General features: G+C 25.1%; 80 protein-coding genes, 4 tRNA genes and 2 pseudogenes (1 of these 86 cut by a window edge). 44 read left to right on the forward strand and 42 right to left on the reverse strand.

All coding sequences use genetic code 11. The annotated features are described in order from the left end of the window. The 3 genes in view from H0H49_RS01085 to H0H49_RS01095 are tightly spaced (at most 41 nt apart) and all read left to right on the forward strand, a layout consistent with a single transcriptional unit that may run on beyond the window. Nucleotides 1-606: the 3' portion of a cbb3-type cytochrome c oxidase N-terminal domain-containing protein gene (locus H0H49_RS01085; protein ID WP_185864651.1), read on the forward strand. Its footprint begins 267 nt before the window's first position; only the last 606 of its 873 coding nucleotides appear in the window; the start codon falls outside the window, past its left edge; it ends in the stop codon at nt 604-606. 25 nt (nt 607-631) lie between these two features. After that, nucleotides 632-1,093, forward strand: coding sequence for a FixH family protein (locus tag H0H49_RS01090; protein ID WP_185864652.1), 462 nt, complete (start codon nt 632-634; stop codon nt 1,091-1,093). Nucleotides 1,094-1,134: 41 nt separating this feature from the next. Continuing rightward, entirely contained in the window at nt 1,135-3,399 is a 2,265-nt protein-coding gene (locus H0H49_RS01095) for an NADP-dependent malic enzyme (protein ID WP_185864653.1), read from the forward strand. An 8-nt stretch (nt 3,400-3,407) separates the two neighbouring features. Here the strand turns inward: H0H49_RS01095 and murI are convergent, their stop codons facing one another. The 7 genes from murI to H0H49_RS01130 form a co-directional block, all read right to left on the reverse strand. After that, entirely contained in the window at nt 3,408-4,226 is an 819-nt protein-coding gene (gene murI / locus H0H49_RS01100; RefSeq protein WP_185864654.1) for a glutamate racemase, read from the reverse strand. 23 nt (nt 4,227-4,249) lie between these two features. Then, nucleotides 4,250-4,483 (reverse strand): 30S ribosomal protein S20, encoded by a 234-nt coding sequence (gene rpsT, locus H0H49_RS01105; RefSeq protein WP_185864655.1) that lies wholly within the window; start codon nt 4,481-4,483, stop codon nt 4,250-4,252. Between the two features lie 17 nt (nt 4,484-4,500). Beyond that, nucleotides 4,501-4,572: transfer RNA gene (locus H0H49_RS01110), tRNA-Glu, on the reverse strand. Between the two features lie 453 nt (nt 4,573-5,025). Beyond that, entirely contained in the window at nt 5,026-6,279 is a 1,254-nt protein-coding gene (locus H0H49_RS01115) for a carboxyvinyltransferase (RefSeq protein WP_185864656.1), read from the reverse strand. A gap of 5 nt (nt 6,280-6,284) precedes the next feature. Then, nucleotides 6,285-6,614 carry a nucleotide pyrophosphohydrolase gene (locus H0H49_RS01120; protein WP_185864657.1) on the reverse strand — a complete coding sequence of 110 codons (330 nt, stop codon included), beginning with the start codon at nt 6,612-6,614 and terminating at the stop codon, nt 6,285-6,287. Nucleotides 6,615-6,618: 4 nt separating this feature from the next. Continuing rightward, nucleotides 6,619-7,596, reverse strand: a complete 978-nt coding sequence (locus H0H49_RS01125) for a transketolase family protein (RefSeq protein WP_185864658.1) — start codon at nt 7,594-7,596, stop codon at nt 6,619-6,621. Between the two features lie 6 nt (nt 7,597-7,602). Next, nucleotides 7,603-8,460: a transketolase gene (locus H0H49_RS01130; protein ID WP_185864659.1), complete on the reverse strand. Its 858-nt coding sequence runs from the start codon at nt 8,458-8,460 to the stop codon at nt 7,603-7,605. A 79-nt stretch (nt 8,461-8,539) separates the two neighbouring features. Between H0H49_RS01130 and smpB the strand changes: the two genes are divergently transcribed. Together smpB and H0H49_RS01140 are read left to right on the forward strand one after the other, a co-directional pair. Next, nucleotides 8,540-8,974 (forward strand): SsrA-binding protein SmpB, encoded by a 435-nt coding sequence (smpB, locus tag H0H49_RS01135; RefSeq protein WP_185864660.1) that lies wholly within the window; start codon nt 8,540-8,542, stop codon nt 8,972-8,974. An 85-nt stretch (nt 8,975-9,059) separates the two neighbouring features. Continuing rightward, nucleotides 9,060-9,782: a hypothetical protein gene (locus H0H49_RS01140; RefSeq protein ID WP_185864661.1), complete on the forward strand. Its 723-nt coding sequence runs from the start codon at nt 9,060-9,062 to the stop codon at nt 9,780-9,782. Nucleotides 9,783-9,840: 58 nt separating this feature from the next. On the opposite strand, the gene tatC is transcribed toward H0H49_RS01140, so the two are convergent. After that, nucleotides 9,841-10,647, reverse strand: coding sequence for a twin-arginine translocase subunit TatC (gene tatC, locus H0H49_RS01145; protein ID WP_394798473.1), 807 nt, complete (start codon nt 10,645-10,647; stop codon nt 9,841-9,843). 82 nt (nt 10,648-10,729) lie between these two features. Between tatC and ychF the strand changes: the two genes are divergently transcribed. Continuing rightward, the gene (gene ychF / locus H0H49_RS01150; RefSeq protein WP_185864662.1) at nt 10,730-11,782 is read left to right on the forward strand and encodes a redox-regulated ATPase YchF; all 1,053 of its coding nucleotides are present in this window, start codon (nt 10,730-10,732) and stop codon (nt 11,780-11,782) included. Here the strand turns inward: ychF and H0H49_RS01155 are convergent. Both H0H49_RS01155 and dapF read right to left on the reverse strand, forming a co-directional pair. Then, on the reverse strand, nt 11,772-12,866 hold the full coding sequence (locus tag H0H49_RS01155; protein ID WP_185864663.1) for a zinc-binding metallopeptidase family protein: 1,095 nt from the start codon (nt 12,864-12,866) through the stop codon (nt 11,772-11,774). The two genes, ychF and H0H49_RS01155, sit on opposite strands and share 11 nt — an antisense overlap. Nucleotides 12,867-12,876: 10 nt before the next feature. Further along, nucleotides 12,877-13,674, reverse strand: coding sequence for a diaminopimelate epimerase (gene dapF, locus H0H49_RS01160; RefSeq protein ID WP_185864664.1), 798 nt, complete (start codon nt 13,672-13,674; stop codon nt 12,877-12,879). Nucleotides 13,675-13,795: 121 nt separating this feature from the next. Here dapF and H0H49_RS01165 point away from each other — a divergent pair, with 121 nt between their 5' ends. Further along, a complete protein-coding gene (locus H0H49_RS01165; RefSeq protein ID WP_185864665.1) occupies nt 13,796-15,307 on the forward strand; it encodes a Do family serine endopeptidase in 1,512 nt (503 codons plus the stop codon). A 12-nt stretch (nt 15,308-15,319) separates the two neighbouring features. On the opposite strand, the gene H0H49_RS01170 is transcribed toward H0H49_RS01165, so the two are convergent. Further along, entirely contained in the window at nt 15,320-16,402 is a 1,083-nt protein-coding gene (locus H0H49_RS01170) for an LptF/LptG family permease (protein WP_185864666.1), read from the reverse strand. 24 nt (nt 16,403-16,426) lie between these two features. Continuing rightward, nucleotides 16,427-17,560 (reverse strand): tRNA guanosine(34) transglycosylase Tgt, encoded by a 1,134-nt coding sequence (gene tgt / locus H0H49_RS01175; RefSeq protein ID WP_185864667.1) that lies wholly within the window; start codon nt 17,558-17,560, stop codon nt 16,427-16,429. Nucleotides 17,561-17,640: 80 nt separating this feature from the next. Here tgt and rsmH point away from each other — a divergent pair, with 80 nt between their 5' ends. The 13 genes from rsmH to hisS are packed head-to-tail and all read left to right on the forward strand — an operon-like array spanning nt 17,641 to nt 33,580. Further along, nucleotides 17,641-18,534 (forward strand): 16S rRNA (cytosine(1402)-N(4))-methyltransferase RsmH, encoded by an 894-nt coding sequence (rsmH, locus tag H0H49_RS01180; RefSeq protein ID WP_185864668.1) that lies wholly within the window; start codon nt 17,641-17,643, stop codon nt 18,532-18,534. A 31-nt stretch (nt 18,535-18,565) separates the two neighbouring features. Continuing rightward, the gene (locus H0H49_RS01185; protein ID WP_185864669.1) at nt 18,566-18,889 is read left to right on the forward strand and encodes an FtsL-like putative cell division protein; all 324 of its coding nucleotides are present in this window, start codon (nt 18,566-18,568) and stop codon (nt 18,887-18,889) included. 59 nt (nt 18,890-18,948) lie between these two features. Beyond that, entirely contained in the window at nt 18,949-20,943 is a 1,995-nt protein-coding gene (locus H0H49_RS01190) for a penicillin-binding transpeptidase domain-containing protein (protein ID WP_185864670.1), read from the forward strand. Next, a complete protein-coding gene (locus H0H49_RS01195) occupies nt 20,940-22,415 on the forward strand; it encodes a UDP-N-acetylmuramoyl-L-alanyl-D-glutamate--2,6-diaminopimelate ligase (protein ID WP_185864671.1) in 1,476 nt (491 codons plus the stop codon). The genes H0H49_RS01190 and H0H49_RS01195 overlap by 4 nt, the downstream gene beginning before the upstream one ends. A gap of 8 nt (nt 22,416-22,423) precedes the next feature. After that, nucleotides 22,424-23,581: a phospho-N-acetylmuramoyl-pentapeptide-transferase gene (locus tag H0H49_RS01200; RefSeq protein ID WP_185864672.1), complete on the forward strand. Its 1,158-nt coding sequence runs from the start codon at nt 22,424-22,426 to the stop codon at nt 23,579-23,581. 11 nt (nt 23,582-23,592) lie between these two features. Next, complete coding sequence (murD, locus tag H0H49_RS01205; protein WP_185864673.1) at nt 23,593-24,978, forward strand: UDP-N-acetylmuramoyl-L-alanine--D-glutamate ligase; 1,386 nt, start codon at nt 23,593-23,595, stop codon at nt 24,976-24,978. Beyond that, the gene (locus tag H0H49_RS01210) at nt 24,953-26,131 is read left to right on the forward strand and encodes an FtsW/RodA/SpoVE family cell cycle protein (RefSeq protein ID WP_185864674.1); all 1,179 of its coding nucleotides are present in this window, start codon (nt 24,953-24,955) and stop codon (nt 26,129-26,131) included. The genes murD and H0H49_RS01210 overlap by 26 nt, the downstream gene beginning before the upstream one ends. A gap of 5 nt (nt 26,132-26,136) precedes the next feature. Beyond that, nucleotides 26,137-27,243, forward strand: coding sequence for an undecaprenyldiphospho-muramoylpentapeptide beta-N-acetylglucosaminyltransferase (gene murG / locus H0H49_RS01215; protein ID WP_185864675.1), 1,107 nt, complete (start codon nt 26,137-26,139; stop codon nt 27,241-27,243). Between the two features lie 3 nt (nt 27,244-27,246). Then, entirely contained in the window at nt 27,247-28,626 is a 1,380-nt protein-coding gene (gene murC, locus H0H49_RS01220) for a UDP-N-acetylmuramate--L-alanine ligase (protein ID WP_185864676.1), read from the forward strand. Then, a complete protein-coding gene (locus H0H49_RS01225; protein WP_185864677.1) occupies nt 28,627-29,355 on the forward strand; it encodes a cell division protein FtsQ/DivIB in 729 nt (242 codons plus the stop codon). A 4-nt stretch (nt 29,356-29,359) separates the two neighbouring features. Then, complete coding sequence (gene ftsA / locus H0H49_RS01230; RefSeq protein WP_185864678.1) at nt 29,360-30,760, forward strand: cell division protein FtsA; 1,401 nt, start codon at nt 29,360-29,362, stop codon at nt 30,758-30,760. A gap of 1 nt (nt 30,761) precedes the next feature. Beyond that, a complete protein-coding gene (ftsZ, locus tag H0H49_RS01235) occupies nt 30,762-32,114 on the forward strand; it encodes a cell division protein FtsZ (RefSeq protein WP_185864740.1) in 1,353 nt (450 codons plus the stop codon). Nucleotides 32,115-32,158: 44 nt separating this feature from the next. Further along, a complete protein-coding gene (gene hisS / locus H0H49_RS01240; protein WP_185864679.1) occupies nt 32,159-33,580 on the forward strand; it encodes a histidine--tRNA ligase in 1,422 nt (473 codons plus the stop codon). On the opposite strand, the gene pnuC is transcribed toward hisS, so the two are convergent. Further along, the gene (pnuC, locus tag H0H49_RS01245) at nt 33,577-34,203 is read right to left on the reverse strand and encodes a nicotinamide riboside transporter PnuC (protein WP_185864680.1); all 627 of its coding nucleotides are present in this window, start codon (nt 34,201-34,203) and stop codon (nt 33,577-33,579) included. The genes hisS and pnuC overlap by 4 nt on opposite strands. A gap of 22 nt (nt 34,204-34,225) precedes the next feature. Beyond that, nucleotides 34,226-34,789, reverse strand: a complete 564-nt coding sequence (locus H0H49_RS01250) for a 4'-phosphopantetheinyl transferase family protein (protein ID WP_317168707.1) — start codon at nt 34,787-34,789, stop codon at nt 34,226-34,228. A 156-nt stretch (nt 34,790-34,945) separates the two neighbouring features. Between H0H49_RS01250 and H0H49_RS01255 the strand changes: the two genes are divergently transcribed. Beyond that, a complete protein-coding gene (locus tag H0H49_RS01255; protein WP_185864682.1) occupies nt 34,946-35,971 on the forward strand; it encodes an Mrp/NBP35 family ATP-binding protein in 1,026 nt (341 codons plus the stop codon). Here H0H49_RS01255 and H0H49_RS01260 read toward each other — a convergent pair. Next, the gene (locus H0H49_RS01260; protein WP_185864683.1) at nt 35,966-36,715 is read right to left on the reverse strand and encodes a phosphorylase family protein; all 750 of its coding nucleotides are present in this window, start codon (nt 36,713-36,715) and stop codon (nt 35,966-35,968) included. The genes H0H49_RS01255 and H0H49_RS01260 overlap by 6 nt on opposite strands. Before the next feature lie 59 nt (nt 36,716-36,774). Next, complete coding sequence (murB, locus tag H0H49_RS01265; RefSeq protein ID WP_185864684.1) at nt 36,775-37,794, reverse strand: UDP-N-acetylmuramate dehydrogenase; 1,020 nt, start codon at nt 37,792-37,794, stop codon at nt 36,775-36,777. 99 nt (nt 37,795-37,893) lie between these two features. On the opposite strand from murB, the gene H0H49_RS01270 reads away from it, so the two are divergent. From H0H49_RS01270 to rlmB, 3 genes are read left to right on the forward strand one after another with little or no spacing between them, the layout of a single operon-like run. After that, a complete protein-coding gene (locus H0H49_RS01270) occupies nt 37,894-38,160 on the forward strand; it encodes a YtxH domain-containing protein (protein ID WP_185864685.1) in 267 nt (88 codons plus the stop codon). After that, nucleotides 38,144-38,515 (forward strand): hypothetical protein, encoded by a 372-nt coding sequence (locus H0H49_RS01275; RefSeq protein WP_238784958.1) that lies wholly within the window; start codon nt 38,144-38,146, stop codon nt 38,513-38,515. The genes H0H49_RS01270 and H0H49_RS01275 overlap by 17 nt, the downstream gene beginning before the upstream one ends. 7 nt (nt 38,516-38,522) lie before the next feature. Further along, the gene (gene rlmB, locus H0H49_RS01280; RefSeq protein ID WP_185864686.1) at nt 38,523-39,302 is read left to right on the forward strand and encodes a 23S rRNA (guanosine(2251)-2'-O)-methyltransferase RlmB; all 780 of its coding nucleotides are present in this window, start codon (nt 38,523-38,525) and stop codon (nt 39,300-39,302) included. Here the strand turns inward: rlmB and pheS are convergent. Beyond that, entirely contained in the window at nt 39,286-40,287 is a 1,002-nt protein-coding gene (pheS, locus tag H0H49_RS01285) for a phenylalanine--tRNA ligase subunit alpha (protein WP_185864687.1), read from the reverse strand. The genes rlmB and pheS overlap by 17 nt on opposite strands. Before the next feature lie 357 nt (nt 40,288-40,644). Here pheS and H0H49_RS01290 point away from each other — a divergent pair, with 357 nt between their 5' ends. After that, nucleotides 40,645-41,271: a CvpA family protein gene (locus H0H49_RS01290; protein ID WP_238784959.1), complete on the forward strand. Its 627-nt coding sequence runs from the start codon at nt 40,645-40,647 to the stop codon at nt 41,269-41,271. Continuing rightward, the gene (locus H0H49_RS01295) at nt 41,268-42,266 is read left to right on the forward strand and encodes a LuxE/PaaK family acyltransferase (RefSeq protein WP_185864688.1); all 999 of its coding nucleotides are present in this window, start codon (nt 41,268-41,270) and stop codon (nt 42,264-42,266) included. Before H0H49_RS01290 ends, H0H49_RS01295 begins: the two co-directional genes overlap by 4 nt. Nucleotides 42,267-42,274: 8 nt before the next feature. Here H0H49_RS01295 and H0H49_RS01300 read toward each other — a convergent pair whose 3' ends face one another. The 3 genes from H0H49_RS01300 to der are packed head-to-tail and all read right to left on the reverse strand — an operon-like array spanning nt 42,275 to nt 46,584. Further along, the gene (locus tag H0H49_RS01300) at nt 42,275-44,575 is read right to left on the reverse strand and encodes an inorganic phosphate transporter (RefSeq protein WP_185864689.1); all 2,301 of its coding nucleotides are present in this window, start codon (nt 44,573-44,575) and stop codon (nt 42,275-42,277) included. A 34-nt stretch (nt 44,576-44,609) separates the two neighbouring features. After that, the gene (ruvA, locus tag H0H49_RS01305; protein ID WP_185864690.1) at nt 44,610-45,206 is read right to left on the reverse strand and encodes a Holliday junction branch migration protein RuvA; all 597 of its coding nucleotides are present in this window, start codon (nt 45,204-45,206) and stop codon (nt 44,610-44,612) included. A 31-nt stretch (nt 45,207-45,237) separates the two neighbouring features. Then, nucleotides 45,238-46,584, reverse strand: coding sequence for a ribosome biogenesis GTPase Der (gene der / locus H0H49_RS01310; protein ID WP_185864691.1), 1,347 nt, complete (start codon nt 46,582-46,584; stop codon nt 45,238-45,240). A 96-nt stretch (nt 46,585-46,680) separates the two neighbouring features. Between der and trmD the strand changes: the two genes are divergently transcribed. After that, nucleotides 46,681-47,337, forward strand: coding sequence for a tRNA (guanosine(37)-N1)-methyltransferase TrmD (trmD, locus tag H0H49_RS01315; protein WP_185864692.1), 657 nt, complete (start codon nt 46,681-46,683; stop codon nt 47,335-47,337). Here trmD and argH read toward each other — a convergent pair. Continuing rightward, nucleotides 47,294-48,706 (reverse strand): argininosuccinate lyase, encoded by a 1,413-nt coding sequence (gene argH, locus H0H49_RS01320; protein ID WP_185864693.1) that lies wholly within the window; start codon nt 48,704-48,706, stop codon nt 47,294-47,296. The genes trmD and argH overlap by 44 nt on opposite strands. Nucleotides 48,707-48,797: 91 nt before the next feature. On the opposite strand from argH, the gene gyrB reads away from it, so the two are divergent. Genes gyrB through truB form a run of 3 tightly spaced genes read left to right on the forward strand, consistent with a single transcriptional unit; the run spans nt 48,798 to nt 52,327 of the window. After that, nucleotides 48,798-50,729 carry a DNA topoisomerase (ATP-hydrolyzing) subunit B gene (gene gyrB / locus H0H49_RS01325; protein WP_185864694.1) on the forward strand — a complete coding sequence of 644 codons (1,932 nt, stop codon included), beginning with the start codon at nt 48,798-48,800 and terminating at the stop codon, nt 50,727-50,729. A gap of 12 nt (nt 50,730-50,741) precedes the next feature. After that, a complete protein-coding gene (locus H0H49_RS01330; RefSeq protein ID WP_185864695.1) occupies nt 50,742-51,548 on the forward strand; it encodes an undecaprenyl-diphosphate phosphatase in 807 nt (268 codons plus the stop codon). Then, nucleotides 51,545-52,327, forward strand: a complete 783-nt coding sequence (truB, locus tag H0H49_RS01335; protein ID WP_185864696.1) for a tRNA pseudouridine(55) synthase TruB — start codon at nt 51,545-51,547, stop codon at nt 52,325-52,327. The genes H0H49_RS01330 and truB overlap by 4 nt, the downstream gene beginning before the upstream one ends. Here the strand turns inward: truB and rpsP are convergent. Beyond that, nucleotides 52,265-52,606 carry a 30S ribosomal protein S16 gene (gene rpsP / locus H0H49_RS01340; protein WP_185864697.1) on the reverse strand — a complete coding sequence of 114 codons (342 nt, stop codon included), beginning with the start codon at nt 52,604-52,606 and terminating at the stop codon, nt 52,265-52,267. The genes truB and rpsP overlap by 63 nt on opposite strands. A 118-nt stretch (nt 52,607-52,724) precedes the next feature. Between rpsP and H0H49_RS01345 the strand changes: the two genes are divergently transcribed. The 4 genes and pseudogenes from H0H49_RS01345 to H0H49_RS01360 all read left to right on the forward strand — a co-directional run bounded on the left by H0H49_RS01345 (nt 52,725) and on the right by H0H49_RS01360 (nt 55,453). Then, nucleotides 52,725-52,795 (forward strand) — tRNA-Gln (locus H0H49_RS01345). 74 nt (nt 52,796-52,869) lie between these two features. Beyond that, on the forward strand, nt 52,870-54,261 hold the full coding sequence (locus H0H49_RS01350; protein ID WP_185864698.1) for a dicarboxylate/amino acid:cation symporter: 1,392 nt from the start codon (nt 52,870-52,872) through the stop codon (nt 54,259-54,261). Next, a pseudogene (locus H0H49_RS01355) lies at nt 54,258-55,312 on the forward strand (diphosphomevalonate decarboxylase). Before H0H49_RS01350 ends, H0H49_RS01355 begins: the two are co-directional and overlap by 4 nt. Nucleotides 55,313-55,378: 66 nt before the next feature. Further along, a tRNA-His gene (locus H0H49_RS01360) sits at nt 55,379-55,453 on the forward strand. 32 nt (nt 55,454-55,485) lie between these two features. Here the strand turns inward: H0H49_RS01360 and H0H49_RS01365 are convergent. Next, nucleotides 55,486-56,679, reverse strand: a complete 1,194-nt coding sequence (locus H0H49_RS01365; protein ID WP_185864699.1) for a pyridoxal phosphate-dependent aminotransferase — start codon at nt 56,677-56,679, stop codon at nt 55,486-55,488. Nucleotides 56,680-56,754: 75 nt separating this feature from the next. Between H0H49_RS01365 and rsmG the strand changes: the two genes are divergently transcribed. Both rsmG and H0H49_RS01375 read left to right on the forward strand, forming a co-directional pair. Beyond that, a complete protein-coding gene (rsmG, locus tag H0H49_RS01370; protein ID WP_185864700.1) occupies nt 56,755-57,375 on the forward strand; it encodes a 16S rRNA (guanine(527)-N(7))-methyltransferase RsmG in 621 nt (206 codons plus the stop codon). Between the two features lie 18 nt (nt 57,376-57,393). Next, nucleotides 57,394-58,365, forward strand: coding sequence for an amidohydrolase family protein (locus H0H49_RS01375; protein ID WP_185864701.1), 972 nt, complete (start codon nt 57,394-57,396; stop codon nt 58,363-58,365). Between the two features lie 6 nt (nt 58,366-58,371). Here H0H49_RS01375 and lysS read toward each other — a convergent pair whose 3' ends face one another. Beyond that, nucleotides 58,372-59,871: a lysine--tRNA ligase gene (gene lysS, locus H0H49_RS01380; protein WP_185864702.1), complete on the reverse strand. Its 1,500-nt coding sequence runs from the start codon at nt 59,869-59,871 to the stop codon at nt 58,372-58,374. Nucleotides 59,872-59,958: 87 nt separating this feature from the next. On the opposite strand from lysS, the gene lipB reads away from it, so the two are divergent. Then, on the forward strand, nt 59,959-60,666 hold the full coding sequence (gene lipB / locus H0H49_RS01385; RefSeq protein ID WP_185864703.1) for a lipoyl(octanoyl) transferase LipB: 708 nt from the start codon (nt 59,959-59,961) through the stop codon (nt 60,664-60,666). On the opposite strand, the gene mtaB is transcribed toward lipB, so the two are convergent. The 10 genes from mtaB to H0H49_RS01435 are packed head-to-tail and all read right to left on the reverse strand — an operon-like array spanning nt 60,653 to nt 71,284. Further along, nucleotides 60,653-62,032, reverse strand: coding sequence for a tRNA (N(6)-L-threonylcarbamoyladenosine(37)-C(2))-methylthiotransferase MtaB (mtaB, locus tag H0H49_RS01390; protein ID WP_185864704.1), 1,380 nt, complete (start codon nt 62,030-62,032; stop codon nt 60,653-60,655). The genes lipB and mtaB overlap by 14 nt on opposite strands. Then, nucleotides 62,029-62,667 carry a peroxiredoxin gene (locus H0H49_RS01395; RefSeq protein ID WP_185864705.1) on the reverse strand — a complete coding sequence of 213 codons (639 nt, stop codon included), beginning with the start codon at nt 62,665-62,667 and terminating at the stop codon, nt 62,029-62,031. The genes mtaB and H0H49_RS01395 overlap by 4 nt, the downstream gene beginning before the upstream one ends. 41 nt (nt 62,668-62,708) lie before the next feature. Further along, a complete protein-coding gene (gene dnaG, locus H0H49_RS01400) occupies nt 62,709-64,586 on the reverse strand; it encodes a DNA primase (protein ID WP_238784962.1) in 1,878 nt (625 codons plus the stop codon). A 14-nt stretch (nt 64,587-64,600) separates the two neighbouring features. Further along, a complete protein-coding gene (gene rpe / locus H0H49_RS01405) occupies nt 64,601-65,254 on the reverse strand; it encodes a ribulose-phosphate 3-epimerase (RefSeq protein ID WP_185864706.1) in 654 nt (217 codons plus the stop codon). A 10-nt stretch (nt 65,255-65,264) separates the two neighbouring features. Next, on the reverse strand, nt 65,265-66,065 hold the full coding sequence (locus H0H49_RS01410) for an enoyl-ACP reductase FabI (RefSeq protein WP_185864707.1): 801 nt from the start codon (nt 66,063-66,065) through the stop codon (nt 65,265-65,267). A gap of 16 nt (nt 66,066-66,081) precedes the next feature. Then, the gene (gene metK, locus H0H49_RS01415; protein WP_185864708.1) at nt 66,082-67,332 is read right to left on the reverse strand and encodes a methionine adenosyltransferase; all 1,251 of its coding nucleotides are present in this window, start codon (nt 67,330-67,332) and stop codon (nt 66,082-66,084) included. A gap of 14 nt (nt 67,333-67,346) precedes the next feature. Then, nucleotides 67,347-68,423: a bifunctional 3-deoxy-7-phosphoheptulonate synthase/chorismate mutase type II gene (locus tag H0H49_RS01420; protein ID WP_185864709.1), complete on the reverse strand. Its 1,077-nt coding sequence runs from the start codon at nt 68,421-68,423 to the stop codon at nt 67,347-67,349. Between the two features lie 14 nt (nt 68,424-68,437). Further along, entirely contained in the window at nt 68,438-69,286 is an 849-nt protein-coding gene (locus H0H49_RS01425) for a prephenate dehydrogenase (protein ID WP_185864710.1), read from the reverse strand. Next, nucleotides 69,283-70,440 (reverse strand): pyridoxal phosphate-dependent aminotransferase, encoded by a 1,158-nt coding sequence (locus tag H0H49_RS01430; RefSeq protein WP_185864744.1) that lies wholly within the window; start codon nt 70,438-70,440, stop codon nt 69,283-69,285. Before H0H49_RS01430 ends, H0H49_RS01425 begins: the two co-directional genes overlap by 4 nt. A gap of 4 nt (nt 70,441-70,444) precedes the next feature. Next, on the reverse strand, nt 70,445-71,284 hold the full coding sequence (locus H0H49_RS01435; protein ID WP_185864711.1) for a prephenate dehydratase: 840 nt from the start codon (nt 71,282-71,284) through the stop codon (nt 70,445-70,447). 332 nt (nt 71,285-71,616) lie between these two features. Between H0H49_RS01435 and H0H49_RS01440 the strand changes: the two genes are divergently transcribed. Further along, nucleotides 71,617-72,960: an Nramp family divalent metal transporter gene (locus H0H49_RS01440; protein ID WP_185864745.1), complete on the forward strand. Its 1,344-nt coding sequence runs from the start codon at nt 71,617-71,619 to the stop codon at nt 72,958-72,960. Nucleotides 72,961-72,965: 5 nt separating this feature from the next. Here the strand turns inward: H0H49_RS01440 and rplI are convergent, their stop codons facing one another. The 5 genes from rplI to mnmE form a co-directional block, all read right to left on the reverse strand. Beyond that, a complete protein-coding gene (gene rplI / locus H0H49_RS01445) occupies nt 72,966-73,427 on the reverse strand; it encodes a 50S ribosomal protein L9 (protein ID WP_185864712.1) in 462 nt (153 codons plus the stop codon). 10 nt (nt 73,428-73,437) lie between these two features. Next, nucleotides 73,438-73,755 (reverse strand): 30S ribosomal protein S18, encoded by a 318-nt coding sequence (rpsR, locus tag H0H49_RS01450; protein ID WP_185864713.1) that lies wholly within the window; start codon nt 73,753-73,755, stop codon nt 73,438-73,440. 5 nt (nt 73,756-73,760) lie between these two features. Further along, complete coding sequence (gene rpsF / locus H0H49_RS01455; RefSeq protein ID WP_185864714.1) at nt 73,761-74,105, reverse strand: 30S ribosomal protein S6; 345 nt, start codon at nt 74,103-74,105, stop codon at nt 73,761-73,763. 78 nt (nt 74,106-74,183) lie between these two features. Further along, nucleotides 74,184-75,686 (reverse strand): glutamate--tRNA ligase, encoded by a 1,503-nt coding sequence (gene gltX, locus H0H49_RS01460; protein WP_185864715.1) that lies wholly within the window; start codon nt 75,684-75,686, stop codon nt 74,184-74,186. A 19-nt stretch (nt 75,687-75,705) separates the two neighbouring features. Next, on the reverse strand, nt 75,706-77,124 hold the full coding sequence (gene mnmE / locus H0H49_RS01465) for a tRNA uridine-5-carboxymethylaminomethyl(34) synthesis GTPase MnmE (protein WP_185864746.1): 1,419 nt from the start codon (nt 77,122-77,124) through the stop codon (nt 75,706-75,708). 61 nt (nt 77,125-77,185) lie between these two features. Between mnmE and H0H49_RS01470 the strand changes: the two genes are divergently transcribed. From H0H49_RS01470 to H0H49_RS01490, 5 genes are all read left to right on the forward strand, one after another. Beyond that, nucleotides 77,186-78,094, forward strand: coding sequence for a peptide chain release factor N(5)-glutamine methyltransferase (locus H0H49_RS01470; protein ID WP_185864716.1), 909 nt, complete (start codon nt 77,186-77,188; stop codon nt 78,092-78,094). Nucleotides 78,095-78,098: 4 nt separating this feature from the next. Next, nucleotides 78,099-80,111, forward strand: a complete 2,013-nt coding sequence (ligA, locus tag H0H49_RS01475; protein WP_185864717.1) for an NAD-dependent DNA ligase LigA — start codon at nt 78,099-78,101, stop codon at nt 80,109-80,111. Nucleotides 80,112-80,247: 136 nt separating this feature from the next. Next, the gene (lon, locus tag H0H49_RS01480) at nt 80,248-82,650 is read left to right on the forward strand and encodes an endopeptidase La (RefSeq protein WP_185864221.1); all 2,403 of its coding nucleotides are present in this window, start codon (nt 80,248-80,250) and stop codon (nt 82,648-82,650) included. A gap of 71 nt (nt 82,651-82,721) precedes the next feature. Further along, the gene (gene lysA / locus H0H49_RS01485; RefSeq protein ID WP_185864222.1) at nt 82,722-83,954 is read left to right on the forward strand and encodes a diaminopimelate decarboxylase; all 1,233 of its coding nucleotides are present in this window, start codon (nt 82,722-82,724) and stop codon (nt 83,952-83,954) included. An 11-nt stretch (nt 83,955-83,965) separates the two neighbouring features. Then, a tRNA-Ser gene (locus tag H0H49_RS01490) sits at nt 83,966-84,051 on the forward strand. Nucleotides 84,052-84,062: 11 nt separating this feature from the next. On the opposite strand, the gene metG is transcribed toward H0H49_RS01490, so the two are convergent. Continuing rightward, nucleotides 84,063-85,757 (reverse strand): methionine--tRNA ligase, encoded by a 1,695-nt coding sequence (gene metG, locus H0H49_RS01495; protein ID WP_185864223.1) that lies wholly within the window; start codon nt 85,755-85,757, stop codon nt 84,063-84,065. 55 nt (nt 85,758-85,812) lie between these two features. Here metG and H0H49_RS01500 point away from each other — a divergent pair, with 55 nt between their 5' ends. After that, nucleotides 85,813-86,715 (forward strand): 5'-3' exonuclease, encoded by a 903-nt coding sequence (locus H0H49_RS01500; RefSeq protein WP_185864224.1) that lies wholly within the window; start codon nt 85,813-85,815, stop codon nt 86,713-86,715. A gap of 8 nt (nt 86,716-86,723) precedes the next feature. On the opposite strand, the pseudogene nadD reads toward H0H49_RS01500, so the two are convergent. Together nadD and H0H49_RS01510 are read right to left on the reverse strand one after the other, a co-directional pair. Further along, nucleotides 86,724-87,316: pseudogene (gene nadD, locus H0H49_RS01505) on the reverse strand (nicotinate (nicotinamide) nucleotide adenylyltransferase). A 65-nt stretch (nt 87,317-87,381) separates the two neighbouring features. After that, nucleotides 87,382-88,557: porin (locus tag H0H49_RS01510; protein ID WP_238784927.1), on the reverse strand; the 1,176-nt coding region annotated here is incomplete at its 5' end.

Here is an 88,557-nt window from a genome sequence, read left to right on the forward strand (position 1 = left end):
TATAAATTCATATTTTTTGATCAAAAAAATGATAAAGTTAAAAAAATTGATCACGGATTTGACGGAATTATAGAATTAGATAATAAACTACCAATTTGGTGGGTTCATTTATTTTTAATTACAATTATATTTTCAGCAGTTTATTTTTTCTCTTATTTATTGATAGATTATTCTAATCCTTATAAAGAATATGACATATCTTATAAAGATCAACTGAAAAAAATTGAAATTTTTGAAAAAAATACTCCTCAAATTACCATAGAAAATGCTTCATTTAAAGAAGAACTCATAGATAGTGGAAAAACTCTTTTTGAAGAAAATTGTGCTACATGTCATCAATCAGACGGTAGTGGAAATATCGGTCCTAATTTAACAGATAATTATTGGATAAATATAAAAGAAAAAGATTTATTTAAAAACATATATTTTATAATATGGAATGGAAGTGATAATAATCCAACTATGCGAGCTTTTGGGAAATCAGGAGAAATAAAAGGAAATGATATTGAAAAAATATCTAGTTATGTTTATTACATTAATAGAAACCCTAAAAAACCAAAAGGAAAATTACCACAAGGAAAAAAAAACTTGAATTGGAGTATATAAAATAAAATTCATCTATTTTTTTATTATGAAAATAAAATTCAGTTGGGATGTTGGAATAGTGTTATCTTTGATTACTTTTATGATTTTTATCATTTACATAGCTTTTTTTTTCCCAAATGTAGAAAGTCAACTTGTATCAGATAGGTATTATGAAGAAGAAATAAAATATCAAGATACTATAAATGAGAAAAAAAATGTATTAAATCTCGATAAAAAAGTAGAAATTATTGTCAATAATAATGGTATTAAAATAATAATACCATATGATAATAAAATAAGTAATGATAATATTATACATGGTTATTTTACTTTATTCAGATCTTCCTCTAAGGATTTAGATGTTACAAGACATTTCAAAATATCAAAATATTCTAACGTATTATTTATTCCAAAAAAAATGATGAAAAAAGGATGTTACAAAATTATAATTAAATGGAAATATCACACAAAAAAATATCTTTTTGAGAAAAATATATTCTGGAAATAATAAAAATTTCATTTATTTCGGAATTATTAATATTTAGCATAATGAGAAAAAAAACAAATAATTTTCGTGAAGAATCTTTAAATTACCATAGCCAGTTTCCTTCTGGAAAAATACAAATAACTCCTACAAAAAAATATAGTAGTCAAAGAGATCTTTCTCTTGCTTACTCACCTGGAGTAGCAGAACCTTGTAAAGAAATAGCTTCTTCTTCCAAAAAAGCGTATAAATATACTTCTAAAGGGAATCTTGTTGCAGTAATAACTAATGGATCTGCAGTATTAGGGTTGGGAAATATTGGGGCATTAGCCTCTAAACCAGTTATGGAGGGAAAAGCCCTTTTATTTAAAATTTTTTCTGGAATCGATGTTTTCGATATAGAAATTAATGAATCAAATCCTGAAAAATTTGTAAATATTGTAAAATCAATTTCTCCTACTTTTGGAGGAATTAATTTAGAAGATATTAAAGCTCCAGAAGCTTTTGAAATAGAAAGAAAACTTAAAATGGAATTAGACATTCCCGTGATGCATGATGATCAACATGGTACAGCTATTATTTCAGGAGCAGCATTACTAAATGCTATTGACTTTGTTAAAAAAGATATTCATAAAATAAAAATGGTAGTTAATGGAGCTGGAGCCGCTGCTATTTCTTGCACAAAAACTTACAAACAACTTGGAATAAAATCAGAAAATATACTTATGTTTGATAGTAAAGGTTTATTACATTCTTCAAGAACTGATTTGAACAAAGAAAAAAAAGAGTTTTCTGTAAATAATTACCCAATTCTTACTCTAGAACAAGCTATAAAAAATTCCGATGTTTTTATTGGACTATCAATAGGAGGAATTTTAAAACCTCATATGTTGAAAAGTATGTCTATAAATCCTATTGTATTTGCTATGGCAAATCCTGATCCAGAAATAGACTATAATTTAGCAATTAAAATTCGTCCAGATGTTGTTATGGCTACTGGTAGAAGCGACTACCCAAACCAAGTAAATAATGTTTTAGGTTTTCCTTATATCTTTAGAGGAGCTCTTGATGTTCATGCTAGAGTGATCAATGATGAAATGAAATTAGCGGCTGTATATGCAATTGCCTCTCTAGCAAAAGAACCTGTTCCAGAACAAGTAAATATTGTATATAATAAGAAAAACCTTTCCTTTGGAAAGGAATATATTATTCCAAAACCTTTTGATAATCGTTTAATTACACGTGTTGCTCCTGCAGTTGCTAAAGCTGCTATAGATTCTGGAGTAGCAAAAAATCCTATTTTAAACTGGAAAGAATATAAAGAAAAATTATTAGATAGGATGGGTTATGAAAGTAAAATACTTAGAATGATTCAAAATAGAGCAAAAACAAATCCAAAAAAAATTGTTTTTTGTGATGGAGAAGAATATAATATACTTAAATCAATTCAAATTCTTAATGAAGAGGGAATTATATCTACTCCTATAGTACTAGGAAATGAAAAATGTATAAAACGCTTAATGGCTGAAAATCATCTTGATTTTAAATTAAAAATAATAGATCCAATTAAAGAAGAAAATAAAATTGAATATTTTTCTAAAATTCTTTGGAAAAGGAGAAATAGGAAGGGTTTAACTCTATATGAATCCAAAATTCGTATGCGGACCAATAATCACTTTGGAGCTATGATGGTTGATCAAGGAGAAAGTGATGCAGTTATTACAGGTTATTCTAGAAGTTTTTCTTTAAGTTTACGTCCAATGTTAGAAGTGATAGGAAAAGCTCCATCAGTGCAAAAAATAGCAGGAATGATGATTTTATTAACAAAAAAAGGTCCTTTATTTTTGGCAGATACAGCAGTAATACCAGACCCAACCAGTGAAGAATTAGCCAAAATTGCAATTATGGTATCTAACGTAGTTAAAGAATTTGATATTGAACCACATGTAGCTATGCTTTCTTTTCAAAATTTTTCTTCTGAAATTTCTTCTAAAGTTTCTAAAACAGTTTCTTTTTTACATGAAAAATATCCGGATCTAATAGTAGATGGGGAATTACAACCAGACTTTGCATTAAATGAATTTCTGTTAGCTAGTAAATTTCCTTTTTCTAAACTAGTTAAAAAAAAAGCAAATATATTTATATTTCCAAATATGGAATCAGGAAATCTAACTTATAAATTTATTAGAGGGTTAGGTAATATTCAAACTATTGGACCTATAATGTTAGGAATGCGAAAGCCGGCACATGTTATGCAAATGCAATCTAATATAGAAGAAATAGTAAATTTAGCGACTATATCTGTTATAGATGCACAAATTAGAAATTAGAAAATCTATTAATTAAAAACATATCTTTTAAATAAAATATCTTTTCCAAATAGAGTATAAATTTTTTTTTTGAAAAAACATGGTATAAAAGTAGATGTATAAAAAATTTCCAATTTTTTATGATGATATGATGATGAAGTTGTTGTACTATATAATTTTTTTTCTTTTAATATTTTTTTTATCTCTTGTACTACTATTTTTTGTATATCAATTATATGTATATGAACTCTTCCATAATATAAATTTTCTATTTCTTTTTTAAAAAATAGATAATGAGTACAGGCTAATAATAATGTATCTATTGATTTTAAATTATTCAAATAATTTTTTATTATATTTTTTATTTTTATAATTTCTATTCCTTTCTCTATCATGGGTGCAAGTAAAGGAGCAGATACTTGAATTATATCTAGATGATGATAGTATTTATTTATTTCTTTTACATAAAAATTTGAACGTATAGTAGCAGGTGTTGCAATGATTCCTATTCTATTAGAAGTAAGTAATATTTTATTTTTTACTATGGGTTCTATTACATTAAATATTATGAACTTTCTATTAAATTTTTTTTTAATCTCTTCTAAAGCATTAGATGTAACAGAATTACATGCAATAACTATAGCTTTACATTTTTTTTTCAAAAAAAAAGAAACTATTTTTATGGAGTTTTTTATAATAAAATCTTTCGATTTTTCTCCATATGGCATATTCATAGTATCTCCAAAATAAATAATATTTTCATTCGGCATTTGCATTGTAATTTCTTTAGCTATAATTACTCCTCCAATACCAGAATCAAATATTCCTATAGGAGCATCTATTTTCATTAGTTAATAAATAATAATATTTCTTATTTATTAGATATATTTTTTCTTAAACTATTTTTTAGTCTAGATGACTTATTCTTATGAATGATATTTCTTTTAACTAATTTATCAATCATAGATATTACTTTAGAATAACCTTCTTTATTAATTAAAAATTTTTTTATAGCTGTTTTTGTGCTTTTATACGCATATTTATTACGTATACGTCTAATTTGATTTTGTCTAATTCTTTTAAAAGAGGATAAATGATTTGCCATAAATAATTAAAAATACATAGCCCATAGGGGAATCGAACCCCTCTTTCCAGGATGAAAACCTGACGTCCTAACCAATAGACGAATGGGCCTACTAGTAATGTAATGAATACAAATTATATTTTTTTTATATTTAATACAAGTTTAAATTTAATTGTAAACTACAATGTTTTTCAATATGTAGGGAAAAAAAAGTGATATCACTATATATATATTTATTATCCATAAATCCACAAAAACATAAAAACTAAAACTATAAATATATATTATTAAGTTCCCTACCTAATTATATATAATAAATTAAGTAATAATAACAACAAAAAAATGTATTTTTCCTTATTATTATGACGAAAAAATAAAAAACATAGAAGAAAATTCATTATTTCAGTAGTACCGTACCATAACCTACAGTATATATAGTAGATAAGATAGTGAAAGTAATTAATTTACAGAATAAAAATAGTTATATCAAAATTATTATTCATAGAATATATGAAAAAAAATATCAATGAATATAATAAATACATTACGGAAATAATAATACTTTATTCAAAATAATTTTCGATAGAAAATCCTATAGATTTTAAGTCTTTCCAAAAATTAGGATATGATTTATTAACAACGTATGGATCTTCTATACAAATAGTATTTAGTAATCCTAATGGAGCAAAAGACATCGCCATTCTATGATCTTGATAAGTATTTAAAAAAATATTATCATTTTTTTTTTGTTGATAAAAATCATCTATTCTTATAGATGAATTTGTTATACTTGTTATAATTCCTATTTTATATAATTCTTCTTTTAATGCTATTAATCTATCAGTTTCTTTTATTTTTAATGTTTCTAATCCTTTCAAATAACACTTTATTCCAATAATGGCGCAAGTTACAACGATAGTCTGTGCAAGATCCGGAGTATTATTCAAATCTAATTCAAAAAACTTTGGTAAAGAAAAATTAAATTTTTTATAAATGGTTATTTTACTTTCTTTAAAAGAAGTGTATACGCCAAAATATTTTTCGTATATAGATGAAACATTTTTATCTCCTTGTAAACTATCAATATTATACGAAGATAAAGTAATCTTACTTTCTTTTGCAATAGCCGACATAGAATAATAATAAGAAGCAGAACTCCAATCTGATTCTATATAAAAACATTTTTTTTGTTGTTTTTTACCTGGAAAAATATGAATAACTTTATTTTCCCATAATACTTTTATACCTGCCAAAGTAAGTAGATTAAAAGTCATTTTTATATATGGAAAAGATGTTATGTTATCTTTCATATAAATTTTGAGACCATTTTTAAATTTACTAGCTACTAACATTAAAGAAGTAATATACTGACTACTAATTTTTGCATTTATATCTATTTCTCCTCCCGTAATTTCTTTACCTAAAATTTTTATTGGAGGATAACCTTCTTTTTCTAAATAAAATATTTTAGCACCTAATTTTTTTAAAGCATTCACTAATACCAAAATTGGTCTTTCTTTCATTCTTTTTGATCCTGTTAATATCGTTTCTCTTTCTTTTTGTATAGATAAATAAGAGGTTAAAAAACGCATTGCAGTTCCAGCATGATGAATATTTAATACATTAGAATTACTGATTAAACTCGTCTTTAATAACTCTGTATCTTCACAATTAGAAAGATTAACAATATCAATTTCATCTTTATAAATAGCCTTTAAAATTAAAAGACGATTAGATATACTTTTAGATCCATTGATTGATACAGATCCAAATAAAGAAGACTTATCTTTTTTTACTTTAATATAATCTATATTCATTATTTCTATTTTAATTTTTCATTTTCATAATGTCGATCATGGTCTCTGATTTTTTTATCTTTTAATTTTTTACAAAAAGATTTTTCCAAATCAATTCCTGTTTGATTAGCTAAACATATCAAAACAAATAAAACATCTGATAATTCGCTTCCAAGATCATCATTTTTTTTACAATTTTTTCTTTTAGATTGTTCGCCATAATTTCTAGCAACAATTCTAGAAACTTCTCCTACTTCTTCAGATAAAAGAATTGTATTAGTTAATATATCAAAATATCGTACACCATGATTCATAATCCAATTATGAACTAATTTTTGTATTTTTTTTATTTCCAAAATTTTATTCGAATTTTTTTTTCATTATATATTGAGCATGATTTATAATAGAATTACGATCAATATTATATTTTTTCATAAGTTCCATAGGTTTTCCACTTTCACCAAAAGTATCATTTACAGCTACAAAAGCTTGAGGAATAGATCCTATTTTCATAGCAATAACTCTAGAAATACTTTCACCTAAACCACCCCAATAATTATGCTCTTCTGCCGTTATGATACATTTTGTTTTTTCAACAGATTTTAAAATAATATTATGATCCAATGGTTTAATTGTATGAATATTTATTACTTCACATTCAATTCCATATTTTTCATATAATTCTTTAGAAGCTTCTAAAGATTCCCACACTAAATGACCTGTACTAACAATGGTAATATCCTTTCCTTTTATTAAACGAATACCTTTTCCTATTTCAAATTTTTTGTTTTTATCTGTAAAATTAGCTACAGAAGGACGTCCAAAACGAAGATATACTGGTCCTAAATGCTCACATATACTTAAAGTTGCCGCATAAGTTTGATTGTAATCACAAGTATTAATAACAGTCATCCCTGGTAACATTTTCATCATTCCAATATCTTCTAAACATTGATGTGTAGCACCATCTTCTCCAAGAGTTAAACCGGAATGAGACGCACATATTTTGACGTTTTTATAAGAGTAACAAATTGATTGACGTATTTGATCATACACACGAGATGTTGCAAAATTAGCAAATGTTCCTGTAAATGGAATATATTTTCCAATACTTATACCAGCAGCTATACCAATCATATTTGCCTCTGCTATTCCTATTTGAAAAAATCTTTCCGGAAATTTTTTCGAAAAATCTTTCATACATAAAGAACCAGTAAGGTCAGCACATAAAGCTATCACTTTATTATTATTACTTCCAAGAAATGTTAATGCGTCACCAAATCCAGCTCTGGTTTCTTTTAAACCTTGATTTTCATATTTTTTTTTATATTCTTTCATATATTTTTATGATAAAGGATAATCTCCTAAACTTTCAGGTAGTTGAGACAAAGCTATATTTAATTCCTCTTTATTAGGAGATTTTCCATGCCAAATATGTTTCCCCAACATAAAATCTACACCATATCCCATTATAGTATGTAAAAGAATTAAAATCGGCCTACCTTTTCCTGTTTCATTTTTTGCTTTTTTTAGAATTCTAATAACTTTTTCAACATCATTTCCATTGAATTCTTCTAATACGTTCCAATCAAAAGATTGGAATTTTCTTTTTAAATCTCCAAGAGGTAACACATCATCGGTAGTTCCATCTATTTGCTGTCCATTATAATCTATAGTTGCTATATAATTATCTATTTTTCTAGATCCAGCATATAAAGCTGCTTCCCAAATTTGTCCTTCATTTAATTCTCCATCTCCATGTAAACTATATATAATAGAATTATACTCTTTACTTAATTTTTTTGATAAAGCCGCTCCTATTGATACGGACATTCCTTGTCCTAAGGATCCAGAAGAAATTCTAATTCCAGGTAATTTTCCATGAACAGAAGGATGTCCTTGTAAACGTGAATTTAACTTTCTGAAAGTTGATAATTCTTTTATAGGAAAAAATCCAGAACGAGATAATACGCTATAGTAAACAGGAGATATATGACCATTAGATAAAAAAAATAGATCTTCTCCTTTTCCTTCCATAGTAAATCTTTTTGGGTCGTAACGCATTATCTTATGATATAAAGCAACAAAATATTCCGTGCATCCTAAAGAACCACCCGGATGTCCCGATTCTGCATGATGAATCATACGTAATATATCCCTTCTTACTTGAAAACATAAACTATTTAAATAATGTACATTCATTTTACTTATTTTTTTTATTCTATATTTTTGTTTCAGTCAATCCGGTAACATGACAACAACACAAAAATAACAATTAATTATGAGTATTATAAATAGAAAAGCGAAGTTTCAATACTATTTATTAGAAAAATATATTGCTGGAATTCAGCTTCTTGGAACAGAAGTAAAATCTATAAAGGAAAATAAAGCTAGTATAAACGAAAGTTTTTGCCATATAAAAAACGGAGAGTTATATTCAATTAATATGTATATATCTGAATATAAATTTGGAACAGATCGTAATCATTATAACCGAAGAGAAAGAAAATTATTATTAAATAAAAAAGAATTGATAAAAATAGAAAAAAAATTAAAGGATCCAGGTATAACAATAATTCCTATAGAATTATTTATTAACAAAAAAGGGTATATAAAAATGAAAATAGCACTAGCAAAAGGTAAAAAAATATATGATAAACGTGAATCTATACGAAAAAAAGATATAGATAGAGACAATAAAAAAATATTTTTTTAAAAAAATTAATGATTTTCAAAGATTGCATTATTGATTTTTAAAATCAAATATTATATTTGTTTTAGTAAATAGAAATTATAGTTTTATGAAAATCGTAAATTTTTTTATTATTTTATCTTTATTTATGTTTTCTTCATTTATTTTTTCACATAATCATAATACAGATAAAAAATGTTTTGTGAAAATAGGTACTCATGATATAAATTATTTTCCTATCAATTATCCTTTTAAAAATTTTTTTGATAAAAAACAAAATAGTTTTGATCCTGTTATTTCTAATATCGAAATTGGACATAATTTAAATAAATATATAGTGTTATATACCAATGCTTCATCTGGTATGATAAAAAATAATAAATGGGAACTAGAAGATGTATTTTTCTTTAAATCCGTAAGTGGAATTAATTTACATGTTATTCCGAATCATAAAATTGATCCTTATTTAAAATTCGGAGCAGGTATACACAATTTTAATAATTATAAAGAAACAAAATTAAAAATATCAGATACAAAATATTTTCAAACTAATAAAAAAAACTTTTTTGTTATAGATGGAGGAATAGGTTTAAACTTATGGTTAGTACCTAATTTTGGGGTTAGTATAGAAAGTACTTATAATCATGTTTTTGCTAGACAATCTAAAGATTATTTAAACTTCTGGAAACATAATATAGGTTTTATATTCAGTTTTGGATCAAATAATAAATATATCAGTAAAAAAAATACAAAAACAAAAAAAAGTGGCAATAATATTTTATCTATCATCCATAGAAAAATGAAAAATATTCATCATCATAATTATTCATAATAAAAAAAAAAGTGATACAACTAACTTCATTATCATTTCATTTTTGAACGATGTTGTATCATTTTTTCATATCATTTGAAGGTGTTTTTGCTGCATAAAATGATATGTATACACCACATTGATAAAGAAATAAAAAAGGAATAAAAACTACTATTGTACTTAATATATCTCCAGGTGTAATAGCAGATGCTATAATTAACATAATTAAAAATGCATGCTTTCTATATTTTTTCAAAAAAGAATAAGTAATTAATTCCATTTTTGTTAAAAAAAATATAAAAAACGGAAATAAGAAAATAATACCCATCGATAATGCAGAATGTGTAATTAAAGATATGTAATCTGATAAGTCAAATATATTTTCCGGAAAATGACTTATTCTAAAAGAATATCCGAAATGAATTAAAAATGGAAATAATAAAAAATATCCAAAAAGAACTCCAGATGTAAATAAAAATGTTGCTATTATGAAAATAAATATAGAATATTTTTTTTCTTCATGATAAAGAGCAGGTTTTATGAATTTCCACAATTCATATATTATATATGGAAACGATAATATAATTCCTCCTATAAAACAAGTCCATACATATACATTAAATTGACCAAATATTTTTCTATTTTGTATTTTTAAATTATCGAAATACACAAAATCTATTCCAAAAAAATAATGTGTTAAACTTTGAAATATACGGTAAGTAATAAAATTCTTTTTTGCTGGTCCAAAAATAATATGATCAAATATAATTTCTTTATTTTTCATTAAAAAAATCATTGTAATAACAATTGCAAATAAACAATGAATTATATGTTTTCTTAATTCTTCAATATGTTTCCAGAATGGAATTTTTTTCTGTTGATTCATAATTAAAAAGACGAACCTTTTTTTATATAAAATGTTTTTTATATTTTATCGGAACTAACTAAGTAAAATAAAATATTTAATCATGAAATGTGGAATTATTGGATTACCAAATTCAGGTAAATCAACATTTTTTAATATAATTTCTAATTCTCAAGTTTTATCAGAAAACTTTCCTTTTTGTACTATAGAACCTAATCACGGAATTACAAAAGTACCAGATCATAGATTATATCAACTAAAAAAAATAATTGATACAAAAAAAATCATACCGGCTGAATTGAAAATAGTTGATATAGCAGGATTAATTAGAGGATCTCATAAGGGAGAAGGTTTAGGTAATCAATTTTTATCACATATACGAGAGACAAATGTTCTACTTCATATGATTCGTTGTTTTCAAGATATTAGCATTCTTCATGTAGAAGGATCGGTGAATCCTATTAGAGATAAAGAGATTATTGATATAGAATTACAACTGAAAGATTTAGAATCTATAGAAAAAAAAATAGAAATAATTAAAAAGAAAAGAGATAAAAAAGAAGAATATCTTCTAAATGTATTAAAAAATATTCTTCTTTTTTTAAAAAAAGGAAAAAATATCAGAATGTTTCCTTTCAAAGAAGAAAAAGAAATAAATTGTATAAAGAATTTACAATTACTTACTGTTAAACCTGTGATATATATATGTAATGTAAATGATAATGAAAATAATAATAAAACAATTAATGATCATATAGATCATTTGAAAAATATCATAAAAAAAGAGAATTCTATTTTAGTCACTTTATCTTTAACAAAAAAGATAATAGAAAAAGAAAATAATTGGACAAATTTAGGAATAGAAAAAGTACTTAAAGAAACATTTAAATTATTAAATTTACATACTTTTTTCACAGTAGGTAAAAAAGAAATACGTGCTTGGTCTATTCCTATGACATATACAGCCTATGAAGCTTCATCAGTCATTCACACAGATTTAAAAAAAGGATTTATTCGAGCGGAAGTGATTCATTATAATGATTTTATTAAATATCGTTCAGAAGAAAATGCAAAAAAAGCAGGTAAAATGTTGATAACAGGAAAAAATTATTTGATCCAAGATGGGGACATTATTCATTTTCGTTTTAATCGTTAAAAAATATATTATATCTATTATTATTAATTTCTTGTAAAGTTTCAAATATTAATGATACTGTTTTTTCTACATCACTTTTATGTACCATTTCTACTGTAGTATGCATATACCGTAGAGGTATAGAAATTAATGCAGAATATACTCCTTTATTAGAGTAAGCAAAAGCATCAGTATCTGTTCCTGTATATCTAGATGATACTAATCTTTGGAAAGGTATTTCATTATTTTTAGCAGAATCTATGATAGTTTCTCTAAGATTCTTATGAATAGAAGTAGCATATCCAATAACAGGTCCCAATCCGCATTTTATATCTCCTTGTGTTTTTTTATCTACCATAGGTATTGATGTGTCATGTGTTACGTCTGTAACAATAGCAATTTTAGGTTTTAGAAATTGAGAAATCACTTTTGCCCCTTTTAATCCTACTTCTTCTTGAACAGAATTTACAATATATAATCCATATTGTAAATCGATACTATTTTCTACTAACATTTTTGTTACTTCTGCTATAATAAATCCACCTATTTTGTTGTCTAAAGCTCTAGATACAAAATAATTATCATTCATAATAAAGAATTTATCAGGATATGTTACAATACATCCCACATGAACTCCTAAATTTATCACTTCATTTTTATTAGAAGCTCCGATATCGATAAATATATTATCTACATTAGGATGTTTTTCATCTGTAGATTTTCTTATATGAATAGCAGGCCATCCAAATATTCCATATACTGGACCTTTTTTTGTGTGAATGACAACTTTTTTGGATATTGCAATCTGGTGATCAGTCCCTCCATTACGAGAAACGTAAATAATTCCATCTTCTGCAATGTAATTGACATACCAAGATATTTCATCAGCATGAGCTTCTATAACTAACTTATGTTTAGATTTTTTAGGATTTATGATACCTACTGCTGTACCATATAAATCTACATGTATTTTATCAACAAAAGTCTTCATATGGTTGATCCATATTTTTTGTCCCTCGGTTTCTTCTCCACTTGGAGAAACTCCATCAAGATATTTTTCTAAAAATTTCATTGAATCGTTATCAATATAATAATTTTTTTCCATATATTTAATTTTAAATCAAAATACTTCCTTTAAACACAAATTCAGCAGGTCCCGTTAAATAAATATCCCTATATTCTTCTTCTGTTTTTTTTAACGAAAGTAATAAACTACCTCCTGTAGTTTTAATGGGAATTTTTGTTTTATCTTTGTAAGATATTTTATTTGTTTCGTATGCTGCAATAACAGCTGCTGCTACACCTGTACCACAGGATAAAGTTTCTTTTTCAACTCCTCTTTCATAAGTTCTAACATGTAAAATATTTTTTTCTAATATTTTCACAAAATTTACATTTACTCCTTTTTTCAGGTAAGGATTGTTAAATCTAATTTTTCTTCCTTCCTTATAAACATCTATTTTATGTAAATTTTCTACAAATAAAACACAATGTGGAGACCCGGTATTAAGAAAAATATGTTCTAGATGAATTACTATATCAGTTTTTTTTAAATTTTTAAGTTTTATCGAAACTAAATTATTTTCTTTAATAAAACCATAATGTGGACCATCCTCTGCTCTAAAATAAGTTTTATTATCTTTTATAATTCCTAATTGTTTGGAAAAAAAAATGACACATCTTCCTCCGTTTCCACACATAGTGCTTTCTTTTCCATCTGAATTATAATATTTCATATAAAAGTCAAAATTTTCATCATTTTGAATTGAAATAACTCCATCCGCTCCAATACCAAAATTTCTATCACATAATGTTTTGAACAATAAAGTGCTTTCTGTAATATTTTTTTCTCTGAAATCTAGCATAATAAAATCATTTCCTGTTCCTTGATATTTAAAAAAGTTTAATTTCATAAATAACGAATTTAATATTATTTTTTTGAATTTTTCCTTATATTATTGTACAGTTTTTGATATCATATATCAACATACTATCAATATAAATACATAAATAGATAAAATATAAAATAAATATATGAAGAGAATCGTTTTTTATATTGTACTTAGTAGCATGATGAGTTCAATAATTTCCATAGCTGCATATAAACAATATTATAAAGAAACATCTACATCTTTTCCCACATATAATAATTATAAATCAAAAACAGAATCTTCAGAAAATTCATCATTAGTTAGTTCTGCAGGACTTCCTGATTTTACTAGAGTTGTAGATAAAACAATATATGCAGTAGTTAATGTAAGAAATTATTCTAGCAATAATAGCCAGTTTGATCCATTTGATTTCTTTTTTGGATTTCCTGATGATTTTGGAGGAGGAGGTAGAGAAAAAAAACACCAAAAAAATAATAATGATATGCCTGGACTTCATGGGTCCGGTGTGATTATATCTCCGGATGGATATATTGTAACTAATAATCATGTAGTAAAATATGCAGAAAGAATTGAGGTTACTCTTAGTGATCAAAAAACTTATAGAGCCAAATTGATAGGAAAAGATCCAAGTACAGATATAGCATTATTGAAAATAAATGATAAAAATTTACCTTTTATATATTTTTCTGATTCTAATAAAGTCCAAGTTGGAGAATGGGTTTTAGCTATAGGGAACCCCTTTGATTTAAATTCAACGGTTACGGCAGGTATAATAAGTGCTAAAAATAGAAATTTGGGAATATTAAGAGGAGAAACTCCATCAGCTATAGAATCTTTTTTTCAAACAGATGCAGCTGTAAATCCGGGAAATAGTGGTGGGGCGTTGGTAAATACTAATGGAGAATTAATTGGTATAAACACAGCTATTTCTTCTTCTTCAGGAAACTTTATAGGGTATAGTTTTGCGGCTCCTTCTAATTTAGTGGCAAAAGTAGTAAAAGATATAAAAAAATATGGATCTGTACAACGTGCTTATTTGGGAATAAAAGGAATAGATTTATCGAAAATAGAATATATAAAATATTATAATAAAGAAACAAATCAAAATATAAAACCACAGAAAGGCTTTTTAATAGCAGAAGTTTTTGAGAAAAGTGGAGCATATGATGCTGGACTTAGAAAAGGAGATATAATAAAAAACATAGATGGAAAGCCAATACAAAATATTGCTGATCTTTCTTTTATTATTGGAACAAAATATCCAGGTAATAAAATAAAAGTAAATGTTATTAGAAATGGTGAAAATAAAACTTTTAACGTTATTTTAAAAGATATACAAGGAAGAATAAAAATAAGAACTAAAGAAGAAATTAGTCCATCGGAATTATTAGGAGCGACTTTTGAATATATGACCCAAGATTACAAAAAGGATTTTGGTATTGATTATGGTATTATAATAAAAGAAATTAAAGAAGGTGGTCGTCTCAGTTCTATAGGAATGGAAGAAGGAGATATTATTTTATCCATTAATGGAGAAAAAATGAAAAAACCTAGTGATGTTGATAGAATTTTAAAACGATATTCAGGAGATGTTACTATAAAATCTCTTAAGCAAGATGGACAAGTATATATAGCTGGATTTGAAATGGATTAATTAACTGAGTAGTTATTTATTATTAATTACTTTGTAATAATAAAATAATGTTATTATTCCGAAAGAAATATTAGGTAGTAAAACAGAGAAATAGGATGGAATATAATTTTTTGTAGAATATATTTTTGTAATTTTTATGAGAAAAATGTAAATGAAAGATAATATTATTCCAATAATGATATTTAATCCTATATCTCTTTTTTTTAAAGAAATAGATAATCCCAATATAGTAAATATAAAAGTTGAAAAAGGAAGATTTATTCTTTGATAAAATTCATTTAAATAAATATTGACATCGTTATTCCCTCTTTTTTTTTCTATTTCGATAAATTTTTTTAACTCATGAATGTTCATATTCTCTGCTATATATTCTTCTGGTAAAAACTCTTCCGGTGTTAAAGATAATTTTTTGATTTTATAAAATCCCTTAACAAAAAAAGTATCATGATTTTTTTTTATTATAGTTTCTATATAATCATGTAAAATATATATTTTACTTTTTTTACTACATAAAATATTTTTGGCTTTTATAATGCATATTAATTTATTTCCAATAAATTTTTGATATACAAAATTTTTTCCTGTATTTTTTTTTTTTGAAAAATTTCTGATGAATATATATTCGTTATCTGAAATTTTAGCACTAACGTTATGATATTCATACTTATATTTTGGACTCAATAAATATTGATAGAAAAATTTATTTTTATTTTTATTTGCTATTGGAAGAATATAATAATTTATAACAATGGAAATTAATACGATGAAAATAGCCGATAGTAAATATGTAAAAGTAATTCTTTTTAAACTAATCCCACTTGCTAAAAGAGCAGTTATTTCTGAGTTTTTTGTTAATTGATATGTGAAAAATATGACAGATAAAAGAACAGATATAGGACTAAAAATATTAGCTAACCATATGGACCAAAATGGATAATAAAAAATCAAAGCTTCTTTTATTGATACATGGTTATTTTCTAAACGATGCATCCGTTGAGAAATATCTATCACTACTGATAATAACTGAAGAAAAATAGTTATGACTATGAAGCTTATCATAAAATTACGAAAAATATAACGGTCAATAATTTTCATATTTATTATGTTGTTAAATAAAAATTACAAACGTTGTTTTAATAATGGTATTACAGATTTTTTCCAAGATGAAAAGTTATTGTTTATAATATGAATTCTTGCTTTTTGAAGTAAATTAGAATAGAAAGATATATTATGAATAGATGCAATTTCTTTAGCTAAATTTTCCTTAGAAATAAAAAGATGTCTAACATAAGATTTACTGTATAAACGATCTATATAAGAATTTCCAAATTCGTCTAAATATGAAAAATCTTTTTTCCATTTACTATTCTTTATATTCATTATACCGTTCCATGTGAATAACATTCCATGACGTCCATTTCTTGTTGGTATAACGCAATCAAACATATCTATTCCTAAAGATATTCCTTCAAGGATATCAACAGGAGTTCCCACTCCCATCAAATATTTTGGTTTATCTTTAGGTAATAAATCTGTTAATAAATTAATAATATTATAAGTTTCTTCTTTTGTTTCTCCTAAACTTAGCCCTCCTATAGCATATCCATCTACTTGAAATGAAGATATTTTGTCTGCAGAATATTTTCTCAAATCCTTATAAATACTTCCCTGTATAATAGGGAAAAAACTTTGTTTGTAATTATATTTTTCTGGATTTTTTTGTATATATGAATAACATCTATCTAACCAATAATGTGTTTTTTTTAAGGATAATTTTGCATAACTATAACTACAAGGAAAAGCTGGGCAATCATCAAAAGCCATTATGATATCTCCTCCTATAAAACGTTGAATTTCCATAGATTTTTCTGGAGAAAATAAATGAGAAGATCCATTTATAATGGATTTAAAAATTACACCTTCTTCAGTTATTTTATTTAATTTTCTCATAGAAAAAATTTGAAAACCTCCACTATCTGTTAAAATAGGATGATTCCAATTCATAAAAGAATGAATACCACCTGCTTGATATAATACATCAATTCCCGGTTGAATATATAAATGATAGGTATTACCAAGTATTATATTTGGCATATTTTTATTATACAATAATTCCGATGTAGGTACGGATTTAATATATCCTTTTGAAGCTACTGGCATAAATATTGGAGTTTCTATTTTTCCGTGATCTGTTTCAATAATACCTGCTCTTGCCTTAGAAGAGTTATCTGTTTTTATTAAATGAAATTTCATTTTAAAAATTTACAATATTTAAATAATGTATATAACATATGATGATTATAAAGTATAATTTCGCATTATCATAGTTTAAAATGAAGAAAAATTACCATCATCAATCGGTTCTTATAAAAGAAAGTATAGAAAATTTAATTACAGATAAAAATGGAATTTATGTAGACGCCACGTTTGGAGGAGGAGGACATTCTTATGCTATTTTGAATAAATTAAGTAAAAATGGTATTCTAATAGCATTAGATCAAGATAAAGATTCAATAAAAATGAATTGCATTCAGGATAAAAGATTACACTTATTTCACAGTAACTTTATTCAAATAAAAAATATACTAAAAAAGAAAAATATTCCAAAAGTATCTGGAATATTAGTTGATTTAGGGATGTCTTCTTATCAATTAGACAATGTTGAAAGAGGTTTCTCTAATCAACATAATTGTATTATGGATATGAGAATGAATAAGGAATCTTCTTATTCAGCTATAAATGTTCTCAATGAATCTTCTAGAGAAAAACTATTATACATATTTAGAAAATATGGAGAGTTTAAAAATGCGAATATAATTTCGAAAAAAATAATAAAAGAACGTTCAAAAAAAAATATGATATTTTCTTCGGATCTAGTTAATATTTTCTTTATAAAAGGAAATTTTTACAAACGGAAAAGATTCTTATCTAGAATTTTTCAGTCTATACGAATAGAAGTGAATAATGAAATTCATGCTTTAGAAAATCTTTTGTTAGAATCTTCTAAAATTATTTTTCCAAAAGGAAGAATAGCAGTTATTTCATACCATTCTATAGAAGATAGAATTACTAAATATTTTTTTAAAAAAGGATTTTTAATGGAAAAAATATTTCAACCTATTCCATTTAGAATGATACATAAAAAAGTTATTAAACCTAGTTATAAAGAAATCATAAATAATACAAGATCAAGAAGTGCTAGACTAAGAATTGCAGAAAAAATTTAAATAATAAGAGTAAAAGGAAATGAAAAATAATATGAAGGTATTTATAAGAGTTGTTAAAGATATTTTAAAGGGTAATTTTCTAGTAAAAGAAGATGCTTATCGCAATTGGAATTTTATTGTTTTTCTTACTATACTATCTTTAATTAGTATCACTAGTTCTCATATGATGGATAGAAAAATTAAGAAAATCAATAAAATTAATGAAGAAATAAAGGAGTTAAAATCTGAATATGCAGACATACATAGTAAATGTATGCAAATGCAATTATCTTCATTTATAAGAAAAAAATTGGTAAATGGATTGAAACATTTAGAATCACCTCCATATGAATTATTTTTAAATGAAAATAAATAATGTAATCATATAACAATAGAAAATAAAATATAGAATAAAGAATATTCAAGGAAATAAAAATGAAACAAGAAAAAAAGGATAGAAAATATACTTTATTATACAAATCTTACTTAATTAGTTTTATTTTCATATGTATTGCAGTATTAATTATTTTTAATTTATTATATATTCAAAATTATTCCGAAGAATATTATAAAAAATATGTTATAGAAAGAGCAATAAGAACAAATATTATTAAGGCTAAACGTGGGAATATTTATGCATCAGATAATAGTGTATTAGCTACATCTGTTATAAGATATGATATTCATATTGATTTTAAATCAATATCTGATAAACTGTTTCAAGAAAATATTACTTATTTATGTCGATCATTAGAATTTTTATTTAAAAAACCAAAAATTTTTTTTTATAATAAGTTTCAGGAAGAGAAAAAAAGGGGAAATAGATATTTTTTATTAGCTAAAAATTTAGATTCCCCTCATTATAAAATTTTACGAAATTTACCAATTTTTAATAAAGGACAAATACGGGGAGGTTTCATAGTAGAAAAAAAATCGTGTAGAGTTCATACATTAGAAAATATTGGAAAAAGGACATTAGGATATGATGATCATAGAGGAAAAGCTGGGTTAGAAGGAGCTTTTAGCAAATATCTCAAAGGAATAGATGGAAGAAGGTTAGAACAGAGAATTAGTTCTAAAGTATGGAAACCACTAAAATCAGAAAATGAAATAAATCCAGAAGATGGAAAAGACGTTTATTCTACTATAGATATTTACCTACAAGACATTGCTTACCATACATTACTACAAGAATTAATTATTTCTCAAGCAGATCATGGATGCGTAATTATTATGGATGTAAATAGTGGAGAAATACCTGCAATGATTAATCTTGAAAAAACTAAAAAAAATACTTATGAAGATTTAAGAAATTTTGCTGTATGGGAAGGTAATGAACCTGGATCTACTTTCAAAACTATGGCAATTTTAGCAGCAATTGAAGATAAAAAAATAGATATGGATATGATTATAAATACTATGGGTGGAGTGATGAAATTAAATGGAAGTAAAATAAAAGATAGTCATCATGGATATATGAAAATGAATCCAAAACAAATTTTAGAACACTCTTCTAATGTTGGTATAGCAAAAATTATTTATAATAATTATAAAGAAAATCCAGAAAAATTTATAAAACATCTATACAATTGGAAACTAGATAAAAAAATAGGAATAGATATACCAGGCGAAGGAGATCCCTTTATACCAAAACCTGGAGAAAAAAATTGGAACAGCATTACATTGCCGTGGATGACTTTTGGATATAATATTAAATTAACTCCTCTACAAATTTTAACGTTTTATAATGCAATAGCAAATAACGGAAAAATGATTAAACCTGTATTTATTAAAGAAATAAAATATAAAGATAAATGTATTCATAAAAATACAAAACCTATTGTCATAATTCCCTCTATAGCTAAAAAATCTTCTTTAAAAAAAATTAAAAATATGTTAAAAGGAGTAGTAAAAAATGGAACTGCTAAAAAATATTATAATCCAGATTATCCATATGCAGGAAAAACAGGTACAACCCAATTAAACTATTGGTTAAAAGAGAAACATTCATCTTATAACAGTTCTTTTGTTGGATATTTTCCTGCAGATAATCCCAAGTATTCTTGTATTGTAGTCATTTCAAAACCAGAAATAGGATATTATGGAGTTGAAATAGCAATGCCCGTTTTTGATAAAATAGCTAGATATATTTATCCAATAATAACTAAGAAAAAACTATCATCTATAACAAGTAATAATAAAGAAAACTTATTAAAAAAAATAATAGAAAAAAAATATAAAAATATCTTTACTAAAAAATTTGTTATGCCTAACATAATTTCTATTCCTGGTAAAGAAATCATACCTATATTAGAAAATATGGGGTTCAATATCATGTATCATGGAATCGGAAAAGTCATACAACAATCTGTCCAACCCGGTAGAAAATTGAAAAATCATCAAATGATCTATTTAAAATTGGAAGAATGAAAAAAGTATTAAAAAATATTTTAAAAAAAGTTTCTATCCTAAAAATGATAGGTTCGGACACTATTTTAATTGAAGGAATTTCTCAATTTTCTCAAGAAGTGAAAGAAAATATGATTTTTGTTGCAAAAAAGGGAAAAAACGTTGATGGTCACAAATTTATTATTGATGCAATAAAAAAAGGAGCCAATACTATAATATGTGAAATTATGCCTGTAAACATATATAATAATATTACTTATATATCTGTTCCAAATTCTATGGTTGCTTTAGGGATAATATCTTCTAATTTTTATGGAAATCCTACGGAAAAAATAAAATTAGTAGGAATTACTGGTACAAATGGTAAAACTTCTGTAGCAAACATATTGCATCAATTATTTGATAAAATGGGAATAAAAAATGTATTAATTTCCACTATTGGCATAATCATAATATCTAAAAAATATACTACAACACATACAACTCCAGATATTATTGAAATTAATAAATATTTGAATTTATCAATTCAAAAAGGATGTAAATATGCTTTTATGGAAGTTAGTTCACATGGAATTTGTCAAAAAAGAATTTTTGGATTATTATTTGTTGGTGGTATTTTTACTAATATAACACATGATCATTTAGATTTTCATAAGAATTTCAATCATTATTTATCCACTAAAAAGTTATTTTTAGAAAATTTATCGAAAAAATCATTTGCACTAATTAATTCTGATGATAAAAATTCAAAAAAAATAATAAAGAATATTTCAGCAAAAATATTTTTTTATGGATTCAAAAAAAAAAATATAGATTTCAAAATTAAAATATTGAAAAATAATATTGATGGAATTAAATTTTCAATTAATGGAAATGTTACATATACAAAATTAATAGGAATATTTAATGTCTATAATATATTAGCAAGTTATGCTACATCGATATTATTATTAGGTGTAAAACAAACAAATAAAGTTGTTGAAACAATCAAAAATATCAAGCCAATTAAAGGACGTTTTGAACAATTTTTGTCAAAATCTGGAATTAGAATAATCGTAGATTATGCTCATAATCCAGATGCGTTAAATATTATTTTTAATACTATTAAAGAAATAAAAAGAGATAAAAGTAGTAGGTTAATTTGTGTAATAGGTTGTGGAGGTAATAGGGACACAAAAAAACGTCCTTTAATGGGAAAATTAGTTTATGAAAAATGTGATATTTCCATTTTTACATCTGACAATCCTAGAAATGAAGATCCAGAAAAAATATTAATTGATATGAAAAATTTTAAATCATATCTAAAAAAAACTATTTTTACTTTTATTAACAGAAAAAAAGCTATTGAAACAGCAATAAGAATTGCGAAAAAAAAAGATATTATTCTAATAGCGGGAAAAGGACATGAAGAATATCAAGAAATAAAAGGAAAATATCATCCTTTTGATGATATGAAAATAGCTAAAAATTTATTACAAAATTACCATTTGTAAATAAAAAAATGAATTTTTTATTACTTTTTAGTGAAATTAGTGAAAATTCTGTATTTTACAGATCTATAGTTGCTTTTATTTTATCATTTGGTATAGCTTTTATTCTTTATAAAAAGATAATATATTGGAATCATATAAAAAAAAATATTATAGGAGAAAATATACGTAATCTAAATATTTTTGGAGAAAAAAAAAAAAAAGGAACCCCAACAATGGGTGGTATTGTAATGATATTTTCTACAATAATTTCTACAATACTATTTTCTTCTCTGAAGAATAGATATGTTCTTATATTGATATTTACTACCATTTATATGGGATGTATTGGTTTTATAGATGATTATCTTAAAATAAGATATAATAATAAAGAAGGAATTAGTGTAATTAGTAAATTATTAGGACAAATTATATTAGGAATATTTGTTGGAATTACAATGTATTTTAATGAAGATGTTCAATACATTAATATAAAAAAAAATAATAAAGAATATTATATTACTACTTTTCCATTTATATCCACCAAAAAGAATCCAAATCAATTTGGTTATTATTCATCTATTTTTGAAGAGTATAAAAAAAATAATATTATTGTTTTTATTACTTTCGTAATTATAACTATTGTATTTATATCTAATGGAGCTAATATTACGGATGGAATTGATGGATTAACAGCTGGAATATCTTTAATTATTTTTATTACTTTATCTATTATATCTATAATTACTAGCAGCATCACATATTCTTATTATTTCAATTTCATATATATTCCTAATATAAAGGAAACAATTATTTTTTCTTTATCTTTTTTAGGATCTTTAATAAGCTTTTTTTGGTATAATACTTATCCTGCTAAAATATTCATGGGAGACTGTGGTAGCTTAACCATGGGAGCGGTAATAGCTACACTAACTATTATCAATAGAAAAGAATTAACACTTCCTCTTTTATGTGTAATTTTTTTTATAGAAAATATTTCTGTCATAATACAAGTATTATATTTCATATATTCTAAAAAAAAATATGGAGTAGGAAAAAGAATTTTTCTTATGGCACCTATTCACCATCATTTTCAAAAACTTGGTTATCATGAAAATACAATTTTCAATCGTTTCATGATTATACAAATCATGTTTTCAGCATTAGTATTGATTTTATTAATATACTAACTAATCATTGAATGAAAAAAGAATTTATCGTTATTTTAGGAGGAGGAGAAAGTGGTGTAGGAGCAGCGCTACTAGCCAAAAAAAATGGTATCAAAGTATTTTTATCGGATTCTGGTATTATTTCAAATAAATATAAAAATATTTTAATAGAAAATAATATTCCTTTTGAAGAAAAAGGACATACAGAAAATATGATAGTTAAAAATGCCAGTAAAATAATAAAAAGTCCTGGAATTTCTAAAGAAAATTATTTAATAAAAAAAATATATTCTTTAAATATTCCCATTATTTCCGAAATTGAATTCGGTAAGAATTATATAAAAAATTCAAAAATAATAGGTATTACGGGAAGCAATGGAAAAACCACCACTAGTTCTATAGTATATCAAATACTTAAAAATAATAAATTAAATGTAGATATAGCAGGTAATATTGGATTTAGCTTTTCTAGAAAAGCTTCTATAAGTAAAAAAGATATTTATGTATTAGAAATAAGTAGTTTTCAGTTAGATGATTCTCATAATTTTCGATCAAATATTGCAGTATTATTAAATATTACAAGAGATCATTTGAATAGATATGATGGTAATATTGATAATTATGTTTCTTCTAAATTTAAAATAGCTACTCTTCAAAAAAAGGAAGATTTTTTTATTTATAATTATGACGATCCAATTGTAAGACTTGGAGTTAAAAAATATCCAATTTTATCTCAATGTATTCCTTTTTCTATAAGAGAAAAGTTAAATACTGGATTTTACATAAAAAATAAAATATTGATACAAAAAAAAGATAGAGAAATCTGTTTTTTTAATTTAAATAAATTACAAAATATTCCTATTATAGGAGATCATAATTTATATAATATTATAGCTTCATTAATTATATCCAAAATATTAAATATTAATATAGATTCTATAATTCCTATTTTACTAAAATTAAAACCTATAGAACATCGTATGGAAAATTTTGCAAATATAAATGGAATAAAATTTATCAATGATTCTAAGGCAACTAATGTACACGCAGTTTTTTACGCTTTAAAAAGTATGAACTCCCCTACAATATGGATAGCAGGAGGTGAAGATAAAGGAAACGATTATACAGAAATAATTTCTTTAGTGAAAAGTAAAGTAAAAGCAATAATTTGCCTGGGGAAAAATAATAAAAAAATTGTTAATTTTTTTAAAAATTTTATTTCTATTATTCTGGAAACAGAATCTATTGAAGAAGCAGTTCATATGGCATATGCATTATCCTATCCCGGATACAATATTCTACTTTCCCCTGCTTGTTCTAGTTTTGATTTATTTAAAAATTATAAAGAAAGAGGTAAAAAATTTAAAAAAAAAGTAATGAATCTTATAAAAAATGAAAAAAATAGAAATATTTTTTAATAAATATATAAAAGGGGATAAATATTTGTGGGCTTTTATTTCTTTATTAGCTATATTTTCTTTTCTACCTGTGTATTCAGCAAGTACAAATTTGGTAACTACTTATGGAGGAACAAATACTGTTTTCAGTTATTTATTAAAACATACATTATTTCTACTAGTTGGATTCTTTATTCTTTTTTTTACTCAATTTATAGACTATAAATATTTTTATCGTATGTCTATTATTTCCATGCCAATAGTACTAATTTTACTAGTGTTTACTATCAGTCAAGGAAAAGAGATGGATGGTGTAAATGCTTCTCGTTGGTTACATATTCCAATTATTAATATTTCTTTTCAAACTTCCAATATTGCCGGATTAGTTCTTTTTATTTATTGTGCTAGATATTTAGCCAAAAAAAATAAAAAAAATATAAGTTTTAATAATTCGTTTTTTACTCTATTATTTCCAATATTTTTTATTATTGGATTGATTTTCCCTGCTAATGGATCCACAGCAATCATTGTTTTTATTTCTGTTTTAATCCTACTTTTTATAGGAGGATACCCAATAAAAGGGATTATAGGTATATTATCAATGGGGTTTTTACTTGCTAGTATATATATTTATTCGGTGATAAAATGGGGGGACAAAAATCCTGTTAACAGAGTTTACACATGGAAAAGTCGTATAGAAAATTTTTTGGATAGTGAATCTGAAGAAAACTATCAAATAAAACAATCTAAAACAGCTATTGTTTTAGGAAATAAATTCGGTAGAGGCCCCGGAAAAAGTGTTTTAAAAGCATTTCTACCTCAATCTTCATCAGATTTTATTTATGCTATTATTATAGAAGAATATGGATGTTTTGGAGGAATAATACTTTTATTTATTTATATACTTATTTTACTTAGAATTATTATTATAGCAACAAAAGTACAAAATTACTTTTGTTCTTTATTAGTTCTATCTGTAGGTTTTCCTATTATCAATCAGGCATTAATTAATATGGGAATAGCTGTTGGTCTATTTCCTGTTACAGGACAAAATTTACCACTAATTAGTGCAGGAGGTACTTCTATGTGGGTTACTTTTTTTAGTTTTGGTATTATACTAAGTGTAAGTAAAAAAATTATATATGAAAACGATAAAGATGAAATATACAAATAATAATAATGGATAATAATATTTCACCTAGAATAATTATTGGAAGTGGAGGTACTGGTGGGCATATATATCCTGGTCTAGCTATTGCGGATAAATTAAAAAAAAAAGTTCCAAAAGTAAATATTTTATTCATTGGATCCAAACATCATATGGAAATGAAAGAAATTCCAAGATTTGGATACCCAATTGAAGGTATTTCTATTTCTGGAGGAAAAAATAAAATTTTTTCTATATATGGATTATTTTTATCTATAGAATTGATATATAGTCTTTTTGTGGCTCACAAAATTATTAATAAATTTTCCCCAGATATTGTTGTTGGAACAGGTGGATTCGTTAGTTTACCTACTTTATATGCAGCTAAAATAAATAAAGTACCTATTCTTATTCAAGAACAAAACTCTTATCCTGGATTAACCAATAGAATATTTTCTCGTTATGCTAATAAGATATGTATTGCTTATGAACAAGTCAAAAAGTTCTTTCCGAAAGAAAAAACGATTATTACAGGAAATCCTGTTAGATCTGAAATATTACAATTACCAAGTAAAAAAGAATCTTGTATTAGACTTGGATTGAATTGTAATAAACCTATCATTTTATCTATAGGAGGTAGTCAAGGATCTAATAGTATCAATAATGCTTGGATAAAAGGTTTAGATAAACTGATACAATTTGATATACAACTTATATGGCAAATAGGAAAATTAGATATTCATAGAATAAAAAAAAATCAAAAATATCATCATTCTAATTTTATTTTAATGGAATATATTGAAAATATACAAGTATGTTATGCTGCTGCAGATATTGTTGTATCTAGAGCTGGAGCTATAACAATAGCTGAAATATGTATAATAGGAAAACCTTATATATTAATTCCTTTTCCTTGGTCTTCAGATGATCATCAGAATAAAAATGCAAAAATATTATATGATCATGAAGCAGCATTGATCATTAAAAATGAAGAAGTAGAAAATAGATTAGTAGACTCAACCATTCAATTATTGAACAATGCTATTATGAAAGAAAGAATGAGTAAAAATATTTTACAGTTAGGAAAGCCGAAAGCAGCAGATGATATTGTGAATGAAATTTTACAAATTATTTTATAAAAAATGAATTTAAATTGCATTAAATATATTTATTTTCTAGGAATAGGAGGTATAGGAATGAGTTCCATCGCTAGATATTTTCATATAATAGGAAAAGTTGTTTATGGACATGATAAAAATAAAACTTTTTTAACAGAAAAATTAGAAAAAGAAGGTATTTCTATTAATTATCATGATTGTATAGAAATATTACCAAAATGGGTAACATCTAAAAAATGTTTAATCGTATATACTACAGCTATTCCTAGAAATCATATACAATGGATTTTTTTAAAAAAATATGGAAAAAATATAAAAAAACGTTCTCAAATATTGTCTATAATAACAGAAAATAAAATCTGTATTGCTATAGGAGGAACTCATGGAAAAACAACAACTTCCACATTATTATGTCATATATTATATGTATCTGGAATAAGTTTTACTGCATTTTTAGGAGGTATTTCTGAAAATTACAATTCTAATCTTATATTGAATGGAAATAAATTTTTTTTAGTAGAAGCAGATGAATTTGATCATTCTTTTTTACATTTATCTCCTAATATAGCATGTATCACGTCCTTAGATCAGGATCATGTAGACATTTATCCAAAAAAAGATAGCTTAAAACAAGCTTACATAAGATTCTACAAAAGAATAAAAAAACCATATAAAAAAATTTTTATATGTAAAGAAGATACATTTTTAGAAAATGTAGCAAATAATGCTATATTTTATTCAATTAAAGATAAGGAATATTACTATTCCAATCATCTTCATATCAAAGAAAATAAATGGTATTTTGATTTTCATACTCCTAAAAAAATATGGAAATCATTACCATTATCCATTCCGGGTGAACATAATTTAAAAAATGTCACTGCAGCATTAGCTATATCTGACTATCTGAAAATTGATAAAAGAAAAATAAGAAAAGCTTTATTTTTATTCCAAGGAATTAAAAGAAGATACTCTATCCATTATCAATCAAAAAATAAAATATATATAGATGATTATGCTCATCATCCTACAGAAATAAATGCATTAATTTATACTGTAAGAAAATGTTTTCCTAATAAAATTATATTAGGAATTTTTCAACCTCATTTATTCAGTAGAACTAAATTTTTTGAAGATGCTTTTGCAGAAAGTCTAGGAAATCTAGATATTCTAATTTTACTCGATATTTATGCTGCGAGAGAACTTCCTATTGACGGAATAAAATCAGAAAACTTATTGAAAAAAATAAAAATTAGTCCTGATCAAAAAGAAGTTTCTTCTATTTCAAAAGTTTTAGAAAAAATTGAAAAAAAATTTTTTGATATTATTCTTACAATAGGAGCTGGAAATATAGATACATTAATTTTTCCTATCAAAGAATTTATGAAAAAAAAATATGGATAAATGAAAAAAAAAACAATATTTTTCATATTAATTTTATTAATATATATCACGTTAATGATGTTTTTTATTTTTTTTTCTCAAAAAACACATGCAAACAGATCTTTAACTAAATTTAATATTGTTATTGATCCCATATCAAAGGATCATTTTGTAAATGAAGAAATTATTAAAGATATTTTATTCCATAAGACAGAAAAAATTGAAAAAAAAATTGGTCAATTATGTATATTAGAAATGGAAAATAAATTAAATAATTACCATTTTATAAAAAAATCTGAAGTTTTCCTTAACGTAGATGGAACACTAAATATTGAAATATTACAAAAAGAACCCATATTAAGAATAAAAAATGGCGATCGAGAATATTATCTAACTAAAGACGCTGAAGATTTAGAGCTTTCTTCTTTTTATTCATCTAATGTTATTTTAGCAAAAGGATATTTTTCGAAAAAAGAAAAAAAATTTTTAGCAAATTTAGTTAAATTCATAGTAAATGATGATTTACTGAAAAATCAAATTATTAGCATTAAAAAAAATAATATAAATGAGTTTATATTAATTCCTAAAATAGGAAATCATAATATTATATTAGGAAACATTAAGGATTTTAAAAATAAATTGAATAAATTAAAAGCATTTTATAAGCAATACCTAAATAAAATAGATATTAATCAATATAAAAGTATTGATTTACAATATAAAGACCAAGTCGTCGCAAAAAAAAGATAAGTCTATGGAATATCAAGATATAGCTATAGGCCTTGATGTAGGGACCACGAAGATTGTAGCTATGGTAGGAAGGAGAAATGAATATAATAAAATTGAGATCTTAGGTATAGGTAGATCTAAAAGTATAGGTGTACATAGAGGGGTTGTAAATAATATCACTCAAACAATTGAAGCTATACGTGAAGCAGTGTCTGAAGCGGAACATAGTTCAGGTGTAAAAATAAAAGAAGTTATAGTTGGAATAGCAGGACAACATATCAGAAGTTTACAACACAATGATTATATCACTAGATTAGATTTTGAAAATGTAATTAATCAAAAAGATATACAAAAATTAATTGACCAAGTACATAAACTAGTTATGTTACCGGGAGAAGAAATAATTCATGTTCTTCCCCAGGAATATAAAGTTGATAGTCAAGCAGAAGTAACAGAACCAATAGGAATGTATGGAAGTCGTTTAGAAGCAAACTTTCATGTAGTAGTAGGGCAAATTTCATCCATTCGTAATATTGGAAGATGTGTTAAATCTGTAGGATTAAATTTAGCTGGTATGACTTTAGAACCTTTGGCTTCAGCAGAAGCTGTATTAAGTAAAGAGGAAAGAGAAGCTGGTGTAGCTCTGGTGGACATAGGAGGTGGAACAACTGATATAGCTATATTTAAAGATAATATTATTCGTCATACAGCCGTTATTCCTTTTGGAGGAAATGTAATAACGGAAAATATAAAAACAGATTGTTTAATTATTGAACGTCAAGCAGAATTACTAAAAATAAAATTTGGATCTGCATGGCCTGGAGAAAATAAAGAAACAGAAATTGTTTGTATTCCTGGATTAAGGGGAAGAGATCCTAAGGAGATTTCTTTAAAGAAATTATCACAAATTATTCATAAGAGAGTTTGCGAAATTTTAGAGCAAGTCAACATAGAAATAAAAAATTATGGAAATGAAGAACAAAAAAAAAGACTAATTGCAGGATTAGTAATGACTGGAGGTGGTTCTCAACTAAAACATATTCGTCCACTAGCAGAATATATTACTGGTATGGATGTACGTATAGGTTATTCTAACGAGCATATTGCTGGTGGAGAAAATGGACTGATAAGTAATCCTGAATATGCGACTTCTATAGGTTTGGTCATCAAAGGACTTGATGATAAAAAAAAATATATTTGTACAAAAGATATAGATTATATCTATCATTATAATAATGAAAAAAATAACACTAATAATTCTGAATTTGTATCTACAAAATTTTATAATAAAAATCATACACATTATGAAAACAAAAAACCATCTGAATATTCTTTAAAAAAGAAAGAAAATACGAAAACAAAATCAAAATCTTTTATTGAAATATGGGCCGATAAATTCCGTCAAATATTGAATGATACAGAATAAAATGAAAAAAGAAGATTTTATACAAAAAAAAGATAACGTTAAAATATTTCCAAAACATCGTTCAGCTGCAATAAAAGTAATAGGAGTAGGAGGAGGAGGAAGTAATGCTTTAAGTCATATGTTTGAACAAGGAATAGATGGTGTAGATTTTATAGCATGTAATACAGATGCACAGGCATTAAATAATAATCCAGTACCTGTAAAAATTCAGTTAGGAGCTTCTATAACGGAAGGATTAGGAGCTGGGGCTGATCCAGAAGTAGGAGAAAAAGCTGCGTTAGAAAGTTTGGAAGAAATAAAAAGTATTTTAGATTCCAATACAAAAATGACTTTTATTACAGCAGGAATGGGTGGAGGTACTGGAACTGGCGCTGCACCTATCATTGCAGGAATTTCTAAAGAAAAAGGAATTCTTACTGTAGGAATTGTGACAATTCCATTTCATTTTGAAGGAAAAATGAGATTACAACAGGCACAAAAAGGAATAGAAACATTAAGAAGAAATGTAGATTCTTTGATTGTTATTAATAATGATAAATTAAGAGAACTATATGGTAATTTAGGTTTTAAAGCAGGATTTGCAAAAGCAGATGAAGTTTTGACGACTGCTGCTAAGGGGATAGCTGAAGTTATAACACACCATTATAAACAAAATATAGATTTAAGAGATACAAGAACTGTTCTTAAAGAAAGTGGAACAGCTATTATGGGATCTGCTGTTTCTGTTGGTGAAAATAGAGCAAAAGAAGCAGTTATTCAAGCATTAGATTCTCCATTATTAAATGATAATAAAATTACGGGGGCAAAAAATGTACTTCTTCTTATTGTTTCAGGAAGGATTGAAATAACTATAGACGAAATAGGAATTATTAGTGATTATATTCAGGCAGAAGCAGGTAATAATGCAAACATTATTATGGGAATAGGAGAAGATGATAGTTTAGAAGAAAGTATTTCAGTTACCATAGTAGCTACAGGATTTCCTACAGAAGTGCAAAGAGCGATTAATCACGAAGATAAAAAAATATTTCACAGACTAGAGGAACCTTATGAACAGAGATTAACAAAGATAGAAGAAATTCATTCTTATTCTAAGAAAGATCATCCATTTTATGAAGGAGGACATTATTATTCAGTAAAAAAAAATAAAGAAATGAAAAAAAATATATTTGATAATACTATCAATACGAATACTAATTCAGATTTTTTAGAAAATAAAAAGAAGAAATATTTTTTGGAAGAAAGTTTTGATTTTCCTATTTCATATCATGAAAAAAACCAAATTAATAATATAGGAGGAAAAAATATGAAAAAAGGACAAGAAGAAGATACAAAAAATGAAGAATTAAAATGATTTTTGATATATTTAATTTTGATTATTATATATAATTAATTGTTATGCATAAGCATCCTAATATTCCTAAAGGAACCAGGGATTTTTCTTCCTATGAGATAAAAATACGTAATTATATAATTAAAATTATTCAAAATAAATTTGAAATTTTTGGTTTTAACCCCATAGAAACACCTTGCATTGAGAACATATCTACTCTTATTGGTAAATATGGAGAAGAAGGAGAATACTTAATATTCAAGTTACTTAACTCAGGGAACTCTTTAATAAGAGGATTTTCAGATTTTATGAAAAAGATTGAAAAAATTAAAAAAAAAAAACTTGATATTACAAAATTATTAATTGAACATAATATATCTAATAAGGCTCTTAGATATGATTTAACTGTACCTTTTATACGATATGTAGCAATGCATAAAAATACAATCATATTTCCTTTTAAAAGATATCAAATACAACCTGTTTGGAGAGCAGATAAACCTCAAAAAGGAAGATTTAGAGAATTTTATCAATGTGATGCAGATATTGTAGGATACAATACTTTATCTCTATGGCAAGAGATAGAATTAATTCAACTTTGTGATGAAATTTTTACAAAATTGAATATTCCTATACTTATTTCTATTAATCATAGAGATATCCTAAGAGGATTGGTAGAAATTTCTGGAATAAAAAATGATTTATGGAAAGATTTTACTACATCATTAGATAAATGGAATAAAATAGGTAAAGATTTAGTAAGAAAAGAAATGATAGATAAGGGAATACCCTCTGAATCTTTTGATAAGATAGCATTATGTTTCGATATAAAAGGAAATTTTTATAAAAAGGAAAGATATTTAAAGACTTTTTTTGAAAATTCTGAAAAAGGAAAAAAAGGAATTAAAGAAATTCATTTCATATTTGATATGATAAATAATATTTATTTGAAAAATGCAAAATTGGAATGGAATATATCATTAGCAAGAGGTATGAATTATTATACAGGAACAATACTTGAAATTTTTTCATTAAAAAAAAATGATCAAAAAAATTCTATCGGAGGAGGAGGAAGATATGATCAATTATCAAATTCTTTTGGAATGAAAAATATTTCTGGAGTAGGAATTTCTTTAGGTTTAGATAGAATTTATTTAGCTATGGAAAAAAAAAATTTTTTTCCAAACATATATACTTCAAAAATTTTATTTATTAATTTCGGAGATGAAGAGATTTTGTATGCATATAAAATGATAAATTTGTTGAGAAAAGAAGGAATTTCTTCACAGTTATACCCTAATGCTGTTAAAGTAGGTATACAATTCAAATATGCTAATGATAATAATATACCATTTGCTATTATCATAGGAAAAAATGAAATGAAAAAAAATAAAATAAAAGTAAAAAATATAAAAACAAGAATAGAAATAGAATATGATAATATCAAAGAAGTTATAGAATCAATTAAAAATAACAACAACAATTAAACTACTAATTTTATTGCTTTTTTCTTCCAAATCATAAATCCACTTATAGATAAGATAAAAAGAATAATAAATAAAATACCTGTTAATATTAGTCCTTTCATAAAATAAATGGGAATGGATACTATATTTCCTATCATCCAAAATATCCAGTTTTCTACTTTTTTCATGGACATTTGATACATTCCAGAAAAATAAATCCCCGTTGTAAATATATCCATCCAATCAGAATTATTTTTCAGCTTTCCATTAAAATAATAATAAACTATTACACTGAAAATACAAGTAAAAAAAAATAAAATACTTGTATAAAAGTAATCTTTTGTATTACAATAAGTAATATTGTTATGTATTTTTAATTTTTTTTTCCATAAAAACCATCCATAAAAACTCATTATTGTGTAATATAAATTAATAATAAAATCTCCATAAAGAGAAGTAATAAAAGTTAAATAACTATATATCATAGTTCCTAATATTCCTACTGGATATACAAGAATATTATTTTTTTGTGCAAAAAGAACACTAAATATTGTAAATATAACAGCAATTATTTCTAAAAATAATTCCTTATAACAATGGTAGTTTTTACAATAATTTGATATTATGTCATATGATATTGTCATAATAATATAAAAAAATATTATTTTATTTTTTATCTATAATATAAACTAAGTAATGGTCTTCTATTTTTCTATAAAAAGCAAACAATTTTTTGCTATAAGAATCTTTGATGATCCAACATGATACACAATAATCTTTTTTTATACAAAAAGGAGATACTCTATAATGAGTTAAAAAACTGTAATACATTCCTCCTTCTAGTTTATACAAACTTTCTTTTATTCCCCATATAACATGTAAATAATCTTCTTCATAATTTGGATTAATGAAAATAGATTCATCATCTCTAATAAATTTTTCTTTTATTTTAATGATCTTCTTATTTTTACGACACTTTTCTATATCTATACCTATCTGATAAGAACTGATAGCTATAGCTATTTTATCAAAAGAATGACTAAAAGAAATATATTTTCCTGGAACGGGAAGAAAAGGTTTTCTTTTATCATCATAAAAAATATCCATATTTATTCCAAAATATTTTCTTAATGCATAACGGACCATGAAGAATTCATGTTTCCGTTTTTCTGATAAAGAAAAAAAAAATATTTTATCTCTTTCAGAAAGAATATTCTGATTTGAAATCATAGTTTTCAATAAATATTTCCATCTAAAAACTATAATTCTAGTATGAAAATTACAAAGAAAAAGGTACATACTAAAAAAGTTTTTTATTAAATCTAGTCATTTTTTTTTGTACTATTGTTGTATGTATATGTACTCTTATTTTATTTATAATATAATATGGTTGCAATCAAAAAAAAAATTGAAAAAGCTTTAAATAATATTATCAAATATAATTGTTTAAAAAAGATAGATATTAATAATAATATGGTAATAATATATTTAAGTTTATACTATCCTACCATGCATTTAAAAAAAAAATTGACAAAATATATCAAAGACTATTTAAATAAAGAAGAAATATTATCGAATGAAGAAAAGAAAATAAGTATAAAAATAGAAATGGAAGTAAAAAATAAAGAATCTAAAATAAAAAATATAATAGCGGTAGCTTCTGGAAAAGGCGGAGTAGGAAAATCTACAATAGCAACCAATATTGCTGTTACCTTGGTAAAAATGGGTTTTAGTGTAGGATTATTAGATGCTGACATTTATGGTCCTTCTATTCCATTAATGTTTAATATTAAAAATGATTTTGTTGATAATAATAATATTATTCTAACAAAAGAAAATGGATCACCCCTAATTAAACCTGTTATGAGTTATCAAGTAAAAATTATATCAATCGGTTTATTTTTAAAATATGGAGAAGCTGTTGTTTGGAGAGGACCAATGGTAACTAAAGCTTTGATCCAATTAATTCATGAAACAGATTGGGGAAAATTGGACTTTTTGATAATAGATTTACCTCCAGGAACAGGTGATATTCATTTATCTCTTTTACAAGAGACTACACTAAAAGGAGTCATTATTGTAAGTACTTCTCAAAGAATAGCATTATCTGATGTAAATAGAACTGTAGAGATGTTTCGTATTAAATCTATTTATGTTCCAATATTAGGTATTATTGAAAATATGTCATATTTTTTAAAAAATAGAGAAAAAAATTACTTTTTTGGCAAAGATGGAGTGAAAAACTTTTCCAAAAAAATGAATATTTCTTTTCTTGGAGAAGTACCTATGTTACAAGAAATACAGGAATATTCAGATATGGGAATTCCTATAGTTTTGGAAAATGAAAATGTACGAGATATTTTTATAAAAATAACAAAAAATATTGTGAAACAATTAAAAAAATATTTATGAACAAATTTTGATAAATTCTTTTACAATTAATATTAGAAGATGCATAGATTTTTCTGTTTCAGAAAATGGATTTAATAATAAATTATTTGTTATTATTATGATAGAAAAAACTCTCATATTCACAGATCTAGCTATAATAACATCTGTTAATATGTTTATTCCAACACAATCTCCTCCCATGGATCGTATCATGGCATATTCTGCACATGTTTTGTAATTTGGATATGGAAAAGCGACATACACACCTTTCTGTATAATAATATTATGATTCATTGCTATATTTTCTGCTATTTCAAGCATTTTTTGGTCATATAACTCTGTGATAAAATTATTTTTTATAATTTTCTTTATGTCAAAACTTTCTGGTAAAAAATTGATATGATCTTTCACTAACATAACATCTCCCATTTTGTAGTTTGAATTAATCCCGGCACAAATATTAATTTGTATTAATTTGTCTATTCCTATTTTTTTACATAAAAAAACAGAATTTTTTCTATTTTCTTCAAAAACAGGTTCTATTAAAAAAACGATATTTTTTCCTTCTATTTTTCCAAATAGAAATTTTCCATATAAATTATTTTCATGAAATATAGGTATTTCTTCATAAGAAATACAGATAGGGTTTTCTATTACATTTATGATATTATTGAATTGATTTTCTAATAAAAAAATTCCAAAATCAGGTTTTTCTTTTATTATTTTATGTATGTATTTTTTAGATTTTTCTAAAATTATGGACATAAAGTTTAAATTTTTATAAATTTGATAAAAAGCAAAGGTATATTCTTTGCTTATATTATTTATTGTATGATATTCACTTCTCTTGATAAAATAATGCCAAAAACTTTTTTTACGTCCTCTATTATTTTTTCTGAAAAAGAATATATTTCTATACCAGTAGCTTTTCCATAATTAACTATTATTATCGGTTTTTTTTCGTAAACTCCTACATTACCAATTTTTCTTCCCTTCCATCCTATACTTTCAATTAATGAATTGGCAGATATTTTAACTTTATTTTCACATAATTTATATCCAATGATATTGGGAAATTCATGTTTAATAATTTTAAAATCAACATTTTTTATTACAGGATTGATGAAAAAACTACCTGCATTTCCAATTTTTTTGGTATCTGGTAAATTTCTATGTCTAATATTAAAAATTGCCTTACTTATGTCTTCAATAGTAGGTTTTTTGATATTCATATTTTTTAATTCATTTTCTACTTCTACAGAAAAGAAAGAATTATTTTTTTTAAATCCTTTTTTTAAAAGGAAAAAAACGGAAAGTATAATAAATCTATTTTTTCTAGACTTAAAAAAAGAATCACGGTATTTTAGTTGACATTTTTTACGTGAAAATTCGATGATTTTTCCATGATCTACTTCATACGTTTTTACTTTCAACAAAACATTTTTTATTTCTGTACCATATGCTCCAATATTTTGAATTGGTGAAGCACCAACTGTACCAGGAATAAATGATAAATTTTCTAAACCACTAAATCCTTTCTTTATAGTCCAATTAACAAAATTATTCCATTTTTCTCCAGCGTAAGCTTGAACAATAACCTGTTTATTATTTTCTTTGACAATTTTTTTACCTTTTATTCCTATTTTCAGTATTAAACCTGGGTAATAATCTTTTAAAAAAAGGATATTACTTCCATTTCCTATAATAAATTTTGGCATAGAGGACGAATATGAAAATATTTTATGAAGATCTTCTACATTTGTTACTTCTACAAAGTAACGAGCATGAACATTTAGACCAAATGTATTTAATTTTATAAGAGGAAAATGTTCTTTTATGAACATAGATATAAAAAAATTTTGTAAATATAGAAAGATACAATTTTGACATACAAAATTGTATGATTAAATTTATTCCGTAAAAATATAAAATTGTTATTATTTATGAAAAGAGGAGGAAATTTTTTTTGGGGAATTATTTTGGGTAGTATGGCAGGTTTAATCATAGGAATGATGCTTACTCAAAAAAAAGAACAAAAAATAAGAAATATTTTAGGAAAAAAAACAGAAGAACTAAGAAATAATTTTCAAGAATTTAGAAAGAAAATAGGAGAGGAAGTATATAAGATTAAATCAAACATTGGAAAAAAATGGAAAAATAAAATAGAAAAAATAGATCAAGATAAAGTGGAAAATGAATTGGGGACTTAATAAAGCTTTTATTTTACTTGAGATGTTTTTTTTTTTTAGAAATTTTCTTCATAAGAAGTGGTGTATTTTTAAAAATGATATATTGAGATTTTTTATTTCTGTTGTTACAGAAATTATTATGATTTTTTTATTATTTCTGTTTCTTATTATTATTTTCTTTTTAGGAAGTGTTTCCTTATGTATTTTTTTATCTTATTATTTTGAAAACTATGTCATAGGATTTGGTATTGTTACTTTCTTATATTTTATTTTTTTTATTTTTATGTTCTTTTTATGTAAACAAGTTACGCGATCTTTCATTCAAAGAATTATTAGTAAGTCTATTGATATTTTAGGAGAAAATAAAAAGTATTAAAAAATTTATGCAAAAAGATAAAATTATTGTTTATGGCTTACATCCATTAATAGAGGCAATTAAAGCTAAAAAAACTATTAATAAACTTTTTTTACAAAAGGGAATGAAGATGTATTCTTCCGCTTATCAAAAATTGATCTTTCTTTCTAAGAAGGAGAATATTCCAATTCAAGTCGTACCAGAAAATAAATTTATTAAATTAAATAATAAAAATCATCAAGGAGTTTTCGCTATACTTTCACCTATAAAAACTTATCAAATAACAAATTTGCTTCCTATTTTTTATAAAAAAAAAAGAAATCCTATTTTGATCATTTTAGATCGCATTACAGATGTAAGAAATTTTGGGTCTATCATACGTACTTCTGCATGCGCAGGAGTAGATGCTATTATTGTACCCAATAAAGAAACAGCAATGATTGGATCTGATTCTATTAAAACATCTTCAGGAGCATTATTCAAAGTTCCGATATGTAAAGAAAAAAATATAAAAAATACTATTTTTTTTTTGATAAAATATGGATTTAAAATAGTTTCTGCTACTACGGAAAAAAAATCCAATATGTATTCGTATAATATTGATTTTTCAGGTCCTATAGCCTTAATATTCGGTAATGAAGAAAAAGGTATTTCTTCTAAATATTTGAAAATTTCTAACGAAAAAGTGAAAATACCTATTAAAGGTGGTATTTCTTCCTTAAATGTATCTGTTGCTTTTGGTATTATTTTATATGAAATTATTAGGCAAAGAAAATCTATTGATGATCCCCCTAAAATTCACTTTTAAACTGTTCTAAAAAACGAACATCGTTATTAAAATAAATTCTAATATCTTTTATGTTATATATCATTAAAGCTAAACGTTCTATTCCTATTCCAAAAGCAAATCCGGAATATATTTCTGAATCAATATCTACGTTATTTAAAACATTTGGATCTATCATTCCACAACCTATAATTTCTAGCCATTCACCATTTTTTACATTATATATATCTACTTCTGCACTAGGTTCTGTAAATGGAAAATAAGAAGGACGAAATCTTATTTTCGCTTTTTTACCAAAAAGAGAATTTATCATATAAATAATAGATTGTTTTAAATCTGAAAAAGAAACTTTTTTGTCTATGTAAAATACTTCAGCTTGGTGAAACATAAAATTAGAATGTGAAGATACAGTTTCATTTCTATATACTTTTCCAATAGATAAAACACGAAATGGAGGCTTATGTTTTTTCATATATCGTATTTGAACAGATGAAGTATGTGTACGTAACAATATATCTGGATTTTTATAGATAAAAAATGTATCCTGCATATCTCTTGATGGATGATCAATTGGCATATTTAAAGCTGTAAAATTATGCCAATCGTCTTCTATTTCCGGTCCATCTACATAAGTAAATCCTATTTTTATAAATATTTCTATGATTCTATTTTTTATGATAGATATTGGATGAATAGATCCTATTTCTATTGCTTTACCTGGTAAAGTAGGGTCGAAAAGTATTTCTTTTTTTTTGTTTTTGTTGAAATATTGATGTTTTGAGGAAAAAATTTTTATTTTATTTTCAATTTCTTTTTTTAATTCATTAATGATTTTTCCGAAAAACTTTCTTTCTTTAAGTGGAATTTTTTTTAAATTTTTCATAAAATTAGTAATAATTCCCTTTTTTTTTCCTAAGAAAAAAATTTTTAATGTTTCTAAATCATCTAAATTTTTAGGATGAAAATTTTTAATGTTTTCTTTTATTTTTTCTATTTCTTTTTCCATTTCATTTTATTATATTTTACAATAATTTTTTCATTATTCATATATCTATCATCGAATAATGAATTGCTTTTTTCATTAAAAAAATTGTTCTTCTATTCTTCATGATTAAAAGCAATTTTTATTTTTTTGCGACGTCCTTCTTTATTTTTTTATTGTAAAAAAATATATATATACCGAAAGATACTAAACTAATAAAATAATATTCTAAATATTGCAATGTGCAGCAATAATATATCTTTCGATATGAAATATTTTTTTCTTTGTACTTTGAATTATCAAATATGATTGAAATCATATCAATTTATCTATTGATAAAAAAATTATTTTTATGTAGTAAATGACTTGATTCCAGTTGATATGAAATTATTGCATAAATTATTTAAAATAAAAAATGTTGTTATGATATTTTTGGATATAATTATTGTAATTATAATTTTATATGGAGGATATAGCGGTTATAAAAAAGGTATGATTTCCCAATTTTTTGGATTTATGATGTTCTTTCTTTTTTTTTATAAAGGTATATATATATATCATTTATCAAAAGAATTTATAAAAAAGTTAATATCAAAAGAATTTATAAAAAAGTTAATATCAGAAGAATTTATAAAAAAGTTAATATCAGAAGAATTTATAAAAAAATTTGATATTAACTATTCAAAATATTTTCTATTTATTTCTATAGTAGTTTCATTTATATTGATAATTCTATCATCTTTTTTTTTAAAAAAGATGATAGAATTGATTTTAATTATCACATTGATGAAACCTATAGATAGGTTTTTAGGTGCAGTATTAGGTATGTTAAAATATTTTTTTCATATATCGATATGTATATTTTTAATGAAAAAAACAAATATGATTCCTTACAAATTTTTTGAAAGTTCATTTTCAAATTCAAAAATAATTAAAATTATTCCTACCTTATGTCAAAAGGTATTATTATTTTTTTTTAAAAAATTGAAAGAATTATTCATTTTATGAATTTTAAAGAAAAAATATTTTCTATTTCATCAAAAAATGAATTTGAAGGTATAACTATGGATATATTTCATTATCAAATGATGAATAATAATATTTATAAAAACTATGTTCATTTGTTAAATAAAAAATTAGTTGACATAAAAAATGTTGATGAAATACCTTTTTTACCTATTTCTTTTTTTAAAACACATCGTATTGATAGTAATAAAAAAAATAATCCTAATAATAATATACTTTTTAAAAGTAGTGGAACTACAACAGGATTAAAAAGTAAACATTTTGTATCTGATTTAAGTATTTACAATAGTAGTATTTTAAAAGGATTTGAATATTTTTATGGTCCGATAGAAAAATTCAAATTTTTTTGTTTTTTTCCACATCAAATCGTTCATTCTTCTTTAATTTACATGGTAAATTATATGATACATAAAACTGTTCATAATGGAAGTATTTTTATTCCTTCTTATCAAGAAAATTTCATTGATATTATTCATAATGATATGAAAAATGATACAAATATTTTTATTTTCGGTCTTAGTTCTTATTTATTAAATTTTATAGAAAATAAAAATATTTGTATCAAAAAAAATGGATTACAAAAAAAATTAATTGTTATGGAAACAGGAGGAATGAAAGGTAAAAGAAAAGAATTAATTAGAGATGAATTACACTATATTTTAAAAAATTACTTTCATGTAAAACACATCCATTCGGAATATGGAATGACGGAATTACTTTCTCAAGCATATTCAAAAAAAAATGGAATATTTCAATGTCCACCATGGATGAAAATATATATACGAGATATAGAAGATCCATTTTTACATATAGAAAATAATAAAATAGGAGGAATTGATATTATAGATTTATCTAATTATTTATCTTGTTCTTTTGTTTCTACTGATGATTTAGGAAGGAAAATAAATGAAAAAGAGTTTGAAGTATTAGGAAGAATTGATTTTTCAGATATCAGAGGTTGTAATACAATGATATAAACAGATAATTAAAAAGCTAAAAAAGAAGAAGCATCTTTTTTTTTCTTTGTAAAAGAAGAAGAATGGAATGATATCCTATGATATAACAACATAATATTTTGTATACTTTCTGTTATTTTTTTTGATTGTAATAAAATATCTAACATCAAAAAAGTATTTTTTATTGCATATTTTTTATCGATAATACCTATAACTTGTTGATTCATTTGTTTTTCAATTTCTTTGACTATTTTAATTTGTATTGGAAAAGGTAATTGAATTTTTTTGCAGTTTTTTTCTATTGTTATTTTTTTCATTAAGTCAAAATTTTCATTCATGAATTTTTCTAATTTTAATAAGTTTTTCTTTTGTTTATATTTTAATGGGTTATGGCAATTAATAACATGAAATATAGTATGATCGGTAATGATATCTAAATATTCAATAATGTCTTTCGTATTATTGTAAATATGTAAATAAAATATACCTATATCTAGATCACTATCTTTTTTAGTCTTTCTAATTACCCTAATTAAATTATTATGTATTATCTTATAAAAGTTTTCTTTTAATTTTAAAAATTTTTTTCTACTGTTTTTCAGATCTTTTATATTATATTTAGTAATTCCTACAATGCTATTTTTGTATATATTTTCTATGCATTCAAATATAGGTTTTAGAATATCATAAGTTTTATTTATAGATATTTCTTCTATTGGATATACCGTTATAATTGATTTTGTTTTTTCATTATATAAAATTTTATATATTTTATATGATAATATTATAATTATTGATAAAAATGCAATTACAACAAACCATCCTTTTAAAAAATATAAAAATATAGAAATAATTCCTGATATGATAAAAGCAATGAAACCTGTTAAAAACCATCCTCTTATAACTTGTAAAACTCCTGAAACTCTATATACTGCACTTTCTCTATCCCAAGCTCTATCTGATAGTGAAGTCCCCATAGAAACCATAAAAGTAACAAATGTTGTAGATAATGGTAACTTTTGTACCGTAGCTATAGATATTAGAATACTAGATATGGTTAAGTTTGCAGAAGCTCTTACCAGGTCAAAAGCTTCATTTTCTTCTTTTTTTTGTTTAAAATTTTTTTCTATTTTTACAAGAATTCTTTTTGGAAATAAGACAAAAAATTTTTTTCCAAAAAACAAAAAAAATCTAACAATACCTCTAGAAAAATAATTCGATAAAAACTTCTCTGGACCTTCGTTTTGTCTACTTAAATTGATCTCTGTACTGGTTATATTTTTTGTTTTTTTAGAAAACCAAAGAGTTAATATCATGATGATTCCTGAAATAATCAAAAATGAAGATGGAACTTTAACATTACCGGATAGACTTTTCATATTGAATTTTTCAGCTGGGGGACTTCCAGCTTGTTTCCATATGTTATATGACTGTATACTAGCTATTGGAATTCCTACAAAATTTACTAAGTCGTTACCTGCAAATGCCATAGCTAGAGAAAATGTTCCATACAATACAACAAATTTTAATATATTATATCCTAAAGAAACAAATATTTTTGCAATAATAGTCCAAAATAAAAATAATACAAATAAAAAAATAAAAAAATTATGATGAATTCCTTCTATAAGTGACTGAACAAATAATGAAAAATATGTAAAATTATCATTCATTATTCCTTGTAAAGTACTATGTAAGCCTCTTACAATAAGAAAATAAGTCATACTACTTAATGAAATAGCTGTCCATATTACTCCTACATATTTTAATCTTTTTTTATATTCAAAACTAAAAAATAAACGAATAAAATAATGAATAATAGCACCAGAAATAAAAGATATTATAATGGATAAAAAAATTCCTATGCTGATAGTCAATGTTTTTTCTGCTTTTATATATAAACTTAAATTATGAAAAGGTTCATGACTGAATGGAGATGCTATTTTGATCATAGCAATACTAAAAGCTGCACCTAATAAACAAAAAACCATAGATACAGTAGTAGAAGTAGGTAATCCTAAAGTATTAAAAATATCTAATAATATAACATCAGAGATCATTACTGCTAAAAAAATGAAAATAACATCCGAAAAATAAAAATAAGAAGGATTAAAAACTCCTTTTCTTGCTACTTCCATCATTCCACTGGATAAAAAAGCTCCTAATAATATTCCTAAACTAGAAAATATCATAATAATTCTACGAGAAGCGGCTTTGGATCCTATAGCAGAATTTAAGAAATTAACCGCATCATTAATCAATCCAACAATAAGGTCTAATATTGATAATAAAAAAAGAACCACTATAATTGATGGATAAAAAAGTTTCATAACAAAAGATATTAATTATTTATAGATTTGTGATTTATAACTTTTTTATAGATTCTTTGATAAGATTTTCAACCGATAATTCTGGATGTTTACTTAAAATATTATCTAATACTTTTTCAGATTTTTGAATAGGAAAACCTAATACACTCAAAGCACTTAAGGCATCTTTTTTTACTAAGTTAGGTTCTCTATTTTTTTCTTTATTTTCGGTAGTAATTATTTTTTTAGTAAACTTATCCTTAAGTTCAAGAATTATTCTTTGAGCTGTTTTGTTGCCTATTCCCTTTACCTTATTAAAAACCTTTATGTTTTCTTTTGAAATAGATTCTTCTATTTCATTTGGAGTAAGAGTGGACAATAATACAATCGCAGAACTTGGTCCTATACCATTAACAGATATCAAATAAGAGAATATATTTCTTTCTTCTTTCCCAAAGAAACCATATAAAACGTTTTGATTCTCTTTCATAAAAAGATAAGTGTATATATGTATATGTTCTCCTATTTCTTTTCTTAAAAAAAAAGAATAGGTATATGAGGATATGTAAATATAATATCCTACACCATTACAATCTATTATTAAATTAGATTTATTTTTTTCAATTAACTTTCCTCTTAAATGTGTTATCACATCAAATCAAAATAATAAGATGGTAATAAATCTATTTCTTCCTGAAGAAAATTTGTATAGGTACTCCTTTGAAATCAAAGTAATAACGAATTTTATTTTCAACGAATCTTTTATAAGATTCTTTTATATATTGCGGAAAATTAGAAAAAAAAATAAATTTTGGAGTTCTTGATGGTAATTGAGTACAATACTTTATTTTTATTAATTTATTTTTTCTAATAGAAGGGGGAGGGTTATTTTTTAAAATTGGTAACATAATTTTATTTAAAATATTTGTTTTTAGTCTATTTTTACTGGATTTTAAAACGTCATAAGCTGTTGGAATAATATTATGGATTCCATTTTTATTTTTAGCAGATATAAAAAGAATAGGAACATTATCAAACGGAGAAATTTTGTTCCGAATTAAGTTTTCTAAATTTTTTTGTAAGTGGTCATTTTTATCGAATAAATCCCATTTGTTAATAACAATTATAATTCCCTTATGATTTTTTTCCACTAATCTGAAAAGATTCATATCTTGATTTTCCCATCCACGACTTGCATCGATCATTAAAAGACAAATGTCTGCATATTCTATCGTTTTTACTGTTCTTATAGAAGAATAAAATTCTATGTTTTTTCTTATTTTTGATTTTTTTCTAACTCCAGGAGTGTCAACTAAAATACATTGTTTGTATACTACATCTAGGCTATCTCTTGTTGTTCCAGGTATATTAGTAACAATATGATGATTTTTTTTATTTAGAAAAGAATTAATTAATGTAGATTTTCCTACATTTGGACGTCCTATTACTGAAAATATCGGTAGATATTTTTCTTTGTTTATCCCACCATTTATATTTTTTATACCACTATCATATTTATTATTATATTTTTGAAATATTTCTGTTATTTTATCTAATAATTCTCCTGTACCACTACCATTTATGGCTGATATATAATAATATTTATCGAATCCTAAACGGAAAAAATCCGTATTAGAATTATAATATATATTATTATTATCTACTTTGTTTACTACCAGTATAATTATTTTTTTATATTTTTCTCTTAGTATTTGAGATATTTCTATTTCCGTATTAGATATACCAATTTTTATATCTACCAAAAATAAAACAATATCAGATTCTTCAATAGCTAAAAAAATTTGGTTTTTTATTTCATATTCGATCATATCTTTATCTGTGGAAATAGTAAAACCACCTGTATCTACTACAGAAAATTTCATTCCATTCCATTCCGTAGTTCCATAAATACGATCTCTTGTTACACCGCTTGTAACATGAACAATAGCTTTTCTCCTTCCTATAAGACGATTAAAAAGAGTAGATTTTCCTACATTTGGACATCCTACTATAGATACGATATAACTCATTTTTATAAATTATTCGTAAAGTTAGAATTTTTTTATTAGTTTCATTACTAGATTATTACTATATTTTATAGTATATTTGTTTTTTTCATTAAAAAAATGCGTATAGATATTATCAGCATATTTCCTGACATATTTCAGGGACCTTTTTCTCATTCTATTATTAAAAGAGCAATTGATAAAAATTTGATGAAAATCCATATTCATAACCTACGAGAATATGGATTAGGTAAACGTAAGAAAATAGATGATTATCCTTATGGAGGAATACCTGGTATGGTTATTAGAATAGAACCTGTGTATCACTGTTTTTCTAAATTATTATCAAAAAGGTCTTATGATGAAATAATTTTTATGACTCCTGATGGAGAAATATTATCACAAAAATATGCTCAATATCTGAAAAATAAAAAAAATATTATCATATTATGCGGACGTTACAAAGGAATAGATCAAAGAATTAGAGATAACTTAATTTCAAAAGAAATATCTATTGGTAATTATATTTTATCTGGAGGAGAAATAGCAGCAGCTGTATTGGTAGAAACTGTAGTTAGGTTACTCCCAGGAGTAATAAAAAATAAGGGTTCTATTATGACAGACTCTTTTCAAGAAGAAGAATCATTTATAGCACCTCCTATTTACACTCGTCCAGTAATTTATAAAGGATGGAAAGTACCCGATATTCTTTTATCAGGAAATCATAAGAAAATTAAAGATTGGTTAAAGAAAAAATCCATGAAGATAAAACCATAAAATATACGTTTTGCAATGGTATTTTACCATAAATTAGAAATTTTATCACTTTATCAATTTTATCAAAATTAAAATTTTCTATTGCTTTTTTCATAATTTTTCTAATTTTTGTATTACATAAATTTCCTATGCTACCTTCATGAGAATGATATACTTTATTTTTTAGTTTTTTAAAACAACCATTTTGTATGTCAGATCCTACTTTTTTATAGGCTTCTCGGAAAGAATAACCTTCCTCTATTACAAGTTTATTCACTGCTTCTACACTAAATAAATAGCGATATTTATCTTCTTTTAGGATATCTTTTTTTACTATAATATGATTTAACATGTATTTAGACATGTAAATACATTTTTTCAATTCATCAAAAATAGGGATGAATATTTCTTTAATAATTTGATAATCTCTATGATATCCAGAACATAAATTAGAAGTAATTAAACAAATTTCATTTGGAACAGAATTAATTTTATTACATTTAGCTCGTATAATTTCAAAAACATCTGGATTTTTTTTATGAGGCATAATACTAGATCCAGTTGTTAAATAATCAGGAAAACTAATAAAATTAAAATTTTGATTTAAATATAAACAAATATCTTGCGACATTTTACTTAAAGTTCTTGCCAAAGAAGAAAAAGCTTCCGAAACAATAATTTCCATTTTTCCACGAACCATTTGGGCATATATTACATTGTAATTTAAATCATCAAAACCTAATAAATCTGTTGTCATTTTACGATTTAAAGGTAACGAAGTACCATAACCAGCTGCAGATCCCAGCGGATTTTTATTAACAATGCAATATGCTGTATGAATTAGTAATACATCATCTATTAAACTTTCTGCATACGCTGCAAACCAAAGCCCAAAAGATGAAGGCATAGCAATTTGATAATGAGTGTATCCAGGCATTAATATCTTTTTATATTGTTCACTCAATTTCAATAACAAATCAAATAAAGAATAAGTAATTGAAATGATTTCTTTGATTTCTGTTCTAGTAAATAATTTTAAATCTACTAATATTTGATCATTTCTAGATCTACCACTATGTATTTTTTGCCCTACGTTTCCTAAACGATTAGTTAGCAGAAATTCTATTTGAGAATGTACATCTTCTATTCCTTCATCAATTTGAAATTTTTTTTTCAATATTTCCTCATATATATTACGTAATTCATGAATTAAAATCTTTAAGTCATTTTTATTTAACAATCCAATACTTTCTAGCATGATAACATGAGCGATCGTACCTATAACATCATGTTGAGCTAAAAGTATATCTACTTCCGAATCCTTTCCTGAGGTAAAATTTATTATTTTTTTATCAAAACTAAAATTATTTTCTTTTTCCCAAATTTTCACGTATAAAATATTTTTTTATATTTTCTATATATTTGATAAAACTATAAATTTTTTATGGAAAAAGAAAAATTTCTAAATATTTGAATGAATTATGAATAATAATCATAATAAAGATTATACAACAACATATACAGAGGATAGTATTAGATCTCTTGAAGGGATTGAGCATATTAGATTACGACCTTCTATGTACATTGGAGATGTAGGGATTAGAGGGTTACATCATCTAGTCTATGAAGTTATAGATAATTCTGTAGATGAGGCTTTGGCTGGATTTTGTAATAAAATATGGATAAAAATTCACAAAGATGGATTTATAAGTGTTATCGATAACGGTCGTGGAATTCCAATAGGAATTCATAAAAAAGAAGGAAAATCTGCTCTTGAAGTTGTTATGACAAAAGTTGGTGCAGGCGGTAAATTTGATAAAAATTCTTATAAAGTATCTGGAGGATTACATGGTGTTGGAATTTCCTGTGTTAATGCTTTATCTAAAAAACTTACAGTAACAATTTATCGTGAAGGTAAAATATATCAACAAGAATATTATAAAGGGAAACCCATATATTCTGTTAAATGTATTGGAAATACTAACAAAATAGGAACAAAAATACATTATCTCGTCGATAATTCTATATTTAATAATATTACATATGACTATGAAATATTGTCTACTAGACTAAAAGAACTATCCTTTCTAAATAAAGGTTTACATTTATTTCTAGAAGACGAAAGAAATAATAAAAAAGAATCTTTTTTATCTGAAAATGGACTAAGAGAATACATTACTATTTTAGATAAAGATCAAGTTCCTATAACAAAAAATGTAATCCTTATCGAAGGAGAAAAAGAAAATACTATTGTAGAAGTTGCAATGCAATACAATACTTCTTATAAAGCAAGAATTTATTCTTATGTTAACAATATAAATACTTATGAAGGTGGAACTCATATTTCCGGATTTAGACGATCATTAACAAGAACGTTGAAAAAATATACAGATGTTTATGTATCTAAAGATAAAAAGGTAGAATTAACTGGAGATGATTTCAGGGAAGGAATTACGGCTATTATATCTGTTAGGGTTATGGATCCTCAATTTGAGGGACAAACCAAAACTAAATTGAGTAATCATGAAGTTGGAGGTATTGTAGATAAAATTGTAGGGGAAAAATTAAATAATTATTTAGAAGAAAATCCTATTGATAGGAAAAAAATTATAGACAAGATTATTCTGGCTGCTAAAGCACGTCAAGCAGCTAGAAAAGCACGTGAACTAATACAGAAAAAAAATCCTATTATAAGTGGAATTTTACCCGGAAAATTGGCAGATTGCTCTTTTAATAATCCAGAAAATTGCGAGATTTATTTAGTAGAGGGAGATTCTGCAGGTGGAACAGCTAAACAAGGTAGAGATAGAAATTTCCAGGCAATTTTACCTCTAAGAGGTAAAATACTTAATGTAGAAAAAGCAATGCAATATAAAATATTTGAAAATGAAGAAATAAAAAATATTTTTACCTCTCTAGGAGTTTCTATCGGTACAGAAGAAGATCAAAAAGTTTTGAATATAAAAAAACTTAGATATAACAAAATTATTATCATGACAGATGCAGATATAGATGGAAGTCATATTTCTACTTTAATTTTAACATTATTTTTCCGTTATATGAAACCTTTGATAGAAAAAGGACATATTTATATTGCAACTCCTCCACTTTATTTAATTAGGAAAGGTAATTATTCAAAATATGCTTGGAATGATCAAGAAAGAGAAAATATTGTAAAAAAATTAGGAGAAAGAAAATATGTTAACATACAACGATACAAAGGATTAGGAGAAATGAATGCGGAACAGCTTTGGGATACTACAATGAATCCAAAAAATAGAACGCTACGAAAAGTTAATATAGAAAATTATACTGAGGCAGATAGAATATTTTCTATTTTGATGGGGGATGATGTTCCACCTAGAAGAAATTTTATAGAAAAAAATGCAATTTATGCAAGGATAGATGTATAAAAATTATTATTGATGAATTATATTCAATCAATTATACTAGGTATTATTGAAGGTATTACAGAATTTTTTCCTATTTCTTCTACTGGACATATGATACTCATATCTTATATTATGGGAATATTAAAAAATAAAATAACCAGTTTATTCCTTATTTCTGTTCAACTTGGAACTATTTTTTCTGTCGTATTTCTATATAGAAAAAAATTATTATTTCAAAAATATAATTTTTACTTAAAAATTTTTTTAGCTATTATTCCTATAGGAATTTCTGGTTTTATGTTCAATCATATAATTTCTATATTATTAGAAAACCCTATCATAGTATCTATATCTCTTTTATTGGGGGGGGTAATGATTATAAAATCAGAAAATTTATATGAAAAAAATTGCTTTCGAAAAAGCAATAGTATTACTTATTTTAATGCAATCATTATTGGTTTATTTCAGTGTTTTTCATTAATACCAGGATTTTCTAGAAGTGCAACTACCATTATAGCTGGTCTACTACAAAATATAAATAGAAAAAAAACTATTGAATTTTCCTTTTTTGTATCTATTCCTGTTATTGGAATGGCTACATGTAAAAAATTACACGATTATTTTTTTATAAATTATATTGATTTTCGTATTTTTTTTAATGAAATTAAATTATTGTTGTTGGGAAACATAATATCTTTTATAACGGGAGTAATCTCCATAAAATTTTTCATAAAATATTTGCATAAATACGATTTTAAACTATTTGGATACTACAGGATTATTCTTGGAGTTTTCTTTATATTGGTACATTATTTTGTTAAACCAATTGGAAAACTTTGATCAAAGATTTATCTGAATTTCAAAAGGGAAAAACGTTATTGGTAGACAAACCTTGGGGTTTTACTTCTTTTGAAATTGTGAAAAAAATAAAAAATTCTATATTAGAAAAATATTCTAATAGTAGTTGTAATTGTAATCTAAAAATAGGACATGCAGGAACTTTAGATCCTCTAGCAACTGGTTTATTAATTGTTCTTACGGGAAAAAGTACTAAAAACGTAAAATATATTCAAAATTATAAAAAGACTTATACAGGAATTATAAAATTAGGTTGTCAAACTAAATCTTTCGATTCAGAAACAGAAGAATATAATTTTTCTTCTACTTCTCATATTACTACAAAACTTATTAGAAAAACATCAAAAAAATTTATAGGAGAAATAAATCAATTTCCACCTTATTTTTCTGCATTGAAAATAAATGGAAGAAAATTATATGAATATGCTAGAAAAGGACAAAAATTTTTGTCTTTAGTAAAACCTAGATATGTTAAAATTTATCAGTTTCATTTATTAAAAATAAGCATTCCATATATAAAATTTTTTATAGAATGTGGAAAAGGAACTTATATTAGATCCATAGCGAAAGATTTTGGAGAAGAAATTGAAATAGGAGCATATCTTCTTTCTTTAAGAAGAGAACGTATAGGAAACTATACTATGAAAAGTTCTAAATTTTTTTTAAAAAATCTTTCAAATGAATTTTCATGCTATTTATTAAATTTTGTGTTTTTTTTTATACCATATATTGAATTTTTCATAAGATTCTTCATTTGTTAATGCTCCTTTCTTCACTCCTTCTAATAAATGTTTTTGAAGTAAAACTCCATTTTTAGAAAAGATAGATCTTACTGTCTCTGTAGGTTTTGCTCCTTTCATTAGCCATGAAACTGCATTATTCATGTTCAATACAGTAGATGGTGGATCTGTATGAGGATTATATGACCCCAACTTTTCTATAAATTTTCCATCTCGTGGAGCACGAGAATCTGCTACTACTATGTGATACATTGGTTTATGTTTTTTACCAATTCTTTTTAAACGTATTTTTACGGACATAATTTTACAATATTGATGATTAAATTTTAAAAAAAATTTATACTTATATTCTCGAATTTAAATTTAGATATAAATATAATGTTTTTGAAAAAAAATGGTATATATTTACATTTTTCATAGACCCGTTGTGTAACGGTAGCACAGCAGATTTTGGTTCTGTTAGTTGGGGTTCGAGTCCCTACGGGTCTGTTACCTTCTTTGTGCAAAAATTTATTATCTCATGAAATATGATATATGAATTTTGAATTTTTTATAATATAAAATTGAGTATTGGAATGAAAAAAGAAAAAGTTTTACTGATAGCTTTTCTGAGTTTTTTAATATGTGCATTGATTCATTTCTATAGGTCCTTTTTGGGATTTGATAAATCTACTCTTTGCATATTAAGGTGCTCTGTCATCTCTTTATTTATATTATATGCTTTTCTAAAAAAAGACTTAACTACTTGGATATTAATATCTATAATAATAGGTATAGAAATGGGATTAGATTTACCAAAAATTGCTGTAGAACTAAGATTTCTATCCCAAATTTTTTTGAGATTAATCAAAACTATTATTGCTCCAATACTATTTTCAACTTTAGTTGTTGGAATAGCAAGTCATTCTAACATTAAGCAATTGGGTAGTATGGGATGGAAGTCATTACTATACTTTGAAATAGTAACAACTCTAGCTTTATTTATCGGTTTAATTGCCATTAATATTTCTCAAGCAGGAGTAGGTATTGTGATTCCTTCTGGCATTACAGAACAACAATTACCAAAAGTAGAAAGTAGATCTTGGCAAGATACTATTCTTCATGTTTTTCCTGAGAATTTTATTAAATCTATATATCATGGAGATGTTCTACCTATAGTAGTTTTTTCTGTAATATTTGGTGTTTCTATGGTTTTCTTGGAAGAAAAAAAACGGAATCCTATATTAATTTTTGCAGAGAGTTTATCAGAAATAATGTTTAAGTTTACTAAGATCATCATGTATTTTGCACCCATAGGAGTAGGATCAGCCATTGCTTATACTGTTGGTCATATGGGATTAGATATTTTATATAACCTATTTCAGTTATTATTTACTCTTTATATTGCTCTATTTACTTTTTTAATCGTGGTTTTACTTCCTATTCTTTTATGGATAAAAATTCCTTTAAAAGGTTTTGTGAAAGCATTAACTGAACCAGTTTCATTAGCTTTCGCTACTACAAGTTCTGAATCTGCTCTTCCTCTTCTGATGGAAAATTTAGAAAAATTAGGAGTCCCTAGAAAAATTATTGCTTTTGTCATCCCTACAGGATATAGTTTTAACTTAGATGGAACTACTTTATATCTTTCTTTAGCTACAGTTTTTGTAGCACAAGCATCTGGGATTCCTCTAAGTTTTAGTCAACAAATATTTATAGGTTTAACATTAATATTAACTAGTAAAGGAGTAGCAGGAGTTCCTAGAGCTTCTCTCGTCATACTTCTAGCAACTGTTGCTTCTTTTGGGTTACCTACTTGGCCAATACTAGCTATTATTGGAATTGATGAATTAATGGACATGGCTCGTACAACTGTAAATGTTATTGGAAATGGATTAGCCAGTTGTGTTATTGCTCGTTCTGAAGGGGAATTTGATGACAAAAAAATGTTAGATTACATACAACAAAAAAAATGAATTATGAATTTCAAAATAAAATATTAAAAATATCTCCAAATGGAATCATTACAAAAAAAAGTTATTCGAATATTGCCTTGATTAAATATTGGGGAAAATATAATAATAGAATACAAATCCCATTAAATTCTTCTATTAGTTATTCTTTAAATAAAGTATATACAAAAACACGGTTAATATATCGTCTTAATAAAAAAAAAATTTTTCTATAAAAATATTTCTAGATGGGATAGAGAAAAAAAGTTTTCTTCCAAAGATTTTGAAATTTTTCCATAGGGCTTTGTTATACTGTTCTTATCTTAGATATTTTGATTTTGTTATTGAAACATATAACAATTTTCCACATAGTAGTGGAATAGCTTCTTCTGCATCTTCTATGAGTGCTTTAGCTTTATGTATTATGGAACTGGAAAAAAAATTTTTTTTTTCTTTAAAAGAAGATTTCTTTTTCAGAAAAGCTTCTTTTTTATCAAGATTAGGTTCAGGTAGTGCTTGTAGATCTATCTATCCTGGTTTAGTTGTTTGGGGATATCATAAATATATAAAGGGAAGTAATAATTTTTATGCTATTCCATATCCATATCAAATACACCCTATTTTCAAAAATATTTCAGATACTATATTAATAGTTGACAAAAATCCTAAAAAAATATTAAGTTCAAAAGGACATCAGTTGATGAATAACCATCCTTATGTTAGGAATAGAGTGAAAAATGCTCATAAAAATATGATAAAACTTATATCCATATTAGAACAAGGAGACTTCCGTAAATTTGGAGAATTGGTAGAACATGAAGCATTAACACTTCATGCAATGATTATGACCTCTCGTCCATATTTTTTATGTATGAAACCAAATACTCTTCATATTATTTATACTATATGGGAATTCAGAATTCAAAGTAAAAAAAATATCTACTTTACCCTAGATGCAGGTGCTAATGTACATCTTATTTATCCTATAAAAGAAAGAAAATATCTTATAAAATGGGTATACCAAAATCTTTTTTTTTATTGCGAAAAAATTATAGAAAGTTTTGTTTATAAATGAACTATTATAACTATATTTATTATTAGTTATTAGTAGTAGTTTATTAGTATTTTATAAATATAAATGGTGGGCGTAGCTCAGTTGGTTTAGAGCATCAGATTGTGGTTCTGAGGGTCGCCGGTTCAAATCCGGTCGTCCACCCAATTTAGGTTGAGAAAATAAAATAAGTTTATTTACAACAATACTTTTTTCATTCTATTAAATGCCTCTATAATTTTTTCTTCGGAAGAAGCATAAGAAATACGTATATATTTATTATCGCCAAAAGCGCTTCCACTAACGGTTGCTACTTTAGCTTCATCAAGTAAAAAATTAGAAAAATCATCAGAATTATTCATTATTCTTCCATATAATTTTTTACCAAAAAATTCTGAAACATTTGGAAAAATATAAAATGCTCCATTAGGTTGATTAAATTGAAAACCAGGTATTTCTTTAATTAAATCTAAAACTAGATTTCTTCTTTTTTTGAATTTTTTTATCATATATCCTATTTCAATAGGAGATGATTGTAATGCTGAAATAGCAGCTCTTTGTGCTATAGAATTTGCACAAGAAGTCATCTGCCCCTGAATTTTATCACAAGATTTTGATATCCATTCTGGAGCTCCAATATATCCAATTCTCCATCCCGTCATTGAAAAAGCTTTAGATAAACCATTAAGTGTAATTACTTGATCATAAATATCAGAAAATTCCGCAATACTTACATGTTTATCTGCTGAGTAACTAATATGTTCATAAATTTCATCAGAAAGTATCATAACATTAGGATATTTTCTAAAAATTTCTGCTAATTCCTTTAATTCTTCATAAGAATAAACACTACCTGTAGGATTACAAGGACTGTTAAAAATGAATAATTTAGTTTTAGATGTGATAGCTTTTTTCAATTTTTCTGCATTAATCTTGAAATCATTTTCTATTGTTGTACGAACTATAACAGGACATGCTTCGCAAAATTTTACCATTTGTAAATAACTGACCCAATAAGGAGATGGGATGATAACTTCATCATTTTTATTTAGAATAGATAAAAGTACATTGATGATAGATTGTTTTGCTCCAGTAGAAACGACAATTTGAGATGCTGTATATTTCAATTTATTATCACGATAAAATTTATTGCAAATCACTTCTCTTAATTCTAAATATCCGGAAACAGGTGTATAATAATGATAACCTTCATCTATAGCTTTTTTAGCTGCATTTAAAACAAAGTTTGGAGGAAGAAAATCGGGTTCTCCCAAACTTAAATTAATGACATCATATCCTTTATTTTTTAATTCTCTCGCTTTAGCAGACATAGCTATAGTTTGCGAATAAGATATGTTCTGTAAACGATTGGATAATAATCTATTTTTCATGTAATGAATTAATTTGAAATGATTGCAAATCTAAATAAATTTATAATCATATTTATTCTATAATAATCCACAAAAATGGAATTAATAAAAAAATATTTTCCACATTTATTATCAATACAATTTGATAAGTTATACTATTTACAAAGTTTATATTCATACTGGAATTCCTATGTAAATGTTATATCTAGAAAAACTTTTTATGATTTTTATCAACAACATGTTCTTTTTTGTTTAGGAATAGCAAAAGTATATTCTTTTGTTCCTGGATCGTGTGTTATGGATCTAGGAACAGGAGGTGGATTTCCAGGAATTCCTTTATCCATAGTATTTCCTAAAACAGAATTTATATTAGTAGATTCTGTTATGAAAAAAATTAAAATTGTTAAAAATATCATTAATGATCTTCATCTAGAAAATGCTAATACTATTTGTATTAGAGCGGAAAAATTAGAAAAAAAATTTGATTTTGTAGTAACAAGAGCTGTAACAAAAATAGATACTATTCATCAATGGATAAATAATAAATTTAAACATACATCAAATTCCAAATATATAAAAAATGGAACTTTTTATCTAAAAGGAGGAGATACTTCATATGAGTTAAAAAAGTTTCCTCATGCAATAGAATATCCTTTATCTCATTATTTTCATGAACCATTTTTTACAACTAAAAAAGTTGTTTGGATTTCCAATTAAAAATTATAAGTAATAATAATGAATACTAAAAAAATTTTAATAGAAAAAATTAAACAAAAAGGAGGATGGGTTAATGCTCATGCTCATTTAGATAGAGCCTATACTCTAACGAGTAAAAATTTTAAATATTCTTATCTTCCTCTAAAAAAAAAATGGTATTTAGTAGATGAAATAAAACGTTTAGCTACAGAAAATGATATTTATATGCGTATGGAAAAAGCTTTAGAATATTTTTTATTACAAGGAACACAGGCTTTGTGTACATTTATTGATGTAGATGACATTATAGAAGATAAAGCTTTGAATGCGGCAAAAAAATTGAAAAATAACTATGGAAATGATATACACATTTGTTTTGCAAATCAAGTACTAAAAGGAGTTTTAGATAAAAATTCAAAATATTGGTTTGATAAGTCTATAGAATTTGTGGATATTATTGGAGGACTTCCAGCTAAAGATTATGGTAAAGAAGATCAACATTTAGATATTTTATTGAGAACAGCTAAAAAATATGGTAAAATAGTACATGTACATGTAGATCAATTTAATACTAGTGAAGAGAAAGAGACTGAAAAGTTAGCAAAAAAAACAATAGAACATGGAATGGAAGGAAAAGTAGTTGCTATACATAGCATATCTTTAGCCGCACATTCTAGAGCATATCGTTATGAGATATACCAATTAATGAAAAAAGCAAATTTAATGGTCATCTCTTGTCCAATAGCTTGGATAGATCATACGAGAAGTGAACGTTTAACTCCGAGTCACAATTCTATTACTCCAGTGGATGAAATGTTACCTGAAGGAATTCTAGTAGCTTTTGGAACAGATAACATATGTGATATATACAAACCTTTTTCTGATGGAAATATGTGGATAGAATTGCGCGTTATGCTAGAAGCTTGTCATTACTATGATATCGATAACTTAGTTAAAATAGCTACGGTAAATGGATTAAAAGTATTAGGGTTACAAGAAAAAATAAATTGATTATCTCTATTTTTTACCTTTTTTTTCTGGACGCATTTGTGGAAAAAATAAAACATCTTGAATTGATTTATTTTTAGTTAATAACATAACCAAACGATCGATTCCAATACCAATACCTGCAGTAGGAGGCATTCCAAATTCTAAAGCTCTGATAAAATCTTTATCTATCAACATAAATTCATCATCTGTTTTTTTTTCAGATAATTTTATTTGTTCTTTTAAACGATATAGTTGATCTACAGGATCATTAAGTTCTGAATAAGCATTTGCAATTTCTTTCCCATTTATAATAAGTTCAAAACGTTCTGATAAACTGTTGTCACAACGATGTTTTTTTGTTAAAGGACTCATAACTATAGGATAATCAATAATAAAAGTTGGATTTTTATAATGTTTTTCGCATTTTTCTTCAAAAATATTTTCAATAAGTTTTGCTTTACTCATTTTTATATTTTCTTCTATATGTAATTCCTGACAAACTTTTCTTAAATCATTTTGATCCATATTTTTTATACTGAATCCAGTATATTTTTTTATGGCATCTAGTATAGAAATTCTAGGAAAAGGAATTTGAAAATTAATATCATGATTTTCTTCATGAAATAAATCAAAAATATGCTTCATCATATTTTCTGTAAAATCCATCATCCAGTAATAATCTTTATAAGCAACATAAAGTTCTAAAACTGTGAATTCAGGATTATGAAAACGATCCATTCCTTCATTTCTAAAATTTCTTGAAAACTCGTATACTCCATGAAATCCTCCTATAATAAGTCTTTTCAAATAAAGTTCATTAGCTATACGTAAGTATAATGGAATTCCAAGGGCATTATGATAAGTTTTAAATGGACGAGCTATAGCTCCACCAGGTATAGATTGTAAAACAGGAGTGTCTACTTCTATATATTTTTTTTTATCTAAAAAATTACGTATTTCTTGTATGATACGAGTACGTTTTAAAAATATATCTTTCACATCATCATTAACTATAAGATCTACATATCGCATACGATATCTTTGTTCTACATTTGAAAAAGCGTCATATATTTTTTTATTTTTGTCTACTTTAACTTGTGGTATAGGACGAATAGATTTCGATAATAAAGTTAATTTATTAACATGAATTGTTATTTCATTCATTTTCGTTTTAAATAAGAATCCTTCTACTCCAATAATATCTCCTATATCCAGAAGTTTTTTCAGAAAAATGTCATAAACATCTTCTTTTTTCATTTTATTTGATGTTAAATCATTTTTGGTAAAATATACTTGTATACTTCCTGTATGATCTTTTATTTCTCCAAAAGATGCTTTTCCTAAAATACGCAAACGCATTAATCTACCAGCTATGCTTACATTTTCTTTTTCTATAAAATTTTTATGTATTTTACAGATGGTATCTGTTATCAGATATTCTTCAGATGGATAAGGATTTATACCTAATGATTTTAACTGATTCAATTTTTTTCTTCGTATGATTTGTTGTTCTGATAAATAGGACATAAATTTTATATGATGTCATCAATACACATATATTTTCAAATGTGTAAAATGTGTAAAAAAGTAGGTTTTATAAATTTATCAAAAATTATGAAAAAAAAAATAATTTATTTCGAAGATTTAGGAATAAAAAAATATGAAGATACTTGGAAATATCAAAAAAAATTATTTGAAGATATAATACAAAAAAAAGTAAAAAAAATTCATTGTAAAAAAGCAGGTTATCTACTTTTTGTAGAACATCCTAATGTATATACTATAGGTAGAAATGGGAACAAAAATAAACATTTATTAGTTACATCAGATTTTTTAAAGAAAATAAATGCAGATTTTTATCAAACAGACAGAGGAGGAGATATAACTTTTCATGGACCTGGACAATTAATAGTATATCCTATTTTAAATATGGATTATTTTTTTACTGATATTCATAAATATATTCGTCTTTTAGAAGAAGTGATTATTCATTTTTTGAAATATTATGAACTGGAAGGAGTCCGAAAAAAAGGAAAAACAGGAGTATGGATGAATAATAATGATGATGTCGATAAAAAATCAAGGAAAATATGTGCAATAGGAATTAGAATGAGTCGTTGGGTGACAATGCATGGTTTTGCTTTAAATATCAATACGAATTTACGATATTTTGATTATATCGTTCCTTGTGGAATTCATGATCAAGAAGTTACTTCTTTAAAAAAAGAATTAGAAAAAAGTATTTCATTTGAAATGGTAAAAAATATGATGAAAAAATCTTTTCAATATGTATTTAATGTAGACCTAATTAACCGCTGCTAGGTGGTGTTTGGGTTGGTTCAGCAGCAGCTATCATAACGCCATCCTCCTTATCTAACTCTATTAAAGAAACATTTAATAATGTATTTTCATATGATGAGTGATATTGTATTTTGGTTCGTATATAATTTTCTGTATATCCATATAAATATTCTTTATTTTTGGAGTTTTTTTCAAATAAAACGGTTTTTTTTGTATTAACTTGTCTTTCACAAAAAGAAATATATTTTTCTTTTGAAAGATGTCGCAAAATTTTATTGCGTTTCCATTGTATTTTTTTAGATACCTCTTTTATTTTTATTTCAGATGTAGACTTTGTATTTGGTCTAGGAGAATAGGTAAATATATGTAAAGATGAAATATCTAATTTTTTCAAAAAAAAATAAGTATCTAAAAAATGTTGATGTGATTCACCTGGATATCCAACAATAATATCTGAACCTATATAAGCATCTGGTATTAGTTTTCGTATTTGTTGGACTTTTTCTTCGTATGTTTCACGTTTATAACGTCTTTGCATTTTTCTCAAAATAACGTTACATCCCGATTGTAAAGGAATATGAAAATGAGGAACAAAGTGTTGGCTTTTCGATAAAAATTCAATACATTCATATTTTAATAAATTAGGCTCTATCGAAGATAAACGTATTCTCCCCTTTTCTTTAATTTTATCTATAGCTTGGATCAAATCAAAAAATGTATATAATCGTCGATGATATCCATAATATTCGTCATATATTTTTCCATAATCTCCTATGTTGATCCCTGTTAATACTATTTCTTTAACTCCTTTATTAAAAATAAATTTAATTTTTTCTAAGATATTTTCTATACTATCAGAACGAGAATTTCCTCTTGACATAGGAATGACACAATAACTACATTTGTAATCACATCCATCCTGAATTTTTAAAAAAGAACGAGTTCTATCTCCAATTGAAAAAGATGGTAAATAAGAATAATGATCTTTTTTTAACATGGAAAAAACCATTGTTGTATTTTTTCCCCCATTTTGATTATTGTTAAAAAACCATCTACTAAGATAGTATTCTATTTTCAACTTTTCTTCAGCTCCTAATATTAAATTGATACCATCAATAGTTGAAACTTCTTTAGGATTCAACTGTGCATAACATCCTATTGCTATTATAATAGCATCATTATTTTTATTTTTAGCAATACGTACAATACGCTTTAATTCTACTTCTGCATTTTTTGTAACAGAACAACTATTAATTACATAAATATCAGCAAAACTATTGAAAGGAACTTTTTGATAATAACATATATCAAATTTTTTTTCAATAGTAGAAGTTTCTGCATAATTTAACTTACATCCTATTGTATAAAATGCAACTTTTTTTTTCAATTTTTTGAAGAAAAATAATTTATAATTCCACTATGACTAGGTTCCATTCCTATTTTACCTTTTTTCCAATTTGCTGGACAAACCTCTCCACTTTTTTCATAATATTGAAGTGCATCTATTATACGAATTGCTTCATCTATATCTCTTCCTAAAGGAAAATCATTTACCAAATAATGTCTAATTATACCATTTTTATCTATTAAAAATAAACCTCTATAAGCAACTAGTTCTCCTGAAACTTTCCACTCTTCATTACTACAACAACAAATCCAATCTCCAGATAAAACTCCATAATTATGAGATATCGTTTTATTTATGTCAGAAACAATAGGATAAGTAACTCCATGTATTCCTCCTTTTTCCTTTGGAATTTGTAACCATGCCCAATGAGATTGTTCTGTATCTGTAGATACAGCAATGACCTGTACATTTCTCATTTCAAAACATTTTATTCTTTCTTGGAAAGCATACATTTCTGTCGGGCAAACAAAGGTAAAATCCTTAGGATAAAAAAAAAGTAAAACATATTTGCTACCTTTAAACTGTTTTAAAGTAAAATTTTGTACAATATCTTTTCCATTTAATACAGCATTAGCTGTAAAATCAGGCGCATTTTTTGATATTAATGTTTTCATTTCGTATATTTTACTACGAATTTACCAAAAAAAAAAATTAATTACACATATCTGTGTAATTTTTTGTGAATTTTATTTTTCATGTTAGTTAAATACATAATTCTTTTTATAAAAGATTTGTTTTCAATATTTTTATTATGTTTTATTATTTCTTCTTGAATCAATTTCAAAATATATTGAGATTGATATCTTAATAAAAGATCAACAATATATTGATCTATATTCTCCTTATGAGAAGGAACTTCTATTCCTTTTTTTTCCCATTTAGATAATGAATAATATTTTTCATTTTCTATAACGTTTATAACGTTGGAATCACTTGTTTCTTTTTTTTTTACATTTTTTGATAAAATATTATCAAATATTTCCTGGTTTTTTTTTAAATAGAAACGTAAATTAAAATTTTTAAAAAAATGCAACAATTCCTGAAAAACTGTTGTTTCATTTTTTCCTTTTTTTATTATTTTATTTCCGTAAAAAGAAATGAATTTTATTAATTTTTTCTCAAGAATTATAAGTATATTTTCCTTTTTTTTTTCTTCTGAAAACAAATTGTATGTTTTTTCATTTTTTTCAACTATAAATTTTTCTTTTATATTTTTTTTCATTATCCTTTCTAATTCTGAGTTTAGAATTTCTTGTTTAACATTGAGAATTCTGGAAGCTTCTTGCAAGAATAATTCCTTTTGAAGAATATTTTTTATTTTTGAAATACTATTTAAAATATTTGAAATTAAAAATGATTTTTTAATGGGATCATATTTTTTTTGATAAAGTTTATCATATATTTTCTTTTTATAAGAAATAAAATTGTAACTATTTTTCACCAAAAAATCTTTGAGTTGAGACATTGAATATTTTCTGGATAAAGAATCTGGATCTTCTTCATTATTAAGAAATAATATACGTATATTCATTTCTTTTTCTAACATCATATTAATTACCCTGAAAGAAGCTTTCATTCCAGAAATATCTCCATCATAAAAAAGTATTACATTTTTTGTGAATTTTTTGATTAACAAAATTTGATCTATAGTCAGTGAAATACCAGAGGATGATACAACATTTTTTATTCCATTTTGATGAAAAGAAATAACATCTGTATATCCTTCTACTAAATAACAAAAATTTTCTTTTACAATATATTTTTTAGATTGAAATAAACCATATAATATCTTACTTTTTTGAAAAAGAAAACTTTCAGATGAATTTATATACTTTGTATATGTAAAATTACTGGGATCAACAATAGTTCTTCCACCAAAACCTACTACTCTTCCTGATAAATCATGTATTGGAAACATGATTCTTTTGCGAAAAGAATCAAAATAATTATCTTTTTTAATAATAGTAAGTCCAGTTTTTTCTATATCCTGTATTTTGAATCCCTTATCTAAAGCATTTTTAGTAAAAAAATTCCAAGAATAAGAAGCATATCCTAATTCAAATTTTCGAATTGATTTCATATCAAATTTTCTTTTTCTAATTAGATAATTCAATCCATTTTTTTTTCCTTCTTCAGTAAGAAATAATTGTTTGATAAAAATACTTTTAGCATAATCTTGAATTAAATATAATTTTTTACATATTTGATGATATACTTCATGATAATGATCATTATTATTTTTTTCTTCTATTCGAATATTGTATTTATTAGCTAAATAATGTAATGATTCTACATAAGAAAAATTTTCATGTTCCATAAGAAAAGAAATGACATCCCCCCCTTTTCCAGAGCTAAAATCTTTCCATATTTTTTTTGTTGGAGATACGATAAGAGAGGGGGTTTTTTCATTCGAAAATGGACTTAATCCTCTATAATTCATTCCACTTTTTCTTAATTTTACAAAATGACCAATAACATCCTCTATGCAAGAAGCAGATAGTATTTTTTTTCTATTTTCTTTGGAAATAATCATAAACTAAAAACTAATTAAGTTCCTTTTTTCATTATATGAATAATTTTTCTTGGATTAGAATGAGAAAAAATAGCAGTCCCTGCTACTAATATATCCGCTCCATTTTTAAATAATAAACAAGCATTTTCTAAATTGATCCCTCCATCTACTTCTATAAGAGCAGAAGAATCTTTCTTTAATATTAAATCTTTAGTTTGTTCTAATTTTTTATATGTTTGATGAATAAACTTCTGTCCACCAAAACCAGGGTTTACACTCATTAATAATACGAAATCAAGATATTTTATAATATCTTGTAGAAGAAAAACAGGAGTATGCGGATTGATTGCTACTCCTACCTTCATTCCATATTCTTTAATAGAAAAAATCGTTCTATTCAAATGTATACAAGCTTCATAATGAACATGAAGATGATCTGCTCCACAATTCTTAAATTTTTCTATGTATCGTTCCGGTTCTAATATCATCAGATGTACATCTATTGGTTTGTATGCATATTTTTTTACATATTTTGTAAACATAAATCCAAAGGAAATATTCGAAACAAAGGATGAATCCATTATATCAATATGAAACCAATCAGCTTCACTTCCGTTTAGCATTTCGATGTCACGATGTAGAAAAGCTAAATCAGCTGATAACAAAGATGGAGCTATAATTTTCTTCATAATATGATTATTATTCCATCATTTCACTAATTATTCCCGTGTTAGAAAAACCTCCATCGTGATATAAATTTTGCATCGTTACTTTCCTTGTTAAATCTGAAAAAAGTGTAATAATATAATTAGCACAATCTTGTGCAGAAGCATTACCTAATGGTGATACTTTTTCTGAAAAAATAAAAAGTTTATCAAAACCTTTTATTCCTTTTGCAGCTTTTGTTATACTAGGAGATTGTGATACAGTATTTACTCTGACTTTTTCTTTTTTACCCCAAAAATAACCAAAATTTCGTGTCACACTTTCTAAATAAGATTTGTAATCTGACATATCTCCATAATATGGAAAGCTTCGTTGAGATGCAATATATGTAAGAGCTACAATGGATCCCCATTTATTCATTGCATTCTTATTCCAAGCTGTTTGCATGATTTTATGATAAGATATAGCAGATATATCCCATCCTTTTCTCAAAAATTCATAATTTAGAGATGTATAAGTTAGTCCTTTTCGTATATTAATTGACATAGCTATAGAATGTAATAAAAAATCTATCCTAGATCCAAAAAAATCTAACGTTTTTTCAAATAAAATATCTAGATCTTTAATAGAAGTTGCATCAGCTGGAATCACAATAGACTTTGTTTTACGAGATAATTCATGAATTTTACCAATTCTTATAGAAGATGGAGTATTAGTTAATACAAAAGAAGCATTCTCTTCAAAAGCTCGTTCTGCTACTTTCCAAGCAATAGAATCTTCGTTTAAAGCTCCAAATATAATTCCTTTTTTACCCTTTAATAAATTGTAAGACATAATTTCATCATTTATTTCAAAGATTAAAAACATTTCTTATATCATATAAATGATCAATTTTTTCCCAAGTGAATAATTCTACTTTTTTTATTATTTTATTCCCCTTTATATCTGAAAAATATTTATATACTTTTCTTGGGGTTTTCCCCATATGTCCATATACAGATGTTTCTTCATACATAGGTTGACGTAATTTTAATCTTTTTTCTATAGAATACGGACGTAAATCAAAAATTTTCTTTATGTTCAATATTATATCTTCATTATTTATATTTGATCTACCATAAGTTTTTACAAAAATACCTATTGGTTCTGATATCCCAACTGCATAGGATATTTGTATTAGTATCTCATCAGAAACTCCTGCCGCAACAAGATTTTTAGCTATATGTCTAGCGGCGTAAGCTGCAGATCTATCCATTTTAGATGGATCTTTACCAGAGAATGCTCCACCTCCATGAGAACCTCTTCCTCCATAGGTATCTACAATTATTTTTCTTCCGGTAAGTCCTGTATCTCCATGAGGTCCTCCAATAACAAATCTTCCTGTAGAATTAATGTAATATTTCGTTTTATCAGTAAATAACTTTTTTATATTTTTTGATAAAATATTATTTTTTACTCTCGGAATTAAAATATTGTGAATATCTTTTACAATCTTTTCATGCATTTTTTCTTTAGTATCAAATTCATCGTGCTGAGTTGATATCACAATAGCATGGATATGTACTGGTACTTTATTATCAGAATATTCCAAAGTAACTTGTGATTTTGAATCTGGACGTAAATAAGTCATTTTTTCTCCTTCATTTCTAATACATGAAAGTTCTTTTAATAAATTATGTGATATTTCTAACGACAAAGGCATATAATTTTCCGTTTCTTTAACAGCATAACCAAATACGATACATTGATCTCCAGATCCTTGTTCCTCTTTATTTGATTTTTGTATTCCTTCCAATAGATCTAAAGATTGTTCTTGAATAGAAGAAATAATACCACAAGATTCTGCATGAAATCTATATTCATTTTTTGTATATCCTATTTTTCTCAGAACATCACGAGCTATTTTTTGAACATTCACCCAAGTATTTGAATTTACTTCACCAGATAATATAATTTGCCCTGTTGTTACCAAAGTTTCTACAGCTACTTTTGCATATGGATCATGAGCTAAAAAATGATCTAATATTGCATCCGATATATGATCGGAAATTTTATCCGGATGACCTTCCGAAACAGATTCGCTAGTAAATAAATAAGTCATAGGACTTAGCTGAGTTACTTTAGAATACTATTTTGAATTTTAATGGATTCTTCATGCAAAATCTGAAAAATTCCTTTTAGGAGGTGATCAGAAATACCTAAATCTCTACCTAATTTCAAGGATTTATCCATTATTTTTTCCCATCTACTTGGCTGCAAAATAGCTATTTTTGAATATTTTTTTAAAATACCTAATTTTTTAACAATATTCATTCTTTCTGCTAAAAGTGTAATAATATTATTATCTAATTCATCAATTAAAATTCTTAAAGAATCTAAATCTACTTCATTTTTTCTATCACATACATTTAATTTTTTTATCATCTCCATCAGATGATCTGGAGTAATTTGTTGTGCCGCATCACTCCAAGCATTATCTGGAGAACAATGACTTTCTATCATTAAACCTTCACACCGGAAAAAGTGATAAGCTTTCTTTGCTATATTCAATAATCCTTCTTTATTTCCACAAATATGTGAAGGATCGCATATAATAGGAACTCTAGGAAGCATACTTCTAAAATTCAATAACATCCCCCAATTTGGTTGATTTCTATATTGAGAACTTTTATAAGTATAAAAACCACGGTGTATTACTCCCAGTTTTCTGATACCTTTTCCAAACAAACGTTCTAAAGATCCTATCCACAAATCTAAATCAGGATGAATAGGATTTTTAACCAAAACAATTTTATCTTTTTCTCCTTCTAAAGAATCTGCTATTTCTTGAATAGTAAAAGGACTAGCAGTACTTCTAGCACCTATCCATAAAACATCAATATCAAAAGATATTGCTAATCTAACATGTTCTGCATTTGCTATTTCTGTAGCCACCATTAATCCTGTATCTTTCTTTACTTTTTTTAACCATTCAAGTCCTTCTTTTCCTATTCCTTCAAAGTTATTAGGTCTCGTTCTTGGCTTCCATATTCCTGCTCTAAATATTTGAACATATGAATTTTTTAATTTCTTAGCTGTTTCTAATATTTGCTTTTCACTTTCTGCACTACAAGGACCAGATATAATTAAAGGCTTATTCCATTTATCAATCCAAGATCTATCTATACTGTTATTTAGAATATTTTTTTCCATCACAATTTTTTAATTTACACATATTTTTTATCTTTCATTTTATTCGCTTTTTTTATATATCGATCTATTTTATCAAATTTTTTTTGTATTAAGTCATCGCGAAACATTTCCAAGTAGTTAATATAAAAATTTATGGCTTGCATTAAATTTTTTCTATTAGAAATAAAAATAGGTAACCAAGTTTCAGGTTTGCTTTCCGCTAAACGTGTAGTTGAATATAATCCACTTCCCATCATATTATTAAATATTTTTTCTTTATTATCAAATTTTTCTAAAATTGTATATGCCAAAGAAAAGGAAATTACATGAGGTAAATGAGACATGTAAGCAATATATAAATCATGTTCTTCAGATGTAAGATAAATGATCCTCATATCAATGGTAGAATATATTTTATGAGCAATATCCATTGCGTCAGGATCACTAAGTTCGCAATCGCAAATAATACAATTTTTTTGATAAAAAAGATTATGATGAGCAAATGTAGGTCCAGATTTTTCAATACCAGCAATCGGATGTGTAGCAACAAATCGACTTCTTTTCGGATGATATAAAACTCTATTACAAATAGAATTTTTAGTGGATCCAGTATCTATAATTACTGTATCTGCACTAATATTATTCAATATACTTGGTAATATTTCTTCTATTTCATTGACTGGAATGGATAAAATAATTATTGAAGATTGTAATATAAGATCTTGAAGAGAAATTATTTCATCTACTATTCCAAGTTTGATAGCATTATAAGCATTATCTTTATTAGAATCTGTTCCTATAAATTTTTTTCCAAAATTATACTTACGTAGTCCTAAACCAATTGATCCTCCAATCAAACCTAATCCTATAATTCCAATATTCATGAAAATATTCTATTTTTTGCTTTTTCCAAAATTTTTATAGGACAACACATAGAAAACCTTACATAACCATTTCCATTATTACCAAAAATACTTCCAGGAGTAATAAATATATGATATTTTCTCAAAAAATTATCGGACCATATATAATCACTTATTTCATGATCTACTATTTTTGCCCAAACAAAAATTCCACAACTTTTTACTGAGTATTTTAAATTCAAATAATCACATATTTTCCATATAATTTTCCTACGTTTATAATATTCTATATTCAGTTTTTCAAACCACTCATCATGATTTTTCATTGCTTCTATAGCTCCAATTTGAATTGGATAATACATACCAGAATCCATTTGACTTTTTGCTTTTGCAATATTATAAATAAATTCTTTTTTACCTATCACCATTCCAATTCTCCATCCTGGCATATTGTAACTCTTGCTTAAAGAATTTAATTCAATAGCAATATCTTTAGCACCTTTAATATTAAAAATACTTAAAGGACGTCGATCATTTAATATAAAACTATAAGGATTATCGTGGACTAATAATATATTATTTTTTTTAGCAAAAAAAACTATTTCCTCTAATTTTTCTAAATTAATTGTAGCACCTGTAGGCATATGAGGATAATTTATCCACATCATTTTCACATTATACATATTTTTATTTTCCATCATATATTGAACATTAGGAATCCAATTTTTTTTTTCATAAAGATCATAATAAATAATATCCGCTTCCAAAAGATGAGATATAGAAGAATAAGTTGGATATCCAGGGTCTGGAATTAATACTTTATCACCTCTATTTAAATAAGACATACTTATATGCATTACCCCTTCTTTAGATCCAATTAATGGTAAAATTTCATAATTAGAATCTATCCGTACTTGATATAACTTCCAATACCAATTAGATATAGCAATACGTAATTCTTCTATTCCTATATAACTTTGATAAGCATTAGCATGATATAATTCTGAAGCTTCTTTCATTTTTTGTATTACTCCATTGGGAGGAAGAAGATCCGGATTTCCAATTCCTAAATTAATGACATTTATTCCTTCATCCTCAAGATGAGAAATCTCTTTCATTTTTTTGGAAAAAAAATATTCCGATATTTTATTCATTCTTTTTGCTTCTACAATCATAAAATTAGGATCTAATTCGTCCATTTTTATATTCTCCCATAACAGATAACTTATGAAGACATGGAATATTTTGCATACGTTGCTTCATTTTTTCATAATCGTTTATATTATTGAATATTACATCTACGTAAAATGTATATTCCCAAGGTCTTTGTATAATAGGTATCGATTGTATTTTAGTCATATTTATTCCAATGTTTGATATAATACTCAATATCTGAGAAAGGCTACCAGTAGTATGTAATATTTTGAATCTTAGAGATGCTTTATTAAAATAGTCATTTTCTTCTTTATCAGAAAAATTTTTAATGATGAAAAATCTAGTAAAGTTTCTTTCGATAGTTTGTATATTCTTATAAAGAATTTCCAAACCATATTCCTCAGCTGCATTCTCCGATGCTATCGCCGCTAAACCTTTTTTTTTATGAATGGCTATATATTTAGCAGCAGCTGCTGTATCAGAATACTCAGATATTTTTATATCTGAATGAGAATCTATAAATGATTCACATTGTAATAATGCCATAGGATGAGAATAAATTTCTTTTATATCTTCTATATCCTGTCCAGGATAAACCATTAAATGATGTTGAATTGGCATATATACCTCTCCAATAATCTTTAAATTATATTCGGACAAAAGACTGTAATTCATTAATATAGTACCAGCTATAGTATTTTCTATTGCCATAACTCCAAAATCAACATCTGATTTTGCTACATAAAAAGCTAATCTTCTAAAAGAAGAACATTCTATTAACTTATACTTACATCCTACAAAATAGGCAGAAACAGCCGCATGATGGAAACACCCCTTCACACCTTGTATCGCTATTTTTTTCATGAAACTAAAAAAATTAAATTAAAAAGTTTCATTATCAATCAAGCGGAAAAATAAATTACAGACAAAGATAAAAAATTATTCGAATTAATGCAATTAACATAACAACGACATAAGGACATAATATCATTTTTTCTATTATATTTTCTTAAAATCCTTAAACATAATTATAGTATGTTTCAAAAAAAATAGATTCAACAAAAAATTAAAACGGTTAACTTTATGTCGATGATCTAATTTAGATTATTCGTTTGTTTTTATAATACATCGTAAATAGTAATTAATTAATAGTAGTACTACGTGATTTGTTATTATCGAACTATATTTTTTCTATGATGCAAAAAAAAAGATATTCTATTATGGGATGGAGAAAAGATAATAAGCAACCTACCCTTTCGGAGGTGTTCTCTTCTGTTCATGTCCCTCAAAAAAAAGGAATGTGGAAAAAATTTTTTGCTTTCACAGGTCCTGGACTTCTAATTGCCGTAGGTTACATGGATCCTGGAAATTGGGCAACGGATATTTCTGGAGGTGCTAAATTTGGCTATATGTTGTTGTCTGTTATTTTTATATCCAACTTATTTGCTATTATTTTACAACATTTATCTCTAAAATTAGGAATTGTTTGTGAAAGAGATTTAGCACAAGCATGTAGAGATCACTATCATCCATTTATTAGTTTTATATTATGGATTTTATGCGAAATAGCTATTTCTGCTTGTGATTTAGCAGAAATTATAGGTAGTGCATTAGCATTAAAACTTCTTTTTAATATTCCCATAACATGGGGAGTATTAATTACAACTATAGATGTTTTAATGATTTTATTTTTTCAATCTAAAGGATTTAGATATATTGAAAGTATAGTTGCTACCTTGATATTTACAATTTTAATTTGTTTCAGTTTTGAAATCATAAGCTCAAAACCAGAAATTTTTTCTATTTTGAAAGGAATAATTCCTAATATTAATATCATTAAAAATCCTCATGCTTTTTACATATCAATTGGAATACTAGGCGCAACAGTAATGCCTCACAATCTTTATCTACATTCAAGTATTATACAAACTAGAAATTATCCCCGGACAGTTGAAGGTAAAAAAATGGCAATAAAATATGCGACAATAGATAGCACTTTATCTTTATCTTTAGCATTTTTTATCAATGCCGCCATATTGATCATATCTGCCGCTACTTTTCATAAATATGGACATACAGAAGTAGCAGATATTATGGATGCACATAAACTTTTGACTCCAATATTAGGTTCTGGATTTGCTGGAGTTTTTTTTGCGTTAGCTTTACTAGCTTCAGGACAAAATTCTACATTAACTGGAACATTAGCTGGTCAAATAGTAATGGAAGGATTTCTGAATATCAAACTAAAACCTTGGATAAGAAGACTCATTACAAGATTAATAGCTATTATACCAGCTATGATTACATCTATCATATACGGAGATAAAGGAACTGCAGAATTACTAATTATTAGTCAAATAATATTATCCATACAGTTAATATTTGCTATTGTACCATTAGTAAACTTTACAGGAGACTCAAAAAAAATGGGAATTTTTGTCAATGGAAAGCTTTTAAAAATACTATCTTGGTTGATTACTACCCTAATAATATTATTAAATTCATTTTTATTATACAATTATTTTACTATATATTCTTAATTAAATTAAGAAGAAGTTGAAGATGGCAATACTTCAAAATTTAATATAAATTCCCTTTTTTGATGTAATCGTATGTTCGCTTTATGTTTTCCAATTGTTTTAATAACCTTATTATCAGGTATTCTAATATATTTTTTATCTATAGATATTCCTTCTTTATTCAGAATATTCATCAGATAATGACTATTAATAGAACCGAAAAGTTTTCCTCCTTTTCCAACTTTAGCTGAAATTTTTATGGTTAATTTACTTAGCTTTTCTTCTATTTCTTTCGATTTTTCAATCAAAAAACTTTCCTTATTATAACGTTGTTTCAATATTTCACGAATACTTTTTATAGTTTCAGGTAATGCTAATACAGCATATCCCCTAGGGATAAGATAATTTCTAGCATATCCAGGTTTTACCTCAATTTCATCATATTGAAAACCTAAATTTTCTATATCCTTTTTTAAAATAATTTTCATTATTATTATTTTATCTTAAATCATCTGTAACAAAAGGCAATAGACCAATATGTCGACATCTTTTGATTGAAGAATTTAATTTATTTTGATTTTTTTTTAATGTTCCTGTGATACGACGTGGTAAAATTTTTCCTTGTGCATTAAGAAATTTTATTAAAAATATAGGATCTTTATAATCAATATATTTAATGTTTCTTTGTTCAAAATAACAATATTTTTTCTCTGTTTTTGTTTCTATTTTAAGAGGAGATAAATATCTTAAATCACTATCTTTTTTCGATGGTTTCGTAGTAGTATGATTATTTTTATTTTTTTCTTCTAAAATCATAATTTTTATCCTTTTTTTAATAATTTTTTTCTTCTTCTTTCAGCATACTCTATTCCATACTTATTTAGTTGAACAGTTAAAAAACGAAGAATTCTTTCATCTTGTCTCAATTTTAATTCTAAATCAGATATAAAATTGGGAGTTAATAAAAATTCGAATAAATGATAACAACCACTCTGTTTCTTATGAATAGGATAAGCTAACTTTTTTAGACCCCAATGTTCCTGATGAACAATTTTACCTTTTTTTTGTTGTATAAGATAATCTTCGTACTCCTTTGCTGTATTTTTTGCTTGGTCATCAGATAATATAGGAGTTATTATTATGATATTTTCATAGTGTTTCAACATCCATCATATTTTTTTATTTAAAATGTAAATCTATATTTTTTATGTTGTTTTTTCAAAATAATTTTATTCTAAATTTTTTTATTTAATCTTATTAATCAAATTATCCAAACGTTGGATAGATTCTTTTTTTCCTATCATTTCTAAAATGGTAAAAAGATCAACTCCTTTTAGATTTCCTACCAAGGCAAAACGAAATAATTGCATCATTTTAATTCTACATTTATTTTCATATTTCTGAAAAAAAAGTTTCACATTTACATATGTAAATGGATTTATTTTGTACAATGATAATTTTGCATTTTTTAGTTTGAATATGATTTGTTCATGATTATTTTTTATTTTTCTCAAAAAATAAGTGTCATAATAACTGGGTGGTGTAAAAAAATAAAAAGAATGTTCCCATATTTCATGGATAAAATGAATTCTATTTATTGTTAAATGTATTACTTTCCATAAGTAATCTTTTTCATATAAAATGAAATTTTTTTGCATTTTTTTACACATAAAAGAAAAAACTTCTTCTTTTTTACTTATTAAGTATTTTTTATTAAACCAATAAACTTTTTTTATATCAAAAAAAACCCCAGATTTTTTTATCCTACTTAAGGAAAATGTTTTAACTAATTCTTGTAAAGAAAAAATTTCCCTTTTACCTCCAGGATTCCATCCTAATAAAGCCAACATATTTACAAAAGCATCTGGAAAATAACCTAACTCTTTATATCCTGGAATAATGGTATCCCCATTTATCCATTGCATAGGATATATAGGAAAATTTTCTGGATTTCTTTTGCTAATTTTTCCCTTACCATCTTTTTTTAATATTAAAGGTAAATGTGCAAAATTAGGTGGATCCCATCCAAAAGATCTGTATAACAAAAAATGCAAAGCTAAAGATGATAACCATTCTTCCCCTCTAATAACATGAGTTATTTTCATTAAATGATCATCTATTGTGCTTGCTAAATGATAAGTAGCTACTCCATCTGATTTTAATAATATTTTATCATCTAATTGATCTGTATGAATTGTTATCCACCCACGTATTATATCATGCATTTTTAATTTTTCTCCAGGATTTATTTTAAATCGAATAACATAGGAAGAACATATATCTAACTTTTTTTTTAATTGTTCTTTAGTCATATTTAATGAGTTGTCTAACTTATTTCTATTTTCATAGTTATATGAAAAAGTTAAACCCATATTTTTATATTCTTTCCTCTTTATACCAAGATCGTCATCTGTTTCAAAAGCATAGTACGCGTATCCATTATTTAATAATTGATTGATATAATAACGGTAAATATTTATTCTTTTAGATTGATGATAAGGAGAATATGGACCTCCATATCCAACTCCTTCATCTGGTTCTATATGACACCATTTTAATGTTTTTAAAATATAAGATTCAGAATTAGGAACAAATCTTTTTTTATCGGTATCTTCTATTCTAAGAATAAATGTTCCTCCATGTTTCTTAGCAAATAAATAATTATATAACGCAGTCCTTACTCCTCCTAAATGAAGGGGACCTGTAGGACTTGGCGCAAAACGAACCCTTATATGTTGTTGTGACATAACTAATTTTTATTAATTATTATTTTCCAATACAGAACTTAGAGAAAATATTTGTTAATATATCTTCATTTGTTATCTCTCCTGTTATTTTTCCTAAATGACGTAGTACTTCTTTAATATGTATAGAAATTAAATCCTCTGATACACCTTTATTGAAAGCATCATGCGCTAAATTCATTTCTTCTAATGATAGATTCAAAGCTTCATAATGTCTGTTCTGCGTAACAATAATATTTTTATCTTTCAACTTCTCAACAAATAAATGACTCAAATTTATGAGAACTTGATCAACTCCATGATTATTTTTTGCTGAAATTTCAAAAAAATAAGAAAATCTAGATTTTATATGTTGAAAATATTGAAAATGATGAGGAATGTCAGATTTATTCGCTAAAACAAAAATATTTTTTGATGGATATTCTTTATCAAAACTATTGATTTGATCAATAATTTTATTGATACTTTTTATGTTTTGTATAGAAGAAGAGTCAAAAACATATAATATCACTTCAGATTCTTTTATCTTACTCATAGTTTTTTTCATTCCAAGAATTTCTATTGCATTTTTCGATTTTTTTCTAATACCAGCTGTATCTAAAAATCTAAAAAGAATTCCATTTAAAACAATTGTACCTTCTATACAATCCCTAGTTGTTCCTTTTTGACTCGATGTAATTGAGCGTTCTTCTTTAAGAATAGAATTAAATAAGGTAGATTTTCCAACATTAGGACCTCCAACAATTACAACAAAAATACCTTTTTTTATGGCATTACCTAACGAAAAAGATTCAATTAAATCTTTTAATATTTTTTTTGATTTATGAAAAAATGAAGAAATATCAAATCTATCAGCAAAAATTAAGTTTTCTTCTGAAAAATCCAATTCTAACTCCAAAAGAGATGCAAAATCTAATAATTTATCCCTTAAATTCTTAATAGTATTAGATAAAGATCCTTTTATATGTTGCAAGGATATATCATGAAAAACTTTATTCTCAGATGATATAATATCAGCTATAGCTTCAGCTTGTGATAAATCGATCTTTTTGTTTAAAAATGCACGAAGTGTAAATTCTCCGGGTTTAGCTAAACGTATTCCTTTTTTAATTAATAATTGCAAAATTTTTTGTTGAATATAATAAGATCCATGACATGATATTTCTATCATATTTTCTCCAGTGTAAGAAAAAGGTGTTTTAAATACGGATATCAATACTTGATCCAAAAAATTTTCATTACCTACTTTTTTTTCTTCTACCAGAAAACCTAAATGAATAGTATGGGTTGATTGATTTTTCAATTTTTTTCCTGGTTTAATGGAAATAAAAATATCTTCAACAATAGAAATAGAATCATTTCCAGAAATACGAATAACAGATATCGCACTGGAACCAGTAGTAGGAGTAGCTAAAGATGCAATGGTATCATTATTTATCAACATTAAATATAATTTTAATAATTATTATAACAAAGTAAATATTTTTTTAATTCGTATTATTATGGTTTCCATTTATAAATTTTATCGTTTTTTTAATAAAAATCTTAAATACTCATATCCTGAAAAAGAATTAGATAATATATTTATTTTACTCATGACTCACATATTAAAATGTGAGAAAGTTACTGTATTATCCTTACTAAAAAATAAAGAAAAAATAAGTTTATTTATCTATAAAAAACTAATGAAAAAATTATGGGAATTAAAAAATAATAGACCTATTCAATATGTTATAAAACATACTCATTTTTTTGGAATGAAATTCATGGTTAATGAGAAAGTTTTCATTCCAAGACCAGAAACAGAAGAATTAGTATATTGGGTATTACAAGACAACTATCATTATCATACGGATCCTTATAAGGATAATTATGTACAAATTTTCGATATAGGAACAGGAAGTGGATGTATTGGAATATCTTTAAAGAAGATAAAACCTAACATAGGACATATTTATGCAATAGATTATTCGAATGAAATCATTTCTATGGCTAGAAAAAATATGAAATTACATAATGTCATCATTTCTTTAATAAAATTAAACGTTTTAAAAGATTTAATATTCTATTCACCAATAACTCAAAATAACTCCATTAGCATTGTCATTAGCAATCCTCCTTATATCACATCATCTGAAAAAAAAATGTTACATCCAAATATTATTCAATATGAACCTGATAGCGCATTATTCGTTCCTAATAATGATCCTATAGTTTTTTACAAAAAAATTTCTTTTTGGATAAAAAAAAAATTTACTGGTATCGTATATATTTATTTTGAAATAAATCAGTTTTTTTATATAAATGTTATTAATTTTTTAAAAAAATCAGGTTTTTTTAGTATAAAAATAAGAAAAGATTTTCAAGGAAATTTCCGAATGATTCGCGCAATATACTGTAGTAAAAAATAAAAAAATGAATAATAAAATAATAATAGAAAATAAAATCAAAAAACTGAGAAAAGAATTAGATGATCATAATTATAAATACTATGTATTGAATAATCCAGATATATCTGATTATGTTTTCGATAAAAAATTGAGTGAATTATCTGTTTTGGAAAAAAAATATCCTGAATTATATGACCCTAACTCTCCAAGTATAAAAATAGGAACAGATGTTGATAAAATAGATTGTACCATTCACCATCACAAATACAAAATGTATTCTCTGAAAAATGTTTACTCCAAAAAAGAATTAATAGTTTGGTTGGAAAAAATAAACAATTTATTCAATGACAATAATATATCCTTTGTATGTGAACCAAAATATGATGGAGTATCTATCAACTTGATTTATAAAAACGGTATTTTAACTCATGCAGTGACTCGTGGAGATGGTGAAAAAGGAGAAGATGTCACAAAAAATGTACGTACTATAACATCAATCCCATTAAAATTAATAGGTAATAACTATCCTTCTTACCTTGAAATACGTGGAGAAATATTCCTACCTATAAAAAATTTTTTAATTTTAAATAAAAGACGTATCAAAATAGGAAAAAATCCTTATAATAATCCAAGAAATACTGCTAGTAGTACATTGAAAATTCATAATTATAAAGAAGTATTTACAAGAGGATTATATTGTGTAGCATTTAGTGTTTCAGGAGAAAATTTACCTTTTTATGACCAATATAAATCATTAAAATATATTAATAATTGGGGGTTTATTACTCCATTAAAACATCTTTGTAAAAATGTAAATGATATTTTTTATTTTATAAATTTTTGGAAAATATATAAAAAAGAACAACCCTATCAAACAGATGGAATAGTTATTAAAGTGAATGAATATGAAAAACAATATTTTCTAGGCTGTACCAGTAAATATCCGCGTTGGGCAATAGCTTATAAATTTAGAGAAAAACCATCAGAAACAAAATTATTAAACCTAACTTTTCAAGTAGGAAGAACAGGTATTATTACTCCTGTTGCCAATGTTATTCCTATATCAATTTCCGGAACAACAATCAAAAGAGTAACACTTTATAATAATCATTTTATCAAAAAAAATGAAATTTATCACGGAGATACTATCCTACTGGAAAAAGGAGGAGATATAATTCCAAAAATAACAGAAATAAATATTAAAAAAAGATCTCATAAAGCTGATCCCATACTTTTTTTGAAAAAATGTCCATCATGTAATGGTACATTAATAAAAAAAAATGAATTATACTATTGTATCAATAAAAATTGCTATTCTAAAAGAATAAAAAAGATAATACACTTTGTAAGTGATAAATCAATGAATATTCAAAATATTGGTCATAAAATAATAGAAAAATTATACAAAAAAGGTTTTTTATATAATCTATATGATTTATTTCAATTGAAAAAAAAAGAACTACTTCAAATAGAAGGAATAAAAGAAAAATTAGCTGAAAAAATATTAAACAATATAGAAACATCAAAAAAATTAACTCCTTATCATAAAGTTATTTATGCTTTGGGGATCCATCATGTAGGAGAATATATCTCAAAAAGATTAATAGAACATTTTACGAATATACATGATTTGATGCATGCCAGTTATGATAATTTAATTTCTATTCCAGGTATAGGAAAAGAAACTTCAAAAAACATAATCACCTATTTTTCAATTCAAGAAAATAAACATATGATTCAAATGCTTGTAAAATTCGGTTTAAATCTTTCCACTTCTAAAAATAGAAAAATAAAAAAAAATTCCTGTTTTGAAGGAAAAGCTTTTGTATTTACAGGAAAATTATCTTGTATGAACCGTAATAGAGCAAAGGACATCATAGAATCTTTGGGGGGAGTAGTATATAATACTGTAAATAATAAAATTAATTTTATAATAGTTGGAAAAAATTTTGGTTCTAAACTGGAAAAAAGTATATATAAGAGAACTATTAAAATTTTAACAGAAGATATTTTTTTACACATGATTAAAAATCCATAATCAACATTTATTAAAAAATATTTTCAATGAATAAAATAGTACTTGTATGTATGGTTTTGTTTTTCATATAGAAAAAAGTATATTTAATTCTATAGTATGAATGAAAGAATTCATCATTTAAGAAATCTATTTTTTTATGTTACTAAAAAATATATTTACCGAATCTGGATTCGATTCAGAAGCTGAATTTATCCCTCTAATGAGTCAAGATGAAGAGGATCAGCTTTTGAAAGACGATATTCCAAAACAATTATGTATTTTAACAGTTAGGAATATGGTTTTGTATTCTGGAATTGTTTTTCCAATTATAGCGGGAAGAAGTGGATCTATACAATTATTACAAGATGCCTATGGATTTGATAAAACGGTTGGAGTTTTAACACAGAAAAATTCTGGAATAGACAATCTGAGTGAAAAAGATTTATACTCTGTTGGAACTGTTGCTAAAATATTAAAATTATTAAAAATGCCTGATGGGAATACAACAGTAATTCTTCAAGGTAAAAGAAGGTTCAAAGTAAATCGTTTCATTCAAAATGATCCATATTTTAAAGCAGAAATTCTAGCCTTAGAAGAAAAAAAACCATCTTGTAATGATAAGGAATATCTTGCCTTAGTAGAATCTATCAAGGAAATAGCTATAAAAATTATTCAAGACAATCCAAATATTCCATCAGAAGCAAGTATAGCAATACGCAATATTGAAAGTCCCTCTTTTTTAATAAATTTTGTAGCAGCTAATATGAATTTAGCAATCAGAGATAAACAAAAATTATTGGAATACGATGATTTAAAAAAAAGAGCAATGGAAACATTACGTTTTCTGAACGTAGAACACCAACAGATTAAATTAAAAAATGACATTCAATCTCGTGTTCGAAGTGACATGGATCAACAACAAAGAGAATATTTTTTACAACAACAAATTAAAGCTATACAAGAGGAACTAGGAGATATTTCTTATGAGAAAGAAATTGATGAAATGCGTGTGAAAGCTTCTAGAAAAAAGTGGCCTCAAGAAGCAAAAAAACAGTTTGAAAGAGAACTGATAAAAATGCAAAGAACGAATCCTCAAATGCCAGAATATACCGTACAGAGAAATTATATAGAATTAATGATAGACCTACCTTGGTGGAGGTATTCAAAAGATAGTTTTGACTTAGAATATGCTCAAAAAATATTAGATAGAGATCATTATGGATTAGAAAAAGTAAAAGAACGTATTATAGAATATTTAGCTGTTTTAAAATTAAGAGGGGATATGCGGTCACCTATTCTATGTTTTTACGGACCTCCAGGGGTAGGAAAAACATCTTTAGGTAGATCAATAGCTACTGCACTGAAAAGAAAATATGTCCGTATTTCTTTAGGTGGTCTACATGATGAATCTGAAATACGTGGACATAGAAGAACTTATATTGGAGCTATGCCAGGAAGATTATTGCAATCTATACGGAAAGTGGGAACTTCAAATCCTGTTTTCGTTATCGATGAAATCGATAAAATGAGTTTAGGAACCAATGGAGATCCTTCTTCCGCTATGTTAGAAGTTTTAGATCCAGAACAGAATACATCATTTTATGATAATTTTTTAGAAATGGGTTACGATTTATCAAAAGTATTATTTATAGCTACGGCAAATTCACTTTCTCATATACAACCTGCTCTAATAGATAGAATGGAAGTCATAGAAATGAATGGATACACAGTGGAAGAAAAAACGCAAATTGTAAAAAAACACATTATTCCTAAACAATTAAAAGACAATGGAATAAAAAAATCAGATTTAGTACTTGGAACGAAACAAATAGAAAAAATAATTGAAAGTTATACTAGAGAATCTGGATTAAGAACTTTAGAAAAACATATTGCAAAATTAGCACGTTATGTAGCGAAACATATTGCTATGAATAAAAAATATGTAAAAAGATTGAGTATAGAAAAAATAGAAAATATTCTTGGTGTACCACATGATCCAGATCGTTATGAAGAAAATAATGTTCCAGGTGTAGTTACCGGTCTAGCTTGGACTAACTTTGGTGGAGATATTTTATATATAGAATCTAGTTTATCAAATGGAAAAGGAAATTTGAGTATTACTGGAAATTTGGGAGAAATTATGAAAGAATCTGCTACAATTGCCTTACAATATATCAAATCACATTACAAAGAATTTAATATCGATCCTAAAATGTTTGAAGAAAAAAATGTACATGTACATGTACCTGAAGGGGCAGTTCCTAAAGATGGACCATCTGCAGGAATAACCATGTTAACTTCTCTAGTATCAAGTTATACTAAAAGAAAAATTAGACCTCATATAGCTATGACGGGAGAAATAACTTTAAGAGGAAAAGTTCTTCCTGTAGGTGGAATAAAAGAAAAAATTTTAGCAGCTAAACGAGCAAATATTAAAGAAATAATTCTTTCTCAAGATAATAAAAAAGATGTAGAAGAAATTAAACCAGAACATTTAAGAGGATTAACTTTTGATTATGTTAAGGATATGAACGATGTTATTCATTTATCTCTACTATAAAAAAATATTATTAAACAATCTGCTTTCTGCATCATACAGAATAATAATATGAATTTATTGATGATAATAAAATGAAAGAGAAAATTATTTATCCAATCCATAGGAATAAGTTGATACAACTTTCTAATAAATATGGGACTCCTCTTTATATTTATGATTCTTCTAAAATAGAAGAACAATATATAAAGATGAAAAATGCTTTCAGTTGTATAAATAATTTAATAATTAATTATGCTTGTAAGGCAAATACGAATCTTAACATATTAAAATTTTTACAAAAACTAGGAAGTGGATTAGATACTGTATCTATTCAAGAAGTAGAGTTAGGTTTAATAGCAGGTTTTCATCCTAAAAAAATTATATTTACACCTAATTGTGTTTCTATTAAAGAAATAAAAAAAGCAGTAGATTTTGGAGTCAGAATAAATTTGGATAATTTATCCATTTTAGAACAGTTTGGAGAATATTTTTCTGACTATTCTGTAGGAATTAGAATTAATCCACATATTATGGCAGGAGGTAATTCAAAAATTTCCGTTGGTCATATTGATTCTAAATTTGGTATTTCTCATTATCAAATTCCTCACATAAAAAGGATATTAAAGAATACAGGACTTAAAATAGAAGGAATCCATATGCATACAGGATCTGATATATCAGATATAAAATCCTTTCTAGAAGGGGCAAAAATTTTATTTAGGATAGCAATGGACCTTCCAGATATTATTGATTATATTGACTTTGGTAGCGGATTCAAAGTTCCATATACAAAAAATGATATAAAAACAGATCTTGTTTGTTTAAGCAATTATATTACAGAAAAATTTAAATCATTTTGTAAAGATTACGGTAATGAAGTAACTTTAATATTTGAACCTGGAAAATTCTTAGTCAGCGAGTCAGGGTACTTTTTAGTTCATGTCAATGTGATCAAACATACAACTTCTACTGTTTTCGCTGGAGTTGATTCAGGATTTAATCATTTTCTTCGTCCTATGTTTTATGATGCTTATCATTGTATCGAAAATATTTCGAATCCTAATGGACGTCTCCGTTTTTATACAATTGTAGGATATATTTGTGAATCAGATACTTTTGGTTTAAATAGGAAAGTTACAGAAATTCGTGAAGGAGATATTTTATGTATTAAAAATGCAGGAGCTTATTGCTTTTCTATGTCTTCTAATTATAATTCTCGTTACAGACCTTCTGAAGTTATGATTATTAATGGAAAAGATTTTTTGATAAGAAAAAGAGAAACTATGCAAGACCTTCTTAGAAATGTCATCGAAATAAAAATGTGAATATTTTTTTTGGAGAGATGGCAGAGTGGTTAATTGCGGCGGTCTTGAAAACCGTTGAGGGTTCATACCTCCGGGGGTTCGAATCCCTCTCTCTCCGCTGCTGTCGTATTATTTATTTTGTATTTTTATTCCTAATTTACTCAACTGATTTTCAATTTTTTCATTGGTGATTACTTCAAATAATAATGAAGATTTACCCAATGAATGACCTGGTACTAACATTTTTTCTATATTTTTTATATGATTCCAATCACAAGGTTGTAAACGAAGCATGTCTAATAATTTATTTGCTGTGTATGGCAAAAAAGGTTCAGATAATTGAGCTAAAACACCAACGATTTGCAAGGATATATAAAGAATAGTATTTAAACGTTTTTTTTCTTTGTTTTTTTTCCAAGGTTCTTCTTCTGTTAAATATTTATTTCCTACTCTAGCTAAATTCATGAAACAAGTTAAAGCTTCTCTAAAATTATAGGACTCTATTAAAAATCCTATACTATTTGGATAATTTTTAACATTTTCTAAAATTTTTTTATCTTTTTTTGTAAAATTAAAAGGATATGGTACCATACCATTATTATATCTTTTAACTAAAGTCATCGTTCGATTTACGAAATTACCTAATATAGAAACTAATTCATCATTATTTTTTTTTTGAAAATCTTTCCAATTAAAATTATTATCTTTTTTGTCTGGCATATTTGCTATTAGTATATAACGAAGTGCGTCCTGTTGATTTGGAAAATCTTCTAAATATTCATGCAACCAAACAGCCCAATTTTTAGAAGTAGAAATTTTTTTGTTTTCTAGATTAAGAAATTCATTGGCTAATATTTGATCCGGTAGAATATATCCACTATTATAAGCCTTAAGTATAACTGGAAAAATAATGCAATGAAATACAATATTATCTTTTCCTATAAATTGAATTAATTTTGTATTCTCATCTTTCCAGTAAGGTTCCCAATCCATTTTTTTTATTTTAGACCACTCTATAGTAGAAGATATATATCCTATAGGTGCTTCAAACCATACATACATTACTTTTCCTTCATATCCATTAATTGGTATAGGAATCCCCCAATTTAAATCTCTTGTGATCGGTCGTGGTTTTAATCCTTGATCTAACCAAGATTTTGCTTGACCATACACATTAACTTTCCAATCTTTTTTATGCTTTACCAAAATCCATTTTTCTAAAAATTTTTGATATTTATTTAAAGGAAAATACCAATGCTTAGTTTTTTCTAAAATCGGAATATTTCCACTTATAGTAGATTTTGGATGTATTAAATCCATAGGATTTAAAAAATTTCCACAATTTTCACATTGATCTCCATAAGCATTATTGTTATTGCAATATGGACATATACCACATATATATCTATCAGCTAAAAATTGTTTTTCTTTTTCATCAAAATATTGTTGAGATTCTTTTTCAAAAATTTTTTTTTCCTCATAAAATCTTCGAAAAAAAGAAGTAGATATTTTATAATGAACTTTTGTAGATGTTCTTGAATAATGATCAAATTTAATATCAAAATCAATAAAACAATTTTTTATCATATGATGATATTTATTTACTATATCTTTAGGTTTTTTATTTTCTTTTTTAGCTTGAATTGCGATAGGAACTCCATGTTCGTCAGATCCGCATATAAAAATAACATCTATGTTATTTCTTCTAAGAAAACGAACAAATACATCTGCAGGTAAATAAACTCCTGCTAGGTGTCCAATATGAAGAGGCCCATTAGCGTATGGTAATGCAGCTGTTACTGTATATCTACTTGATTTTTTCATTAACTCATTAATAACTGTTACTAACTAAATTATTAATTTAGAATAAAATTGATATATGAAGAAAAAAAAATTATTTTTAATAGACGCATATCCTATGATTTATCAAAGTTATTATGCTTATAATAAGAATCCTCTACTTACATCCAAAGGATTAGATACTTCTCCCATTATGAATTTTATATATTTATTAATAAATACATTAAATAATGAAAAACCGTTTTATATGGGAATTATATTTGATAATCATCAAAAAACTTTTCGAAAAAAAAAATATAATAAATATAAATCACATAGAAAAGAGACCCCAAAAGCTATTCATATAGCTATTCCCTATATTAAAAATATTTTAAAAACTTTGAGGATTCATTTTATACATGCTATAAAAGGATATGAAGCTGATGACATGATAGGAACAATAGCAAATATTGCAGAAAAAAAGGGTTATATAATATATATAATGACTTTAGACAAAGATTTTTGTCAATTGGTAACAAAAAATATTAAAATTTATGTTCCGCCTTTTAGAGGTCATCCTAAAAAAATATTAGGAATAAAAGAAATAATAGAAAAATTTGAAGTAAACTATCCAAAACAAGTTATAGATTTATGGAGTATGATGGGGGATTATTCCGATAATATTCCCGGAATTCCGGGAATAGGAAAAATAACTGCTACAAGATTTATAAAAAAATATGGTAATATTGAAAAATTGTTTGATTCAACTAATGAATTAAAAGGAAAATTAAAAGAAAATATTGAAAATAATAAACATTTGGTATTTTTATATAAAAAGTTAATTACAATAGTAACAAACATTCCAGTTTTATCTTTTGAAGATGATAAATTTTACATAAAAAAACCAAAATGGAATCCGATAAAAAAAATATTATTAGAACTTGAATTTAAAAAATTATTGAAAATAGCTTATCAATATTTTATATATAAAATAAAACAATAATTAATTTATTATATTAAATGATTTCTATAAAAATTATATTTTTTTATATAATTCCATACTTCTGTATGAAGTAAATGTTTCATGTTTTTTCCTTTTTTAGTATTTCTTCTAATAAAAGAAGAAGATATTTCAATAATTGGTGCTTCTTTCAAATAAGAAATTTTTTTTTGATTAAAAATTGGACTCATTGTACTATAAAAATATCCAATTCTGGGGTATACTATTATAGTATATTTTTTAATTATAATTTTATAATCTTTCCATTTTTTTATGGAATAAAAAGCATCCTCTCCTAATAATAGTAAAAATTTATATTTTGGATATTTTATTTCTATCTTATTAAGTGTATGAATAGTATAAGATGGATAATTTTCATGTTCAATATCCAATACTTTTATTTTATCATAATCAGAAAATGCAATCTGAACCATTTTGATTCTATGCTCATAATCTATAATATTTTTTTTTTTAATGGATTTTGTGGAGATACGATCACCCAAACATAATCTATATCTATAAATTCTGTTGTATGATGAGCAACAATTGTATGCCCTAAATGTATTGGATTAAATGATCCAAAATAAAGTACTATTTTTTTCATACCAAATAAAAATAAAAAAAAAATACCGAGACAAAAAAAATATATCTCGATATTTTTTTAATTATTTAAATAATATTAACACGATAACTAAATCCTAAAGAAATAAAATGATTGTTCTTATTTTCCTTCTTCATTTGATTTAAATGATAGTTTACTATTTGATTTTTATAAACAAGATGTAAAGTAAAATCCTCATTATTTTTTATAGGATGAAATTGGATACCTCCATAATAAGTATATAACTTTTGAAAAATTTTATCTTTACCAAAAAAATCTCCAAATTCTTTTTTAGAAACACCTATTTCATGTACAAATTTAGCAATAAAATTCCATTTTGGAAGAAAATTGTATTTAAACTTCAATAAATAAGTTCCATATTTTACAGATGGTGAATTATTATAATCAAAAACCATTGACTGTATAATTTTTGTTACACTTCCATTTTTTTCAATGTCTTCTTCATCTAAAATGTAATCTGCTTCCATAGATATAGGTTTAATATTCAATTTTCCACCTATTGCTAATACTTTCCAAAAGCTTTTCTTTTCATTCTCTTGAAAAATAGAATAAGAACATCTGCTTTCTACCATTTTATTAAATAAACTTGAATTCCAATTCAAAGTAGCTCCCATAGGATATCTCCACACTTTATTATCATACTCTTTTTTTATTGGTACATTATTATTATTATTTGTAATTTGGAATTGTAACTCTTGGTTTTTGATTGGATGATAAATCAAATTGAAACCAATAGGGTTTTCTGTATTCCTTTTATATAGGTTGGAATAACGAAATGCTTTATCATAAAAATGATTTGTATACTCCATACTTCCAAAAGCAATAGGTTGTTTTCCAATCAATAAATCAAGATTATCACTCCACTTATATTTTAAGTAAGCTAAATCCATGATATTATTATAATCATTATCATATTTATTATTATCTAATTTCTTTGAAAAACGATAACTAATTTTATCATTTACTTTTCCTTTAACTTCCAAATTTAAATAATCTTCAGAAAAATTAGATCCTTCAAAAATTTCATTTATTACTGCAGAATTAATACTGTTTGATAAATCTAAAGATATGTTCAAATGAGACTTATCTTTTTTCATTTTTTCTGTTTCTTCGTTTATCGTTACTTGATCGTCCCATTTATCTTTGTCCCATTTATCTTTGTCGCATTTATCTTTGTCGCATTTATCTTTGTCCCATTTATCTTTGTCGCATTTATCTTTGTC

It is taken from the genome of Blattabacterium cuenoti (assembly GCF_014252035.1).
In the GTDB taxonomy this organism is placed as follows: Bacteria; Bacteroidota; Bacteroidia; order Flavobacteriales; family Blattabacteriaceae; genus Blattabacterium; species Blattabacterium cuenoti_Z.

What these genes read in the sequence shown, in the direction of transcription:
- H0H49_RS01375 (WP_185864701.1), top strand. Translation starts at nt 57,394, where the DNA reads ATGAATACTAAAAAAATTTTAATAGAAAAAATTAAACAAAAAGGAGGA.
- H0H49_RS01290 (WP_238784959.1), top strand. Translation starts at nt 40,645, where the DNA reads ATGAAATTATTGCATAAATTATTTAAAATAAAAAATGTTGTTATGATA.
- H0H49_RS01420 (WP_185864709.1), bottom strand. Translation starts at nt 68,423, where the DNA reads ATGGAAAAAAATATTCTAAATAACAGTATAGATAGATCTTGGATTGAT.
- ftsA (WP_185864678.1), top strand. Translation starts at nt 29,360, where the DNA reads ATGGAATATCAAGATATAGCTATAGGCCTTGATGTAGGGACCACGAAG.
- murD (WP_185864673.1), top strand. Translation starts at nt 23,593, where the DNA reads ATGAAAAAAGAATTTATCGTTATTTTAGGAGGAGGAGAAAGTGGTGTA.
- lon (WP_185864221.1), top strand. Translation starts at nt 80,248, where the DNA reads ATGTTACTAAAAAATATATTTACCGAATCTGGATTCGATTCAGAAGCT.
- H0H49_RS01410 (WP_185864707.1), bottom strand. Translation starts at nt 66,065, where the DNA reads ATGTCTTACAATTTATTAAAGGGTAAAAAAGGAATTATATTTGGAGCT.
- H0H49_RS01095 (WP_185864653.1), top strand. Translation starts at nt 1,135, where the DNA reads ATGAGAAAAAAAACAAATAATTTTCGTGAAGAATCTTTAAATTACCAT.
- rsmG (WP_185864700.1), top strand. Translation starts at nt 56,755, where the DNA reads ATGGAATTAATAAAAAAATATTTTCCACATTTATTATCAATACAATTT.
- lipB (WP_185864703.1), top strand. Translation starts at nt 59,959, where the DNA reads ATGAAAAAAAAAATAATTTATTTCGAAGATTTAGGAATAAAAAAATAT.
- rpsT (WP_185864655.1), bottom strand. Translation starts at nt 4,483, where the DNA reads ATGGCAAATCATTTATCCTCTTTTAAAAGAATTAGACAAAATCAAATT.
- H0H49_RS01170 (WP_185864666.1), bottom strand. Translation starts at nt 16,402, where the DNA reads ATGAAAATTATTGACCGTTATATTTTTCGTAATTTTATGATAAGCTTC.
- lysA (WP_185864222.1), top strand. Translation starts at nt 82,722, where the DNA reads ATGAAAGAGAAAATTATTTATCCAATCCATAGGAATAAGTTGATACAA.
- H0H49_RS01395 (WP_185864705.1), bottom strand. Translation starts at nt 62,667, where the DNA reads ATGAAAACATTAATATCAAAAAATGCGCCTGATTTTACAGCTAATGCT.
- H0H49_RS01185 (WP_185864669.1), top strand. Translation starts at nt 18,566, where the DNA reads ATGAAGGTATTTATAAGAGTTGTTAAAGATATTTTAAAGGGTAATTTT.
- gltX (WP_185864715.1), bottom strand. Translation starts at nt 75,686, where the DNA reads ATGTCACAACAACATATAAGGGTTCGTTTTGCGCCAAGTCCTACAGGT.
- tgt (WP_185864667.1), bottom strand. Translation starts at nt 17,560, where the DNA reads ATGAAATTTCATTTAATAAAAACAGATAACTCTTCTAAGGCAAGAGCA.
- H0H49_RS01365 (WP_185864699.1), bottom strand. Translation starts at nt 56,679, where the DNA reads ATGAAAAATAGATTATTATCCAATCGTTTACAGAACATATCTTATTCG.
- H0H49_RS01300 (WP_185864689.1), bottom strand. Translation starts at nt 44,575, where the DNA reads ATGAAACTTTTTTATCCATCAATTATAGTGGTTCTTTTTTTATTATCA.
- rlmB (WP_185864686.1), top strand. Translation starts at nt 38,523, where the DNA reads ATGCAAAAAGATAAAATTATTGTTTATGGCTTACATCCATTAATAGAG.
- murB (WP_185864684.1), bottom strand. Translation starts at nt 37,794, where the DNA reads ATGTTCATAAAAGAACATTTTCCTCTTATAAAATTAAATACATTTGGT.
- rplI (WP_185864712.1), bottom strand. Translation starts at nt 73,427, where the DNA reads ATGAAAATTATTTTAAAAAAGGATATAGAAAATTTAGGTTTTCAATAT.
- rpsF (WP_185864714.1), bottom strand. Translation starts at nt 74,105, where the DNA reads ATGTTGAAACACTATGAAAATATCATAATAATAACTCCTATATTATCT.
- H0H49_RS01260 (WP_185864683.1), bottom strand. Translation starts at nt 36,715, where the DNA reads ATGTCCATAATTTTAGAAAAATCTAAAAAATACATACATAAAATAATA.
- H0H49_RS01225 (WP_185864677.1), top strand. Translation starts at nt 28,627, where the DNA reads ATGAAAAAAAAAACAATATTTTTCATATTAATTTTATTAATATATATC.
- metG (WP_185864223.1), bottom strand. Translation starts at nt 85,757, where the DNA reads ATGAAAAAATCAAGTAGATATACAGTAACAGCTGCATTACCATACGCT.
- H0H49_RS01155 (WP_185864663.1), bottom strand. Translation starts at nt 12,866, where the DNA reads ATGGAAAAAAATTATTATATTGATAACGATTCAATGAAATTTTTAGAA.
- H0H49_RS01190 (WP_185864670.1), top strand. Translation starts at nt 18,949, where the DNA reads ATGAAACAAGAAAAAAAGGATAGAAAATATACTTTATTATACAAATCT.
- H0H49_RS01275 (WP_238784958.1), top strand. Translation starts at nt 38,144, where the DNA reads ATGAATTGGGGACTTAATAAAGCTTTTATTTTACTTGAGATGTTTTTT.
- ychF (WP_185864662.1), top strand. Translation starts at nt 10,730, where the DNA reads ATGAAATGTGGAATTATTGGATTACCAAATTCAGGTAAATCAACATTT.
- H0H49_RS01500 (WP_185864224.1), top strand. Translation starts at nt 85,813, where the DNA reads ATGAAGAAAAAAAAATTATTTTTAATAGACGCATATCCTATGATTTAT.
- ligA (WP_185864717.1), top strand. Translation starts at nt 78,099, where the DNA reads ATGAATAATAAAATAATAATAGAAAATAAAATCAAAAAACTGAGAAAA.
- gyrB (WP_185864694.1), top strand. Translation starts at nt 48,798, where the DNA reads ATGAATAATAATCATAATAAAGATTATACAACAACATATACAGAGGAT.
- tatC (WP_394798473.1), bottom strand. Translation starts at nt 10,647, where the DNA reads ATGAATCAACAGAAAAAAATTCCATTCTGGAAACATATTGAAGAATTA.
- hisS (WP_185864679.1), top strand. Translation starts at nt 32,159, where the DNA reads ATGCATAAGCATCCTAATATTCCTAAAGGAACCAGGGATTTTTCTTCC.
- H0H49_RS01130 (WP_185864659.1), bottom strand. Translation starts at nt 8,460, where the DNA reads ATGAATGTACATTATTTAAATAGTTTATGTTTTCAAGTAAGAAGGGAT.
- H0H49_RS01435 (WP_185864711.1), bottom strand. Translation starts at nt 71,284, where the DNA reads ATGAAAAAAATAGCGATACAAGGTGTGAAGGGGTGTTTCCATCATGCG.
- H0H49_RS01250 (WP_317168707.1), bottom strand. Translation starts at nt 34,789, where the DNA reads ATGATTTCAAATCAGAATATTCTTTCTGAAAGAGATAAAATATTTTTT.
- smpB (WP_185864660.1), top strand. Translation starts at nt 8,540, where the DNA reads ATGAGTATTATAAATAGAAAAGCGAAGTTTCAATACTATTTATTAGAA.
- lysS (WP_185864702.1), bottom strand. Translation starts at nt 59,871, where the DNA reads ATGTCCTATTTATCAGAACAACAAATCATACGAAGAAAAAAATTGAAT.
- H0H49_RS01270 (WP_185864685.1), top strand. Translation starts at nt 37,894, where the DNA reads ATGAAAAGAGGAGGAAATTTTTTTTGGGGAATTATTTTGGGTAGTATG.
- H0H49_RS01125 (WP_185864658.1), bottom strand. Translation starts at nt 7,596, where the DNA reads ATGAAAGAATATAAAAAAAAATATGAAAATCAAGGTTTAAAAGAAACC.
- pnuC (WP_185864680.1), bottom strand. Translation starts at nt 34,203, where the DNA reads ATGACAATATCATATGACATAATATCAAATTATTGTAAAAACTACCAT.
- H0H49_RS01440 (WP_185864745.1), top strand. Translation starts at nt 71,617, where the DNA reads ATGCAAAAAAAAAGATATTCTATTATGGGATGGAGAAAAGATAATAAG.
- ftsZ (WP_185864740.1), top strand. Translation starts at nt 30,762, where the DNA reads ATGAAAAAAGAAGATTTTATACAAAAAAAAGATAACGTTAAAATATTT.
- H0H49_RS01090 (WP_185864652.1), top strand. Translation starts at nt 632, where the DNA reads ATGAAAATAAAATTCAGTTGGGATGTTGGAATAGTGTTATCTTTGATT.
- rpe (WP_185864706.1), bottom strand. Translation starts at nt 65,254, where the DNA reads ATGAAGAAAATTATAGCTCCATCTTTGTTATCAGCTGATTTAGCTTTT.
- H0H49_RS01330 (WP_185864695.1), top strand. Translation starts at nt 50,742, where the DNA reads ATGAATTATATTCAATCAATTATACTAGGTATTATTGAAGGTATTACA.
- H0H49_RS01210 (WP_185864674.1), top strand. Translation starts at nt 24,953, where the DNA reads ATGAAAAAAATAGAAATATTTTTTAATAAATATATAAAAGGGGATAAA.
- murG (WP_185864675.1), top strand. Translation starts at nt 26,137, where the DNA reads ATGGATAATAATATTTCACCTAGAATAATTATTGGAAGTGGAGGTACT.
- H0H49_RS01470 (WP_185864716.1), top strand. Translation starts at nt 77,186, where the DNA reads ATGGTTTCCATTTATAAATTTTATCGTTTTTTTAATAAAAATCTTAAA.
- trmD (WP_185864692.1), top strand. Translation starts at nt 46,681, where the DNA reads ATGCGTATAGATATTATCAGCATATTTCCTGACATATTTCAGGGACCT.
- dapF (WP_185864664.1), bottom strand. Translation starts at nt 13,674, where the DNA reads ATGAAATTAAACTTTTTTAAATATCAAGGAACAGGAAATGATTTTATT.
- murC (WP_185864676.1), top strand. Translation starts at nt 27,247, where the DNA reads ATGAATTTAAATTGCATTAAATATATTTATTTTCTAGGAATAGGAGGT.
- murI (WP_185864654.1), bottom strand. Translation starts at nt 4,226, where the DNA reads ATGAAAATAGATGCTCCTATAGGAATATTTGATTCTGGTATTGGAGGA.
- metK (WP_185864708.1), bottom strand. Translation starts at nt 67,332, where the DNA reads ATGACTTATTTATTTACTAGCGAATCTGTTTCGGAAGGTCATCCGGAT.
- H0H49_RS01140 (WP_185864661.1), top strand. Translation starts at nt 9,060, where the DNA reads ATGAAAATCGTAAATTTTTTTATTATTTTATCTTTATTTATGTTTTCT.
- H0H49_RS01430 (WP_185864744.1), bottom strand. Translation starts at nt 70,440, where the DNA reads ATGATTGTAGAAGCAAAAAGAATGAATAAAATATCGGAATATTTTTTT.
- rpsR (WP_185864713.1), bottom strand. Translation starts at nt 73,755, where the DNA reads ATGATTTTAGAAGAAAAAAATAAAAATAATCATACTACTACGAAACCA.
- H0H49_RS01425 (WP_185864710.1), bottom strand. Translation starts at nt 69,286, where the DNA reads ATGAATATTGGAATTATAGGATTAGGTTTGATTGGAGGATCAATTGGT.
- H0H49_RS01195 (WP_185864671.1), top strand. Translation starts at nt 20,940, where the DNA reads ATGAAAAAAGTATTAAAAAATATTTTAAAAAAAGTTTCTATCCTAAAA.
- H0H49_RS01165 (WP_185864665.1), top strand. Translation starts at nt 13,796, where the DNA reads ATGAAGAGAATCGTTTTTTATATTGTACTTAGTAGCATGATGAGTTCA.
- H0H49_RS01295 (WP_185864688.1), top strand. Translation starts at nt 41,268, where the DNA reads ATGAATTTTAAAGAAAAAATATTTTCTATTTCATCAAAAAATGAATTT.
- H0H49_RS01115 (WP_185864656.1), bottom strand. Translation starts at nt 6,279, where the DNA reads ATGAATATAGATTATATTAAAGTAAAAAAAGATAAGTCTTCTTTATTT.
- rpsP (WP_185864697.1), bottom strand. Translation starts at nt 52,606, where the DNA reads ATGTCCGTAAAAATACGTTTAAAAAGAATTGGTAAAAAACATAAACCA.
- H0H49_RS01255 (WP_185864682.1), top strand. Translation starts at nt 34,946, where the DNA reads ATGGTTGCAATCAAAAAAAAAATTGAAAAAGCTTTAAATAATATTATC.
- der (WP_185864691.1), bottom strand. Translation starts at nt 46,584, where the DNA reads ATGAGTTATATCGTATCTATAGTAGGATGTCCAAATGTAGGAAAATCT.
- rsmH (WP_185864668.1), top strand. Translation starts at nt 17,641, where the DNA reads ATGAAGAAAAATTACCATCATCAATCGGTTCTTATAAAAGAAAGTATA.
- H0H49_RS01200 (WP_185864672.1), top strand. Translation starts at nt 22,424, where the DNA reads ATGAATTTTTTATTACTTTTTAGTGAAATTAGTGAAAATTCTGTATTT.
- dnaG (WP_238784962.1), bottom strand. Translation starts at nt 64,586, where the DNA reads ATGATTATTTCCAAAGAAAATAGAAAAAAAATACTATCTGCTTCTTGC.
- pheS (WP_185864687.1), bottom strand. Translation starts at nt 40,287, where the DNA reads ATGGAAAAAGAAATAGAAAAAATAAAAGAAAACATTAAAAATTTTCAT.